Here is a 114,128-nt window from a genome sequence, read left to right as displayed (position 1 = left end):
GCTGCGGCCAACAACAGAAGCGCCTTCAACCCACTAAGACCGCTCGCTCGGAGCACGTCATCTGCTAGCTCCCAAAACTTCTCGCTGCAGGCAACACACGGTGTTGAAACCTGGGCCGACGTCCGACGGCGCGCACTCAGTACCGCTGAAACCGGTTGATCCGGGATGCTCCCGTGGGAACTACGCAGCCGTCCTGGTGGGCTCCGGTGAGATTCACATACCCGCCGTTGGCTTCACCAGCAACAGCCTGATCGTTTGAACGCAGATGGCCACATTCAGGAACACCATGAAGAGACTCGGGATCCTGCCGCTGGTTGTCGCAAAGTCAAGCACGTTGATAACCGTGAACGTCAGCGCGAGGCACGACAAAACAAGTGCGGCAATGGGCGGCAGCTTGGATGTGCTGCGCCGGGCAGCGATGTTCCAAATACCAACCACCACCAACGCCAGGAAGTAGAAGATGTTGAGTGTAACGAAGACCGCTTGTTCTGATCTGTCGCTATCACTGAGGGTGGCCAGCCCTGCCCCGTACAGCGAATAAAGCCAAATCATTGCCGCCGCGCTGATCACGGCGACAGTAATGAGGCCGATGCCAATGGAAGTACGGGCCTTGCGGTTCTTCTTCGGGTCGTCGTCAGCTGTCGCTACGGGAATATCGCCAGGGCGCGGAATCTGAATGCTCATACGGGAACTCCTCGGACGTGCAGGAAGCACCCTATGCACCCCCATCGGAAACAATGTAGCAGTGAGCGCAGCCACACGTAGAGGCATGCCAACAAACGCTTCCTTGAGCCTGGTACGCCGCCGGGTCCTCCCACCTTGGACGGTTTGGCGAGAATCCAAGGCCTGACTACTCGCCAAACTCCTCCCGGCCCATATCCACTTCCGTGCCCGTTGGGCTTGGCCTGAGCAGGAGGGCCCTGAGTTCTTCCAGCAGTTCCAGTTGCTGGTTGTTTACCGCCATGAGCCGATCGATTTCTGCCTTTGCCTGCACATCTGTTTCGAAGTCATGCAGAGCCATGGCGGCAGCTATGGCATCCTGCCGTTTCGCGGCAATGAGCAGAATGGCGCCTTGGAGGCCCGCCAGCATGGATAGGAAGAGGTTCAGCAGGATGAATGGATAAGGGTCCCAAGCCTGCGTAGCAAATAGATAGGTATTGATGGCGGCCCAGGCAGCCATGAACGCGACGAAGGCCCCAACGAAAGTCCAGCTGCCCATGCCATTCCGCAAGACATCGGCTGCGCGCTCACCACGGCTCAACCCAGCCTTGTGCTGTCCATGCCACGTTCTCACTCGCTCACTCATGAGCACAGCGTAGGGCCTGGGAGGCAGCATAGGGACTTTCAGCACTTGTTGAGCGTTGCGAGGCCGCCGCACGCTGTTGATGAAGAGATTGTGCGTCCCTCCCCGGACTGAAGAAAAGGAGAACCCGATGCCCGAATGGCAGGAAGTTGTCACACCCGCCCGCTTCGACGGCCAGACGGTGATTGTCACCGGCGCTGCGTCCGGCATTGGCCGGGCAACGGCGTTGCGCGTCGCGCGCGAGGGCGGTCGTGTCATTGCCAGTGACCTCAGCCTGGACGGTCTGGACCGGTTTGTTGCCGAGCATCCGGAGCTTAGCCTAGTGCCGGTGGCTGGTGACATCAGCACGGAAGATGCCGTGCGTCGCGTTGTCGCCGCTGCGAATGGACGGGTGGACGCATTGGCGAACGTTGCCGGCATCATGGACAGTTTCCAGCCGGTTCATGAGCTGGACGATGAGACGTGGAACCGGGTGCTGGACGTCAACCTTACATCGATGATGCGGCTTATGCGCGCGGTAGTCCCCCTCATGCTTGATGCCGGATCCGGATCAATAGTAAATGTCTCGTCAGAGGCAGGGCTTCGTGGCTCGGCGGCGGGTGCGGCGTACACCGTATCGAAGCATGCAGTCATCGGACTTACCCGCAGTTCGGCGGTAATGTACGGGCGCAGGGGTATCCGTGTGAATGCTGTCTGCCCTGGCGGCACGCGGACCAACATCCACGCCGAGTTCAAGTCCCAACTTGCGGTGGAAGTTCTTGGGCCCTTAATGCAAGCCAATGTGCCACCAATTGCCGAGGCCGATGAACTCGCCGCATCGATCTCATTCCTGCTGAGCCGGGACGGTTCAAACATCAATGGGTGCGTGCTCCCTTCCGACAACGGTTGGTCCGCCACCTAAGGCCCAATATGCGCGCCGACCGCGGCGTCAGCTAGTTCGAATTAACGATTCCCTGTAGGAAGGGGTGCTTGTCATGATGTGGGGATATGGGATGGGCAACGGCTGGATGTGGCTGTGGGGGCTGCTCATGCTCATCGGGCTGGCAATACTCGTGCTTCTGGTGGTGAGGATGTTTGGCGGCTTGAATGGACCAGGACCACGCCACTTCACCAACGGAACACCCCAAGGAAGAAGTACGGCCCGCCGGATCCTGGATGAGCGTCTGGCGAGGGGAGAACTGACCGCGGAAGAGTACCGCGACCGGGTCAAGGTCCTCGGCGAGGACCTGTGATGCGGCCGCTCAGCCGGCGCTCGGCGCTGCTGCTGGGCGGCTTGGGTTTGGCGGGTACGGTGACCGGCGGAACCGGCCTTGCCCTGACGCTGGCATCACAACGCTCCGTTCCCACTGCGGGGGCGGACTTGCAATATCCGTCTGTTCTTCAGAGTTCGGATGGCTCGCTGAACGTCCAGCTTGAGGCCGGTGGTACCACCCTGCTATTAGCTGGACGCCAGGCATCAGCCCTTGCATACAACAAAGAAATACCTGGACCTACACTTCGTATCCGGCCAGGAGACGTTCTGAAAATTCGTCTCATCAACAACTTGAGTGAACCGACCAACCTGCACATGCATGGGCTGCATGTTTCGCCCCAAGGCAACGGTGACAATCCTTTCATCAGAGTTGATCCGGGCACCGCCTTCGATTATGAATACCGTCTCCCGAGGGATCATCCGCCGGGCGTCTACTGGTACCACCCCCATCATCATGGCGGTGTGGCTGACCAGGTCTTTGCCGGCCTCTACGGCGCAATCATCGTAGAGGACCCTGAGGCCACGAAAGCAGGCCTGGAACGTATCCTGCTGGTTTCCGACACGACCCTGGATCCTCTTGGCGATATCCATCCGGCGTCCCCGATGGAACGGATGTTGGGCCGGGAAGGCGAACTGCTTCTCGTCAACGGCCAGCTCAATCCCCAACTGACGGCACCCCCAGGGGATACCGAACGGTGGCGAGTCATTAATGCGTGCGCTTCCCGGCACCTTCGCCTTAGGCTTGACGGCCAGCACGTCCGCCTGATTGGGACCGACTCAGGACGTCTCCCGCTGCCCGTTGATACAGACGAACTGTTTCTGGCTCCCGGCAACCGGGCAGACATACTGGTTGAGACGGTAACTGGCGAATCAGTCCTGCTGGCCGCCCCTTACGATCGGGGCAGTGTGCGGGGAATGGCCGGTCCTGGTGGAGCCGCCGGCGTGCCTCCAGCGGCTGCTACGCCTGTGGCTCTCCTGCGAGTATCGGGCGCGCGGAAAACGTCTGGAACGGCAGTACCCGCGGCCAGCGAGGCACTCGATCTAAGGCTCTCCGGGGTTGCCGCCCATCGCCAGCTGACATTCGGGACCCAAATGGGTATGGGAATGATGGGATTCACCTTGAACGGCAAGCGTTTCGACCCCACTAGAACGGATATCACAGCCTCCGCGGACACAGTGGAAGAGTGGACGTTGCTCAATGACAGCCCGATGGAACACCCCTTCCACCTTCACATCTGGCCCATGCAGGTCACCGAGGTGAATGACCGGATGGTGAAGGGAGTGCGGCTCCAGGACGTGGTGAACGTCCCGGCGAACGGTCGAGTGAAGGTGCGGGTGTCTTTCGCTGACTTCACGGGCCGTTCCGTTTACCACTGCCATATCCTTGACCACGAGGACCTAGGCATGATGGGCGTGATCGAAGTCCGCTAGGAACCTGGCTCCGTCCACACCCAGTCTCTGACCTCCGGCAAGTCTTCAAAGTGCTCCCTGATGTAGGAGGCGTGTGCCTCAAGCTGGCCCTGGCAGTGCCTCACAAGTTCTTCCGAACCTGAGAAGTGCCCGCGGGTCCGGTGAAGCGCCTCCATGGCTAGGTGATAGCGACTGACCTTGTTCAACACCACCATGTCGAACGGTGTTGTGGTGGTCCCTTGCTCGTTGTAGCCACGCACATGGAATCTTTCCGGACGGGGGCGGCCATGCAGCAATTGATGCAGAGCCCGCGCATACCCATGCCAGGCCACCACCACATCGACGTCAGCCGTGAAGAGTTCCTCGAACTTTTCATGCGGAAGTCCGTGGGGATGCGTCCCGGGAGGCGGCAGGACCATGGCATCCATGACGTTAACGACCCTGACGGCGAGCCCTGGGATATAGCGCTGGAGAAGCCAGGACGCGGCCAGGGTTTCCTGGGTTGGAACGTCCCCCGCACATGCCAGGATAATATCCGGACGATCGGATATGCTTGGCCTTTCGTTTCCTGCCCAACCCCATGTAGAAGCTCCTACTGCTGCGTGCTTCCGGGCTTCGTCAAGCGTCAGGTACTGGGGGTGCTCCTGCTTGTCGATGACGGCAAGGTTCACATAGTCCTTGCTGCTGAGCATGTGTTCGGCGGTGACCAACAGAGTATTGGCGTCCGGTGGAAGATAAACCCGAATGACGTTGCCGGACAGCGACAAGACGGTGTCGATGAGACCCGGACCCTGATGGCTGAAGCCGTTATGGTCGTTCCGCCAACAGGTAGACGTCAACAGGATGTTCAAGCTCGGGACAGGCGGCCGCCAATCCAGCTCGCGGGAATGTTGCAGCCATTTGGCGTGCTGGATAGTCATCGAGGCACTCACCATCGCGAACGCCTCGTAGCTTGCGAACAACCCGTGCCTGCCCGTCAGCACGTATCCCTCCAACCATCCTTGGCACAGGTGCTCCGAGAGGACTTCCATCACGCGCCCGTTGGCGGAAACATGATCATCGGCAGCGGCCGGGTTCGCGGGCGGCTCCAGCAAGCACCTGTCTGTGGCCTCAAAGACCGCGCTGAGCCTGTTGCTGTTGGTCTCGTCCGGACAGAACAAGCGAAACCTCGGGTCATCGGCAGTATCAAGGTAGATGTCCCGGAGCATCTCCCCCAGCGGTTTGGTGCTCTGATGCATTACTTGCCCCCGGGGCAGGGTTTCGACGGCGTACCGGGCAAGGTCCGGAATCAGCAGGCCCTTGCCACCGACGCCCCGTCCCGCAGCCGACGCTCCCATGCGAAGACCGCCGTCGGGAGCAAGCCCGGCAAGTTCGGCGATCAGCCGCCCCTCGGCGTCGAAAAGTTCCTCCGGCCGGTAGGACCGCATCCAGGCCTCCAACTGTGCCAGGTGTTCGGGCTTCTCCCGCACTCCAGACAAGGGAACTTGATGCGACCGGCTGGTTCCCTCGACTGGTAGACCATCCACCACTTGTGGTCCCGTCCAGCCTTTGGGCGTGCGCAGGATGATGGCGGGCCACCGGGAGGGACGGTCGACGCCTTGGTGACGCGCGTGTGACTGGATGGCACGAATGGAGGCGTACGCCGAATCCATGGCGGACGCCAGCGCCGGATGAACAATTCCCGGATCCTTGCCGGACACGACCACTGGATCCCAGCCATGCGCTTCGAGCAGCGCGGCCACGTCCAAGTCCGACTGCCTGCCAAGCACAGTAGGGCCGGAAATCTTATGCCCGTTGAGATGGAGAATCGGAAGGACGGCCCCATCCCTGAGCGGATTGATAAAAGACGGCGCCTTCCACGAGCCTTCCAACGGCCCTGTCTCCGCCTCCCCGTCGCCAACAACGCAGGCAACGATGAGATCAGGATTGTCCATGGCCGCGCCGGTGGCATGCATCAATGAATACCCCAGTTCACCGCCTTCGTGGATGGAACCAGGTGTGGCAGGGCCGACATGGCTGCCTATACCACCCGGCGTCGAGAACTGCCGGACCAGGCGTCGGAGTCCCTCCAAATCCCGCCCCACCGCCGGGTAAACCTCCGAATAACTGCCTTCCAGATACGTATTCGCAACGATGGCCGGTCCCCCGTGACCAGGGCCCGTCACCAAAAGGACCTCCGCCCCCGTGCGACGGATAAGGCGGTTGAGATGGGCATAGATCAACGAAAGTCCCGGGCTGGTCCCCCAATGGCCCAGAAGCCGCGGTTTGATGTGCTGAGGTTGCAAAGGCTCGCGCAGGAGAGGGTTCTCCTGCAGGTATATCTGTGCCACCGTAAGGTAATTCGCAGCGGCCCAATACCGGTTGAGGAGTTCGAAATCTTCGGACTCACGGTGGGAACCAGAGGTGTTGCTTTCCATACCAGAACTCATCTTCGCCGCCCCCTTCTATCCTTGGTGTCTTCCCCGAGCAGCGAAGCAGTTGCTTCCGCTATGGCCCGTTCCTCGTCGCTGGGAACCACGAGGACGGGAAATGACGAACCATCTGCACTCACCACCCGGATGCCTTCACGCGGCGACAGGTTCCTGTCCTGGTCCATTGCAAGCCCCAAGGGCATAAGCCACGAAAGGACCTTCGTTCTGAAGGCCACCGAATTCTCGCCCACGCCACCTGTGAAGAGGAGGGCATCAGGCCGGCCAACCACCATTGAGTAGGCAGCAATGTACTTGGCAAGACGATAGGCGTAGATATCGAGGGCCAGGCTTGCCTTGGGCTCGCCGCGTTCGACGGCCGCACCAACGTCCCGCATGTCCGCCGTACCTGCCAAGGCCAGCATGCCCGAGCGGTGATTAAGAATCTCATCAACCTCGTCCGGCGTTGCCCCCTCTCGCTGCATCAAAAGGACAATCGAGGGGTCGATATCCCCGGAGCGCGTGCCCATCACAAGGCCTTCCAGCGGTGTCATTCCCATGGACGTATCCACGCTCATACCACCCCTGACGGCTGTAACCGAGGCCCCGTTGCCCACGTGGGCAACAACAGCGTTGAGCGAGGAACCTGGTACCCCCAAAAAACCAGCTGCGTCACGGCAAGCCATCTCCACTGAGATCCCATGGAACCCATAGCGCCTGACTCTATGGGCTTTGTAGACGTCTTCGGGGATGGCGTAACGTGCCGCATACTCCGGTATCGAGGCATGGAAAGCAGTATCAAATACGGCAACTTGGGGAACGTCCGGCCACCGGATGCCCGCAGTCCGCATGCAGGCCGCGCTCGCGGGGTTATGCAGTGGCGCCAAAGCACCAAGTCTTTCCACGGCCGCAGCCACATCCGCTGTGACCCGTGTCGGCCTTCTGAACTGGTCGCCACCGTGCACCACGCGATGGCCGATTGCCTCAATATGGCCCGCTTCGGTGCTTTTGGCCAAACCGGCATTTATCACGTTGAAAACTTCGTCCAGACGGGATGGGTCTGAGCGAACCTGAGGCGCCCAGTTCACTTGCCCGGAGGCCTGCACGCTTGCTTCAGCTTCAGGTACCGAGGTGTCCCGCACGTGGTACTTGAGCGATGAAGAACCGGGATTCAGCACGAGAACATGCACGCGATTTCCTCCCCGGCGAGGTCGATGAAAAGGTGATTCCTTCTCTCTCGAGGACCCTAACGCACTCAGGCAGCTGGCGGAAAGGCCTTCCGGCCCTTGCGGTGGCAACCTCTCCCGCAGATAGTGGAAACGATCACTGTTGGGATATGCGAGGGGACGCCGTTACGTGAAGAAGCAGATCGTGGCAGCCCTTGATGGTTCCAAGGCTGGCCGGAACGTCGCAGACTGGGCAGCCGCACATGCTGATGCCTTTGGCTTGGCGCTCAACCTTGTGCACGTGGTGCCGCCGGACTGGGCGTTTCCCGCGCGCAGCGAACGCAAATTAGCCATCGAACGGGCAGAGGACCTGCTGGGGAGCGAATCCGGGCGGATTGCGCAGGCCTATCCCGGTTTGGAAGTCTCATCCACGCAACTGTCAGGAGAACCCGCGGAAACTCTCGCCGGCCTGTCCTCGGAAGCGGACATGCTCGTGGCTGGAACCGACCGCGGGCCGGGGACGGAGGGCCAGGGATACGGTTCCGTCAGTTTCCAGATCGCAGTGACAAGCAACTGCCCGGTTGCTGTGGTTCCGGAGATGGCATCCGGAGTTCGCAAAGGCGTGGTGGTCGGAGTCGACGGATCCTCCGACTCGCTAGTTGCCTTGGACCTTGCAGCGAGTGAGGCACAGCGCATGGATGAAGACCTGGTCATCGTTCATGCTTCGGGTCCGGATCCCCGCCCTTCCAGCGTTTCCGGCGATAGCGATGTTCTGGCTGACGCCGTCCGTAACGTGAAAGAACGCCACCCCGGAGTATCCGTGCGGGAAAGGCTGGACACCAGCCGCGGCCCCGGAGAGGCGCTGGTGGCTGCTGCCAGGGATGCCCGGCTGCTGGTCATGGGTTGTCGGGGGCGGGGCGGCCTTCGGGTGCTGCTAGGCTCCGTGGCGCAGCACGTGCTCCTGAATGTCCAGTGCCCCACCATCCTGACGCGGCCCTCCTGAGACCGGGCCGCAAAACAAACCGGCCACAGGACAAAGCCGGGCCATGCCACCTACTGGTTTCCGGCGTCGTCCCCTTCCGCTGCCACGTCGTCGTCAGACGCGGCAGGGTCCAAGGGCGGCCACCACTTCGAGGGCGGCGTGATGACAAACCGCCGGCCGCTGATATGCGTTGGCGTCACCCGCACCAGAATGTCCTTGGGTCCGGGTTGCCACGGGGACAACCCTGCATCCACCGCTTCCTGGATTTCTTCGGGATGGGTCACGAACTCGGGACGTCCTTTGATGATGACGCTCCAGGCGATGGTCCCGTAGCGGTTGAACCCGTCGGCTTCCATTGCTATCACTGCCCCTTCGCGGAGGGCCTTGTGTTTGGTTCCCTGCCCTGTCCTGAACAGCAGGGTTCCAAAATTGGGGATGTAGTTGACCGGGAAGATTTCCGGAACGTCTCCGTTGATGAGTGCCACCCTGCACGTGGATGTGGACTGCAGATACTTCCAACAGTCGTGGACACTAAGCTCTTTGGTTTCCTGGTCCGGTGATGTGGTCTGGTCCCGTGATGTGTTCTCCATGGCGCCGAGCCTAACGCCTGGGGCGAGGCCCGTGTAGGGCAGAAGGTCCTTTCCCAACCGTGCCCTTTGGCCCTAGACGGGCACCGGTCACACGTGGAGCCTTACATCGAACAGGCGTCCCGCTTTTGGAGAAATAATGTCCCTTGGGAACAAACCCCCTGCACCGCCGCCTGCGGTCACCGGAACCGACGGCCTGAGTTCCCGCATGGCTGCGCAGTTGTTGGCAGAAGCGGGACCCAACATATTGCCGCAAGCCAAGAGGGTGCCTCAGTGGCGAAAGCTACTGGGCGAGTTGACACACTTCTTCGCGTTGATGTTGTGGGTCGCAGCGGTATTGGCATACGTCGGTGGCATGCCGCAGCTGTGCGTGGCAATCATCGTTGTTGTCATCGTCAACGGGGTCTTCGCCCACATCCAGCAAGAACGTGCCCAGCACGCAGCCGAACGGCTTCAGGGCCTCCTCCCGGCCGAAGTAAATGTGCGGCGTGATGGCAGGATCCAAAGCGTCCATGCCAGTGAGCTGGTCCCCGGAGACCTCGTCATTATGGCAGCCGGGGACAGGCTTCCCGCCGACATCGTTTTTGTCTCGGCATCAAACTGCACGGCAGATGAATCCATGCTGACGGGTGAGAGCGCAGCAGTGCCGAAAAGAACCAATGACCCGGCGTGGGGCGGAACGTTCCTTGTCAACGGCGAAGCAGAAGGCATTGTCACCGCCACAGGCAGCAACACCAAGCTTGCCGCGATTGCCGCCCTCACGAGCGGCACCAAACCGCCACCCACTCCCTTGACCATGGAACTCCGAAGGATCGTCCGGCTCGTAGCATTCGTCGCCTTGAGCGTGGCAGGGGTCTTCTTCGTCGTTTCCCTCTTGGTTGGAATCGTCTGGCGCGACTCGTTTCTGTTTGCCATCGGTGTGGCCGTTGCGCTGATTCCGGAGGGTCTGTTGCCCACCGTCACTTTGTCACTGGCTATGGGAGCTCAGCGCATGGCTGAACGACAGGCGCTGGTCCGCAACCTGGAGGCAGTAGAAACACTTGGTTCCACAACCTTTATCTGCACGGACAAAACGGGAACCTTGACGCAAAACCGGATGAACGCCGTCGAGGTCTTCACTGCCGACGGTCCGGTGAAGATCGTGGGCGAGGGCTACGGGCCTGAAGCACGGATCGAAGGGCAGGCACGAAGCATGGCTTTGCTGGCCGCCTTGGGCGCACGGGTAGCGTCGCAGGGACGGGCGGTGCACCACGAAGGCGGCTGGACGGCCAGCGGCGACCCCATGGAAGCGGCGATTGATTCCCTTGCGCGTCGGCTGTTGGGACGTGAGCCTGAAACGGTCAAAATCATCCGACGCTTTGCCTTTGACGCCGACAGGCGCCGGGAGTCCGTGATTGCCGGGACCACACTGTACGTCAAGGGGGCACCGGAATCCGTTTTGCCACTGTGCACGGACACCTCAAGCGTTTTGGCTGGTGCCGTAGAGGCGATGGCTTCCCGCGGGTTGCGTGTGATAGCAGTGGCAAGCAGGGAATTGCCAGGAACGGCTTCGGACTGGCTGGACCGATCGGCAGAGGACGCCGAACGCAACCTTGCACCTCTGGGGCTCATCGGACTTCATGATCCGCCAAGGCCGGACGTGGGTGACGTGATCAAGGCAGCAAGAGGGGCCGGAATCCGGATAGCAATGATCACTGGCGACCACCCATCAACGGCCGGGGCAATCGCCAGGGAGATTGGCCTGATGGGTCCCGACAACCTCGTTGTCCAAGGCGCGGACCTCCCCGGAGATGAGCAAATCCTAGGTGCCCTCCTGGACCGCGATGGAGTGGTGGTCAGCAGAGTCTCCCCGGAGCAAAAGCTCCGAGTGGCGAAGGCGCTGCAGGCACGGGGCCATGTGGTAGCGATGACGGGAGACGGCGTCAACGACGGTCCCGCGCTTCGCCAGGCCGATATCGGAGTAGCCATGGGCCTCAGCGGCACGGATGTTGCCCGCGAAGCTTCGGACCTGGTTCTCCTGGACGATCATTTCGCCACGATCGTGGCCGCAATCGAGCAAGGGCGGGCAACGTACTCGAACATTCACCGCTTCCTCACTTACCACCTCACCGACAACGTAGCGGAATTGGCACCTTTCGTTATCTGGGCCCTGTCAGGCGGCCAGTTTCCCCTTGCGCTTGGTGTCCTTCAGATTTTGGCGCTGGACATTGGAACAGATCTGCTGCCTGCCTTGGCTCTCGGGGCCGAGGCTCCGGGAAAGCGGGTATTGAAGAGGCCCCCCGAAAAACGGCACCTCCTGGACCGTCACCTCATGCTGCGGGTGTTTGCCGTGATGGGGCCCACGGAAGCCTTGATCGCAATGGCGGCGTTTTCAACGGTCCTGTTCGGCAGCGGCTGGGTTCGGGGTCAATCATGGGATCCCGGTGTACTGATGTCAGCGTCCGGGGCTGCGTTTGCCGCCGTCGTGCTGGGCCAACTGGCTACCGCTTTCGCCTGCAGGAGCGCAACGGCTCCCCCGTGGAAGCAGGGTTGGTTTACCAACCGCCTCCTGCTGTGGGCGGTATCCGCTGAATTGGCGGCGCTGGCCGTGTTCCTGTTCGTTCCACCTCTTGCCGGAATCCTTGGACAAGCGCCGCCTACCGCTGCGGGCTGGACTGTAGCTGTCCTTGCTATTCCTGGCGTTCTCGGCGTCGATTGGCTCTACAAACGGCTACGTCACAGGCACAGCGAAACCTCTTCGCCTGCCTGAAAAACATGTCCTTCGGCCCTATCGTTGCATCATGCCCAGCGTCAAGCTGGTCCCATGAACTCACAATCACGGCCGAATCGAATCGTCGTCGGCGTCGATGGCTCCGAATACTCCTCGAAGACCCTCGAAATGGCAGGCCGGATGGCATCCACACTGGGTGGGCAGATCGACGTCATCACGTGCATCGGAATGTCGGATTTCTACATGGCATCCCGCTTCGAACATGAGCTGACCCGCTTCACGTCACAGCTTGAGGACACGGCCAGGCGACTGGTGGATGAGGCACTTGAGCGTGCTTTCGGCGAATCCCGCCCCGAGGGCCTGACCGTCACCGTGAAATTTGGCGAACCTGCGAAGGTATTGGTCGAGGAAAGCCGCGGATCCCAACTGCTCATTGTAGGCAGGCACGGCGCGGGGGGCTTCCTTAACCAGCCCATTGGCTCGGTCAGCAAGGCCTGCGCAGCCCATGCCCACTGCCCGGTTCTTGTGGTGGCTACGGAGGAAGAAGCCTAGCTTGGCTCCTGTGCCTGGACGGCAGTGATGGCAACCGTGTTGATGATGTCCTCCACGGTTGAGCCCCTGGACAGATCGTTGATGGGCTTACGAAGTCCTTGAAGGATAGGCCCGACGGCGACAGCACCGGAGGACTGCTCCACCGCCTTATAGGTGTTGTTGCCGGTGTTGAGGTCGGGAAAGATGAAAACAGTGGCCTTTCCTGCCACTGCGGACGACGGCAACTTGGAGCTCGCGATGGTTGCATCCACCGCCGCGTCGTACTGGATAGGCCCGTCCACCGGAAGCCCAGGACGCGCCGCCCTGACCAGTTCCGTGGCCCGGCGCACCTTGTCTACGGCAGTTCCTGATCCAGAGCCTCCTGTCGAGTAGGAAAGCATGGCCACCCTCGGCTCCACACCGAAACGGGAAGCAGTGTCAGCCGAGGCGATGGCGATTTCCGCGAGTTGATCGGCATTCGGTTCAGGAACCACGGCGCAGTCTCCATAAACAAACACCCGGTCCGGAAACAACATGAAGAAGACAGAGGACACCAAGCCCTCCCCCTTCCGGCCTTTCACGAACTCCAAGGCCGGCCGAATGGTATTGGCGGTAGTGTGGGCGGCGCCGGAAACCATGCCGTCCGCTTCACCGAGTTGGACCATCATGGTGCCGAAGTATGCCCCATCAAGCATGATTTCCCGGGCACGCTCCATGATCATTCCTTTGTGCGCCCTCAAGCGGCAATACTCGGCAGCAAAGCGCTCCCTGAGGGGTGAGCTGGCCGGATCAAGGATCTGGAGGCCACTTACGTCGATGCCATGGGCTTCAGCGAGCTCCCTGACCCCAGCTACGTTGCCCAGCACCGTCACCTTGCAAACGTCCCGGCGTCGAAGGATCTCCGCCGCACGCAGAACGCGCAGTTCTTCGCCCTCGGCGAGGACAATCCTTCGCTCCTGCTTCCGGGCCTTTTCGATCAGCTCATTGAGGAAGCGGAGCGGCGTCATCGTCGCAGGATGGGGCAGGGCCAAACGATCGAGCATTTCGGTTTCGTCGATGGAGCGGGACCAAACGCCCAGAGCCGCCGCCAGCTTGCGGTTCTCCCCAGTGTGGATTTCACTGCGCACTCCTGCCACCTCTTGTGCCGTGGCATACGTATCCTTCGAGTCCACGAAGACGGGGAACGGTGCACGGTCCAACAAGGGCAATACCTGAGCACCTGGCAGCAAACCGTCCGCCAGGATAATGCCCGCGGGCGTAGGGAGATCGGGCGCCAAAGCAGAGGCCAGGCAAGCCATCATGACGTCGGATCGGTCGCCGGCAGCGATGACCAGGTCGCCTGCACGAAAGGTCCGAAGAAAGTTGTCCACGTTCATCCCCGCCACCTTGATCTTGCCCACGTCGCGGTCCAGTTCCGTGCTGCCCGATAGACGGGTGAGGCCCAGGGAAGATACGACGTCGGCCACAGTCGGGGTGGAAATCCCGGGCACTTCCGGTATCACATAGGAAGGGACCTCCCCTACAGAAGCCCTGACGGCTTTGTAGACCTCGTCCATCACGCCGGGATCGACACGGTTCACCACCAACGCCAGAACCGGGCAATGCGCCGCCTTGAACTGCCTGATGCCTGCCTCCGCGGCGCCAACTGTCTGTTCCGCCGGGAGCCCCTGTGCGCCAACCACAGCCAGGACGGGCAGACCAAGGTTGTTCGCCAGCCGAATGTTGAGGTCCAATTCCTTGTCGGAGTCGCTTCCGCGGAGGTCCGAGCCATCAACCACCACCGCATCGCACCCGTGCGCGATCTCCGTGTATTCCCTGAGCATCAACGACAACAGTTCGTCCTGAAGGCCTGCGGCGACGTCGGCCCTTGCTGCAGTCAAGGGCATACCGCTCCGGCAACGTGACGGTCCCAGTTCGTAGAGTCGCCGAAGCATCAAGATGACCGGGTCCTGTTGAGCTTCGGCTTGGTTGACGAACGGCCGGAAGAATCCCAGACGACCCGTCCTGCGATGCAGGGCATCGGCCAGCCCCAAAGCCACCAGCGACTTGCCGGAGCCCGGGGCAACGGAAGCGACATAAACGCCCTGGACCATGCATCTCCCTCCAGACCTGAACCGGCTGCTTCATAGCTTCTCCCGAACAGGGCCTGGACGCCAGAGACTTAGGTCATGGTGCCCCGCCGGCCAACAGGACCTTTGACCCTGTTGTGGTCAACGCAGCCAGCCGTAGGATCGCGGACATCAGCTGTCAGAGGCCATCCAGCCCTGCGGCCCCTACGTCAGGTGCAGGAGAAAGACCGTGGAAAATGACGAGCGACCAGGCACTGTCCTGTCGGAAGCCGACTCATGGAAAGTCCTCGAACGGAACCAGCATGGTCGTTTGGCCGTCAGCGTCCTGGGCGAACCGGACATCTACCCCTTGAACTTCATCGCCCACGAGCGGCGCTTGCTCCTCAGGACGAATCCGGGAACCAAACTGGCCGAGTTGACCGTCAACGAGAAGGTTGCCTTCGAAGTGGAGGAGATCGTTGACGCGGAAGCCTGGAGCGTGGTCCTCAAAGGCACGGCACGCGTGATCGAGTCGCAGTCGGAAATCGACGAGGCAGATAAGTTGCCTCTCAAACCATGGATCCCAACCCGCAAATACACTTACGTGGAGATCACTCCAACGCGGGTCCAGGGCCGTCACTTTGAACTTGGGGACGAACCCGAGCGCTACTGACTGCTGGGGCCTGGGCCGTGGGGCGCCTGTTTCCCGGCCGCCGGCCGAGCGCCCTGAGCGCATTCAGGATGGTCGCCAGATCCACGAATTCCTGAAGCAGCGCACCGGCCACAGCGGGGATCACGCCCAACGTTGCCACGGCCATCAGGCCAAAGCTCAGGAGGATTCCTGTCCAGATACTCAAGCGGGCGATGCGCATGGTGTATTGGCCGATGTCAACCGCAAGCGCGGCTCTTGAGAGGTCGTCGAGCATGATGACCACGTCCGCCGATTCGCTCGCTGCAGTGGCGCCTTTGGCGCCCATGGCGATGCCGACGTCGGCCGCAGCCAAGACGGGGGCATCGTTAACGCCGTCACCAACCATCATGACCGGTCGCACAGGGATGGCCGCAACGGCGGCGACCTTGTCGGAAGGCAGACATTCTGCCTGGACATTACCGATCCCCGCGGAGTCAGCAATGTGCTGGGCGGTGGACGAGGTATCGCCGGTCAGGAGCATGGTTTGCGTGACCCCGAGCCTGCGGAGTTCCGCGAGTGTCTCCACAGCATTGGCCCGTAAAGGGTCACTCATGATGAGCGTGCCGGCAAACTTTTCCCCAACACCCACGTAGACCGCAAGTTGCCCTCCTTCCAAGGGCGTTCTTTCAAAGCCTGTCGTATTTTCTTTGATAAACCCCGGCTTTCCCACCAAGACTCTCCGCGATCCGACATGAGCGCCTACACCATTGGTGGCGTGTTCGCTGGCGCCCGTCGCCGGCAGCAACGGTAAGCCCCGCTCGCGGGCTGCCGCAATGACCGACGCCGCGAAGATGTGGGACGAGTACTGCTCAGCCGATGCTGCAAGCTGTAACAGATCGTCCTGTGACAGCACTGCCCCGGCAGCGAGGCGAATTCCGGTCAGGACAGGTCTGCCCTGGGTGAGCGTGCCTGTCTTATCGAACACAGCAGTCTTCACGCGGCTGAGCTGCTCCAACGTGCCTGCATCCTTGATAATGACTCCGGCTTTGGCAGCGCGGCTGGTGCCAGCGAGGAAGGCGACGGGCGCGGCAATCAGCAAGGGGCATGGTGTTGCAACCACGAGCACCTGCACAAACCGGACCGGATCCTGGCTGAGCCACCACGCCGCCCCGGCAAGGACAAAGGCAATCAGGGTGAACGGCACGGCGTATCTGTCAGCCAGTCGCACCGTGGGAGCACGACTCGCTGCGGCCTCCCTCACCAGGGCAACAACCTGGCTGTACTGGGAGTCACTGGCAGAGGATGTGGCCACCATCCGGATGGCGTCGGCGCCGTTCACGGAGCCACTGAGCAGCAAGTCACCCGCCAGTCTCTCGGCAGGGAGGCTTTCCCCTGTCAACGCGGACTCGTCAAAGGTCCCGGCGTCCGACAACAGCCTGCCGTCCACGGGGACCGTTTCAGCCGGTTTCACCAAGAGGATGTCACCGGGACCAACGATGTCGACTCCGACCTCTTCCACAACTCCACCGGCCTCCTCCCGGTGGGCGATACGCGGCGTGCGCTCCAGCAGGGATCGGAGCTCCCTGGTGGCGCGGCCGTGGGCAAAATCCTCCAACGCTTCGCCACCGGTCAGCATGAGAACAATAACCAAGGACGCGATGTACTCCCCCACAACCGCCGTGGAACAAATAGCCGTTACGGCCAGAAGGTCAATGCCCCACCGCCCTTGAAAGAGGCCCTTGACCATGCTCCCGGCGCGGTAGAGCGCGACCGAGAGCGCGTAAATGGTGGCCGTCCCCTGCGCGGCAGCATTATTGCCGCTGATAGCCAGCGCTGCCACGCCGAGCATAGCCAACACCGTGCAGGCCACCAGCGGGAAACGCACAGCCAGCGACACCAGGCGATTTCTCACGGCGAACGTTCAGTCATGGGGATTCCTACTGAGCACCACTTTCAGTGCCTCCGTTTCGGCGGCCCGTGAAAAGGTGTCGTAGGCATCCATGATCCGGTCGAGGGGAAAGTGATGCGTGGCGAACTTTTCAGCGGACAGCTTGTGCTGGGCAACCAGGCGCAGCAGCATCGGGGTAGTGTTCGTATTGACCAGGCCCATGCTGATATTGATGTTGCGGATCCACAAGTCTTGCAGGGGCAGTTCCACAGGCTTCCCGTGAACGCCGATGTTGGCCACGTTGCCTCCTGGACGCACCAGCCGCAATGCCATCTCGAAAGTCTCCGGAAGCCCTACCGCTTCCATGGCAACGTCCACGCCGGCACCGTCTGTGAGGGCCAGGACGTCGCTGATCCAATCCGGGCTCTCCGGATTGACGGTGTGCGTAGCCCCGAAATCGGAAGCCCTTTCAAGGCGGCTTTCGTTGGGGTCGATGGCGATAATCGTCGACGCTCCGCAGAGTCCCGCCGTCGACATGACCGCCAAGCCAATGGGTCCGGCACCCACGACGGCGATTATGTCGCCTGGGGCTACGCGGCCGTCCAGCACGCCGATTTCGAAGGCCGTGGGAAGGATATCCGACAGCATGACGGCCTGATCGTCGCTGACGCCGTGCGGGATCTTGTGGAGTGAGTTGTCCGCATAGGGAACGCGAACGAACTCCGCCTGGGTGCCGTCAATGAGATGACCAAAGATCCAGCCCGTACCCACTTGCCCTTCGTCTCCGAGGCAATGCGAAAACAGCCCCTTGCGGCAATTTACGCAGTGTCCACAGGACTTGATGCAAGAAATGATCACACGGTCTCCTGCCCTGATGCCGCTGACGGAACTGCCAACCTCAGTGACCGTACCCACGCCTTCATGGCCAAGGATCCGTCCAGGCTCCACCGCTGGTACGTCACCCTTGAGGATGTGCAGATCAGTGCCGCAGATCGTGGTCGTATCGATGCGCACAACCGCATCAGTGGGTTCGACGATGCCCGGATCCGGAACGTCCTTCCATGCTTTGGTGCCTGGACCGCCGTAAACGAGGGCTTTCATAGTGTTGGTCCGTTCTTTGTATGGCCTCTGTATAGCCTCAGAGGCGTGTCATCCGGCGAGCGCGCAGGGCAGTTTGGAAGTGGGTTAGTGGAAAGTAGCGGTACGGGCGTCGTTCAGGGGGGTTCCCCAAAGGTCCGGTCGTTTGGTCGTGAAGCGGCGGCCAGTGACGGCTTCCGGAATCAGGCGCAGGTAAAAGTCCTTGCTGCCTGGTTGCCAAGGATCCAGTCCCAGCGCGTCTACGCCGGCTCTTTCCTGATGGTCCAGGATCAGGTTCGTCCGGCCTCGAACCACCACACTCCAGGCCTTTCCGCTGTCAGCCCGGTAGCCGTCGATTTCCACGGCGCAAGGCGTGGTCATTGTGCTCCAGAATTTCGTACCCACTCCCGTACGGAAGACGATGCTGTCTCTGTCCAGGACGTAGTTCACTGGAAAGATGTCAGGGTGTCCATCCACCAAGACCGCCAGGCGGCCAACGTTGGTCTGCTCCAACAGGGTCCAGCATTCGTCTGGAGCAAGGCGTTCTACGACGGGATCAGGTTTGGCGTTCATGCCCTCGACGCTAACGCCGGCAGGTCGCCGTCGTTAGGGCCGTTGGTCCCGGGCCATAGGGGTACCGGACGCTGCGGTACCCGAAACTATTCCAAACCTGCGCGGGTTGCATCGTCCAAGGGGCTCCACCACGTCAGGGGCGGCGTCACTTTGAAGCGCCGCCCGGTCATGGAAGTTGGGACGATACGGACAAAATGGTCCTTGCGTCCAGCCTGCCAAGGGAAGAGCAGCAGGCCCACGGTGTCCAGCACATCCTGAGTCAGCTTGATGCTCTCCGTTGTCCCCTTGACCACAACGCTCCACGCAACACCGGATCCGGAGTCCACACCGTCCGCCTCCACCGCTACGGGCGTTGCCCCCAGGGCGGCCTGGAGCTTTGTGCCCTCGCCCGTGCGGAAGACCAAGGTTCCGTGGTCAACTTTGTAATTAATGGGGAAGATGTCGGGGTGATCGTCCGCCCAGACGGCCAGGCGCCCCACCGACACACTGCGGAGGAGTTCCCAGCATTGTTTGATGTCCAGGTTCTCTGGCTCGGGGATTGCTGGTTTGTTCGTCATGCGACGACACTAAACCGGCCCACGGCATTGGGACAGGGCACAAAGCCCCTGACCGAGCCGACCGGTGGATGGCTGAATTCCCCCGGAGTAGGCTGGCACCGTAGACGGCTGCGACGCCTTCAGGTGTTGCCGGTCCTGGTCGAAAGGTGACAATGAACGGCTCTCCGGACTTACCACGCAACGAGCCCACGAGCGCTCCTGCGGCCCAGTTGGAGGATCCCCTAAAAGACTTCATGGCCCGCGCTGGAGAACTTCTCCAAGCACAGGAGCGAACTCGGGGGCTCCTGGAAGCTGTGGTGGGCGTGGCCGAGGACCTGAGCCTGGAATCGGTGCTGGAGCGGGTTGTCAGATCCGCCTGCGATCTTCTGCGGGCGCGGTATGGCGCCTTGGGTGTAATAGGCGAGGACAACGCGCTCAGTCACTTCATCACTGTCGGCATTGACGATGACTTGGCCGCCCGGATCGGGCCGCTTCCCACAGGGCACGGGGTCCTGGGTCTTCTGATCACAGAGCCTTCACCGCTGCGGCTCCATGATCTGAGGCAGCATCCCAAAGCGTATGGTTTCCCCCGGCATCATCCCCCTATGAAGTCCTTCCTAGGTGTCCCGGTCCGGGTCCGGGACACGGTCTTCGGGAACCTCTATTTGACGGAAAAGCACGGGGGTGAGGACTTCACGCCGGAAGATGAGGATCTTGCGGTTGCTTTGGCAGCCGCAGCCGGAGTGGCCATTGAGAATGCCCGCCTTTACGAGGACGCCCGACGCCGGACTTCGTGGCTTGAAGCCTGTATGGACGTTACCGGAAGGATGCTTGAGGACGGCCAGCCAGAACGCACCTCCCTGGACCTCATTGCGGGAAGGGCCTTGCTGGAATCCGAGGCCCGGCTGGCATTGGTCCTGATACCTTCGCCCGAGCAGGATGGCGACTACACCGTGGAAGGCTCCGCCGGCGCGCACGGTGAGACGCTTAGGGGCCGTGTGCTCGCGATGGGGTCCATCGATAACCGCGCCGGCATCTTCGATGGAGCTGCGTCCACTCTCGAGGATCCCTGGCGCCTCGTGGACGGCACTGGTGAGGGCCCGCCGGGTAAATTGCTCATGGTGGACCTCAACGCCCAGGACAGTCACCAAGGGTTTCTGGTACTTGGCCGTCCGGCCGGCACCGGCGCCTTTTCGGCGACCGATGTTGAAATGGCTTCCGTCTACGGCTCCCATGTTGCGCTGGCTTTGGCCCTTGACCGTATCCACCGCTCGCGTGAGCAACTGGTGGTGTTCACGGACCGGGACAGGATCGCCCGGGACCTTCATGATCTGGTCATCCAACGGTTGTTCGCCGCGGGACTGAGCATCCAAAGCCTACGGCGCTACACCTCAACAGGGTCAGCTGCCGGGCGCATTGATGCCATAACGGACGAGCTCGACACCACCATCCGCGATCTTCGGAACACCATCTACTCCTTGCGGGCCAACACCCGTGAAAGTGAACTCCTGAGCAGCCGGATCCTTCGCACCATACAATCCGGCGCAAAAGCGCTGTCGCATGCGCCCCATCTGACACTGACAGGTGCGGTCGACGCCCTGGAAGACGAGGTTGTCGTCGAGAACCTGCTGGCAGTCATTACAGAAAGCCTGAGCAACGCCGTGCGCCATTCCGGGGCAGAAAGAATTACCGTCTCAGTGGCCGTGGAAGACAACGCGCTGATCATGGAACTGGCGGATGATGGCCGCGGGTTCAAGGAGCCTGGTTCCGGCCATGGACTGGGGAATATGGTCCGCCGGGCCGCTGAACTGAATGGTTCATGCACCATCACCAGTACTCCCGGTAAAGGTACTTTGCTCACATGGACCGTTCCGTTGGGCTGAGATGGTCGCCCCGTGCCCCCCTAACGAACGCTACCTGCATCCTCCTCGGGCGCGTGAGCCATGAAAACCGCAGCCTGGGTCCTGCGCTCGAAACCAAGTTTCGCCAGCAAGGACGAAACATAGTTTTTGACAGTCTTCTCTGCGAGCAGCATCTCCTCGCCAATTTGGCGGTTGGTCATGCCTTGGCCCACGTACTCCAGGACACGCCGCTCCTGCGGTGTCAGGGACGCTACCCGCGGATCCAGCCTCTTTGGCTCCGTGAGTCCCTTGATAATGCGCGTCTTGACTGCCTCATCGAACAATGACTCGCCGCGGGCTGCCCGTCGTAGGGCACCCAGAAGATCCGTACCGCCGATCTCCTTGAGAATGTAGCCAGCCGCCCCTGCCAGTACTGCACCCCGTAGCGCCTGCTCGTCGTCGTAGCTTGTAAGAATAAGACAGTTCAAGCGGGGGTCAACGGAACGGACGTCGCGGCAAACTTCGATCCCTGTCCCGTCCGGAAGCCGTCCATCCAGAACCGAGACGTCCGGGTGCAGCGCTGGTATCCGGCGTGTCGCTTCCTCCGCGGACCCTGACATCCCAACCACTTCGAAACCTTCGCTTTCCAGCAGCTCCTGCAGACCCCTTCGCACCAATTCGTGGTCGTCGAGGATGAACACACGGAGGGGCCGCGACTGCGTGCCCTGGCCGGGTTCCTGTTCGCGATTCATGGGTTTCCTCTCAGGCGCAGGGCGCACGGCACATGCCGATCTTTAACTCCTCCAAATTGTTGCCGACCTCCTCAGCCGGTCACAAGGGCCCAAGGACCCTGCCAAAGCATTATGACTTTCGGCACTGTTCTGCCACAGGGCTTTGGGCGGACTCTGGGAGTACGGGAGACCGAAAGCTGCCCTGCAGAAGCAGGCGGTGTTTCCACATAATGAAGGAGCAAGATCACCATGAAGAAATGGACGCGATGGCAGGACTGGACGGTTGTCGCAGCCGGCGCCTATGCGGCCCTCTCAGTGCTATGGACCACGCAAATGGGTTCTTCGACGGCGGTAATGGTCACGCTGGGCATACTCCTTGCCATCGGCGGGGTTGTTAACCTTGCCGCGCCGGGGATGCCCGCCGCGGAGTGGGCTCAGGCTGTCATTGCTGTGGCCCTGTTGCTGGCGCCGTGGGTAGCCGGTTTCACGTCAGCCACAGGCGCGGCTTGGACCGCATGGATTGCCGGCGCCGTTGCCTTGGTGGTTACCGCGCTGGCAATAAAGCCCAGTACAGAGGAATACCGGCATCACCACGTCATGCCGTCGTCCTAGGGAGGGCAGATATCTGGCGCCGGAGCACCGCTCGGCGCCAGATGCTTCCCCGGAATCCCCCCAAACATAGTCCGCCGGCCAAAGTGGATAGGTTCCCATGCATGACAAACACTCCCCCAAGCTCCGGTTTCTCGGCGCAACGGATACGGTAACGGGTTCGCGTTACCTCCTTGGGTTCCAAGGCTCACGGATACTCGTGGACTGCGGACTCTTCCAAGGCTACAAACGGCTGCGGGAACGCAATCGGAGACCCTTCCCGGTTGCACCCTCCTCCATCGACGCCGTACTTCTGACGCATGCCCACTTGGACCATACCGGTTACGTCCCTGCCCTGGTGCGCGACGGTTTTCGCGGGCCCGTCTACGCGACACATGGAACCAGCCAACTATGCAAACTCTTGTTGCCCGACAGCGGGCATCTGCAGGAAGAGGAAGCCCGCTACGCAGGCCATACCGGCTCTTCGGTCCACGTGCCCGCCCTTCCGCTCTACACCGCCGCGGACGCCGTCAAATCACTGAACAGCTTCAGACCCGTGGATTTCAACGCGACCATCGAAGTCGCCCCCGCCATAGACGCAACATTCGTCCCGGCAGGCCACATCCTGGGGGCGGCCCAAATCCTTCTCCAATTGGGCGGCCACACCGTCCACTTCACAGGAGACTTGGGTCGGGCGGATGATCCCTTCATGTACCCGCCCCGTGATCTTGAGGAAACTGACGTCCTGGTAACTGAGTCCACGTACGGCAACCGGGCACACCCCTTGGGCAGTTCTGAAAATGAACTCGAAGAAGTCGTCAACCGGGTTACCAAGCGCGGCGGTGTAATCCTTATCGCGGCGTTTGCAGTGGGCCGTGCCGAAACTTTGATGCTGCAGTTGGCGCGTCTGCGCCGAAAAGGAAGTATTCCGGACATACCGGTCTACCTCAACAGTCCCATGGCCATCGATGCCTCCTACATGTACCAGCAGCACCCGGAGGAGCATCGCTTACGTCCCGAGGAGTTCAAGGGCATGTACGCGCTTGCCACCATGACCAGGAGCGCGGATGACTCGAAGCTCCTCAACCTGCGTGGCGGTCCGATGATCATCATTTCAGCCAGCGGAATGTTGACCGGCGGGAGGATCCTGCACCATATACAGGCGTACGGGTCCGATCCGAAGAATGCCCTGGTGCTGAGCGGCTACCAGGCCGCCGGAACCCGCGGTGCGGCACTGGCGGGCGGTGCCCGCGAACTCCGGATTTATGGACAGGATGTTCCGATACGAGCAGAAGTTGTCCAACTTGAGGGCTTCAGTGCACACGCCGACGCCGACGCGATCATCCGTTGGATGCGTTCGGCTCCGCGGGCGCCACGGATGACGTATGTCACCCATGGTGAACCAGACGCTTCAGATGCGTTACGTCTCCGGATCAAACGCGAATTGGGCTGGAATGCGAGGGTTCCGGAGTACCTGGAGACCATCTCACTTCAGGCTCCGGACTAATGGCGCAGTTTGCATCCATCCGAAACTTCGTGGGACTTCCGACCCTAACTCTTAGGAAAGGGAAGACGGAAACTGGACTCACAAAGCCCCGGGCTCGACCCTCCGGGGAACCATCCAAGAAGAATGGGACCCGTCATGAAGGAAGCAATTGTCGTTGGTGTCAGTGATTCGCCCAGCAGCGATGCCGCAACACGTTGGGCGATGCAGAGGGCGGCCGCCCTGAAGCTACCGGTGCAGCTTGTTCACGCCGTGGATGATCGTTGGGCATATGACGCCATTGGATATAACGAATGGATCAGGGAGTCGGGCGACAAATTCCTTGCTACGGCCAAGGACCGGGCCAGCAAACTTGAACCAACTGTAGAGGTAACCACCGATCTGGTCTCGGGAGGGGCCGGATACGCGCTGCGCAAGAAGTCAAAGAAGGCCTCGATGGTGGTTATCGGGTCCGGGCACAGCTGGGTTGGGGGGTCACTGACTGACCGTGCACTGCAGGTTGCCGCCGTGGCACAGTGCCCTGTGGCCGTCATCGGAGAGCACGACATGGCGAACCGGCACGGCGTCCTGGTCGGCACGGACGGCTCGGAAGAGTCCACCCAGGCCGTTGCGTTTGCTGCAGCCGAAGCCGACAGGGAAGGGCAGGAACTCACCGTGCTTCACGCCTTCCACCTGCCCGAGCCCGTGGTTAGCCGCGGCATGCCCCCAGGAAACTTCTCCGAAATCGTCGCGGAGGAAGAACGCGTGGTGTTGGCCGAAACGGTAGCTGGGCTGGCAGACAAGTACCCTGACCTCAAGGTGCATCAGGTTCTGGAGACCCACATGCGGCCGGCCGAGGCACTGCTCGCCGCTGCCGCAACTGCCCGCTTACTGGTTGTCGGCAGTAAAGGGCGTGGGGGTTTCAAGCGCCTTCTGTTGGGATCCACAGCACACTCAGTGCTTGGCCAACTGCCATGCCCGGTGATCATTAGCCGGGTCCATGCAGTGAAGCACTCGGAGTAGCTTTGGGAAGCACTCAGGGAGTTGTGCGGGCCCCGGTTCCATCCATTGGTTCCGGGGCCCCGGACGCTATGACGGTTCAGCGTGCCTGACGACTATCACCGGGCAGCCGGCGTGGTGCAGCACCGCGTGTGCAGTTGAACCAATGCTGCCCCTAACGAGGCCGTGACCTGCACTCCCAACAATGACAACCTCGGCATCACTTGTTGCGCTCAGGAGGGTTCCCGCTACGGATGTTCCGGTCAGCAGGACGTCCGCCACGTCCAGGCCCGGGAAAGCGTTGCGTACCGACCGGACCGCCGAGTCAAGCATTTCCCGGGCACCGGGTCCGCCAGCCGGGTCGTGACCGTCGTGCTTCCTGCGAACGTGCACCACCCTAAGGCTGGCGTTGGACTGGGACGCGTAGGACGCCGCGTACCTTAGCGTGGCCTCCCAGCCCTCCCCGTCAATTCCGACGACGACCGGCCCACCTGGACGCTCCACGGGACCGATAACGGCCACGGGACAGGCAGCCGTCGCGGCCAGTTCAAGGCTTACCGATCCGACCAGCAGGCCCAGGAATCCCCCCATGCCCCGGGTACCCACAACTAGGAGGGAAGCATGCGAGGCCAATTTGCGAAGGTTCTCAGCCGGCCACCCGTATACCAGGCTGGTTGTGACCTCGAGATTGGTAGATACCTCGCGAGCGCGGGCCACGCCATCGGAAACGATCGACTCGGCCGCGTGGCGCAAGCCGCTTTCGGCGATTCCAGGCACAGGGTCCATGTTGTGCGTTATGACGGGCCAGAGCGAGCAATGCACCAATTGCAGCGGGCAGTTTCTCCTGTCGGCCAGCCGGGCAGCCCAGTGCACTGCCCTGTCTGCTTCGTGTGAGCCGTCGTAACCAACGACGATCAGCTCTGTGTCGTTCATGGTTGCATCCTCACTCCGCCGCCCCTGCCCACGGGTGTTGTCAGGCCAGGTAGACGTGGCGGCCCGTCAGCTCGACGGCCTGAATCCGGACGAAGAGGTCACGTCCGCCGCCAGCCCAAGGCTCGTGCATAGCCTTGCCCCAGAGCTGGGTCAACAGCTCAGGCTCAACGACATGGGAGGACGGGCCACTGGCCAGCACCGACCAGCCTTCGCTCCTGTCCGCCCGGAAGTCGTCAACCTGGAACGATATCTGCATCCGTGCAAATGGCTCACCGATGAGCCCTTCCGCAGCTGTACGGAAGTAGATGTTGTTCTCGTGGATCACGTGGTTGACGGGCAGGATCATCACCCTCCCGTGGTGCACGAATCCAACCCTGCCGGTTGTATGGGATCGTAGCAATTCCCAGCACTGCTCTTTGCTTAGATCTTCGCTGACATGCCGTGCTCCATCGATCCGGCTGGTTCCATGCTTGGCAACGTCATCTTTATCTCCTCCATTGGGCGGGTGCGTTCACCCGTCGCCTACTGCGAGCCTAGGAAGTCCGGGGCAGGTGGACCTAGGGCCAAAAGGCCCCGCCTACGCTTTCGGTGTCAAGTTGCACTGTCAAGAACTTCGGCCAGGATTCCTCCCCAACGGGTCGCGCGTTCGAGCTGGTCCGGGCCGACGGATGGCGTGGCGTCTACCTCGAAGCTCTGGGGCTCAGCAATCAGCGTGAAACCGGCTTTGCGTAGTCCGGTTGCGATGCCTTTGGATGCCCTTCCGGTGAGGAATGCAGGTCCGTGGTTGCGGGTATCGAATGATGCCGCCTTTTGGCCCTGGAAAGCCGGACGGAGCTGCGACAGCCACTCCCGCACGCCAACGGTCAGATTGGCATCCGGCACATCGGAACCACTTGCAGCCGCCACGTTGATGGCGGACCGTCTCGTTGACGATCGACTCATGCCGTGCACATGCGTCGGCCCTCCGACGATCAGCAAATCGCAAGCACCCGGTTCTTCCCCCGTGAGTTCGGCAACAGAGACAGTCCGGGCTTCGCCCCTGTCACTGAACCCCGCTGCAATTGCCTCCGCTACGCGGCGGGTATTCCCGTACACGGTTTCGTACACAATAAGAACATCCATTACTGGCTCCTGCCGCTGTCCGCCGTCTAACCCTTCTCCGGCTCATGCACAACGAGTACCGGGCAGTGGGCGTGTGCGACGCACGCTGAGCTGACAGATCCAACCAACAGTCCGCCGAACCCGCCATGTCCGCGCCGGCCAACGACGATCAAATCCGCCTCACGGCTGGCTTCGATGAGGCCTTGCCGGGGATGATTGCGGACGAGGTGGGACACCACGTTTTCCGGGATGGCAGGACCAAATGCTTTTTCCACGGATTGCTTGAGGACCTCCCCTGCGGCTTCCTCGAAGCCGGTGATTCCCATGGCAAGGTAGCCCTCATAGACGCGCGGATACTCCCAGAAAGCCGTAGCAACCACCTCAGCGCCCAAGGGCGCAGCCAAACGTTGGGCTTCCCGGAGTGCCGCGATTGATGCCTCCGACCCATCGACTCCAACGATGATAGTGCCCGCTGAATCTGAGTTGTTCATAGCCGTCCTCCCACCGAACAAAGCATTTATACTGCCACATTCTCGTGAAAGACCGGCGCCAACCAGAGTCTAAGGTCACGACGCCACTCACAGGACGTCGCTGGATTTTCCCGAGTCGTTGGATGTGTCCGAGCGGAGTCCCGCAATGGTTTGCCGGAGCGTCCGAATGGTGTCGTCCAGTTCCGACGATACGTCCTTCATCCGCTCCAAGGCTGAAGGGTCCTCCATGAATCGCCGAAGGTTCTGAATTCCCAGCCCTGCGGCAAAGAGGCGTTGGATGACGAGGTCGTGCAGGTCACGCGCGATTCGTTCCCTGTCCGTCAGCAGCAGCGCCTGTTCCCGGAGGGCGCTGACTCGCGCCAGGTCCAATGCGAGACCCACCCGGCTGCCAAACAAGGCGCTTGATTCAATATCTGAGCGGGTGTAGAGGGCGCCGCCCACTGGACGGGCCAGCAGGAGGACTCCGTTCCCAGTCCCGCGGTGTCCCAGGGCGGAAACCAGCACCGTGCCGAGCTTTTCCGACACCCCGGCCCCGAACACCACCGCGGCGTCGTTCACGAGCTGGGATTCTCCCGTTTCCAGCACCGACGCCACGACGTCATTGGCTGGAAGCTCTTGGCCCGAGTACAACCCCTGCACCCCTACAGCCGAACGGCAGCGCAGTATTCCAGTTGGAGTCGGTACGGCTACGACGCCAAGGATAGAGTCGGAGGCCCGCAAGGCAGTTTCGGCAACACGGTCAAGATTGGCCGAGCCACTGTCCGTCTGGCTGGCGATCAGGCGGCCGCCCAACTCCATTCCGGCTTCCAGCCACCGCTGCCGGCGACGGCTCTCTTCGAAAAGGCGGGCATTCTGGATGGCAACACCGGCAGCCGCTGCCAAAGCGATGGCAAGTTCCTGATCCGCTGCGGTGAAGTCCTGGCCATTGCTCTTTTCGGTGAGGTACAAATTGCCAAAAACGATGTCCCGGACCCTGATGGGAACGCCAAGAAAAGTCTTCATGGGCGGGTGGTTCTCCGGGAAACCAGCAGCCATCGGATGATCGCGCAGGTCGTGGAGCCGCAGGGGTTCCGGCTCCCGGATCAAGTGCCCCAGCACCCCATGTCCGGTCGGAAGGTCGCCAATGGAGCTTATGCCGTCCTCGTCGATGCCCACCGTGATGAAGTGGCTCAGACGCTGGTCCTCGCCGATCACGCCCAGCGCTCCGTACTTGGCGTCCACCAGCACACAGGCCGATTTGACCACGCGATCGAGAACGGCTTCCAGGCTGAGGTCCTCAGCGATTGAAACGACTGCTGCGAGCAGCCCGTTCATTTGTTCTTGGGCGTGGAGCAACTCATCTGCCCGCTCCACGAATTCGCGGAGCAGTGTGTCCACACGCCCTTTCACCGGGGCGCTCCAGTAGTGGTCCTCGTCCATTGGGATACCGGACTCCCTTGCGTCGGTCCACGGGTGTCTCTTGGTTGAGTCTAGGGGAAATCACGGGATACGGACATATGTCCCGGAACGTCTGAAGGGAGCACTTGCCGGGCCATGACCTTTGGCCCTAGACCAACGTCCCCATATCCGGAACCCTTTTATCTGAGCGTGAACAGCGTGGAGGTAGCATGCACCGTACGAGGGGTGCAAACGATTGCAGCGAGGGTTGCAGCCAGTGACCAATTCGTACGGTCGGCCTGCGGGTCTTACGGCCGAGGAAGTCTCGCAGCGGGTCCGTGACGGCATGGTCAACGTCATGCCCGACCCAACCAGCCGAAGCTTGGCGGCTATCGTCCGCGCCAACGTCCTTACGCTTTTCAACGGCATAGTGCTGTCCGGGTTTATGCTTCTGCTCTTCCTCGGACAGTGGCAAGACGCCCTTTTCGGGTTGGCGGCCATCGGAAACGCCCTCATTGGCGTGATTCAGGAATACCGCGCCAAACGATCACTCGATCGCCTGACCATCATCCACGCAGCCACGGCCAGAGTGGTCCGGGACGGACATAACCAGGAAATTCCCGCAACCGGACTGGTGATGGATGACCTGCTGTTGCTTGGCGCCGGCGATCAACTGCCAGCTGACGCAGTTGTCATCGGGGACGGTTCCCTGGAGGTGGACGAGTCGTTGCTCACCGGCGAATCCGCACCTGTCCCCAAGCGCAGCGGGGACCTGCTGTTGTCTGGCTCCTTGGTTTTTGCCGGGTCCGGTTCTGCCAGGCTCATCAGGGTCGGCAGGGAAACATTTGCCAACCGCCTGACAGCTGATGCCAAACGCTTTTCCCTTGTGACCTCCGAAATACGCAGGGGAATCGACAAGGTGCTTGGTGTCGTGGCCTGGATCGTCCTGCCGGTGACGCTGCTGGTATTGAATTCGCAGTTTGTCCAGCAGGACGGCTGGGAGGCAGCATTGGCTTCCGGGGATTGGCGGCAGAGCGCTGTATCCACAGTAGCAAGTACCATAGCCATGATTCCCCTAGGCTTGGTGCTATTGACCTCCGTCGCCTTCGCAGTTGGTGCCGTTCGCCTGGCCCGGCAGAAAGTCCTCATCCAGGAACTGGCAGCTGTTGAAGTACTCGCCCGCGTGGACGTCCTGTGCTTGGACAAGACAGGAACGCTCACGGACGGACAAATGGCCTTCGACGCCGTCCACCACCTCCGGGACGACGCTATGGATGGCTGGAGCGAGGCATTGGAATGGTTTGGTGCCAATCAGCCGGCCAACGCCACCTCACGGTCCGTCGGGGAGGCTTTCCCCCTGAAACGGGAGCCGTACGCCTTGGCTTCAGTGCCGTTCGACTCAGCGCGGAAGTGGAGTTCGGTGACACTCGAAAAATCCCAGGGCGGCTCCTGCACGTGGGTACTTGGGGCCCCGGAAGTTGTCCTGGCGGGAGGCCATCCTGGCTGCAGTTCCGCACGGCAACGGGCTGAACGGCTGATTTCGTCCGGTTTCCGAACCATGGCGTTAAGCCGCTCCATTTTGGACACTGATGGGTCCCAGATCCGCTTGCCCCCCGATTGCGAACCGGTGCTGCTCCTGACATTCCGTGAAAGTATGAGGCAGGATGCACCGCGCACGCTGGCCTACTTCCGTGAAGAGGGAGTGGCCATAAAGATTCTTTCCGGCGATGATCCGCGCACAGTTGGTCTGCTGGCCGGCAAGCTGGGCCTGGAAGACACGGGTGCAATCGACGCCAGCACCTTGCCGGAAGATCGCGCAGTGTTGGAAAGGCTCATCGAAGAACATTCGGTGTTCGGACGCGTCTCCCCGAAGCAAAAGAGGGAGCTGGTGCTCGCCTTGCAGCGCCGGGGCCACACAATTGCGATGACGGGAGACGGTGTCAATGACACCTTGGCGCTCAAAGTCGCAGACCTTGGCATTGCGATGGACTCTGCAGCGCCGGCCACCAAGGCTGTGGCGCGCATCGTCCTGCTCGACGGCAAATTCAGCCGGCTTCCTGCAGTGGTGGCTGAAGGGCGCAGGGTAATCAACAACATGGAGCGGGTTTCCATGTTGTTTCTCAGCAAAACGGCCTATGCGGTTGCTATTTCCGTGTTCTGCGGGACGCTCCTGCTGCCCTTTCCATTCCTTCCACGCCAACTGTCCGCCGTCGATGGACTGACCATCGGGCTGCCCGCGTTCTTCCTGGCCTTGCTTCCCAATTCGCGTGGCTATACCCGCGGATTCCTGCGCCGCTCGCTGTCCTTCGCTGTACCTGCGGGGCTGGCCACCGCAGCAGGGGTAACCGCGCTCAATTACTACGTCGAAGCCACAGGCAACTTCAGCATCGACCAGGCCCGCTCCGCATCGACCATGGCTTTGACACTCATTGGTTCGTGGATCCTGGCAGTCATCGCGCGTCCGCTCGACGCCAGGAAAACGGCTGTCCTTGTGTCGATGTATATCGGCACCATCAGTGTGTTCAGTTTCCCGCTGCTCAGTGACTTCTTCCGGCTCGACTGGCCCCCGGGCGATCTCTTACCGGTGACGTTGGTAGTTGCGGTGGCGTCCAGCGCCGCCGTCGAGATCGCAGGACGACTCCGCAGGAGGATCCCGCCCGGCCCCAAGAGTGGTGTCCCGTGACCTTTGGCTCTGGTTTGGGCCCATCCAACCTGCAAGCCTCGTGGCAGTGAATCATGGAAGGACGTAGTAATGCGTGCATGGTGGGTAGGTAATCCCGGACCAATATCGACCCGGCCCTTGGTGCAAGGAAATCGGACAGATCCCCGGCCCAAAGCCGGGGAGATATTGATCCGTGTGAGTGTGTGCGGTGTATGCCGGACCGACCTGCACTTGGCTGAAGGTGATTTGCCGCCGCGCGGCGCCAACGTGGTTCCGGGCCACGAGGCCGTTGGGACTGTGCTCGAAACCGGCTCGAATGAAAGCAGGTTCGCGCCGGGCGACCGCGTAGGCGTGGCATGGCTCGGTGGCACCTGCGGAACCTGTACCTTCTGCCGACGGGGCAAGGAAAACCTTTGCCTGGCACCAACCTTCACGGGATGGGACCGCGACGGTGGATTCGCGGAGCTGCTAACGGCCCAGGAGGATTTTGTCTATGCCGTCCCCGCCCGCTTCACGGACGAACAGGCCGCTCCCCTTCTCTGCTCGGGAATTATCGGCTACCGCGCGCTGAAACGATCTTCCCTACCGCCAGGTGGGCGCCTGGGCATCTACGGTTTCGGGGGCTCTGCTCACCTCACCGCCCAGATTGCGATGCATCAGGGCGCCTCGGTCTTCGTCATGACACGTTCAGCCGAAGCCCAGGCGCTTGCCCGTTCCCTTGGTGCGGAGTACGTTGGGGGCGCCGCAGACGTTCCTCCGGTAAAACTCGACTCCGCCATTCTTTTCGCACCGGCGGGAAATCTGGTGCCCTACGCATTGAGGTCGCTGGACCGCGGCGGAACCCTGGCCATTGCCGGCATACACCTCACGGACATTCCATCACTCCGGTATGCCGACGACCTGTTCTACGAACGCCAGGTCCGGAGCGTAACAGCCAATACGCGCGCGGACGGCGTAGAACTGCTGGCCATCGCAGCGGACATGGCATTGACACCGACCACAACCACGTACGACTTCGCGCGGGCAGACCAGGCCCTGGACGACCTGGCCAACGACCGGATCACCGGAGCTGCCGTGCTCCGCGTCCACTGACCATTAGATGCCCCGGCAGGTGGCCAGGACCGGTCCGCTGGCTTCGAAGGACTTTCGACTCTGGATGGCCGTCCCTTGGTGACCGAGGCTATAAGTGCCCGGGGAACCAGTCCCGGCGTTGATTACACCAGAGTTGATCGGACCAGGAGGAAGACATGACGGACTTGATGAAATGGTTTGACTCGCGTCGTTCGCCCATTGAGCTAATCGAGAGGCTCTTCGATGCAGACACCGGCACGGGTGCGATAAGGGTTGAAGAAGTGATTGAGGGCAACACCTTGGTTGTCCGGGCCGAGCTCCCCGGAATCGATCCCGAAAAGGACGCTGAAATCACCGTCTCCGATGGCGCATTGACGATCAAGGCCGAAAGGCAGGAGAAGAAAGAGCAGAAGGACAAAGACAGTTATCGCTCAGAGTTCCGCTACGGATCCTTCTTCCGGCGCGTCCCGCTACCTGACGGGGTGCAGGAAAGTGATGTTAAGGCGTCGTATAAAGACGGGGTCCTGGAAGTAAGGGCTCCCATCCCGGAGCCGGCGTCGGTAGCCTCCCATTCAAGAATCCCCATCACCAGGGAGTAGTCGTTTGGCCCGGCCTCACCGGGCCAATCGATTTGTCGGGAACTTTGCTTCCGGCCGGGTGCGGCCGCCGGGGCCTAGCCGAAGAGTTCCTCGGCTTCCAAATACCGTGAAACCGGCACCGATTTGGTGGTCCCCAAGGCGGCTTCCAGGCCCACGGTAGTAATGTCCGTTCCGCGCAGGGACACCATGGTCCCCCATTCTCCGGCCGCGGCTGCCCGGACCGCTGCCATTCCCAGACGGGTTGCCAGGACCCGGTCAAAAGCAGTGGGCTCGCCGCCACGTTGAATGTGGCCAAGAACGGTTGCGCGGGTCTCGATTCCCGTAAGGTCCTGCAGTTGCTGTTCCAACAGCAACGCGATGCCACCGAGGCGGGGGCGGCCGAATGTGTCCAGTCCACGCGGCGAGTACGGTGCGTCCCGGCCGGCAGGCACAAACGCCTCGGCGACAACAACCAAGGGCGCCCGGCCGCGCGCATGCGCCGAATTGACCCATGCGGCAATCTGGTTCATAGTCACTCGATGCTCGGGAATGAGTATGGCGTGTGCACCTGCGGCCATGCCCGCATGCAGCGCGATCCACCCGGCGTTGCGTCCCATCACCTCAGCAATCATGCACCGATGATGCGACTCACCCGTGGTGCGCAGCCTGTCGATCGCTTCAGTGGCCGTCTGGACTGCGGTATCGAAACCAAATGTGAAGTCGGTAGCGCCCAAGTCATTGTCAATGGTTTTCGGCACCCCGATGACGTTGATCCCTGCATCCGACAGAATCCTGGCCGCAGCCAGGGTGCCCTCTCCCCCTATCGCAATCAATCCCTCCACTCCATTGCGCTGCAACGAATCCGATACAGGCGCGGGGCTGTCCGCCTTCAAAGGATTTGTCCGTGACGTGCCCAGGATTGTTCCGCCGAGTCGGGAGATTCCGCGAACAGCCCGCCGAGGCAACGGGATGACGTCGTCCTCCAGCACGCCTCGCCAGCCGTCGCGGAATCCAACGAATTCGACCCCGTGGGTCAAGGCTCCTCCCAGCACCGCCCCTCTGATGACAGCGTTCGAGCCCGGGCAGTCGCCACCGCTTGTCAGGATGCCCAATCGGTTCATTGGCGATCGCTCCGGCGTGTTGATTGCATCCGGAAGCTTCGGGTGTCTCCACACGCCAACATCACGGTTTGGCCATGGACCGTGACCCTGACCGGTGGTGCGTCGCCCGGGGCAGAGGAAATGCGGATGCGTCCATCCTTCAGTTGGATGTCCATGAAGTGGCCCCGGTAGGTCACGTGGAAGGAGACCGATCGAAGGCCGTGGGGCATGTTCGGCGTGAACGACAACCCCATCCGGTCCAGCCGCAGGCCAGCGAAGCTTCTCTGGACCACGTCTATGGTGCCAGCCATCGCTCCCAGATGTATACCTGCTTTAGTGGTGCCGTGCTGGGTGTCATCGAGGTCAGCGTCAAGGGCTTCCCTGAAACTCTCCCATGCACGTTCCGGGTCCAAGGCGGCCAGTACAGAGGCGTGCGCGACCCTGCTCAAAGTCGAACCGTGCGCCGTTCTCGCCAGGTAGTACTCAACCGTTCGATCCAACTGTTCCGGCTGCAGGGCGTAACCCAGCCTGCCTAGAAACGAAATGAGACCTTGTCGTCCCATGAGGTAAGGCAGCATGAGAACGTCGGCCTGTTTGGCCAGCTTGTATCTGTTGACATCGTCTCCCTCTGCTTCGAGGATGAGGTCCAACCGCTCAATGTTGTCGTACCGTTGGCGGTACTTGTCCCAGTCCAGTTCCTCCAGCCGGTCATAGCCGGCGAATTGGCTGATGATTCCATCCTTGGTGAAGGGCACAAACATGGCACGAGACAGGCGGCCCCACCGGGCAACTTCGTGTTCCGTGACGCAAAGGCGTTCAAGGAGGTCGGCCAACTCATGACCCGAGAAGGTATCGGGAATCCCTGCTGCACAGGCACAGACCCACGCAGCCATCACGTTGGTGTACGCGTTGTCATCGAGGCCGGGATTCCTGTTTCCAGGCAAACACGTGTGGTACTCGTCCGGTCCCACTACCCCACGGATGTGGTAACGGTGGTCCGCGGAGTCGTACTCGGCGACAGCGGCAAAATAGCGGGCAACTTCCACCACAAGGTCCGCCCCTTTTCGCGAAAGCCACGCCAAGTCGTTGGTGGCCTCAAAGTACTGCCACGCGTTAAAGGCCACAGCAAGCCCCACATGCCTTTGCAAGTGCGAGTGGTCCGGCACCATACGTCCCGACCTCGCGTTGTACAGCCACCGCGGAGTTTCTTCAGTACTGTCGCTCCCGCTTTGCCACGGAAACCTGGCACCGGCTAGACCGCCGCCGGCCGCAGCCTGCCGGGCCGCGGGGAGCCGTCGCCAACGGTAGTCCAACAAGGCCCGCGCCACGTCAGGTGTCCTTGACGTGAGAACGGGAAGGACGAACAGCTCGTCCCAGAAGACGTGGCCCCGGTACCCTTCACCATGCAACCCCCGTGCAGGCACGCCAACATCAAGTTCGCTTGTATGCCGCGTCAGCGTTTGCAGCAAGTGGAACAGGTGGAGATTCAGGACCAGCTTTACCTGTGCCGGAGCATCCAATTCCACCTTGAACGGGCGGATCGTCCGCTGCCACGCCGCCTCATGGGCCCGCAGGAGCTTGTCGAAATCAGTGCCGGCCCTTTCAAGGCTCGCGGCGGCCGCCGTGCCAGCCGAGGAAATGGGCCTATCCCGGGAAGTCACTACGGCCACGATCCTCGTCACCGTCACTGCTGCACCGTCGGAACAATGGCTTTCGAAAGTCCGGAAGTGGAAAGCCCCCTTGCTCCCCGGAATCCCCTCGATGCCGCCGACATCAGCGCGAAGACCCACGCCGATCCGAATCTGGCTTTGGCTGGTTTCCGCTTCCACCATCAGGGTGTTCGCTTGATCGGCGCCCGCTCCGTCAAAGGTTGTCCGGTCAGTCAAGTGTTTCCGGCCCGTCAAGGGTGGTTCGGGAAGGTTTGCGTTGCGTACGCCCACATCGACACCCACCCGGATTCCAATCAATCCACTCCAACCCAGTGGCGTTATGCGGGTCTTGAGGGCCATCAGGTGGGGATCGGCCATGGAGACGAGTCGCGCCTCGCTGACTTCCAGGCGCCGTCCGTCGGGTGACTCCAGGACGAGACGCCGCGCGAGGACTGCCTTGTCCATCTGAAGTGTTCGTCGCTCATGGATCACCCGCAGCCCGTCACGAGACCACCAGGAACCGCCTTCCAGCCGCAAATCCATCGGGAGGCAATCGGGCCCGTTCACCATGTGTTCCTCGAAGACGGTCTCCTGACCGACTCCGGACGGGACACGATTGAACACCCCGGCAAGATACATCCCGGCATACCGCGTGGTCCGGTTGGATTCCATCACGGCGCCGCGGACGCCCATGTAGCCGTTCCCGAGTGTTGTCAGTGCCTCGCGATGCCCCTCGTGGTCCGGATCGGTGCCCTCGAAGATCAGCTGCCACGGCTCACCCATGACCAGCCCAAGGTCAAGTTCACTGACGTCGTTGAGCACTACGCTCGCGCCAGCGGCTTCGAGTTGGTTCCGGATTCCCCTGCGATCAATCCCCACCACCAGCCCGAACCCGCCCCGATGGGCGGACTCCACCCCCGCAACAGAGTCTTCTATGACCACTGCACGCGTTGGCGGGACGTTCAATCGGTGGGCGGCTTCAAGGAAGACCTCGGGCGAAGGCTTGCCGGGAAGGCCCATCGCGGTGGCTGTCGTCCCGTCAAGGACTGCGGCGAAGGTATCTTCCATGCCGGCCGCAGCCAGGACGGCAGTGGCATTGCGACTTGAGGTCACCACAGCCGTTGGCACCCCCGATGCCTTCAAACCCGCCAGGAACTGGACTGTTCCGGGGTAGGTTTTGACACCGTCAGTCCGTAGACGCGCCAAGTAGGCCTTGTTTTTCAACGCCCCCAAACCGAAAGCGGTCCACTCCCCTGTGGGGTCGCTTGGTAGTCCCGCCGGTATTCGAACACCCCGGGACGCCATGAGATCCATCAAACCTTGTTCGCGGGGCTTTCCGTCCAGCAATCCGAAGTAGTCGCCCGGTTTAAAGGCGCGGCGGTCGGCGTCCGGCGGAAAGCGGGGATCACGAATGATCGCCTCATAGGCGTCCTTCCAAGCCGCTTGATGAACAGTCGCAGTGGTGGTCACCACCCCGTCCAAGTCAAGAATGACGGCATCATAAGGGGGCCTGGCCGCTGCAGCGGTGGGTGATCCCTTCATGTGACGCTGTCCTCGGCCGGCCGCTGTTCGGCCGCTGCGATCATCGGCAAGGTGCGGAGGAAGGTGTCCGGGTTCAATGAGATCGAGTCGATACCCTCGTGGACCAGGAACCCGGCGAAATCGGGGTGGTTGCTTGGCCCTTGACCGCACAATCCGATCTTGATTCCCGCACGATGTGCTGCCTTGATGACTTGGGAAATCATTGTGGTCACGGCGGGATCCCGTTCATCGAAAAGCCCGGCCAACATTTCCGAATCCCGATCGACGCCCAGAACCAATTGGGTGAGGTCGTTGGATCCCACTGAAAAGCCATCGAACATCTGCGCGAATTGTTCTGCCAGCACGACGTTCGAAGGCACCTCGCACATCATGTAGATCCTGAGCCCATTGCTGCCTCGCACCAGACCGTTGTCCGCCATGACATCCATGACCGTCTCCGCCTCGTGAATCGTTCGGCAAAACGGGACCATGACAATGATGTTGGTGAAGCCAATAACGTCCCGGACGCGCTTCAAGGCCCTGCACTCCAGCTCGAAACCCTCCTTATACTCATTGCTGTAATACCTGGAGGCGCCCCGGAAGCCCAGCATGGGGTTTTCTTCGGGGCGCTCGAAGTATTGGCCTCCCATCAGGTGCGCGTATTCATTGCTCTTGAAATCGCTGAGCCGTACAACCACGGGCTTGGGATGGAACGGAGCCGCGATCTTCGCAATTCCTGTGGCCAGGACCGAAACGAAATACTCCTCGGGACTTTCGTAATTGGCGGTCAGCTCACGGATCGACGCGGCTGTATCCGCATCAGTGATCCGCTCCGGGTGCACCAAGGCCATGGGATGAACGCGGATCAGATTGTTGATGATGAATTCCATCCTGGCCAAGCCCACCCCAGCTACCGGCAGCCGCCACCAGCGAAACGCGGCAGAAGGGCTGGCAACATTGATCATCACGTCAGTCCGGGTGGCCGGAAGCGTTCCCAAGTCCACTTCTTCGACGTCGAACTCCAGCAAGCCCTCATAAACCCTGCCTTGCTCACCTTCAGCGCATGAGACCGTCACTTCTGAGCCGGGCTTGAGGACTCCCGTGGCGTTTCCTGTTCCAACAATTGCCGGGACCCCGAGTTCCCTGCTGACGATGGCAGCGTGGCTGGTGGGGCCACCATGATCCGTGACAATGCCCGCAGCACGCTTCATGACGGGGACCCAATCGGGGTCCGTCATCTGCGTAACCAGAATGGAGCCATCCACGAACGATTCGATATCCCCCGCATCCCGGATGACACAGACGGGGCCCTGGGTGATCGACTCGCCCACCGCCGCACCGGTTGCCAGGAGCCTCCCAGGGCGCCGAAGGTGGTGCATGCGGAAACTGGAGGCAGACCGTTGGGCTTGGACAGTTTCCGGACGCGCCTGGACCATGAACAGCTCTCCCGTGACGCCGTCCTTTGCCCACTCCATATCCATGGGACGGCCGTAGTGCTCTTCCACAGCAGCGCCCCACCGTGCCAGCTGGAGTATCTCCGAATCCGTCAGGACCAACGAGCGCTGTTCCTGCTCGCTCGTGGCTACGAGCCGGGTCCGGGCACTACCACCCTGCCCGTAGACCATCTTCCGTTCCTTGGCTCCAATATCGCGTTGGATCACCGGTACCAGCGACGGATCGCCCAGGAGCGGCTTGAAGACCTGATACTTGTCAGGGTTGATGGTTCCTTGAACAACCGTCTCCCCCAGACCCCAGGCCGCGCTGATGACGACGCTCCGCGGAAAACCGGACTCAGTGTCAATGGAGAACATGACACCGGAGGCCCCGACGTCGGAGCGGACCATTCGCTGTACGCCTACTGACAGGGCCACGTCCAAGTGCCCAAAGCCCTTGATCTCCCTGTAGCTGATGGCCCGGTCAGTGAACAGGGATGCGTAGCACTGCCTGCAGGCCTCCAGGACGCCACGCTCGCCGGAAACGTTGAGATATGTTTCCTGCTGGCCGGCAAAGCTCGCGTCCGGCAAATCCTCTGCCGTCGCACTGCTCCGAACAGCCACCGCAAGCTGTTCCTGGCCTGCGCGTTCGCACAGCATGCCGTAACTCTGCTGAACGCTGCGGGCGAAGTCCGGCGGGAATTCGGCCGATAGGAATGCTTCCCTGATGATGCTCCCGGCCTGCCGCAAGGATGAGCCTCCGGAACGGTAACGGTCCAACGAATCACTGATCACCGATTCCAGGCCGTTCGCGGAAAGGAAATGGCGGTAGGCGTCAGCAGTGGTGGCAAATCCATCAGGTACCTTCACTCCCGCGGACCGAAGAGACCTCGTCAACTCACCCAGTGAGGCATTCTTACCGCCCACGAAGGGGATGTCCTGGATGCCTGAATCTTCAAACCACATGATGTGGGCGCTGTTCAACGAAGCTTCATGTGCTGAATACATGCCTTGATTCTGGACGCACGGGCGCAGGATGGGGAGGGTCTTTGGTCCCCGGGCCTGTTGTGACTTTTGGCCCTGTTTCGCATGCTGGCAGCCGCCCATGCTGGAAAAGAGAGCAGGAGGCAAAACCATGGAACTATCCAACTTCGAGAAGCTGGAATTGGACAAGATCGCGCGGGGACTCGAAGAAGACGACCCCAGGCTGGCCACCCTCATGAGCATGGAAGATCTGGGACGAATCCGTTGGAAGTACGCCATCCGGGGAGCCCTTGTTGGTCTCTCAGGATTGGCCTTGCTGCTGGCCGGCGTCGCGCTGGGTGAACCAGTGCTCGGAATAACCGGCTTCATGGTGATGGGCGGTGGCACCTACTGGGCAACGCTCTTCATAGATGCCCGTCCCGCCCGCAGGAAAACCGCGGCCACGAGGCTCCACCAGGGAAGAGACAGGGAAACACCATGAAAGCAGTTGTTGTCTACGACTCCGCTTATGGGAATACGAAGGCCATCGCGGAGGCCGTGGCGGCCGGTCTGGGAACGACCAACGCAAGGACAATGCCGGTCGGAAAGTTCGGCCGCGGGGACGTTTCGGTTGGCGACCTGTTGGTCGTGGGGAGCCCCATCAACGGCTGGCGGCCAACGCCCAAGACCCTGGAAGTTTTGGCCGCTCTTGGGACCCAGGGACTTTCCGGGATTCTCGCAGCTTCCTTCGACACCAGAGTCAAGTTGTTCATCCACGGCGATGCAGCCAAAAAGATCTCCCAGCAACTGAAAAAGGCCGGCGCAACGCTGGTCAGCCAGCCCACGCCTTTCTACGTCAAAGGGACGGAAGGCCCCCTTTTGGCCGGCGAGACTGAGCGCGCACGGACTTGGGGCGGGGAGCTCCTTGCACAGATGAAATCCCATGCAACCAGAAGGAGCGCCTGATGGCCGGTCGTTTGGACCCCAGCAAGATCATCGTCGGTGTGGATGGTTCCAAAGCGTCGGTAGAAGCCTTGCGCCAGGGCCAGCATCTGGCCCTGGCACTCAATGCCCCTCTGGAGGCATGGGGCTGCTGGGAGCTTCCGTTGGGATACGAAGGCTATTTGGCCATGGGCATAGACGGCTTTGCCCATGATGCCGAGCAACACGTGGCGGATGCCCTCAAGGAGGCTTTCGGGGCGGACTTGCCAAAGAACGTCAGTACACGGCTTGTTCAAAGCTCGGCCCGGGCTGCCTTGGTGGAAGGCAGCAAGCATGCAGCGCTCGTTGTCGTCGGCCGCCGTGGACACGGTGGCTTTGGTGGCCTCCTTCTTGGTTCAGTGAGTTCTGCTGTCGTCGCACACGCCCACTGTCCCGTCGTCGTCGTCCATTCACGCGAACCCGCCACCTGACATGGAACCGGACCAGAAAACGCGGCTTCCAGCCCAAAGGCCTGCGGCTCCTGAACCGGCAAGCCCACGTGCGGTGATTGAGTGCTCGGGCCTGACCAAAGCCTTCGGACGCAAAATTGCCCTCGACGCGGTCAACCTGAGCGTCCCTGAAGGCTCGATCTTCGGTTTCCTTGGCCCCAACGGCGCAGGAAAGACCACACTGCTCCGCATCATGACGGGCCTCTCCCATGCTACATCCGGCGGACTTCGGATACTCGGCATGGACGTCGGCGCCGAAGCACCCCAGGTCCGTCGCGAAGTTGGCTACCTCCCTGACGTTCCGGCCTTCTACGACTGGATGACAGCTTCCCAAACCCTTGAGCTCGCCGGCCGGCTGTGCGGGCTCAAGGGCAAACTTCTTGCCGATCGGGTCCAGGAGCTGTTGGGCTTTATGAGGTTGAAGGGAAACAACCAGGCAATCGGGAAGTACTCACGGGGAATGCGTCAGCGTCTGGGTGTGGCGCAGGCCTTGATAAACGCCCCCAGGCTACTTTTGCTGGACGAACCCACCAGCGCGCTGGACCCCGGCGGACGAAGGGAACTCCTGGAATTCATCGGCGGGCTGCGGGGGCAGACAACGGTGTTCTTCTCAACCCATATCCTCAGCGATGTGGAGCGTGTTTGCGACTCAGTGGCCATCCTCGACAAGGGCAAGGTCCTCTCCCAATCCTCAATGGACGAGCTTCGGTCCAGGCATGGACAACAGACAATCGCAGTGGAGGTCAGTACCGGAGCCGAGAGGCTCGCCCAAGCAATCGCCGGAAGGAAGTGGACCATATCGGTGCGCCCCGGTCCGCGGGGGGAAATCCTCGCGCGCGTATCGGATGTGGCTGCAGCCCAGCACGAGATCCCCGCTCTGGTCAGTGAGCAAGGTACGGGCTTGGTGCGTCTGGAAAGCGCCGAGATCAGCCTGGAAGACATTTTCCTCGAACTCGTTGGAGAACCGGTGCCATGAACAGCTTGCCAGTCCTCGCCCGGAAGGAAGCCCAGGAGATAGTACACACGTGGCGTATATGGGTGCTTCCCGCGATGGTGATCTTCTTTGCCGTCACCGGCCCGCCCCTGGCCCGGATCACTCCTGAGCTCCTGGGATCACTTACGGCCGGGACCCCGGGGTCGATCACGCTTCCCCCGGCAACGTTTGCCGACGCTTACGGGCAATGGGTCAAGAACCTGTCCCAGATCATCCTGTTCGCCGTCATCATCATGTATGGCGGAATGGTCTCCACCGAGGTCCGCGAAGGCACCGCCGCTTTCGTCCTCACCAAGCCTGTGCGCAGAAGCACGTTCATCACTGCCAAGGCAGCCGTTCATGGGCTCTTCCTCGCCATCGCGTTTGGCCTCGGCACCTTGGCAACGTGGCTGGTCACCCAATTGGTGTTTGGCGACGCACCCGCCGGCCGGCTCTGGGGCCCGGCGCTCCTGCTCCTCCTCTTCACACTGGTGATCCTCGCCTTTATGGAACTCTTTTCGGTCTTGATTCCGGCCCCGGCAGGGGCCGCCGGGGCCGGACTTGGCCTGTATGCCCTCCTCGCAGTGGGCGGAGCATGGGACCCGTTGGCGAGCTATTCTCCGGCAGGGGTCCCCGGTCTGGCAGCCGCCATAACGGCGGATCAAGCACATCCTTCGCCGGTCTGGCCTGTGATCACCGGGCTCGCTGGCATAGCGGCCGCTGTTGCCTTGGCCACGCTGGCTTTCAAAAGGAAAGAACTGTAGCGATGACGAAACCAGCCTCAATCGCAATGCTCGTCGTCGGCATCGTTTTGTCACTCTTGGGACTCGTCGTCACCACTGGAGGGGCAGCGGCTGCCTTATTGGCCTCGGGCCAAGGCGATGAGGGCTACTTCACCTCGCGCACGGAACGCTACACCGTGGCATCGTACGCGTTGGTCTCTCCACAACTGGATGGCATCGGCGAAGGAACCCCTGAAAGGCTCCCCTTCGACGTTGGCACGCTGAGGCTCAGGGCAACGCCGGCCGAACCTGACGGCCGGGTTTTCATCGGCATCGCGCCACAATCCGATGTTGATACCTATCTGAAGGGAGTCCACTATACGGAGCTGCAGGAAGTGAAGTTCCAGCCCTTCCGCCCCGTCTATCGGGACATCCCGGGGTCGTCGACTCCGGCCTCACCCGATGGTCAACCCATGTGGGCCGCCTCAACTTCCGGTCCGGGACAACAGGAACTCACATGGAACATATCCGCAGGCAGCTGGACTGTGGTCGTCATGAATGCCGATGCAAGTGAGGGTGTTTCCGCCGATCTCCAGGCAGGCTTCCGATCAGAGCTCATTAAGCCTGCGGCAACGGGCCTGCTGCTCGCCGGCACTCTGGCCCTCGTCCTCGGCGTGCCGTTGTTGGTAGCAGGCGCCGTAGGCCTCGGCAGGCACGGCCGCGCCACATCGCCAGTGCCCCAGCAGGCAGCCTTCGTCGCCGGGCAACAACCGGGAGCCGCAGGGACCATTGGCTATCCGGTTCGCTTGGGAGGCCATGTGGATCCGGCCTTGGCACGTTGGATATGGCTGGTCAAATGGTTCCTTGCGATTCCGCATTTCTTCGTGCTGTTCTTCCTTTGGTTTGCATTCGCGGTGACCACCGTTATCGCGTGGTTTGCCATTCTGTTCACGGGCCGGTACCCGCAGTCACTCTTCCACTTCAACGTGGGCGTCCTGCGGTGGACCTGGCGTGTGGCTTTCTACGCCTACGCTGCAGGCGGAACGGATCAATACCCACCGTTCACACTTGCACCTGCCAACTACCCTGCTGACCTGGACATCGACTATCCGCAGCGTCTTTCCCGTGGACTTGTCCTTATCAAGTCCTGGTTCCTGCTCATCCCGCACTTGCTCATTGTCGGAGCCATGACTGGCACGGCGACGTGGTCGTGGCGCTCGCAGGACGGACCCGCCGGCGTGGTGGGCGACCGCGGCGGAGGATTGTCGCTGCTTGCCCTGCTGGTGCTTATTGCCCTGGTGATGCTGCTGTTCACCGGCAGGTATCCCCAACCACTTTTTGCTTTCATCATGGGCCTGAACAGATGGGTGTTCCGCGTCCTTGCCTACGGCGCCCTCATGCGTGACGAGTACCCTCCATTCCGGCTTGACCAGGGACCTGATGAGCCGTACGTGGCCCGGGCTCCGGATCCAAACCAACAGGACGGCCACCCGTGACCGGGAACGGCCTGCCGCCCAGGCGTAAGGCTCGACGGCGGATGGTCGCCGTCGTGCTTTTGGTTGCCCTGGCGGTTATTGCGGCCGGCCTGACGCTGATGATCAGCTTGAGGCCAAACGGATCTCCGGGCGCCGTGACGCAGACTGCATCGCCCGAGCCAGATGCGGCAAGTTCCCCAGCCAGTCCTACGCCTCCTACCCCCGACGCGACACCAACCACGGAGCCATCTCTGGTTCCCCCACCGGAACCGTCACCCACCGTTCCCGGAACCACGACGGCCGCGCCGCCTGCCCTCCCCTTTCCAGAGCCCCTCCTTGGACAGGACATCACGTCGATTCCAGGAGCAGGAAGACAGATCGCCTTGACCTTCGACGGCGGTGCCAATGCGGCAGGACTTCAGAGCATTCTGTCCACGCTCGAGCGGGAGAACGTCCGGGCGACGTTCTTCCTGACAGGAACCTGGGCAGCGGCCAATCCGGACGGCGTGGCCCGGATAGTGGCATCCGGGCATCGCCTGGGCAACCATTCGATGACCCACCCGGCTTTCACCCAGCTCACGGACCCGATGATCGCCGACGAAATCGGACGCGCCGAATCGGCCATCGTTGCTGCAGGTGGTTCACCCCGGCCCTTCTTCCGGTTCCCTTTCGGAGACAGGGACGCCCGGACCATCAACACAGTCAACGGCCTCGGCTATGTGCCCGTGCGTTGGAGCGTGGACACCCTCGGATGGCAGGGAACCAGCGGCGGCATGACCCGTGAATCCGTACTCCAACGGGTCTTGGGGGGTTTGCAGCCGGGCGGCATCGTCCTCATGCATATTGGTTCGAATCCCGACGACGGCAGCACCCTGGATGCAGACGCTTTGCCGTTAGTCATTGAAGGGACACGGTCCGCCGGATTTGGTTTCGTTACCCTCGATGCGCTCTTGGCCGGCTAGTCCAAAGGATGCGCTCCGATGAAGAACGGCATCCAGACAGCCCACCACAGCCTGCGCGCCCATGAGGTAGTGCTGCTCCTGGAAGCCGACGCGTTTCGCGGCCTCAAGGTTGATGAAATTGCGGGTCGGAGGCAAGCCTACGGACTGAACGTGCTCCCGCGCAGTGCCCGAAGCGGGATTCTGCGCGCCACGGGCCGTCAGTTCAACAATCCCTTGGTCTATGTGCTGATTGCTGCGGCCATCGTGACCCTGGTTCTCGGTGAGTTTGTGGACACCAGCGTCATTCTTGGAGTTGTGATCGTCAACGTCGTGATCGGACTCATCCAGGAAGTCCGTGCAGAGGCGGCGTTGGAGGCATTGCGCTCTCTTGTGGCTACGCGCAGCGTCGTGGTCAGAGGGGGCCAACGCATGGAGGTAGCCTCCGAGTATTTGGTGCCGGGAGACCTCGTATTGCTGGAAGCAGGCGACAAGGTTCCCGCGGACATCCGGCTGGTACGTGCTTCCGGTCTACGCGTTGACGAGTCCGCCCTGACGGGGGAATCCGAAGCAGTGAGCAAAGACGAGGTCGTCCTACCGCTCACCACACCCGTGGCCGACCGCCGCAACATGCTCTATGGAGGCACCCTGGTCACCACCGGCAACGGCTCCGGAATCGTTGTCGCCATTGCCGGCGAGACGGAACTCGGGGCGATCCAGCGGCTCATGGGGGCGGTCACTCCGGCACCCACTCCCCTTACCAAGAAACTGGCCTCATTCAGCATGAGACTCACTGTGGCAATCCTCGCGTTGGCTGCGCTTGCATTCATCATTGGCGTGGTCCGGGGCCAACATCCCGCCGGAATGTTTACCGCCGCTGTCGCCTTGGCGGTCGGCGCCATACCCGAGGGACTGCCAGCTGCCGTTTCCGTGACGCTGGCCATTGGAGTGAGAAGGATGGCCCGCCGACGTGCAGTGGTCCGTCGGCTTCCTGTGGTGGAGACCTTGGGGAGCACCACAGTTATCTGCTCGGACAAGACCGGCACGTTTACTGAGAACCAGATGACAGTGACCGCGCTAAGGACGCCCTCCTGCCACTATGAGGTCACAGGAACCGGATATGGTCCTGCGGGAGCCATCGCGGCTCCTTCCCCGGTGCAACCTGCAGTTCCTGCGGCCGCCGGTGACGCTGCGCTACGTTGGTGCCTTGTGGCCGGTGCTGTCTGCAACGATTCCGCAGTCTTCCAGGAAGATGGGCAGTGGCATGTGCGGGGTGACCCTACAGAAGCGGCCATGATCGTGGTTTCGGGCAAGGGCGGGGTGGATATCCAGCGCTTCATTTCCTGCAATCCCAGGCAGGGCACCCTCCCGTTCACGCACGAACGCCAATACATGGCAAGTTTCCATAAGGACGCTGCCTCGGAAACGGGCAGCCTGCTTCTGGTCAAAGGAAGCCTTGAACGTGTTTTGGAACTTTCTTCCAGCCACATGGGCAGCGACGGCAGCTCCATGCCGCTCGACGGGCGGACCATCAGCGAGGCCGCTGAGGAACTTGCCGGACGTGGCCTCCGGATACTGGCAACAGCCATGAAGCGCCTGCCCGGAGCACCGGAAATCGACGCCACGACACCGCTTGAAGGACTCGTGTTTACGGGGTTTCAGGCGATGTACGATCCTCCGCGGGCTGCAGCCGCAGGTGCTGTGCGCTCCTGCCGGGACGCCGGCATTGCCGTGAAGATGATCACGGGCGACCACCTTGGAACCGCCATCGCTATCGCCGAAGCCGTTGGTCTTGACAGCGTAACAACCCCTAAAAGAGCCCTTGCGGGCACCGACCTTGAAGGCATGGGCGAGGAAGAACTGGCGGCCGCGGCGGACAAGGCGTCAGTATTCGCAAGGGTATCGCCGGAACTGAAACTGCGCCTTATCGATGCGCTGCAAAACAAGGGGCACGTCGTCGCCATGACAGGAGACGGCGTTAACGACGCGCCCGCACTTCGGCAAGCCAACGTCGGGATCGCTATGGGCCGGTCAGGAACGGAAGTCGCCAAGGAGGCATCTGACATTGTGCTGACCGATGACAATTTCGCGACCATCGAAGCCGCAGTCGAGGAAGGCCGGAATGTCTTCGACAATCTGGTTAAGTTCATCACCTGGACCCTCCCGACCAATATGGGAGAGGGCCTGGTCATCCTGGTGGCCATTGTCCTGGGCTCGACGCTCCCAATCCTGCCGACGCAGATTTTGTGGATCAACATGACGACGGCTGTTGCCCTTGGGCTCATGCTCGCCTTCGAACCGAAGGAACCCGGTCTCATGTCCAGGCCTCCGCGGGATCCGGGCCAGTCCCTGCTGACCTGGACCCTGATGCTCCGCATCCTGCTTGTTTCCGTCCTCCTCGTGGGTGGTACCTGGTGGATCTTCGAATTCGAGACAACCCATGGATCCACGCTCGATGAGGCGCGCACGTCAGCCGTCAATCTCTTTGTCATGGTGGAACTCTTCTACTTGTTCAGCTGTAGGTCACTGACGCGCTCCGTGTGGAAGCTGCCCCTTTTCAGCAACCACTGGCTTGTTGTGGGTGTTGTCATCCAAGCAGCAGGACAAGCGGCACTTACCTACCTGCCGTCCATGAACGACGTGTTCCACACTGCTCCCCTGTCATGGGAAGCGTGGCTGCGCATTCTCGGAGTCGCCCTCCTGGCGTCCCTGGTTGTGGCATTGGACAAGCACTTTCGTGGCAACATCATTTAGGAGGAAGAAATGACCATTGTGCTGCTTCTGATCGTTCTTGGCTTTGTAGCCATGACATCCATTGCCGGTGGTGCGGCCCTGGCGCTTGGATCCTGGCTGGGTCCGGAACGCGTCGGTCTGCCCGCCGAGATACAACTGCCGGCTGAGTACCTGGAGGGCTCTCCCTTCAGCACATACCTGGTTCCCGGAATCCTGCTCGCTTGCGTCGTGGGCGGCCTCCATACGGCTGCCTTCGTCCTGCTCCTCAGGCGCAGTTCCTTGGCCAGTCCGGCAACCACCATCGCTGCCTACTCCATCCTGGTATGGATCTTCGTGCAGATGTCCCTGATACCGTTCAGCGCGTTGCAAGCCGTCTACTTCGGTGCAGGCCTCGCAGAACTGGGACTGCTGCTCCTTCTCCTTGGTGCCGTTCCTGGACTTGGCCGGCAAAACGGTATGCGGGGGGTGGGACAGGACGGACCGCGCGGCAGGACTTTGGGCCCTGTTGGGCGCAACCGTGCCGCCGTAGGATCGCCGCATGACCGACAAGAACATAGTGCCTGAGGCAGAAGTACTCGAAGCCGATGATTGCTGGAGGCTTCTAGGTGAAACGAATGTTGGGCGTCTCTCCGTGATCGTGGATGGCCACCCTGACATCTTTCCGGTGAATTTCGCCGTGGACAACCGGACAATCGTCTTTCGGACCGGAATGGGGACCAAGCAGCAGGCCATGGAAGACGACGCCGTCGTCGCGCTTGAAGCCGACTCGGTAAGCGCCGAATTCGGCTTGGCCTGGAGCGTCGTAGTGAAAGGAGTTGCCGGGGAGGCAGGGTCGGGCGGTCCCGCCTTGGACGAAGTCAGGCGTTCTCTCTTCCCATGGCAAGGAGTAGGCCAGGACTTCCTCTACCGGGTAGTTCCCCAGTCCATCACCGGCAGGCGGTTTGACCTTTCGGCTCCCATGTCGCTGCAAACCCGGCTCGACGACGCAACCCGCGCCGGCTTGGAATAAGTCCGGCCGGGATCAATGGAGCGGGAACCCGCACCCCCTCTCACTGGAACGGCTCTTACGGCGCGCAACCTCGTCAAGCGGTTCGGTGACCTGACCGCCGTCGACGACGTCTCTTTCCAGATCCGGCCCGGCGAAACATACGGGCTACTGGGCCCCAATGGCGCGGGCAAGACGACCATCATTTCCATGGTGGCCGGGCTGTTTACCCCCGACTCCGGCTCAGTAGACGTGACCGACATCCGGATGGGCCCGTCCAGCCTAGGAGCCAAACGGCATATAGGGCTTGTGCCCCAGGAGCTCGCAATCTACCCGGACCTGACGGCTGAGGAGAACCTGAACTTCTTCGGACGGCTACAAGGCCTCCGCCGCAAAGACCTGAAGTCAAGGGTGGCCCTAGTCCTGGACCTCCTTGGATTGGGCGAGCGGGCACGCGAACAGACCAAGAAATACTCCGGCGGAATGAAGCGACGCCTGAACATAGGTGTCGGTCTGCTCCACCGCCCCCTCTTGTTGATCCTGGATGAACCCACCGTGGGTGTGGACCCGCAGTCACGGAACTCGATCCTCGAAGCTGTGGCGCAACTCTCCACGGAGGGAACGGCAGTCCTCTACACCACGCACTATATGGAGGAAGCTGAGCGGCTGTGCGACCGGATTGCCATCCTGGACCAAGGCAAGGTCCAGGCAGAAGGAACCAGGGATGAACTCATCACCCTGACTGGAGGCGTGGACCGGATCAACCTGATCGGCACCGGAAGGATGGTCGCAGCCGCAGAGTCCCTAAGAACCGTGCCGGGCGTCCAACAGGTCAGCGGAGGGGGACTTTCAGGGCTGACCCTCACCGTCACGGACGGTCCCGCCCTCCTGGCCTCAATCATCACGAACGCCGCCACCGCCGGCATGGCAGTGACCTCGGTGGAATTAACCCGCCCCGACCTTGAGTCTGTCTTCCTTCACTTGACCGGCAAGGCCCTGAGGGACTGATCGTGAGAGCCCTCGTGACCATGGTCGGAAACGACTTCCGTCAGCGGCTCCGGGACAAAACCGTGCTCATATTCTCGTTGCTGGTTCCCTTGGCCCTCATGGGCGTCCTTAGTTTGACCTTCGGCCGGCTGGGAAACGACAGCGTTGAACTACAGCCCGCAACGGTCGTTGCAGCGTCCGAAGACAACGGACAACTCGGCAGCATTCTGCTGGACAGTCTCGACTCCCTGGAGACAATGGACGTTTCCATCCACCGTGTGCCTGCCGAGGAAGTCAGCCCGGAGACGCGCAATGGCGGCGCCGCGCTGGGCATAATGATTCCGGAGGATTTCACCACGGCTGTGACGTCAGGTGAGGAAACCACCATCCGCCTCATCGAGGGCAATGGCTCCCCGTTGGAGACGAGCGTCTTGATTTCAGTGGTCACCGGCATAGTGGACCAGTTCAGTGCCGGTTCCGTTACCGCGATCGCAGGCCGGATCGCCGGGCTTTCCCCTGAACAGGCGGCCGAAACAGGCAGGACGTCCGCGGCCGGACCGCCGCAGCTCGCCTTGGCAGAAGGATTCGCCCCGGCGGAGCAGCTCTCATTGCGTGCCAGCCTGGTGGCCGGCCAAACAGGGCTGTTCCTTCTGTTTACTGTGGGCTTTGGAGTCCTGGGACTCCTGACCGAGAGGGAGCAGGGAACTTTGGCAAGGATAAGGTCAACCACCGCACCGTCATGGACGGTCGTCACGGCAAAGGCGGTGGTCGGGTTTCTGCTTGGTGTGGTGGCCAGCGCTGTCTTGCTCACCAGCGGCAGTTTCCTCTTCGGCGTGAACTTCGGTTCACCACTGATCGTGGCGCTCCTGGTAACCGGGGTTTCGGCAGCCGCTACCAGCCTGACGTTCATCGTTGCGCGGCTGGTCCGTACGGCCGAACAGGCGAACGTAGCCCAATCCATCCTTGCCATGGTGCTGGGCATCGCCGGTGGAGCCTTCTTCCCCATCCAGTCCTCGGGCTTCATGGCCGCGATCATGGACCTGAATCCGGTGGGTGCATTCATCCGGGGGCTGGGCATATCCGCAGGTGGTGGGGGCATAGCTGAAATCGGCGCACCCCTGGCTGTCATGTGGGGATTCGCGGTGGTTTGCACTCTGGCTTCCCGTTTCCTGCCTGACCGCGGGGCAGCGGCATGAGCCCCGTTGCAGCCATAGCCGGCCTGGAAGTTCGCCGTTTCCTGAGGGATCGGTCGAACATCTTCTTTGTCTTCATCTTCCCGTTGCTCCTGATCCTGTTGTTGGGGTCCCAGTTCGGATCCAGCGCCGCATCGACACGTGTAGCAATAGCGGGTGGAGCGGGAACCACCCTGGAAAAGGCCCTCGCTGAACAGCTGACCTCAGATCGTTTGCAGGTCTATTCGGGCTCTCCCCAAGCGATACGCGAGGAAATCAGCAGAGGAAGGACCGACGTCGGGCTCTTCATCAGCGAGCAAGCGGCACAAGCATTCGACGACGGTGTCCAGGCACACATGGAGGTACTGACCGCATCGCAAGCCTCCGGACAAGCGGCCCTCCAAAAGGTGAGGGCATCCGTCCAAATCGTCAGTTCCAGGCAAAGCCAACTGTCAGCCTTGATGAAGGCAGGGCTGACGGGCGACGCAGCGCGTGCCGCGCTGGAGCGGTCAAAGGAGCAGGTCCATGCCCCAACCATCGATCTGGTGGATACCGGCGACGTTTCCCAGGTATTCCGGGGACTCGGGCAATTTGACCTCGGTGCTACCCAGCAGCTGCTGCTGTTCATTTTCCTCAGTTCCCTGACGGGAGCTGTCGCGCTTATCCAGGCGCGGCGGTTGGGCGTTGTTTCACGCACGTTGGCAGCACCGTTGTCGGCCCGCCAAGCGGTCTCGGGCCTGGCGCTGGGCAGGTTCGGGATCGCTGTCGTCCAGGGCATCTACATCATTATTGGGACAGCCCTCCTGTTCGGCGTCGATTGGGGCAACCTATGGCTCACTGCCCTCGTGCTGGCGGCATTCAGCGCTGTGGCCGCCGCGGCGGCGATGGTGATCGGTTCACTGCTGGATCACGACGGCGCGGCGACAGGTCTGGGTATCGGTGCGGGCCTGGTACTGGCCGGGTTGGGCGGGTGCATGGTGCCGCCCGAGTTCTTCCCCGAACCGCTAAACACGATATCCAGCTTAACGCCGCATCGCTGGGCTTATGAGGCGCTCGCTGACATCCAAAGGCATGATGGAACGTTGGCCGACATCATGCCAAGTGTGGGTGTCCTGGTTGCATTGGCAGTGGTCCTGCTGGCCGTGGGCGCCCGAATTTTGCTTCGAAGCCTGGGCCGGGCGCTGTGACCCCGGATCTTCCTCCCGATGCGTGGCCTTTTTCGACGGGTCACCCCAAGGACTGGCGTCCACTGTTTAGGTTTTAGAGTCCTTCGGCCCTGTCGTTTGCAGCACGGTCAGGGAAATCTGGAGACATGAGCACCATCGATCCGCAACCGAGAATGATTAAGACATCCGAGCAGCCCACCGCGGTGCTCCGCGAACGCGTGGCAATGGCCAACCTGACAGAGTTCTTCGGCCGTGCCTTCGGTGCTGTCATGGCCGCTGCCCAGGCCCAGCACGCCAGCCCCACAGGCCCGCCTTTTGCCCTGTACCACGGCATGCCTACCGACACAGTGGATGTTGAGGCAGGGTTTCCTGTGACCCCGGGCTTCTCCGCTGCCGGGGACGTCATCAGTGGCTTGCTGCCGGGGGCAGACGCTTTCGAGGCCGTCCACAAGGGTCCCTATGACACGCTGGAAAGGACATACGCCTTGATCCTTGAGCGGATGAGTGCTGAAGGAATGACGCCCTCGGACACGATGTGGGAGTTCTACCTGAGTGACCCGGAAAGGGAACCGGACCCCGGCAAATGGCAGACACGCGTCGTCTGGCCCGTGGTCGGAGAAGTGCGGGCAGGCTGACCATGGCGATTCGACAGGACAAACCACGTAAGAGTGACCGCGGATTCCATCAGGGTTACCCATCCGACGCTCACCGGGGGCAGGCCCAACGAACCGGAAAACTGCAGATGGTGGTCAAGTTGGAGCCAGATTATCCGGCTGCAGGCATCATTGTCCGCGGACACATCACCAGCCAGAGCATCCCCGTCATCTTCGCGGTGGTGCGCCGGGTCAACGCAGCCGTGCCCGGCGTCGATATCTCCGTGGATCTTAGCCTTGCCGGCATAACGACCGAGGCACTGGAGGAACTCAAGGAGGTCTCCAGGACCGGCATGCTGCCTTTGGCCGCGGATCCTGCGAGGGTTCCATGCCACCTCCGGATTCTGGAATCCTCGAGGCAAATGGCCTGAACGGCTGTCGATTGCAACTTGACGAAAGCAGGCAACAACAATGAGCAATGACCACACGATCGCCGTCGGCGTAAAGGACTCTACCCAAAGCGAGGCCGCACTGGTTTGGGCTGGCCGGCGCGCCGAAAAGCAGCATGCACCTCTCGTAATCCTTCATGTCGTGGATGATCGCTGGCTTGTAGAACCCGGCTCCTGGAGGGCGTCCCTCGCTCAAACCGGCGAAAAACTGCTTCAGGCTGCGGCGGCCCGCATAGGTCAGCGTTTCGACGTCAAATCAAGCACGGAACTACTCACCGGAAGTGTGGCGGCGGCCCTTGGTGATTACGCCCGAAAGACCTCCCTGATGGTCATCGGTTCGGGAAGCCCCCATCTTGGCGGTTCCATGACAGACCGGGCTCTGCAGATAGCGGGCGCCTCCTCGGGGCCCGTGGCCGTCGTCGGGACTGCAAACGACTATGAGGACAGGCACGGAATCGTGGTTGGCGTGGACGGTTCGGAACACTCCCTCAGGGCCGTTGCCTTCGCTGCCGCAGAGGCGGATCGCGAAGGCCAGGAACTCACTGTGCTCCATGCTTACAACGCACCTGATCCGGTCGCGGATGCCGGTTTGGCGCCCGCGGAACTCAGGCAGTTGATCAGCGAACAGGAGCGCATTGTGCTATCTGAAACGGTGGCCGGACTGAGCAACTCCTATCCCGACCTGGCCATCAACAGGGTTTCGGAACCTCACAAGGAACCAGTGCGGGCCCTGGTGGACGCAGCTGCCAATGCACGACTGCTCGTTGTGGGAAGCCGCGGACGTGGAGGATTCTCCCGCCTGTTGCTTGGTTCGACTGTCCATGGCGTCCTAACTCATCTGCCCTGCCCCACCATCGTCATCCCACCCGCACACACTCCGGAGAGCGACTAGCCTGCGCGGGTCCTGGTGCCAGGTTCTCGTCAATAATCCGATTCGCCCGCTTGCAATCCTGAATGATGGATCCATAAAATAGTCAAATACAGATGCGGCGAACAAGGAGTCAATGGTGGAAGCCTTTTCGGATTTTCGGGCGCCCTTGTATGAGGTGAAGGCCAATCTGTTCAAGGGTCTGGCCCATCCGGTCCGGATCCGGGTGCTGGAGTTGTTGTCGGCTGCCCCTGAAGTGTCGGTAACGGAGATGCTGGCTGCAACAGGACTGGAGGCCTCGCACCTGTCCCAGCACTTGATGGTGTTGCGCCGCTACCATCTGGTCACAGGTGAGCGCCGGGCGTTGCAAATGTTCTATTCGCTGGCGTATCCGCAGGTCGCCGAGCTGCTTTCGGTGGCGAGGCTTTTGCTGAACGACATGCTGCGCACGACGCGGGATCAGCTCGAGTCGTCCCAGGAAGTGTCCCGCGGGTCCGCTGCTGAAGCCAGCACGCGGTGAAGGTTTTCGCCGCAGGCTTGGCATTGCTGCCTGGCCGGCAAGACTATGCCGAACTCCCGCGCACCTGGAAGGGGGATCTGGTTGCCGGTGTCACCGTGGGCATCGTAGCCCTGCCGTTGGCGTTGGCATTCGGGGTCAGCTCGGGCGCGGGCGCGGCGAGCGGCCTGATCACCGCCGTCGTTGCGGGCGTGATCGCGGCGGTATTCGGAGGCTCCAATATCCAAGTCTCTGGACCCACGGGCGCCATGGTCGTGGTCCTTGGCCCGGTCATCGCCACTCATGGGCTCGGCGCCTTGGCGGCGGTCTCCGTCATGGCCGGGGTGATCGTGCTTGCTGCGGGGCTGCTCAAGCTGGGCCGGGTGGTTACGTTGCTGCCTTGGCCGGTGATTGAGGGGTTCACGGTCGGTATCGCCGCGATTATCTTTCTCCAGCAGGTTCCCGCAGCGTTCGGGTCCAGTTCCGGGTCCAGCGGCAATGCCGCCGTCTCGGCCGTCCAGGCGCTGGCTACCGTTTCTGCCGCCTCTGCGCTGGCTCCGGCCGCGCTGGTTGCACTGGTGGTGCTGATCATGGTTACGGCGCCGCGGATCCATCCCCGGATTCCCGCCTCACTTATCGCGATCATTGTGGCCAGCGTCACGGCGCAAGTCCTGGATCTTCCGGTGGCCAGGATCGGCGCCCTGCCCCAGAGCCTGCCTTCCCCCGTCATTCCTTCCCTGGACTGGACGACACTGGCAAACTTGGCCGGACCGGCGGCGACGATTGCGGCCCTCGCAGCGATCGAGTCCCTGCTCTCGGCACGGGTTGCCGCCTCGATCTCCGATACGGGCCCCTACGACGCGGACCGTGAACTTTTGGGCCAGGGCCTGGCCTCCGTGGCGTCCGGCTTCTTCGGTGGCATGCCAGCCACCGGAGCCATCGCCCGCACCGCGGTGAACATCCGCTCGGGCGGCAGGACACGCCTGGCCGCCATCACCCATGCCCTCCTCCTGTTGGCCGTGGTGTACCTGGCCACCGGCCCGGTTTCCCGCATTCCGCTTGCCGCCCTTGCAGGGGTGCTGATGGTCACCGCGACCCGCATGGTCTCGCCCGCCGCACTGCGCGCCGTGATCGGATCGACCAGGGCGGACACAGTCGTGTTTTTCGTCACCGCGCTCATTACCGTGTCCTTTGACCTGATCGAGGCCGTGGAGATCGGCATCGCCGTCGCCTCCTTCTTTGCCCTGCGCTCCTTGGTCCGTTCCAGCGGCGTCCACCGGGAGGAAATCCCCGGCCCGGTCCACGACGGGGACGAGCACATCGCTATCTTCAGGCTCGACGGTGCCCTCTTCTTTGCCGCCGCCGAACGCGTCCTGGACCGGGTCAGCGCGATCCAGAACGTCGACGTCGTAATCATCCGCATGTCACAGCTACAGACCCTGGACGCGACCGGTGCCAGGGTCATCACCGAGATCGTTAATGCCCTTGAACGGCGAGGGATCACCGTCCTCATCAAAGGCATCCAGGACCGCCACCTTCGCCTCCTCACCCGGGTAGGAGTCCTGGAATCCCTGCGCCACCACAAACACCTCTTCACCGAACTGGCCCCGGCAGTCGAGCACGCACGCAGCCACGTCGCCCGCGCGGCCACCGCGCGTGCCACCCGAACCCACGGCCCGGCCCTTGAATCCAACCCGGCCCCCACCTCAGGCCCCACCGACGAATGAAGAAGGTGTCAGCGCCTAGTCGGTGCCGCCCCATTCCCCCGCACGACAGGCGGGGCGCAAATGGGTTCTAGGTGTTTGGGCGGACCACGCACCACTCGTTGCCCTCTGGGTCCAGGAGCACCTGGAAGGTCCCGGGACCATCCACATGAATCGCGCCAACCCTGACAGCGCCAAGGGCAGCAGCCTCATCGGAAGCTTGCGCCACGTCCTTCACAAGGACATCAATGTGCAGCCGGTTCTTGAGCTGCTTCACCTCAGGTACCCGTTGGAAGGCTAGCCGCGTCCAGCCCGGCGGGTCGATATACGACCAGTCATCACTTCGGTGTACGGGTGTACCACCAAGAATCGACGACCAAAACCGCGCAAGCGCAGCAGGGTTCTGACTGTCAACGACCACTTCATCAACGCTCCCGATCATGAACCGAGCATATTGGGAGCCGATCACATCACTCACCTATGACTGCTTGCGTGTCACAGCCGTACGTCCTTGGAAGTGGGACATCGCGTGTACGGGGCACTCCCCCGCTCGCCCGAATCGTCTCAGCGCACCGCACGTGTGGCGCGCTACCGCTCAACAGCGGTAAGCGCTTGGTCGTAGATGGCAAGTGCCGTCGCCACTTCTTCAGGCGTAACGACGGCTGGAGGCACCACGTGGATGCGGTTGTCGGCAATGAACGGGAGGAGTCCTAGCCGGAGGAGCTCGGCTTTGACCCGGCCCATGTACTCGGCGGTGACGGGCGTGCGCGACTGACGGTCCTGGACGAGTTCGAGGGCCCAGAACACTCCGCGGCCACGCACTTCGCCGATGACGTCGTGCTTGTCGGCCAAGGCACGGAGGCCGGGTTCGAGGTGGTCGCGGCCGATCCTGGCGGCGTTGCCGATGATGTCTTCTTCTTCGAACGCTTCGATGGAGGCGACCACTGACGCGGCCGCGAGGGGGTGGCCGGAGTATGTCAGGCCGCCGGGGAAGACCCGTTCGTCGAAGGTAGCCGCGATCTCGCCGGAGATGATGACGCCGCCGACAGGCACGTAGCCGGAGTTCACACCTTTGGCGAAGGTGATGAGGTCCGGGGTGACGTCGAAAGCGTCCAGAGCGAACCAGTCGCCGGTCCGGCCAAAGCCCGCCATGACCTCGTCAAGGATCATCACAATGCCGTATTCGTCGCACAAGGCTCGCACGCCTTGGAGGTATTCGGCGGTAGGGACCAGGATGCCGGCGGTTCCGGGGACGGTTTCCAGCAGGATCGCCGCGATGGACTGCGGCCCTTCGCACTGGATGGTGCGGCGCAGGTGCTGCAAGGCGCGTTCGGTTTCCTGCTCCGGGGTTTCGGCCCAGAACTCGGAGCGGTAGAGGTAAGGGCCGAAGACGTGGACGTGTCCGCGGGAGTATTCGTTGGGAATGCGGCGCCAGTCACCGGTGGCGACGATGGCCGCACCGGTGTTGCCGTGGTAGGAGCGGTAGCGGGAGATGACCTTGTCCCGGCCGGTGTGAAGACGGGCCATACGGATGGCGTTCTCGTTGGCGTCGGCCCCGCCATTGGTGAAGAACACCTTCTCCATGTTTGCCGGGGCGTGCGAGAGGATCTTCGCGGCCGCTTGTCCCCTGACGTGGCTGGCATGCGACGGTGCCAGAGTTGCCAGCGTCGTGGCCTGCTGGGCGATCGCGGCAATGAGCTTGGGGTGCTGGTGGCCGATGTTGGTGTTAACCAGCTGGCTGGAGAAGTCCAGGTAAGTGTTGCCGTCGTGGTCCCAGACAGTACTGCCGGACCCGCCCGCGATTGCCAACGGGTTCAACGACTTCTGCGCGGACCAGGAATGGAACACGTTCGAGCGGTCGAGGTCCACGGCTTCGGCATTAGTGATGGCTGTTGCATCTTCGACGTCGGGAGCGGTGTCTACGGTGAGTTCTGCGGTAAGCGTGTCCGGGTGGCTGGCGACCATGACGGTTCCTCTCAATAAAAGGCGGTGGGGGCTCTCCTCCATCTTGCTTTTTAGTACTGCTGCGGAAGGCTATACCTTTGTACAATCACCACAACCGAAATAGACGTTTTTACATACAAGGACCCGGCCATGCCACCAAGCCTGAATATCCTGCTCCGCAGCCGCACACTGAAACTCCGGCTTGTGGTTCCGGACCCCGCTTCGCCTGCCTTGGACGAACCCATCAGCTGGGTGCACAGTTCGGACCTGGAGGACCCCACTCCCTTCCTGGACGCGGGACAGTTCCTGCTCACCGACGGCACGCAGTTCCCGGTGGATTCAAGCACGACGGCGGAGCGCGCCTCTGCGGGGCAGTCACCCGGGGTGCCCAACGGCAAGATGTATGAGGACTACGTACGTCGGCTGGTGGACCACGGAATCTCGGGTCTTGGCTTCGCTACCCAGGTCATCCACGGGGTGCTGCCGCCCGGACTGGAAGAAGCGTGCCGCAAGCACGGGCTGCCCCTGCTGGAGGTTCCGGACCGGACCCCGTTCATCGCGATCATCCGCTCGGTAGCAGACTATCTGGCGAAGGAGGACCATGCCCGCGCCGAATGGTCGCTGCAGGCGCAGCGGGCGATCTCGCGTGCGGCGCTGCGGCCCGATGGATTGACCTCGATTCTGGGCGAGCTGGAACGTCAACTGCATAGCTGGGTGGCGCTCTACGACGCGGCAGGAAATTACGTCCGCATGCCGCGGAATCGGCCCATCCCCTCGGAGATCGCCGGTGAAGTAACCGCGAAAGTCCGAAAAGCACTGGATCTGGGCACACGGTCGGCCTCCAACCTGGACATCGGTGGCCAGTCAGTGACGCTGCAGACACTGGGTCGGAAAGGCAGCCTGCGCGGCGCGTTGGTATTGGGCGCCATTGAGCCCTTGGACCCGGCAAGGGCGGACATCGTCAACACTGTCATCGGCTTGGCCAGCCTCGCCTTGGAGCAAGCCCGCACCCTCGATACCGCCCGCAGGCACCTCCGCGCCGGCGTGTTCGAGCAATTGCTGGCGGGCAGCACCGACGTCGCAAGCAAAACGGCACTGCAAGTGTGGGGCCAACTCCCCCGCGAGCCCTTGCTGGTGACGGCCTCCCGTCAGGAGAACCCGGCGCCCAACCTGCTGGAAGCCTTGGAACTTTTGGCCGACGACTACCGTGGGGCAGTGTTTTATGCACTCCGGGGGGAACTGTTGGTGGTCCTGGCAGGCCGGCCGCATCAGGAGAAAGTCCTTGAACTGCTCAAACGACACGGCCCGTGCGGGATGTCGGCCGAAACCACCATGGATGGACTCACGGCCGCGCTCGAAGAAGCCACGCGGGCGCTGCGGCGGGCCACGGAACTGGGCAGGGACGCCGTCGAATTTTCCGAACTCTCCGAAGGCGGGATGCTGGGCCTCCTGCGCGAGGAGAGCGCAGGTCCGGTGGCACGCGGGCTGTTGCAGCCCCTCATCGAATACGACCGCTCCGAACAGACCGAACTGCTGCACACGGTGCGTGAATGGTTTGCCAACAACTGCGTATGGGACAAGACCGCGCGACGCTTGGGTGTCCACCGACATACGCTAAGGAACAGGATCGATGCAGCGGGTAGGATCCTGGGCCTGAATCTTGACGGCATGCGGGACAGGCTGGAACTGTTCGCCGCAGTGCAGTTCCTGGACCAGTGAGTAAATGCGTAATCCTCCGGCGCCGCGGGACGCCGGAGGATTACGCTGTCAGAGACCAGTGCCGGGCCCTGACGCCATGAGGGTTGGCCGCTAGTTCTGCGGGAAGCCCAGGTTGATGCCGCCGTGGCTGGGGTCCAGCCAGCGGGAGGTGATGGCTTTTTCACGGGTATAGAACTGAAAACCCTGCAATCCGTAGGCTTTGGAGCTGCCGAAGATGGAGTCCTTGAAGCCGCCGAAGGAGTAGTAGGCCACGGGTACGGGGATGGGGACGTTGATGCCTACCATGCCCACTTCTACCTCGTTCTGGAAGCGGCGGGCTGCGCCACCGTCGTTGGTGAAGATGGCTGTGCCGTTGCCGAAGGCGCCGTTGTTGATCAGGTCCAGGCCTTCCTCGTAGCTGCGGACGCGGACTACGGCCAGGACGGGGCCGAAGATTTCCTCGGTGTAGACGCGGGAGGTGACGGGGACGTCGTCGATCAGGGTGGGACCGAGCCAGAAGCCGTTCTCGTCGCCGTCCACGTTGATGCCGCGGCCGTCGACGACGACTTTGGCGCCATCTTCGATGGCGACGTCGATGTAGGAGGCCACCTTGTCGCGGTGCTGACGGGTGACCAGAGGGCCCATGTCGCAGTTGCGACGGCCATCGCCAATCCGCAACGTGGCCATGCGGGAGGTGATCTTCTCGATCAGCTCGTCAGCCACGGGCTCAACAGCGACCACTACGCTGATGGCCATGCAGCGTTCACCGGCGGAACCGAAACCGGCGTTGATCGCGGCGTCGGCGGTGAGGTCCAGGTCGGCATCGGGCAGCACCAGCATGTGGTTCTTCGCCCCGCCCAGGGCCTGGACCCGCTTGCCGTTCTTCGCAGCGGTTTCGTAAATGTACTGGGCGATCGGGGTAGAACCGACGAAGGAAATGGCCTTCACGTCCGGGTGTTCCAAGAGGCCGTCCACGGCTTCCTTGTCACCGTGCAGGACGTTGAAAACCCCGTCCGGCAAGCCCGCTTCGGAGAACAGCGCCGCGAGCCAGTTCGCCGCCGTCGGGTCCTTCTCGGAAGGCTTAAGCACGACAGCGTTGCCCGCGGCGATCGCGATGGGCAGGAACCACAGCGGGACCATGGCCGGGAAGTTGAACGGGCTGATGATGCCCACCACGCCCAGGGGCCCCTTGGTGGAGTAGACGTCGACGCCGGAGGAGACGTTCTCTGAGTGCTCACCCTTGATCAGGTGCGGGAAGCCGGTGGCCAGTTCCACGACCTCCAAGCCGCGGGTGATTTCGCCGAGGGCGTCGGAGACCACCTTGCCATGCTCGGAGGTGATTATTTCGGCGAGTTCCCCCTTGCGCTCATTCAGCAACTCCCGGAAGCGGAAGATGATCTGCTGGCGCTTGGTAATGGACAAGTCACGCCACGCCGGGAATGCTTTCTGCGCCGAGGAGATCGCCGCCTCAATGTCGGCACCGTTGGCCAGCGCCACGCGCTTGGTCTCAATGCCGCGGGCGGGGTCAAAGACCGGAGAGGTGCGTTCGCCCGCCGAAGGCGACTCAGCGCCGCCGATCCAGTGGGACAGTATGGGAAGTTCCTGATTGTGTGACACGCGTCTTCTCGCTTTCGAGTGGCGGTGAGGGTGGTGCCGATCTCGGCTTGATAGCCACCGTAGCTTGGGCCGCTGTCCGCTCGACCCCTGACATTTGGCAAACGTCCTCACCCCTGTTCGACACATGTCCAGAGTCTCGTCGCGGATGTGCGGCTCTAGGGTTTTGGCATCAACCCCACCTACCCAGGAGCCCTCCATGAAGAAGCTTCGCCCCACCCCCAATCTCCGGCCGGAAACCTCTGCCCCGGTTCGTACAGGCGAGCACTGCCCTGAAAGCGGCTGGTGGCTTCCCGTCACTTCAGTAGGGCATGAGGCTGCGTCTCGCTTTGTGGGCCAAGGTAACGTGATGCCGACTTTTGCCGGCACGCCGTCCGCCTGGATTCCGAGTCAGGAACATTGATCCGATTCATTTACTCCCGGATAAGAACAGGCTAGGCTTGTCTGACAATCTGCATTTAGCGGATCAGCGAACTAGTAATTGGGGAACCCCATGGCGGAAACTTACCTGTCAACCGAGCCAACAGCGCTTCCCGTGCGGGTCTCACCAGTAGCATCCGTGTCCCGACGTGACGGCGTCGTTAATGAGATCCGGCGCGCGGTGGTGGTGGGCTCCATCAAGCCCGGTCAAAAGCTGACCGAAGTACAGCTCTCCGAGTGGCTTAACGTCAGCCGCCCAACGGTTCGTGAAGCCCTCAATCAGATGGCCCAGGAGGGACTCCTGGTTCAGGAGCCGTACCGCGGCCTTCGGGTCGCCACGCTGGATGCCGCGGCCATCATGGATCTGGCCAACACCCGTATGGCGCTGGACATGCTCGCCGTTGAAGCGATCATCAAAGACGATTCCGGCCGGCGGATGCGGATGGTTGAGGAAAGCTGGGCCGAGTACAGCCGCGTTGAAATGGACCCGGATCCCGTTGTCCGGCACGAGAGCCACGTGGCTTTCCACCGAAAACTGTGGGCGGCGTCGGAGAACGCTTTACTTTTGCGCCTTTGGCCCGTCACCGAGGCCCACGTCACGATCATCCTGGCGCAGGATCAGGCCACGCGTGCTGACCCTGTACGCGCCCACCGTGTACACGTGAAGCTTGTCGAGGCGATCCGGACGAAGGATATGAAGATCATCCGCAAGGCCTTCAAAGAACACACCATTGACAGTGCGCAGGAACTTATCGCACTTCTGGACAGCACATCCGAAAAGGAGAAGTAGGGCACATGAAGGTATTGATCGTTGGCGCCAACGGCCTGCTCGGCTCCGCGGCCGTGGCCGCGCTCAAGGGCAGGCATGAAGTCATCGAGGCATCCCGCTCGGGTGAGGTGAGCGTCGATCTTACCGATCCCCAATCAATTCTCCGAATGTTCAAGGAGGTGGGAACCGTGGATGCCGTCATCTCGTGCACTGGCTCGGTTCCGTTCAAACCATTAGCTGAACTGACAGCTGAGGACTTCCGATCCGGTTTTGAGGACAAGGTGATTGGGCAGGTGAACCTGGCCCAGTTGGGCGTGGACTACCTGTCCGACGGCGGATCAGTCACCCTGACCACCGGGGTACTGGCTCGCGAGCCCATCCTGACCGGGGCCGCAGCCTCCTTGGCAAATGGCGCCTTGGAATCCTTCGTGATGGCCGCAGCCGCAGAGCTACCACGACGCATCCGCATCAATGCCGTCAGCCCTACCGTCCTTGCTGAAGCAACCGGCTACCACGAGTTCTTCCCTGGCTTCCAGCAGGTTCCTGCGGAGACGGTCGGCCGCGCCTACGTCAAGTCCGTAGAAGGCATCCAGACAGGGCAGATATACGCCCTCGACTAGACAAACCTCCCGAAGGCCGGGTCGCCCCCATGGCGGACCCGGCCTTTTTTCTGCCCTTTTTGCCATTAAAAATCGGCTTCTTTTCACTCAGCCGAGACTTCTTTGAAAAAGGGCTGGACGTGGCAGCAATCACACGCTAGCTTTTAACTAACAAACAGATTGTTTGACAACCAAACAAACAATCAAGGGCCACGTAGCGGGCCTACCCCTTCGGCCCCGCCGATCACGGCAAAGCCCACGAAGATTCCCCACGAGCTGGCAGCCAGCGGTAACCGCGGCCAGCCCGGTCACCCGTTCCCGTCAAGAGGGTTAAACCATGACCAAGACAAGCAAGATCACCCTGGCAGTTCTCGCCATCGTCGCACTCTCCCTTGCCGCCGGCTTTTTCGGCAGCGGCCTGCGAGGAAACACCGCATCTGCCTCAGCAAGCTCGAGCCAAGGCTCGTTCATCGAGGACATCAAGAAGCGCGGTGAGCTCCGTGTGGGCGTCGCCATCGCTCCGCCGATGACCACCCAACAGCCCGACGGCACCCTGGGCGGACCCAACATGATCCCCCTCGAGGAGCTGGCCAAACAGCTCGGAGTGAAGCTGGTCCCGGTGGCCGCTGAATGGAAGAACATCGTGGCTGGCCTGCAGGCCAACCGCTACGACTTCGCGGCAAACCTGGACTACACCGTGGAAAGGTCACTCGCGATTTCCTTCACGAACCCCGTGTACGAATACCCCGGAGTCTTCCTGGTCAAGGCAACCTCGCCCTACTCCACCTCGGAACAGATCATCCAGAGTGGTGGCCAGATCGCCACGGCACAGGGCGCTGCTCCGGAAGCGACGCTCAAGGGCCTGACGCAGAACATCATGCCGATGGACTCCTACTCCAACGCCATCTCAGCGATCCAGGCCGACCGCGCAGTTGCTGAATTCACGGACCTTCCCACTGCTGAGTCCCAGGCACAAGCGGACAAGTCCTTGAAGATTGTGGTTCCGGAACCGGAGATCTACTCAGGCACCGCCGCCTACGGTGTCCCCGCAAGCATCGATGCCCGCTCCATGCAGATCGTGAACATCGCCATCGAACGGGCCCAGAAGAGCGGCACACTCGCCCAGGCCTACGCCAAGGTCAACTACTTCGAGGTTGACAGCCTCGGCGACCTCCAAAAGAAGTAACCTGGCAAGGAGCCAAGCCATGAACTACAACTTCGACTGGGACGTAGTAGCCCGGGCACTTCCAGCAATGATGCAGGGCCTGGGAATCACTCTCCAGATAACTGTCATCACCATCGTCATCAGCATGATCCTCGCGGTTCCCGTGGCCGTGGGCCGCATGTCCAAAATCGAGGTCGTCCGCTGGGCAGCACAGGCCTACATCGAGGTCTTCCGGTGCACCCCGCTGCTGGTCCAGCTGTTCTGGATCTTCTACGCGATGCCGGCACTGACCGGTGTCACCCTCCCCGGCTACGTCTCGGCGATCATCGCCCTGACCTGCAACCTCACAGCTTTCATGGCAGAGGCCTACCGCAGTGGCTTCCAAGCCGTACCCGTGGAACAGGTCGAAGCCGGCCGGATGCTCCAGCTCAGCCGCTTTCAGCAACTCCGCTACATCATCGTTCCACAGGCGCTTCGCCAACAGCTACCGGTCATCCTCTCCCTGAACATCTCGCTGTTCAAGGACACCGCACTGGTGTCCACCATCGCTGTGGCTGACCTGATGTTCGTAGCCAACACCATTTCCTCGCAGACCTACCGGTCATTGGAAGTGTTCACACTTGCGGCGATAGTCTATTTCGCCATCGCCTTCCCGGTTTCCCTGGCCACGAGCGCATTGGAACGCCGGATGCAGAACAACGCAGGCATGGGGGCAAAACCGAAAGCCGGAATTGTTGCCCGTATGATGCCGGGTTCGCGCGTGGCGGTGTCGCGATGAGCCACGCACTCAGCCCACAGCTTCCCACCACCACCGCGCAGAAGGACAATGATGTGAGCGAACAGAAGGGCATCCAGGTGGCCACTCCCGAGCACACGCAGGGCACCGCAGGTAATGGACAGGTTTTGGTGGAAGCCCGCGGCCTACAGAAGAGTTTCGGTATCCGCCAGATCCTGAAGAACGTCGATTTCCAGATGAACAAGGGCGATATCACGGTCATCATCGGCAAGTCCGGCTCAGGCAAGTCCACGCTGCTCCGGGCCCTTGCCGGACTTACGGACCCTGATGAGGGCGAAATCCTGGTGGACGGCCGCACCGTATTCGCAGAACAGAAGCGCACCAAGGAATGGACCAAGGTACGCTCCGAGGTGGGCATGGTGTTCCAGACCTACACCCTCTGGCCGCACATGAACGTCCTGGACAACCTGGTGCTTGCTCCCCGCAAGGTCCGCGGCGCCGCCGGCTCGGAATCGCGCGACCGCGCCGAAGCAGCATTGGACGAAGTCGGCATGAAGCACCACATCCTCAGCCGTCCCACCCAGTTGTCCGGTGGCGAACGGCAACGTGTCGCCATTGCCCGTGCACTGATGATGAAGCCCAAGCTCCTGCTCTGCGACGAAATCACCTCAGCCCTCGATCCACCCGTGGCGGCCGAGGTCCTGGATGTCCTCCGCCGACTGAAGGAGGAGGACGGCATCGCAGTCGCCTTGGTTACCCATGACATGGCCTTCGCTTCCAAAGCAGCTGACCGCGTGGTGTTTTTCCACGACGGAGAAATCGCCGTCAACGCCACACCGGAAGCAGCCTTCGATGATTGCGACAACCAAGACCTCAAGAAGTTCGTCGACGCGGTCCGGTTCTAAGCCGGAGAACGCAGCGAGAAAGGAAATACAGTGCACACCGTAGTCATTGGTGGCGGGGTTATCGGCCTCACCCAGGCCTACCACCTGGCCCGCGAGGGCGAGAGCGTCACCGTCATCGATGCCCGGGCTACCGGCCTCGGTGCATCGAAGGTCAACGCGGGATGGATCTGCCCGGCAGAATCGGCACCCGTGCCGGGACCCGGCGTCGTCCTCAAATCCATGAAGTGGATGCTCCGCCCGGACAGCCCGCTCTACATCAAGCCTTCCCTCGATCCGGCTTTCGTCCGGTTCATGCTGGGTATGTGGCGTAAGTCCAACGCTCGCGACCAACGCGCAGGATTTGAAGGTCATCTGCGCCTCGCCGCAGACACCCTCCAGATCTTCGACGAGTACCGCGCCGATGGCATGGACTTCGAGATGCATACCGACGGGCTGCTCATGGCGTTCATGGAGCAGGACAACTTCGACCACCACATCGACAACCTCGATTTGGCGTCCCAGTACGGCCGGCAGCCAAAGGTGCTGGACCGGGATGCCGTTCACGAGCAGGAACCGCTTCTCACCGACGGCGTACTGGGTGGCATCTACTTCCCACAGGAGCGCCATGTGGATCCGGGGGCCATGGCAACCGCCCTGCACCGCCGGCTTGTGGCCATGGGCGTGAAGGTTATCGAGAACTCCCCCATCGATTCAGTGCAGGGCTCCGGAGACAGGGTCACGTCCGTGGAAAGCGGCGGAAACCGCTACGCGGCCGACAAGTTTGTCCTCGCCGCAGGCGCTTGGAGTGGAAACCTGTCCAAGCAGTTCGGCGTTGCCCTGCCGGTACGCCCCGGTAAGGGATACAGCGTTGAAGTACCAGCACTGGGCCTGCGCAGCGCGATCAACCTCTGGGATGCCAAGGTTGCGGTGACACCATTCAACGAACGGCTCCGCATCGCCGGCACCATGGAGTTCGGCGGACTTGACGAGAAAATCAACCAAGTCCGGGTCGATGCGATCCTGCGAGCTCCAGCGAAATACTTCCGCAACTGGGAAGCACCGGCCACCAAGCCGACGCCGATGGCCGGAATGCGGCCGATGACACCGGACGGACTCCCTGTCATTGGACATCTGGGACACCTGGAGAACACTTTTGTCTCCACGGGCCACGGGATGATGGGCATCACCCTCGCACCGGGCACCGCAGCCGCCCTTAGCGATCTGATCCTGCATGGCCGGACGGCCGAGACACTTCAACCGTTCAGGGCCGACCGTTTCCGTGGCGTCCAACGCCAACCGGTCCCGGCCCTCTAAAACCCTTCCGCATTGATGCGGACCACTATTCTTCCCGAAAGGAACCACCACATGTCCCACCTCAAGAAGGACCTCCGCGGCATCCTCGCAGCCGTCACCACCCCGTTCACCCAGGATGGCTCCGCGATCGACGAGCCGGCACTGCAGCGCCAGGTGGAGCGCTTGGTCTCGGCGGGCATTCACGGCATCGTACCCACAGGCACCACCGGCGAATTCACTACCTTGTCCGCCGACGAATACCGTCGCGTGATCGAGCTTTACGTCAAGGGCGCGGACGGACGCATTCCCGTTGTGGCCGGTATCGGTGCGCTCTCCACCCAGGGCGCCATCGATCTTGCCCAGCACGCCGAGAACGTGGGCGCTGATGCGATCATGCTGGTTCCGCCGTTCTACGATCCCCTGGACCTGAGCACTCTCAAGTCCTTCCTCTCGGCAGTTGCAGGTTCCATCTCCCTGCCGATTGTGTACTACAACGTACCGGGCGCCACCGGCATCCAGCTCACGGCAGCCGAACTCGCCGAACTGGGCGACATCGAGGGCGTGGACTACATCAAGAACACCTCTGACGACGCCGTGGGCCTGGCCGAACTCCTCGCCAACCACTCGGACCGCATCAAGGCCTTCAACGGCTGGGACACCCTGACGTTCTTTGGGATCGCCTCCGGAGCGGAAGCCTCGGTCTGGGGAACCGCAGGCGTGGTCCCGGAGCTCGCGGTCGAATTCTGGAACGCGCTGGCCGAAGACAAAGACCTGGTCCGTGCCCGGGAACTCTGGAAGCACCTGTGGGCCATCAGCGATTTCCTTGAGTCCGTCAACTACGTCGCTGGCATCAAGGCTGGCTTGGAACTTATCGGTGAGCCCGTTGGCCCGGCCCGTCTGCCCATCCAGCCCCTCCCCGCTGAAGAACGCGAGCGCTTCGCCCGCATCCTCCAGGACGCCGGAGTCCTCCCGGTCGTAGCAGCATGATGCAGCGCTCCACCAGCACCGGTCTATCCGGAAAGCTCGTCCTCGACGCCATCGAAGTACACGCGGAGGGCGAACCGGGGCGGATCTTGACCTCCGCTGCCAGCCTCGTCAAAGGCGGGACCATGGTGGAGCGTCTGCAGTACTGCAAGGAGAACCTGGATTGGCTGCGCCGGCTCATGTTGCATGAGCCGCGCGGCTACCCGGGCCTGTGTTCGGTGATCCTCCTGCCTCCGGTGAACGAAGGGTCCGATTTCGGCATCGTTGTCCTGGAACAGGGAGGGTTCACTCCGATGTCCGGCTCGAACACCATTTGCGCGGTCACCGCAGTGCTGGAACAAGGCATAGTACCGGTCCGCGGACCCGAAACCGTGGTCACCATCGACACCGCTGTCGGCGTCGTCACCGCCGTCGCGCGGGTAGAAGGTGGCAAGGTGCTTTCGGTGACTGTCGTGAACGTCCCCGCGTTCGTCGTCGAACTCGACCACCCGCTGCACGTGCCCGAGTACGGCACCGTACCGGTCGACGTCGTGTTCGGCGGGCAATTCTTCGCCCAGGCCCGTGTGGCGGATCTCGGGCTGGAACTGCATCCGGACAACGGCAAGGAACTCGCCCGGGCAGGGGCACTGATCAAGATGGCCGCGCTGGAACAGATCCACCCCATCCACCCGGAGAATCCTGCAATCGCCGGAGTCAACCTCGTCATGCTGCACACCGGCGACCGCGTGGCCGGACGGCAGGACCGCAACACAGTGGTGCTGTCCAATGGCAAGCTCGTACCCAGCGACCCTTCCACCTGGACCGGCGCACTGGACCGCTCCCCCTGCGGCACCGGGACATCGGCACGCATGGCAGCATTGCATGCCCGGGGCCAACTGGCCGTCGGTGAGGACTTTTCGCACCACAGCATCATCGGCAGCGAATTCATCGGCCGCCTGACAGGCGCGACGACGGTCGGCCGTCGGGAGGCGGTCCTGCCCACCATTACCGGCCGCGGCTGGGTCACCGGAACCAGTAGATGGGTGCTGGACCCCACCGACCCCTTCCCCACGGGATACACCGTGGGCGACATCTGGGCCCCCGGCGCCTAATTTCCCTCCCCGCGAGATGGCATTTGATGGCAGTCTTTGCCCAAACCATTGCCACTAACTGTCATCTCGCGCACCCAAAAATCTTAGAAAGCAGGAGATGTGAGTCAGTTCATCAATGGCAAGCTCGTCGAAGGCACCACCGGCGAAACCGTGGACGTCAAGGACCCATCCAATGGCCAAACCATCCGGACCATCACCCTTGCCGGCAGCGACGACGTCAATGCCGCAGTCCAGGCCGCCAAAGACGCGTTCCCGGCGTGGTCCCGTGCGACGCCCGCCGAACGTTCGGCCGTGCTGACCAAGTTCGCCGCACTCATGGAAGAACGCGCCGAAGAGTTCGCCCAGTTGGAGTCCCGCCAGGCGGGCAAACCCATCAGGCTCACCCGCGAGTTCGACGTCCCCGGGACCATAGACAACATCGCCTTCTTCGCCGGTGCCGCCAGGAACCTGGAAGGCAAGGCCACAGGCGAATATTCCCCGGACCACACCTCCTCGATCCGCCGCGAAGCGATCGGTGTGATTGGTTCGATATCCCCGTGGAACTACCCGCTGCAAATGGCCGCGTGGAAGATTCTGCCCGCCATCGCCGCCGGCAACACCATCGTTCTCAAGCCGGCCGAGATCACCCCGCTGACTTCGCTGCTGTTCGCTGAAGTTGCCACCGAGGCTGGCGTCCCGGATGGCGTCATCAACGTCCTTACTGGTCGTGGCTCAACAGTCGGCGCCGAGCTGCTCCGCCACCCTGACGTGGACATGCTCTCGTTCACCGGCTCCACTGTTGTGGGGCGTACCGTCCTGGAAGCCGCGGCAACCACGGCCAAGCGTGTGCACCTGGAACTCGGAGGCAAGGCCCCGTTCGTGGTATTCGACGACGCCGACCTCGAAGCCGCGATCCATGGTGCCGTTGCCGGCTCCCTGATCAATACCGGCCAGGACTGCACCGCCGCCACCCGCGCAATCGTGCACAGCTCCCTCTATGAGAAGTTCATCGAAGGCGTTGCCGGTCTTTACGCCAAGGTCAAGCTCGGCCCCACCCAGGATCCTGCCACCGACCTCGGCCCGCTCGTATCCCGCAAGCACCAGGAAACTGTGGCCGGAATGGTCGAGCGCGCCCGTGCTTACGCCCGGGTGATCGGCGGCGGCGTACCCGACGGCGATCTGGCCAGCGGTTCCTATTACCGACCCACCCTTGTGGCTGACGCTACCCCGGACAGCGAGATTTTCCGCGACGAAGTCTTCGGTCCTGTCCTGACCGTGACCCCGTTTGAGACCGATGATGAAGCCATCACCCTCGCCAACGACACCCCCTACGGGCTGGCCGCCTCGGCGTGGACCAAGGATGTCTACCGGGCGCTGCGGGCTACCCGGGAAATCCGGGCCGGCGCAGTCTGGGTCAACGACCACATCCCGATCATCAGCGAAATGCCTCACGGTGGCATGAAGCAATCAGGCTTTGGCAAAGACATGTCCACTTACTCCCTGGACGAATACACCGTGGTCAAACACGTCATGTTTGACCTCACCGGCGCCCAAGCCAAGGACTGGCACCGCACCATCTTCACCTTCGACGAGCCAAACGGGAAAGGCCAATGACGACGACGGGACTCGCCGGACGCTTCTCCGGCAAGTCTGCGTTGGTCACCGGCGCTGGTGGCGGCATCGGATCCGCCATCAGCCGGCGACTGGCCGCTGAGGGTGCGTACGTATACGTGGCGGATGCTAACGAGATGGCAGCAAAGGACGTCGCGGAGGCGATCGAATCCGACGGTTTCATGGCCGAGCCACTCGTGTTTGACTTGCTCGATCCTGAGGCGAGCGCCAGGGCGGTCGACGAGGCTGTGGAAGCACGGGGACGGCTGGACGTGTTGGTCAACAATGCCGGCATCAATCGACGGGGTGACCTGCTCTCCATCACGGAGGATGATTGGGACCTGTCCTTCGCCGTCAATGTCGATTCCCTGTTCCATCTTTGCCGTGCCGTGCTCCCCCATATGATCGCGGCAGGAGGTGGCTCCATCGTGAACACCGCCTCGCAGTGGGGCCTCTACCCGGCGCCGGCCCATATCGCCTACAACGTTTCCAAGGCAGCGGTCGTTGCTTTCACCAAGAACCTCGCCCGGGACTATGCGCCGAACAACATCAGGGTGAACGCCGTTGCCCCTGGAGAAGTCCGTACACCGATGCTCGAAGCAGGGTTGGCCCGGAACGGTCGCAGCGTGGCGGAACTCGACGCCCTGGTGCCGTTTGGGCGGATCGGACAGCCCGAAGAAGTCGCTGCGCTGGTGGCCTTTCTGGCTTCCGATGAAGCTCCCTTTATCTGCGGATCGGTGGTCGAGATTACCGGCGCCCAGGCAGTGGCATGATCACTGGTATGTTGGCCGGCAAGACGGTGCTGGTTACCGGGGCCTCAAGGGGCATTGGGCGCGCCACCGCTGTCGCTCTGCACCGCGAGGGTGCCCATGTGGTGCTGCACTACGGCAACGACCAGGACTCAGCGCGGACAACAGCTGACAGGCTCGGCGATCGCGTCCATCTGGTCCAAGGAGATCTAAGTGACCCTATTGAACGCCATCGGGTCTGGCGGGAAGCAGTGGGCTGGCGTGATGGCGTCGACGTTCTAGTGAACAACGCCGGGGCCTGGCTGTCGTCGTCGATTGACTGTCCCGACACGTGGCGACTGGGCTGGGAAGCGAATTATGAGCTCAACCTTCTTGCCCCAGCCGATCTTTGCCGCCTTGCAATCCTGGGGTTCCGCGAGGGAGGCGGTGGGATCATCGTGAACATCACCAGCCGCTCGGCCCACAGAGGTGACGACGCCGAACACCTCGCCTATGGTGCCGCGAAGGGCGGACTCCTTGCACTCACAAAGGGGATCGCCCGCGGCTTTGGCAAGGAGAACATCCTGGCCTACGCCGTTGCGCCGGGCTGGGTAGCCACGGATATTGCTGGAGACCTCGCCGCTGACGCCGCGGTCCTTGCCGGACTCCCGCTCGGCGAAGTCACTCCCCCGGAGGATGTCGCTGAAGTGGTCGCGTTCCTGGCATCCGGGCGTTCGAGACACTCCACCGGATCAACCATAGATATCACCGGCGCGGACTACGTCCGCTAGGAGCTCGCCTGCCCCGGTGAGTTGCCTCATTAGGGGCCTGCCGCCGTCGAATCTGAAATCTTTGAAAGGGGACCCATGCGGTTCAGTCGTATGCTCACCGTGGTGGACGCCCATGCGGAGGGCGAATCCGGCAAAGTCGTTGTAGGCGGTGTCGGGCCGGTGCCAGGCTCGTCTATGTTCGACAACAATGCTGAGGCGGACTTTGGGTACATCATCCTGGAGTCAACGGAATACCCGGCGGATCAAGAAGGCAGCAGCCGAACAACTGGACGTCACGCATCCGCTCGAATCGTCTCCCCCGGCCGGCTTGACCGTTCGCCATGCGGCACAGGAACATCTGCTCGGCTTGCCTTGCTGCATGCCCGCGGCCAACTCCGATCACTTCCTACAACCAACTGGTCTTTGACCCAACCGACCCCTTCCCAGAAGGATTCGTCGTTGGGAAACCGTGGAAAGCTGAGTACTGACATGACGAACGGACCCATTACCGACTGGTCCAATCTTGCGGGCGCCCATGTGGAGATCCGCCAACAGGGTGCGGCCATCTGCACAGGAACCGTAGACGCGGTGACTGAGGATGGCAGCATCCTCTGGGTTTACGCAGAACCTTATGGCCGGCGGTTATTCGAGAAGGCAGAATATTTTGAAGCGTGGGCTGCCGAGGAACGGCTCGGCTTCCACTACAGGATGGCTATGGGTTGGACACGTCCCGTGCCCGGCCAGTAACCCTCAGTCCTTACCGCCCGAGCCGGCTACGCAGATCCTCTGCCGCGAGATCGGATGCTTCTATGGCACCGGCCAGGTAGCCCGCCTCAGCAGGACTCACTTCGCTGCCTGCCAGCACGATCCGGTCCGCCCACGCCCCTTGAACCCATGAGGCTGACGGCGCTGGGTGGCCGCTGGACGCAACGTCCTGCGCTGTGGCTGTGAATTCATCGAACGCCCAGTCTTTGAACAGAGTCGCCTCCGGAGTTCCAGCTTGAGGGCCGAACAGCCTTGTGAACTGTGCCAAGCAAGCTTCCTTGATGGCCTCCTCGCCCATGGACTGCCGTTCCCCCGGGCCGATCCCGAGAAACCCGAAGAGAGCAGGTCTTCCTGATTCGGTGGTTGCGTCATGGATCTCCAGCATGGGGCCAACCATGCTTTGCGCCGTCCCCGACAACCCGTCCTCACGCCAGAAGGGCGTGTCATAGAGTGCAAAGAACTTGGCTTGTCCGGCCATCCACGTCGGCGTATCCCGCCAGAGGGCCGACGTCGCAGTTTCGGGCTCCGGATTGAAGGTGATCGTGGCTTCAAGCAACCTTGGTGGCAAGCAGAACGCCACGAACCGACTTCTTAGTGATTGTTCCGAGCCCTGAGCGTCGCGGAAAATCACGTCGACGCCGTGGGTCTCAAGTGAAAGTCCCGTAACCAGTGAGTTAAGGCCTATGGCTTCAGCCACCACCTTGTCCGACAACGCCCTCACAAGCGCCGCAGAACCACCTGAGAGCCGCATGGTTTCAGCTGAACTGCCGACGCCCGTGTAACGTCCGGCCGGCTCCCGGGACATGCGCTCAAACACCACGTCTCCGTCGCTGCTCTGGGCGAAAGCCTCGAGTTTCAGCTCATCGACAAGTCTCGCGAGTGCCGGCTGCAGTCTTGGCCAGTACCACGACGGCCCGAGATCAAACCCGTCCGCGCTGGGCTCACCTTCGGCGTCCACCGTCAAGACCCGCCCGCCAAGACGACCCCGGGCCTCCAGCAACCGGCACGAGATGCCTGCCTCCGAAAGGTTTCGCAGGAGGTTGAGCCCTGAAACTCCGCCACCAACAACCACGACTTCGACGGGTTCGTCCATTAGCAGCAACCTCTTTCCTCAGCCTGCCCGTGTCTACCATCATCATGTCCCAGTTTCCTTGGAAGCGGGAAAGCGGAAGCGAGACGGCCGTCTGGCACATTTCATAGACCCCAAGCGGAATAATTCGGCTGCGGTTTGCTGGAGTTCCCAGAAAACACCCACAAAAGCACTGGCTGAATGCGTTTGGAAAAAATATATAGACCGGTCTCTTCTGATGTCATGGCAACCAAAGGAAACCTGACAAAGGAACGGCTCACAGAGTCCATGCTCCAGCTCATACAGACCAGCGGCTACAGCGGCACGGGCCTAAATGCTGTGATCGAACACGCCGGAGCACCAAAGGGGTCGGTCTACTTCCACTTCCCCGACGGGAAGGAAGGCCTGGGCGTGGCAGCAGTCGAACTCGCGGCGAAGCGGTTCGAGACATTGATTGTAGAGGCGGCCCTTTCCGCGGACGGTGCTGCTGAGGCTGCCCGCGCCGCTATCGAGGCTCTGACGACTATCGTCAGCGAGAGCAACTTCCGGCTCGGCCGCCCGGTCTCCGTCGTCACCCTGGAGATGGGCGCGGAGAGCGAGCGTCTGCGGGAGGCTTGCGCCACTGCCTTCGAGTCGTGGATCACCCCGACGGCCGCGCTCCTCGAGGCCGACGGTCTTGACGCCAAGGAGGCCCGGGCCCTGGCAACCGTTGTTGTGTCGACGATCGAGGGGGCGGTCATCGTCTCTCGTGCCATGCACGACACCCAACCCCTGATTTCGGCCGCTGACGTCGTATCGGAACTCATCAAGCAGCGCTGCCTAAAAATTGAGGGGACGCGATGACACACCATGGAGACAACCGTCACGCGTTGGTCTTCGGGGCCTCGGGACTGGTGGGCCGGCACATGGTCCTTACCCTCGCCGAGGCTGGTGCGAGGGTCACGGCCGCAGTTCGAACCGCCGAGTCCGGAACGCGTGTTGAGCAATGGGTGAGGGAGCGTGGCCTGACACGGAGCATCAGCACCACGATCGTCGACTTCGATGCTCCTGAGATCCTGGCGGGGGGTCCATCGGCGTTCCCGTTTATCACCGAGATTCACAACTGCGCCGGGTCCTACCGATTCGGGATGACTGCCCAGGAGGCACGCAGCGCGAACGTCGGCATCGTCGAGAAGCTGATCGACTTCGCCGAAGACCTACCAAATCTCCAGCGAGTCGTCCACGTGTCGGGCTACCGCGTCGGCGGGCAGGACCCTGCAACTGTTCCATGGTCAGATGAACACCGCACCGCGGCCTACAGGGAACTTGGCGCCTACGAAGCATCAAAGGTGGAATCCGATGCCATCTTCCAAGCCCGGGCTCTGGAAAGCGGAATACCTTGGACCATCGTCAACCCGTCCAGTGTGATCGGAGACAGTGCCACCGGGGAGTCCGACCAACACATCGGGCTGGTCACCACCATCGAGCAGATCTGGGACGGCACCGCGGCGGCACTGCCCGGAAACGAGACGACTTTCCTGCCGGTCGTCACAGTCGACTATCTGGCGGCGTTCATGGCGGCGGCGGCGATCGATCCCGTAGCAGCGGGCAGGGCCTACTGGGTTCTCGACGACGCTACCCCGCCGCTGGCAGACCTGCTCACGCACGTCGGCCAGCATCTCGGTGTCAAAGTCCCGCGGGTAAAGATGCCGATCGGTGTCATCAAGCGGCTCCCGCAATGGATGACCAAGGCGGATCCCGAGACGCTTACCTTCCTGTCGTCGGACCGCTACCCGACAGAGCCCGCCATCGAGTTCGCCAACAAACACGGAATCCAAATGCCTGACGTTGTGCTTTCCCTCGAAAAATGGACTGACCACCTGGCTGCGCATCGGTTTGGTGCCGTGATGGCGGATAGCCGTCGATTTGTGGACGTTGGCGGCCTGAGGACCTTCGAGCTGGGAATACCCGAATCCAATCGGGTGATTCTTCCTGGCTTGCCAGTCAACGCAGACACGTGGGCCGAAGTGGCGTCGGGCATCGGCGCGCGGGTCGTAGACCTGCCCGGCCTGGGCCTCAGCAGGGGAAAAGGCGTTCAGGACTGGGAACGGTGGCTGCCCGGTGTGCTGAGTGGTCAACCTACTCACCTCATCGGCCATTCCATCGGTGCGGCTGCGGCAGTGGTCGCAGCTGACCGCATCCCGGGCCATGTCAGCTCCCTCACGCTGATCGCACCGTTCTTCCTCCAGGACCGGATGCGTGCCTCAGCCAGACTGCGGCCGCTCGTACCCACGTACTTGCGACACATCAGCCCCGCACGGCTGGCACACCAACTGACCGGATCAGAAGCCAGCGCGGCTGCTCTCGAGTCGAGTCTGAGTGACCTCAAGCGAAGCAGTGCCAAGAGGGTAGCCGAACACCTGACCCTTGCGGGATCGAAGAGGTGGCGAGCCGAACTCCAAGAAGCGCTTGGGCGATTCAAGGGCCCGGTCCGTATCATCACGGGAAGCGATGACCCAATCGCCCCAATCGCCGTAAAGCAGCTCGAGTTACTCCCAAACATTGAGCTGATCTCGATACCGGGTGCGGGGCACCATCCGCAACTGACCCACAACCATGCGCTCGTTGCTCTGCTCAAATCCCCTGTCGCGTGACAGGATGCCCGCGGTTTGGGCGCACTCCTCGTGGCCTTTTCGGCGCGAGGACGACTCCTTCGGCGGTGACTTGATGGTCGCGCTTCCACGGGTCTGCAGAAGCGGCGAACCCACTCGTCAAACTCCACTGAATCCACAAGCAGCCCTATCCTGCGTTTTCCCGCCTTACCTCGCTTGTCGCGGTGGCGGCAACAGTCCCGCCGGGTGTGAAAGACGCGGGCGCTCTCATCCATCCGGACGGGGCGTGGGCTGTTCCTTCCGTGCCAGGTCAAATCCTCGGCCCGAATGGGATACTAAGCTATGGCTTTTTCCTCGGGCAGGGGCACTCCGGGTGTGGTGGCAGTGGTCGGTGCGACCGGCCGGCAGGGATCGGCCGTGGTCCGTCACCTCCTCAAAGACGGGTGGCAGGTGCGCGCCCTGACCCGAAATCCGTCCAGCGACGCTTCGCAGGCCCTGCGCGCGCTCGGCGCCGAGGTTCAGCAGGCGAACACCGAGGATCCCGGCTCTCTTCGGACACCGTTCGAAGGGGCCTACGGGCTTTTCAACGTCCAGAATCCCATGACCAGTGGAATCGACGCCGAAGTCCGGCAAGGTAGCAACGTGGCGGAGGCCGCAGCTGAAGCGGGCATACGCCACGTGGTGTACGGGGCGGCAGGAGTCAGCGACCAGCCGACAGGCGTCGGCTCCTGGGACTCAAAGCTGGTCATCGCCCGGCGCTTTCGCGAACTCGGACTGCCGCTCACCGTGCTCCGGCCGATGGCGTTCATGGAACTGATGACGGACAAAGGTTACTACCCACAGTTTTCCACCTGGCACCTGATGCCAAAGCTGATGGGCCCGACCCGGCCGCTGGGCTGGCTGTGCGTTGACGATCTGGGTGCCATCGCCGCCCGGATGTTCGCCGACCCCGAACGGTGGAGCGGGGCGGTGCTGGGACTGGCATCGGACGTGCGGTCAATAGACGAGTGCCGCACTCTATGGCAGGAACGGACCGGACGAAAGCCCCGTGGGTTGCCAATGCCGGAGAAGTTGTTTGAACGGTTCGTGGGGAAGGACCTCACCACCATGTGGCGATGGCTGCGGACCGGGCAGTTCGACATGAGTACGCAGGCAACGCGCGAGATCCTGCCCGAGGCCCGGACGATTAAGGAATGGCTGATACAACGGCCAAAGTGAGCGGTGCTGAGCAGGCGGCAGTGCTTACAAAGCCGGTAGTTGTTTGTGCCGGCTGCTTGTTGCGCTCCGGAATCTGCTGTCCACTCGGGCAATCGCTGTGCCTGTGGTGGACGTCAGGATCACTCGGGTTGCTGTAGAAGTACGGGCTGACGAGCATGAGGCCTCCTAATATTTGGCCCGCAACATGCGAACTGACATCAAAGCAGATGTCACCTATGACAATTTCAGCTGGAGTGACTCCACCAGAAGATCCAGCGGCTGCGTGATGTCGCCCAGTACGTGGGCCTCGTCCGCCTCCAGGTCCTCCAGGGCGGCGAACTGTGAGTCCAGCAGGGCGCGCGGCATGAATTCGTGGGAACGGGCATCCATCCGGGCGCCGATTGTTGCCGCGGTGCCGGTGAGGTGGACGAAGACGACATCCCGTGCATAACTGCGCAGGAGGTCCTGGTGCCTGCGCTTGAGCGCAGAGCAGGCAACTATCGGCGGGACTCCTGCGCCGCCGTCGTTCTTCCCTGCGAGCAGCTCCCCCAGCCGGGCAAGCCATGGCTCGCGGTCCGTGTCCGTCAACGGAACCCCGGCGGCCATCTTCTGCTTGTTGGCTGCAGGATGGAAATCATCCCCGTCCAAGAACGGCATGCACAGCCCCTGCCCAAGGAGGGCGCCTACGGTGGACTTGCCGCAGCCGGACACACCCATGATTACCAAGGGAGGCAGCTGCCCGCTCACAGGGCATCACCCGGTTCCCCAAAGCTGAGGAGGACCTTGCCGGAGGTGGTGGAGTCTTTGGCGACCTCGAAGGCGTGCAGGGCATCGGCCAGGGGGTATTCGTGGGTGATCACGGGATCGATGTGCAGGGAATCGTCTGCGAGGGCCGTTATGACCTCATCGATTTCGTCGTTGAAGCGGAAGGAGCCCTTGAGCTCGAGTTCGCGGGTGATGGCCAGCGAGATGGGCACCGGCTGCATGCCGGTGGGCAGCAGGCCGACCATGACGACGGTGCCGCCGCGCGCCGCGCCGTTGATTGCGGACGCGAGGCCGTGGTGGTTGCCGGAGGATTCGATGACGACGTCGGCCTCCACGGCCGCGATGGCTGCGGTGTCCGCGGCGTTGACTACCTCATCCGCCCCGACGGCCCTGGCGATCTCCAGGGGCTTGGGGTGCAGGTCGACGGCGGTGATGTGGGCGGCTCCGGCACGTTTGAGGACGGCGACGGCGAGAGCGCCGATGGGCCCAGAGCCGATCACCAAGGCCGTCTTGCCGTTGATGTCGCCAGCGCGGGACACGGCATGCCAGGCCACGGACGCGGGTTCGATCAGGGTCGCGGTGCGCAGGTTCAGTCCCTCGGGCAGCGGCCGGAGCATCCGCACCGGCAAGGTGACGTACCGGCTGAACGCGCCGTCCGTGTGCGGGTAACGGGCGGCACTGCCCAGGTAGGTGCAGCCCGGGGACAGATTGGGGCGGTCCGCCGGGTACCTCCCGGCGCCCGGGCCCGGGGTGGCGGGGTGGACGGTGACGGCGGTCCGCACCTGCGGGCCTGACCCGTTGGCCGCGACGCGGACCACCACGCCGGAGATTTCGTGGCCCAGGACCAGCGGGGCCTTCAGGATGGACTCCCCCGCCGCGCCGTGCAGCCAGTAGTGCAGGTCCGAGCCGCAGATCCCGCCGTACCGGACCTCCACTACTGCTTCGTCGGGTGCGGGCTGGGACAGAGGGACCTCGTCGATGCGGAGGTCGCGGGCCCCGTGGGCCACCAGAGCCAAGCCGGTTGCCGGGAGTTCTTCTGTGATTGGAGCCATCAGACCACCACCGTCATCCCGCCATCGATGAAGATGGTCTGTCCGTTCACGAAGTTGGACCCGTCCGAGGCCAGCCATACCACGGGACCGGCGAGGTCCTCCGCGGTGCCCCAGCGGTGGGCAGGGGTCCTGCCGAGTATCCAGGAGTTGAATTCCTCGTCATCCACCAGATTCTGGGTCATTTCGGTGTGAATGTAGCCGGGAGCAACCGCGTTGATCTGCAGCCCCGAGGCAGCCCATTCGGCGGTCATCGCCCGGGTGAGGTTCCGCAGCCCGCCCTTCGCCGCGATGTACGGGGCGATGGTGGGGCGTGCCAGATCCGTCTGGACCGAGCAGATGTTGATGATCTTGCCCCTCCCACGGGTAATCATGTGCCGGGCAGCCTCGCGGCCCACCAGGAAGGCGCTGGTGAGGTCCGTGGAGAGGACGCGTTCCCAGTCAGCGACATCCAGGTCGAGCATGGGGACGCGGTGCTGGATGCCGGCGTTGTTCACCAGGATTTCCAGCGGCCCCACGTTGTCCTCGATCCACCGGATGCTGCGGGCCGCGGCGCCGTCGTCGGTGACGTCGAAGGCAATGCTGTGGATCCGGCCAGGCGGGAAATTCGCTGCCATGGCCGCCTGGGCGTTCTTGAGCCGCTCCTCGTTGACGCCGTTGAGCACGACTGTTGCTCCGGCGTCGGCCAGTGCCCTGGCAAGGGCGGAACCGATGCCCCTGCTCGAACCAGTGACCAAGGCTACGCGCCCCGTGAGATCAAAAAGCCCTGTCATGTCCTGGTGATTTCCTCTTCATCGTTGTTTTGTACCGCGGCCTGCATCAGATCCCGGGGCCCTTAGAACGGGCCCTGCTGGACAAGGTTGGCCGGGGTTTGGCCGGCGGCGAGGGCCTCGAGCTGCTGTTTCAGGAGTTTCAGGATCCGGGGCTCAAAGGCCGAGGCGTTGCCGCCAACGTGCGGGGTGATGAGGGCATTCTCCGCGGCCCACAGCGGGTGGCCGGCGGGCAGCGGCTCGGGATCGACGACGTCGATGGCGCATTGCAGGCGGCCGGACACCACTTCGCGTGTCAGGGCCTCGGTGCTGATGACCGCGCCGCGGCCCACGTTCACCACCAGGGATCCGTCGGGCAGGGCGGCCAGGACTTCCGGGCCCACCAGATGGTGTGTGTTGTCGTTCAGGGGCAGAACTGAGACCAGGATGTCGTGGTCCGCGGCGAGGGTCACCAGTTCCTCCGGGCCGTGGACCTGTCCGGCCGCGTCCGTGCGTGCAGTGCTTCCCACCCGGGTAATGGTGACCTCGAAGGGTTCGAGGCGCCGGGCGAGTTCCTTGCCGATCCCGCCGATGCCCAGCAGCAAGACTTTGCGGTCCGCGAGGGACTGTCGGCGCTGGGGCTTCCAGCTTTCGGTTTGCTGATCCTTGACGGCCTGGTCGATGCCGCGCAGCTTGGCCAGGATGAGGCCCACGGCCAGCTCTGCGGTGGCAGCTGCGTGGACGCCTGAGGCGTTTGCCACTGCGGCGCCCGGACCCGCGGCCTCGCGGACGCCGTCGTACCCTGTTGACTGCGTCTGGACGAATTTAAGGTCCGGGACCTTGCTCAGGGAACCCATCACTGCCCCGGCGTCGACGTACGGGAGGATGACGCCGTCGATGCCGCCCAGCTCCTCCCCCGGCTCCTCCTTCATGTCCCACACCACGCCCCGTAGTCCATCGGGGAGTGGCGAGAGGTCAGCCAGGAGCTGGGGTTCGGGGAAACTGACTGTTTGTACTAACTGCATCTGGAGTGCCTATCGGTTGGGCGGTGGGAAGGTAGTTCGCCGGGTTTGGGTGTCGCAGGGGCGGCTTTAGTCGGAGTCCCCGCGACGGTCGAAGGTGAGGCCGCCGGGGACCTGGAAGGTGGGCATGAGTTCCAGCATGCCGACGTTGACGTGCCGAGGGGTTTCGATGGCGTAGTCCAGGGCGTTGACGATGTCGTCGGTGGTCAGCGACTCGTAGCCCTCGTAGTACGTTTGCCAGGCTTCTTCCATGGCTTCCGGGCTGCCGCCCATGTTCCGGCCGAAGATTTCTGTTTCCACGCGGCCGGGGCAGATTTCGGTGACGCGGATGCGCTTGCCCACGGTGTCGTTTCGCAGCTGACGGGAAATCTGGTGCACCGCGGCCTTGGTGGCGTGGTACACCGTGTGGCCGTAGAAGTTGTAGGTACCCGCGATGGAGCTGATGTTGACCACATGGCCGAGGTCCCGTTCCACCATTCCGGGCAGCACCAGCCGGGTGAGCTGCAGCAGCCCGCGGAGGTTGACGTCCACCAGTTCGTCGATGTCCTGCTCGGAGGAATCCAGGATGTTGCCGGGCCTGGAAACGCCCGCGCAGTTCACCAGGACGTCCAGTTTCAGGTCGCTGACGACGGCGGTCAGGGCGGCGGTGTCTGTCAGGTCCACCACGTGCGGGATTACTCCCGTACGGTCCGCCAGTTCAGCGAGGCGTTCCTCATTGCGGGCGACTGCGTGAACGGTGAGGCCGCGCTTGGCTAGCCGTTCGGCGATTGCGGCGCCCATGCCAGTGGATGCACCGGTTACGAGGGCGGTGGTGTAGTCGGAAAAAGGCATTGGTACTCCAAAAAGTGGGAATGGGCGGGCTCTTACCTCCGGCAACGGGCTGGACGTAGGAACCCCGGGTTGGCAGGGGTTAGGGATCGCGCGGCGGTTGGTGGGCGCGGTCCTCGGCTGTGGGAAAAGGATTCATGATGTTCAGGCTCCTGACGCTGGGCTGAGTTCGTGCCAGCGCTGTCCGGCGCCGATGCCGAGGAGTCCGAAGACTGTGTTGATGGTGTTCCGGAGCCTGTCCAGTTCCAGGCAGGCGGTGCGGTGCATGGCTGTTGCTTCAGCCACGGTTGTCTTTCTGAACGTGATGGTGTGTCCAGGCCTGGCTTGCGCCAGGAGATCGAGGGAGCGGCTCGTGACCACTGCAAGGACCGGGTAGCCGGCCGTAACGCCGCGTCCCCGGTGCAGCACCAGCAGCTCCTCCCGGGACGGGACTTCGATGGCCCCGACCGGAACGCCGCGGGAGAGCACTTCGGAGGTGAGCTGGCGTTCGGGAAGGGCACCACCGAGCCTGAGCCCGATGTGGTTGCTGCGGGGGCTCACGGTGTAATGCGAGGTGAACAGCAGGTCTGCCGTGTCCCCGAATTCCGCGACGTCCGGCCCGCCGGTGACGTCGATGACCGGGTTGGTGGTGAAGACGGGTTTGGTGAGGCCGAGCCGGAACAGTGGCAGGCCAAGGTATGGCTGGGTGATGGGCGCCGTGGTCTTCCGCGTTTCGAGGCGGAAGCCCTCCACGAGCTTCAACCCGAAGCCCACCACAGTGTCAGGGGCGCAGCTGCCCAGCAGGCTGGGCACCGTGAAGGAGCCGTGGACGGCGATGTAGGCTCGCAGTCCGGTCCGGATTCCCCGAACTGCCACGACTTCGCCGGCCCGGACGGACACCGGCTCCCATTGCGGGCATTCCCGGCCGCCCACCGTGAGGTCCAGGGGCGCTCCGGTGACGGCGATCAGCAGGTCGGTGGCGGCTCGCATCCGGAAGTCCAGTGCGGTGAGTTCCAGGAGGGGGGCGTTGTCTTCGTTGCCCGCAAGGATGTTGGCGGCCTTGGCTGAATACTGGTCCAGGGCGCCGTTGACGGGGAGGCCGTAGGCCGGACCCTTCGTCCGGCCGAGGTCGGTGACCACGGAGTGGCCCGGCTGCAGGATGATCAGTGAACCGGTCATGGCCGGGCTTCCAGGAACTGCCCCGCGAAGTTTTCGAAGTCCTCCGCGGGGATCCGGTAGAAGCGCAGTTCATCCCCCGGGACGTAGGGCACCAGAGGTTCGCGTGCTGCGTCCAGGACCGTCAGGGGGGTCTGCCCGATGACGCACCAGCCACCCGGTGCCACTGCGGGCGCGATGACGGCCTGGCGTCCGGCCACGGACACGGCACCCGCGGGGACCGACAACCGTGGGTCCTTCAGTCTGGGGACGGGCACCGGGAAGTCCGGCCCATCCATCATCGGAGAACCTGCCGGCGCCCCGAGGCAACGGATGACGTAGGTCTTTGCGGTGTGTCTGGCGATGACGTCCTCAACGTCCAGGCCCTGGTGGTCCGCCACGCGGTCCAGGTCGGGTCCGTAGTCGCCGCCGTAAACCACGGGGACTTCGAAACGGCGCGGTTTCCGCATGGCGATGCCGGTGAAGTCCAATTGGCGCATTCCCAGGAGGACGAACGCCCGGATTTGGCGCGCGGACGTGACGTAGGGGTCGAATTCCACAAGTACCGAGTCGTAGGTAGGAACGGCCCCGTAAATGCCGTCGACGCCGGCGGTGGCCAGCCAACCCGCCAGGGAGTGGACGGTGGACCAGTTCGCTTCCGCGTCACCGGACCGTGCCACGACGCGCAGGGCGGCGTCACCGGATTCGAAAATATCCAGCGCCGTCGGCGTTGTCGTTGTCGTTGTGGCCATGGTCATGACACCCTCTGCTTTGTCTCGAGAACCTGTGCCAGCGGGGCGATAGTGACGCCCGCGGCGATCAGTTCGCTGCGGATCAGTCGGGCCAGTTCGACGGCGCCCGGGTTGTCGCCGTGCAGTAGCACCGTGTCTGCCTGGATGGCGATGTCCCTGCCGGAGGCAGTCTCGATGAGTCCTTCACAGACCATCCGCACAGTGCGCTGGACGATGACGGAGGAATCGTGGATCACGGCGCCGGGCTGGCTGCGCGGCACCAGCGTGCCGTCATCCTGGTAGGCGCGGTCGGCGATGCCCACGATGGCAACCTGCAGGCCGCGGCCTGCCGCGGCGGTGGCGAGTTCTCCGTCCTGCGCAAGAACGATCAGAGCGGGGTCCACGCGCACGGCGGCATCGGCCACTGCTTCGGCGTAGTCAGCCCTCGTGGCCACGAGGTTGCCCAATCGGCCGTGCGGAGCCAGATGCGAGACCGACCCCCCGTGGTAGGCAGCGAACGCTGTCAGTGCTCCCAGCTGGTAGATGACGTCGTTCCGGACTTCGTCAGGCGTGAGGTCCATGGCCCGGCGGCCAAAGCCGCGGAGGTCGGGAAAGCTGGGATGGGCTCCGACCCCGACTCCTTTCCGGATACATTCGGCCACAGTGGCATCCATGATGTCAGGGTCCCCTGCGTGGAAGCCGCAGGCGATGTTGGCACTGGACACGATCTCCAGGAGGGCTTTGTCGTCACCGATCGAGTAGGCACCAAAACCTTCACCAAGATCCGCTACGAGATCGATTGTGGGCATTGTGGGCCTTTCTCTGACGGGTACTGCGGGTTTAAATGAGTGTGGCATCGGAACTTAGTCGACACAAAGACGTATGTGGTATCACGCAATAGTGGAAAGTTATGACCTTCGCAAGGCGGTATTGGCGCTGACCCACGGAATATACGCAGCTCTTGTTTCGTAATTATAAAATTGGTGCGACCATAGACTCTTTCCCCTGTTTATGCAAAAAACATATGCCGCCATCAAAATCATCGATGGCTTGGAAGGGGATAGAATGTCCTGGTCATTGGAAAGTCATCTGCAATTAACCTATGCCCGAGACTCGGATCACACAAAGACGTAATGCCTGTCCCGCCATAGCGCCAACGTATGACCCCGCATGCTGTGCCGTCCCCGCTGGAAAAGAGGAGCGCTATGGACACCCGGAAGCTGGCCTACTTCGTCAAGATCGTCGACTCAGGAAGTATCACCAAGGCGGCCGCCGCGCTCCACGTGGCCCAGCCAGCGCTGAGCCAGCAGGTGTCCGCCCTGGAGACGGAGCTGAAGCAGCGGCTCCTGATCCGGAGCAAGCAGGGAGTGGAGCCCACAGCGGCCGGCCATACCCTGTACCGGCACGCGCAGACCATCCTGCGGCTCGTGGAGCAGGCCAGGATAGATGTGGCAGCTTCAGGAGCAGCGCCTTCGGGCCGAGTGTCGATAGCGATCGCGCCCTACAGCATGGCCTCAAGCCTCACTCCGCGGATCATCAGCGAGGTGGGACGGCGCTACCCGGACATCGTGCTGCACCTGACCGAGATTTACGGGGGCGTGCTCAGTGAGGCCATCAAGAACGGCCGGTTGGACATGGCACTCATCTATGAACCCGGGCCCATCCGGGGGGTGCAGTTCACCACCCTCATCGTCGAGGACCTGTACCTGATTGTGAACTCCCGGCGGGAACTTCCGGTAGCGGCCGTGGACACCATTACCCTGGACGAGGTGGCTGCTGTCGGGCTCTTCCTGCCGGAACAGATCCACACCCTTCGGCAGGTGGTTCAGGCGGGCATCGACAGCAGGGGCTTAAAGCTGAAGCTGGTAGGTGAGGTGGAATCGGTCCCCTCGCTCACCCGACTGCTCCGCACGGACCTCGGTGCGACTATCTTGCCCAAGTCGGCCGCGGATGCCCTGTTCCACGAAGAGGACTTCCGGGTCCTGAGGATCGTCGAGCCCGCCCTGCAGTGCAGGATCGCGCTGTGCACGCCCGACCATGAGCCTCTATCCGAAGCCGCGTCAGCCGTCCTGCTGGTACTGAAGGAAATGCTGCAGGAAATGCTCCGGAGTAAATATTCCCCGCTCCCCACCGCACCGTTCGAGGCATCATAAGCAGGCCTTATCAGGTCACGCCGCTTTAGTCTTATTCAGGGAATTGCGTGAGTTCTAGGATAAAAGCCATAAAGGTTTCGCCAAAGGCGATACCGCGGCAATAGATTCCCTGGAGCCCAAGCCATGAAGAAGATCACCCGTCTGCAGTACAGTAAGGCAGCTGAAAGAAGAATCCATCTGAAAGCCAGCACCGGTTCACATTGCCCCACCAACGGTTTTTGGCGTCCCGAAGACGGGCCCGCCTCCGATCCGGTCTTCGTGTTCGAGGGAAGCATGATGCCCCCTGGCAAGTGCGGCTCCACCATGTGGTACCTGGAGGACGCGCAGGTGGGACCGCCCGCTTACCTGCTGCCCGGCATGAACTGATTAGTCGTTAAACCAAGAGGCGAGGCCCGGAGTTCCGAAAGGGAACCCCGGGCCTCTTGGCTTAACGCCCCTTGGCTTAAGCGTCGAATGCTGGGCACTCGTCGCCATAAGGAGTCACGGCGACAACTGCCCAGCAATCGTGGGAGTGGGTGGTTACAGGGCTGGCTCCAGTTCGGCGTCCTCCACCAGCAGGCCCTTGGCCTTCAGGACGTCCGTCAGTTTGCACAGCTCGATGGTGGTGCCGCCTTCCTTGTAGCGGCGGATGAGGTCGTCCTCTGCGTCCACGCGCGCCTGCGACAGCTTGATGACTTCCTCGATCTCGTCCTTGCGGACCACCACCACACCGTCGGCGTCACCCAGGAGGACATCGCCGGGGTAGACAATCTCGTCGCCGAACACCAGGGGATGGTTGATGGGCCCGATAGTTTCCTTGACGGTCCCCTTGATGCAGACACTGCCGGAGAAGACCGGCAATCCAAGTTCGATCAGGTCCTTGGTGTCGCGGACACCGGAATCCGTGACCATACCGGCCAGGCCTTTGGCCTTCATGGCGTTGCCCAGCACGTCGCCGAAAGTCCCGGCCTCTTCGTACTCACCGGCAGCTACCAGGACGACGTCACCCTTCTGGGCATAGTGTATGGCCACCTGGAGCATCAGGTTGTCCCGCGGCGCACAGACGACGGTGACAGCGGGGCCGCAGAAGGACATGCTGCGGTCGATCGGTTTGATCCTGGAGCTCAGTGCACCTTTGCGGCCCTGAGCTTCATGCACTGTGGCGGAGGAGAATTTGGAGAGGCGCCTAATGGCGTCCCCCGATGGCCGGTCGAATTTTGTTTTGACGTGGATCATTTGGGTGCTCCTGTGGTTGGAAAGCTAGGCAAAGGGGATGGTTGGGTCAGGCCAGCGCCGTGACGGCCTTTTCGATGGCGGCAACGGATCCCTCGATCACCGGCAGTCCGGTGGCGTAGGAGATCCGGAAGTACGGGCTCAGTCCGTAGGCCGAACCCTGGATGACGGCAACAGACGCTGCTTCCAGCAAGTAGAGGGTGAAGTCCTCGTCGTTGGTGATCTGCCTGCCATCGGGTGTCGTCTTGCCGATGACCCCGGCGCAGTTAACGTACGCGTAAAAGGCGCCATCCGGCGTCGCGCATTGCAGGCCCTTGACGGCGTTCAACCCGGCAACCGCAGCGTTGCGCCGTTCGCGGTACACGTCTACGCTTTCGCGGACGAATCCCTGGTCTCCGGTGAGGGCCGCGGCGGCAGCGGCCTGGCTGATGGAGGACGGGCAGGAAGACATTTGGGACTGTAGCTTGTTGATTGCAGCCACCAGTGGCGCCGGGCCGCCAGCGTAGCCCAGACGCCATCCGGTCATGGCGTAGGCCTTGGAAACGCCGTTGGTGACCAGCACACGGTCCTTGAGTTCCGGGGCAACGGCCACCATCCCGGCGATGCGCTCTTCGCCGAAGTGGATCTCGTCGTAGATCTCATCAGTCAGGACGTAGACGGCCGGATGGTCCTTGAGGACGGCGGCCAGGCCGGCCAGTTCCTCGCGGGAGTACACCGCTCCTGTGGGATTGGAAGGCGTGTTGAGAATGACCCACCTTGTGCGTTCCGTCAGTGCCCCGGCCAGGGCCTCAGGGGTGAGTTTGAAGCCAGTATCCTCGCCGCAGGAAACGATGACGGGGGTGCCTTCATTAGCGAGCACCATGTCCGGGTAGGAAACCCAGTACGGCGCGGGGATGACAACCTCGTCGCCCTGGTCCAAGGTGGCCATGAATGCAGTGAAAATGACCTGCTTGCCACCGCCGCCGATGGTAATCTCGGCCGGCGTGTACTGCAGGCCGGTCTTGCGCTGCAGCGTCTGCAGGACTGCCTTTTGCAATTCGGGTGTCCCGGTCACGGACGTGTACTTGGTTTCACCGCGGCCGATGGCTGCGGTCGCAGCGTCCTTGATGTGCTGCGGTGTATCGAAGTCGGGCTCTCCGACCGTCAGGTCCAGGATCCGGCGACCCTCGGCCTTGAGCTCCCGCACACGGGCCGCCGCGGCAACGCTGGGCGAGGACTTGATACGGGTTACGCGTGATGCGGGCACGAATTCAGGCATATTTTCTTCCAGGCTTCCGGGACAGACGAGTGTGGTTCATTCGAGCCTAGGGAAGCAACCGTCCTCTTGGATAAGACCTAAAGTGCGTGGACAGATAAGCAGCCCTTATGACGAAGCAGCCAGAACTTTCGCGTATTGCTCCACGCACTTTCGGTATTGCCTTCCGCGCTTGCCAGCGGCGTAACCTGCAGGGTGGACAACGGACCCAAAGACGACACAGCGCCCGCCCCGCGACTTTCCTCCCAGTCCGTCGGGGAGAACCGCGGGAAAGGTTCCCCCCGCCGCCGGCAAGCCGCGCTGACATGAAAACACCAACGGAGACAAGGAGCAGAGGTGCTCGGTAGAGAAACTCAGGAGCGGACACTTCCGCGTGCAGCCGGTAGCGGGACGGGCAGGAGCGGCGTGGCCGCCTACCGGTACCGGGGCGCGCCGACGCCGGACCCCGCCACGGCCCGCGCCCAACAAGTCCTGGCCTCGCTGGCCCAGCTTCGGAGGACCATCGCGCTCCGGTCCAGCCGGGTGCGTGCCCTCACCGCCGAGCTGGGTGACTGCGTTGCCCAGGCCGTGTGTGACGGCGTGAAAGTTGCCGCCCTCGCACAAGCCACCGGCGTGCCTGCCGCCAGTATCCGGTCGGCCGCGGTGGCCCGCGGGGAACTGTATCCGTCGGGCCAATCCCGGAGCGATCACCTTCACCTCATTGCAGGATTGGCTTTGGAGCTGGCCGCGGCCGAAGGCGCCCGGAGCGCTCTGGAAGAGGAACGCACGCAGATACTGGCCCTGGCAAGGAAATCCCGAGTGCTTGACGACTACCAACTCGCCGGGGCAAGCGGTCTGAAGTCCGACGAAATCCGGAAAATGACCAGGGGTGTGGGCTTGCGTGTGGCCTAGCCCGGACGATCCGTCCGGGCGGATCCGCTACCTGCCGTCTTCCGCCCTCGGATAGGGGACTCGTTCCTCTGCCAGCCTGGGCCCAGTGGGCTGTGTATCAACCCGGGCACAATCGTTTGCCAGTCCCTGCATTTGAACGTGCTCCTAGTCAGGGCCGGCAGCGGAAAGGTAATCGCGCTGGTTTGTCCTAGGCGGACGCACGTGTTGAGGAGTTCCGCTTCGCTTCACGCCTCCGCACTGGCGGCGACTGGCAACCAAGCGTAGCGTCTTTTCGAAGAGGCCAGCGCAAGCACGGTGTCTGCTTGTAGGCGCTTCGGTTTGTCACGGAGGAGGCCAGGATGGCGGGGTGGAATGCGGATACGGCGGCCGGTCCGCTAGGGGCTGGCTCTGTGACGTTGGTCGAGGGTTCATCCTTCTGTATTTCGTCATCCAACGGGGATATTCAGGCCGGTCGTCCGCATGGGCTCTTCGTGGCCGATGTCAGGATCCTTTCAATATGGCGACTGACAGTGGATGGGCAGGAGCTTGAACCCCTGACGGCGGAGACAAAGGAGCCGTTCCGTGCCGCATTCGTTGTAAGGATCCCCCGTTCCGAGGGCTACGCGGACAGCCCACTTATCGTGGAACGGCTCCGGGAAGTGGGAGCCGGGCTCCAGGAGCAGCTCACCGTGCACAACTACTCCCAGGAGCCGGCTGAGTGCCTCATCGTTCTGGAAATGGGGGCCGACTACGCGGACCTCTTCGAGGTGAAGGAGGCACGTATCCGGCGACGGTGGGAGGAAACACGGGAAGCCGACGACGGGATGCTCACCATTCGGGGCAGTTGGCGGGACGTCCGCAAAGGCACCGCTATCCACGTACCTGGTGCCGGGATTTCCGGCGACACCGTCCAATATCGGGTGTCGGTGCCCCCTCATGGGCAATGGAGCACAGTCTTGACCGTTCTCCCCACCGACAATGGAGCCCACGTTCCGGCTTTCGCCCATTCCGAGGGGGATGGCCTGTCTCCCCGGGATCGTCGCCGAAGGGAGTGGGTTGCGAAGATCCCCGTACTGCAGGTGGCCAACCGCTCCGTGGAACGGACCCTGCGCCGCAGTTATGACGACCTGGGCGCTCTTCGGATCGAGGACCCCGACCATCCGGAGCGCGTCGTCGTCGCCGCCGGTGCGCCCTGGTTCATGACCCTGTTCGGCAGGGACTCCTTGTGGGCTTCGGTGATGGCGATGCCGGTGGACCCCTCGCTCGCGTTGGGCACACTCCAGACCCTCGCCGACCGCCAGGGCACCGTGGTGGACCCCGTGACGGAAGAGGAGCCGGGCAAGATCCTCCACGAGGTCCGGCTTGATGTCTCCAGCGGCCTGTCCCTGGGCGGCAAGTCGAACTACTACGGCAGCGTGGATGCCACTCCCCTGTTCCTGATGGTGCTTGGGGCTGTGAGCCGTTGGGGATTCGCTGCGGACACCATCAAGGCCCTGCTGCCCCACGCCGACCGTGCACTGGACTGGATCGTGAACTACGGCGACAAGGACGGCGACGGCTTCGTTGAGTACCAGCGGCTCAACGACCAGGGGCTGATCAATCAGGGCTGGAAGGACTCCTGGGACGGCATCAACTTTGCCGACGGCACCCTGGCCGAGCCGCCCATCGCGCTCTGCGAGGTACAGGCCTACGTTTACGTCGCCTACCTCTCACGTGCATGGCTGGCCTACGAGGCCGGCGACATGGCATTGGGCAACGACCTCACCGACCGCGCTGCCCGGCTGAAAAAGCAGTTCAACGAGCAATTCTGGATCCCGGAGCGCGGGTATTACGCCATCGCGCTCGACGGCAGGAAACGCCAGGTCGACGCATGCGCCTCAAACATGGGGCACTGCCTGCTCCAGGGCCTGATTGACGAAGACAAGGCCCCGCAAGTCGCCGCGCACCTGATGTCACCGGAAATGTTCAGCGGGTGGGGCGTACGCACCCTGGCCAGCAACATGGGCGCCTACAACCCGGCCAGCTACCACAACGGGTCCGTCTGGCCCCACGACAACGCCATCATCACGGCCGGGCTTCTCCGGTACGGCTTCGTCGCCGAAGCGCAAAGAATCGCCACCGGGATGATGGAGGCCGCCGAGTTCTCCGACGGCCGCCTCCCGGAACTGTTCTGCGGCTTCGGCCGCGACCACCTAGCCACTCCCGTTCCTTACCCCACCGCGTGCTCGCCCCAGGCGTGGGCAGCCACCGCACCCATCCAGATCGTGTCCAGCCTGATGCGTTATGACCCCGTTGTGTCAGCCGGTGCAGTCTGGCTGGATCCCGTCCTCCCCCAGTCCTTCGGGGATCTGCACATCTAAAACGCCCCGCTTGGCAACGGACGCATCACCATCGACATTGCCGGCTCCGTCCCGTCCATCGAGGGACTGCCTCCGGGGATGGCGCTTCACCGGGGACACCGGCCATGGATGTCCGAACTGGTAGAGGAAGCGGTACGGCGTCGTGGAGATACCCGCCCCACGTCAAACCCACTTCCCTAAGATCGGGTCATGCGCCAATGGCTGCCCCACTCTGTCGCCCTGTAGCCGATGCGAGCCACGCTGCTCTCTCGGACGACTTGCCGGAATCCAAACCCCGGCGAGGCCCTTCGCATCAGGCGAGTACGTGGCCGAGTGCGGGAGCCATTCCCAGGCCAACGCAGTCCTCACGGGAGAATTTGCCCAAATGGCCGCTGAATGCAACTCGAGTCTTCGCCCTTTTGGGTCCACGCACTGGGATACTCACCCGCCGCCGGGTGCAGGCCACATATTCACGCGTCTGAGGGACAGCTTCAATGCGTCCAGATTCAGCGCGGCTTCCAGTTGTCCAGCGTCTCCCACCTTTCGAAATCCTCCATAGGAAATCGCTATGTAGGGACAGAAAAGCTGTCTTTGTGTGACCGGCGCCGCAAACGTTAACGTGATGTCTAGGCCAGTACGCAAACCCGTACAAACATACGATTTCGCACCTGAGAGCCTGCAGTAGCACCGATAAGACGTCTCAATCGAGATCTCCTTCCAGCCTACGTATATCGGTAGGCCGCCGTTCACCCATCGCCAATGGAGACGAAATGACAGAAACCACACTTCCCAGGAAGACCCCGGTCAGGGCCGCAGTCGCGGCCTGGGTCGGCACGACGTTGGAGTACTACGACTTCGCGGTGTATGGCACCTCGTCGGCGTTGGTTCTGAACGTGCTCTTCTTCTCGCCCGAGTTGCCCCAGGGCATCAGCGTGCTGCTCGCCATGATCACGTTCGCGGTCGGCTACGCGGTACGCCCCCTCGGCTCCCTCATCCTGGGGCCGATGGGTGACCGCCGTGGCCGCAAGTTCGTCATGATGATCACACTGTTCGGCATCGGCGGTTGTACCTTCCTGATCGGTTGCCTGCCCACGTACGCCCAGATCGGTCCTCTTGCTCCGATCCTGCTCGTGCTGATCCGCGTCATCCAAGGACTGTGCCTTTCCGGCGAGCAGCCCAGTGCCATCACGATGAGCCTGGAGCATGCTTCCGAGGGCCGTCGCGGGTTCCTCGCGAGCTTCACCACGTTGGGATCCTCCTCCGGCACGTTGCTCACACTGCTGGTCTTCATTCCGGTCGCCGCTATGCCCTCAGAGCAGTTGCTGAGCTGGGGTTGGCGGCTTCCGTTCTGGGCCTCCGCCGTCGTGGTCGTCGCTGCATACCTGATCCGCCGCCACATCCAGGAGCCGCCCGAGTTCGTAAAGGTCCAGGCCGCCAAAGTGAACGTCGCCCCCCTCAGGCATCTTCTGCGCTTCCACTGGCGCGCGGTGCTGCGGATCGTATTCTGTGCGCTCATCGCGGGCACGAGCTACATGATGCAGACCTTCTCGGTGGCATTCGGGACGGCTGGATACAAGCTGGATAAGCCGACCATGCTCCTGACGACCACAGTCTCGGCAGTGATCGCCCTCGGAGTCACGCCCCTGGCAGGATTCCTTGTGGACAAGATCGGCCGCAAAACGATGTTCCTCATCGCAACGGGCGGCGTAGGCATCACAATGGTGCCGTACCTGTGGTCAATCACGACCGGCAACTGGTCGCTGATCTTCCTGTTTGGCATCATCAACTACTCCCTGTTCTACTCAATGGTGAACGCGTCCTGGCCCTCGTTCTTCGCAGAGATGTTCCCCGGCCGGCTGCGCGTCTCCGGGCTCGCCCTTGGCACCCAGATCGGCTTTGCCATCTCGGGCGTCATCGGCCCCGTTCTCTCGACAGCACTCGCTGGCCCCGATCTGAAAGATTGGGTTGGGCCGTCCATGGTCGCCCTCGGGTTCATGGTCCTGGCAGGGATCTCAGCCCTCACCGCCAAGGAGACCAAAAAGTACACGCTCAAGGAACTCGACGAGGTGCAGCAGGGCGAGCGGGAGACGGCCGTCCTCACGGCGGCGACCGTGTCGCCGGGCACAGCTACCCACGGCCTCGCTGGTTAGCCTGAGATGCAGAAGTGACGGGTTATCGCCCCTGAGCTGCTCGGCACTAGCTGTACGGGTCAGGGCCTTGGTTACATCGTGAATACGTGAAGACCTCTTAGTTTGGTGGCTACCACACACTGCCAAAGACTAAGAGGTCTTCACGTTCCGCCCGTATGGCCGCCTTGGCATAGGGGCCTCCGCGTTCCGGGGGTGGAGGTGCAAGGCCAGTGCGACACACCAACCTGACGTCGGGTTGAGGCGTAATTGGCGTCAGGTTTGAGACTCAATTGATGATGCCGTATGGGCTCCTATCAATGCGTAGACGTAAAGCTGACAACCCGACTTCGGCTCAGGCGACCTAACGACTCGCGGCCCATCGCCACTGGGATTTGACTCCGTTTTGGCGACCAGTCATGTCGCCGAGGATGGCACGCGGAATGAACACGTGACGGCAAGAAGGCGAACAAACCGTGGTCACCAAGACAACAGACTTAAGTGTGCACATTGTGCACACCCTCTTCGGCCGGACAAAGCGACCTTAGGCGCTGGGTGGGGACGGAAGCTTCCTGCGTTTGATGTTCTGGCGCCTTACGCCGCTGACGGAGCATTCCGATAAGGACGCTTCTTAATAGCGCGCATTTGGGCTGGCAAGCGGTGTTGAAGTGCGGTTTCTCTTGCTTTGACGGGGAAGCAGTTCCTAGCATGGGCGTTGTGGAGGAAGCGCGTCGGGTCGCGCTTGCCGTGCTGGACACCACCAGCACGACGGTCAACGATCTCTGGGTCTCGTTCTGGAGCATGGGCGGCAACGCCGATGTGCTGGATCTGGACGCCTATGTCCACGGATTGGCACCTTTCAGCGCCTCCGACAAGCTGGCTTTGGAGGCCGCCGTCGAGGAAATCAGCGCCCCGAACTGAAGCGGAAATCCCGGACCAAAAAGGGCCCCTCATCCGTCTTGCCCCGGTTAATACCCGCTTCTACAATGCTGGATGTGGACACTGAGGAGCAGAACGAAAACTTCCAGCGACTTCACCAACTCATCGCTGGTACCGATGACGTCAAGTCCTTTCTGGACGGAATGACGCGCTGCGCGGCCGCGACTTTAAGCCGCGCCACGCAGATCAGGATCGAATGCGCAGTCACCCTATGGCGCCGGAAACGGGCCGTGACCCTGGCCGGGAGCAGCGACGAGGCGATCCTCTGGGACGGGATTGAACAGGGTCTGGGCGACGGCCCAGCCCTGGAAACACTCCAAACCGGCCAGCCAGTGGTGGTGGCGGACACCAGCGCCGATAATCCGTGGCCCAAGTACACCAACACTATCGCTGAGGCCGGTGCGCGCAGTGTCCTCGCGGCACCACTGGAGCTGGGCCACGACGCCTCAGCGGCCCTGAATTTCTTCGCCCCCGAAGCGGGGGCCTTCACCAAGGAGGTCGTGAACGAAGCCATGGTCTTCGCGGACACGGCCGGTCAGGCGTTGCGGCTGGCGCTGCGGATCGCCACAGCTGATTTGCTCACCGAAGACCTCAAAGCCGCCATGGCCCGCCGCGCCGTCATCGATCTATCGACCGGGATCATCATGGCCGAGAACAACTGCACCCAGGAAGAAGCTTTCGCGTTCCTTCACCAGGCATCCCAGAATCGGAACCAAAAACTCCACGACGTCGCCGGGAGCATCATCGCCGAACGCAATGGCACCACCACGGCACCGGTAAACCATTTCGACGACTAAGGCCACCACTGCCTTCGGTGCTAGCCCAGCAATTGAGTGGTGGGTTTGTGGCTCCGCGTGCCACTGCCCTCGATTGGTGTTCACGGCAGTTGTCTGGAAGCCTGACGCGAATCCGCCCCAAGACCTGATGCAACAACTCGAAACGCTTTTGCTGGCCGCTCAGATCCCTACTCACTAACGGCCCACCGACAGCATCCGAGCGGGCACCCTGTCCGCCACCTGATGGCGGACACAAACAGGAAGGGTTGGCGCACAACGTGCACCAACCCTTCCTCGGCAGCAGCGAGCAACACAGCCGCTAATTCAACCGTTAATGACTTGGGGGACGCTGACAGCCTTGAGGCCTTCCACGCCGAACTCAAGGCCGTATCCCGACTGCTTGGCTCCGCCGAAAGGTATCAATGGATTCACCATTCCATGGGAGTTGATCCACACGGTTCCGGCCTGTATGCGCGAGGCGACCTCGCGGGCGGCAGCCGGGTCGGAGGACCAGACTGAGGCGCCGAGTCCGACGTCGAGCGCGTTCGCCCTGGCGACGGCCTCGTCAACGGTGCTGTACTTGATGATCGGCAGGGCAGGGCCGAACTGTTCCTCTGCAACCAGCGGGTTGTCGTTGTCGATGTCCGCTACCAAGGTGGTGGGGTAGAAGTTGCCGGGAGCGTCGGCGTCGGGGTTGCCGCCGATCAGGACCCGGGCGCCGGAAGCCTTTGCCGCCTCCACCAGACGGGCGACGATGTCGTACTGCTGGCGGTTCTGCAGCGGGCCGAGGACGTTGTTTTCGTCGAGCCCGACTCCCATTGGCGTGGCTTGGGCGACTGCGGTGAGTTCGGTGCAGACGGCCTCGTACTGGGACTCGTGGACGTAGAGGCGCTTGAGGGCGGCGCAGGTCTGGCCGGTGTTGATGAACGCGCCCCAGAACAGGCCTTCGGCGATGGCCTTCGGATCCGAATCCGGCAGGACGATGCCGGCGTCGTTGCCACCGAGCTCCAGCGTGAGCCGTTTGACAGTGTCCGCGGAGGAACGGATGATCGCCTTGCCCGTGGCGGTGGAGCCGGTGAACATGACCTTGCCGATCGCGGGGTGCTCTGCAAGACGGGCACCTACATCACGTCCACCCGAAACTGCATGCAGCACATTCTTGGGAAGTGCGGTGTTGATTACTTCAATCAAGGCCAAAACGCTCAGCGGGGTGTACTCCGATGGCTTCACCACCACCGTGTTGCCCATGCGCAAAGACGCGGCAATCTGCCAGACGGTGATCAGCATCGGCCAGTTCCACGGTCCAATGGCACCTACGACGCCGATGGGCCGGTAGTGCAATTCAGCACGCGTTTCGCCGTCGTCCACTACCACTTCAGGTTCCAGTTTGGTGCCTGCAGCGACGCGCAGCCAGGCCGAACAAGCCCCTACTTCAAATCGCGCGTTGGGGCCGTTCAAAGGCTTACCCTGCTCGCGCGACAGGAGCACAGCAAGTTCCTCGGCTGACTTCTCGATCGCGTCCGCGGCTAGATTCAACAGCTCCGCCCGTCCATCGTGCCCGCGGCCTTCCCATGCCGACTGTGCAGCCTTCGCTGCTCTCACAGCTTTTTCCAAATCTTCCACCGTGTGAATGGGGGCCTCGGCGATCGGCTGATCGGTGGCCGGGTCAAAGATCGTCCGGGTCGCAGGCATGTTGTCCCGAGTTTCGTTCCCGGTCGAAAGAGTCGTATCGACGCTCATGGGGCTCCTTGCATAGATCAGTGGGCGCTGGCAGTTGCAGCGTAAATGGGGTAACTGGGCCTATGATTTGTGGCTCGTATCACAAGGGTAGATGGCGGCCAATCTTTTTTCCACAAGCGTTGAATAAAGATTTCCTTACAGATGAAAAAGTGCGCCCTGCGGGCGGGATGACGAGTTCAAGGATTCCTTCCGGTCAGCGGCGACGGCCAGGCCAAGCAGTCCTGCGGCAGTCAGCGCTACCGGAAGCAAGGAACCTGTCTCCCCTACGAGTGCCTGCGCCGCAACGGCGCAAGTCCGGCCCCAAGCATTGCGGCGACCTGAAATCCAAGGGAAACTCCGGTGAATTGCGAGCGTACGTCAAAACGCTCACTCATGTAGGCGCCGAAGGGGCCAAGTTGCGCTGACAATGACAGCGTTGCCCACAATAAAGGCCATAGCAATCAGAACGGCGTTCTGTGAGCCGAACATTTGAAACACGGGCCAAATCAGCAGGACCGAGATCATGCTGGCCGTGAACAACCACCGTTTCCTTCCGACCTTGTCGGACATCGCTGCGAAGAACGGCAGGGTAAATATTTGAAGGAGACTGGACAAGGAAAACAGCATGAAGGCTCCCGAGCGGTCCATGCCGCCCGTTCCAACCAAGTACGGGATCATGAAAGCAGCCAAAAGTCCTTGAACGAAGAGGGCACCTGTACCAACTACCACGCCGCCGATGACCACGTTGCGGTAGTTTTTGAGGACGCTGAACAGCGGCAGACCTTCACGGGCTGCGCTGGCCTCCACCTCCTTGACGAATTCGGGGGACTCATCGAGCCCTATCCTGAGCCAGAGCCCGAAGACAACAACCATAAGGGAAATGAGGAAAGGCACTCGCCAGCCCCACGCCAGGAATTGCTGCTCCGGCAGCATAGCAACGAGGCCCAGGATCAGTGCCGCCAGCAAGCTGCCGGCCGGTCCACCTGCCGCTGCAATGCTGGCACCCAACCCCTTTTGGCGCCTGGGCGAATGCTCCATCGACATAAGCGTGGCGCCCGCCCACTCTCCCCCATGGGCAAGACCTTGGAGAAGTCTCAGAGCCACCAGGATCCAGGGGGCAGCGAGGCCAATTTGATCCGTTGGTGGCAAAAGGCCCATCGCGAAGGTGCTGGCACCCATCAGGATGAGCGTCAGGAAGAGCACCTTCGTTCGGCCGTACCGGTCACCGAAATGACCGATGACAATTCCACCCAGTGGCCGGACAACATAGCCACCAAGCAGGATGATGAATGCGAGAAGCGCTCCGGCGGCCGGTGGTAAGGTGCCAAAAAAGAGCTTGGGAAACACGATCCCGGCTGAGACATGGAAACGTTCCTTGAATCAATCAGTCCCCCGTTAAATCGGAACCGGGGCACGCCCCTGACGACAGGTGCGTGCCCCAGGGTTGTTACTTGGGGGAAGCGGGATCCAGTACGAAGTCGTAGGAAACTTCCTTGCCGTTGCCGCTGGTTGCCAGCTTCGGATCCAGGATGAGCTCCGGCTTCACAGCGGAAGCGATGTCATCGGACAGATGTTCATCTGCCGTGAAGTAGAGCTGCGTCGTGATTAGTTCATGTCCGGGGGCGCTTACCTTGAGGTGAAGATGGGCAGGGCGCCAGGCGTGCCATCCTGCAGCAGCGATGAGCTGGCCGCAGGCACCGTCCGTGGGGATCTGGTACGGGGCGGGCAGCAGCGTATTGATCTGGTAGTTTCCGTCATTGTCGGCAACAACCGTTCCGCGCAGGTTCCACTCCGGGATACCCGGAGCGAACTGGGAGTAGTAACCGGCGTCGTCCGCATGCCAGATTTCAACGTGGGCACCGGGCAGAGCCTTCCCGGCTACGTTCGTGACGCGCCCCTGGAAGAGAAGCGGTGTGCCGGCTTCGTCCTCCCGCTTAGGCAGGGCAGCGGGCGTGTGAAGCACAGGCGAGCCCGGAACGTAGTACGGACCCTCGATGGTGCCCTTGCTGCCCTCACGGTGCTCGTTGGCTACTTCCTCAACGGAGTGCTCGATCCAGACATCGAGGAAAAGCGGCCACTCGCCGTCTTCTCCTACGCGGATGAGCCAAGCCTTCAAGGCGTTGTACTCGTCGTAGGTGACCTTTTCCTCTGTAACGGTATCGATGATGGCCTTGATCGCTCGTGACGCCAGGAGATTGACGCGTTCCGCACTGACTTCAGCTGCGGCCGTCTTGTGGGCCCTGAACTTTTCAGTGGCATTGGCCCCAGATGCAGCGGCGGTGGCGGTGGTTTCGACTGACATTATTGCGTTCCTTTCATGGATCGTCTCATCGGTGAGACGGCCGATTGTTCGGGCTATGGGATTTCAGTTAATGGCAGACGGGTGCTTGGCCAGCGGGGTTACCTCGATCTCCATGTACGGAAAAAGCGGTAGCGCCTGCAGGATTTCGTGAAGTTCGTCGTTGCTGGTGACGTCGAAAATCGAATAGTTGGCATATTCACCCACGACGCGCCAAAGGTGGGACCACAGGCCCTCCTTTTGGAGGCTCTGGGAATAGTCCTTTTCCCTCTGTTTGATGGCGGCGGCCTCCTCTGCAGGCAGCTCGCGGGGAATGTTGACGTCCATCCGGACCAGGTAGAGCACTACATCTCCTTAGCTGGTGATTGTTATGTTGGCAGCGGGTCTCAGATGTCTTGCCGGTAACGCTCGAGCTTCGCAGGATCGATGGACGCCCCCACACCTGGGTCGTTTCGTACAGCGATGCGGCCGTCCCGGATGACGGTTGAATCCGCCAGAAGGTCATCTGACATGTCCAGGAAATTGGACAGCTCGCCTGCGCGGCGGGATGTGGCCTCATGGGCGGCACCAAAAGTAACCGTGGCCAGCGTCCCAATCTGGGTGTCGATCTGGTTGCCCATGACCACATCCACGCCAAGGCCTGTGCAAAGACCAAGGATTTGCTGGGCTTCCGTGAAGCCGCTACGGGCTGTCTTGATACTGATGGCATCGCAGCCGCCGGAAAGCAGTTCACGCGACGCATCGCCTGCCGTAGGTACGCTCTCATCGCCCACTACGGGGATAGGAGATTTGTCGACCAGTCGACGCCGGCTCACACCTTCTTTGGCATCGCACGGTTCTTCAAGAAGCGTCAGGCCAAGATCGGAGGTGAGGCGGAGAACTTCCAGAGCTTCGTTCGCTGTCCATCCCCTGTTGGCATCAAGGTACAGTTCGGTATCTGCTCCGAGGCCGGCACGCAGAACCCGGCAGGCTTCGACGTCCAGGGACAGCGGGCGGCGACCAACTTTTAGTTTGAAGGTATTGATGCCGTACGTCTCACGAAAGCTCAACGCCTCTTCAAGGAGCTGCTGCGCCGGCTTGAACCCGAGCATGTGGCTCACTTGCATGGAATCTGTGTATCCACCCAGGAGCTGATGCACTGACGTATTGGTGGCTTTTCCCACGATGTCCCAAAGGGCAATGTCCAGGCTTCCCTTGGCAGCATGGTTATTGACCGTCCGGTTGAGAACCTGATGGATCTTTCCGCGGTCAAGCGGATCAAGCCCCGTGATGGCAGGGGCAAAGATCTTGTTCATGACCGCGATGATGGACTCCTGCGTTTCGCCGTAGGTGAAGGGCCGCGGTGGAGCGTCGGCTATGCCCACGACCCCATCGTCCGTATGCACCCGTATCAGGACGTGTTCGGCCTCGTGGACCTCGCCACTGGCGAATCTCAGGGGCTTTACATAGGGGATCGAATACGGAATCGCTTCGATCTGCTCAATCTTCACGGTGTCGCCTTAGGAGTTTTTGAAGGACATTGATACGGCGGCGTCCGCCTTCCCAGGAAGCCGATGCCGCCGCTTGTTTACAATCCTCAACGGCTTTTGAAGCAACCGAAAGACGAGAAAACACGGTACCCCGTAAAGATTTATCCCCTTTTGAAGTAAGGAATTCCCCAATAGCCTTCTCACCAACAACGTGAAAGGAGACCCTCCATGCCTTACCCCAAGAATCACGATCGGATGTTCCTGACCTGCTATACGGACACCTTCGGCTACGGCTGGCATCACGTGGACCTGTTTGTTCACGATGAAAATGACCTGGAGGTCAATTGGGTGCACTGGCAAGTGGATCAGGATGGTCCTGATGCGGCAGATGCCGTCACTGCGCAGATCGAGCCCCAGCTCCGCCGGACATCCGAGTGGAAACATGGCCTCAGCGAGAACGGATTGGAGTTCTGGACTGCCGATGCCGTTTGGGCTTGAACAGCTCGGAAACCTTGGCTGATCAGAACCAGCGACACTAACACTGCAACCGAAAAACGTAGCGGCCCCACCGAAACTGTCGGTGGGGCCGCTACGTATTTGGCCGCAGGAGCTTGTCCAGAGCCGGGAAGGTCGCGGCTAGACGTTGGGCACCGGGTATTTCGCCTGCAAACGGGAGGCGGTCTTGTCCGGGTTCATGAACAACACAGACAGCACGCCGGCGAGCAACAGGAGCGCGCCCGCGACGCCGAACGACTGGTTCACACCAGCTGTCATGTTGATGATCATCTCGGCTGTGTCCTTCGTTCCCGGAGCCGGGGTCCTGTAACCGGCTCCGTCCATGAAAAGCCCGACGGCCGTCGGGGAAACGATGGCTCCCACAGACGCCACGCCACCGAGAACAGCCATGAGCACCGGGCGTTGCTTGGGGCCGGCGGCATAGGCCATGGCCGTGGGCGCCATGGGGTAAATGACACTGCACCCGGCAGCAATTGTCAGAAGAACAACGGAGGTGGTGCCCGACGTCGCCGGAAGCAGGACAAAGCACAGGCCCGCCACCGCAAGGGAAATGCCGAACGGAACCCCGATGGCCTTATGCACGCTGTGGCCCTTGCGCATCAGGGACCTGCCGAGGACCCCCAGTCCCAACAGCACTACTGCCCCGAACAGCCATGGGAAGGTGAAGACCAGCGCGACGAGTTCCGGCGAGAGGTTAACCGCTCCCGCCAAGTATTTTGGCGACCAGGTGGTGAGGAAGCCCTGGGTCCAAAAGTTGGTGAATCCCGCAAACACGGCTACAACGAAGGACCCGCTCAGCAGTAGCGCCTTCCAAGGCACTTTGTGCTGCGAGTCAAAGGCTGCCAGCCGATCAACTTCGCCGCCATCATTCGGCTCATCACTGTTCGTGGGGGATTCATCGGGAACCCGCTCACCTGCTTTCGCTGCGAACTTGGAGCCAAAAGGCCCATCTGACCCCATGAAGATCCATACCAAAACCCACACCGCACCGATAATGCCGAGCGCTCCGAAGGCCCACCTCCATCCAAGGGAGGCGATCACAACGGCGAGAGCCGGTGCGGCGATGACAGGTCCAAGTGTGGAACCGATCGCAATCAAGTTGCTCGGCATGGCACGTTCCGCGGGACGGAACCATGAGTGCGCAGAGGACAGGGACATCGCAGTTGCGGGCCCTTCTGCTGCACCCAGGAGGATCCGGGTAACCAACAGTACGGCCGCTCCTCCCCCAAGGAACATGGGAAACTGCAGGACCGCCCAGCTCAGACCCATGGCGACGAGAACCCATTTGATAGGTACTTTCCCTGCCCAGAGACCCAACAGGACCGAGGCTATGGCGTAAAGGAAGAAAAAGGCACTGCCGATAAAACCGAACTCGACGGTGCTGATTCCGAGGTCGGGTATTGCTTGCTGCGCTACGAGCCCCAGGACCGCTTTGTCGGCAAATGCGATGATCTGGAACAAGATCAACATGATGGTGATGGTCCAGGCGCGTTTATTCATTCTGCGCTGGGATACCGCTTCGGACAGGGATCCTGGCTTTGGAGAAGCGTGAGTGAAGGACATCTTTGTACCTAGGGGTTGGGGAAGGCGGGGATGCGGGAAGGGGTGAGTGCGGCTTCGATATATTGAGCTATGGAAAAAAGGGTCTCCTCGTGGCCGGGCCGGCCGATGAGCTGAAGGCCGAGCGGCATGCCTGAGTCATCGTGGAGGCCCGGGATGGCGATGACGGGAAGTCCAAGAGCCTGCCAGGGCCTGCTCAAGACGGGTGTTCCGGTGGCCTCGATGCCCTTGGGTGCCGCGCCCAGTGCTGCCGGGCCCAAGATTGCGTCACAGGAGTCGAACAGGGATAGGACCTTTTTCCGGCCCGAGGAGATGGTCTCCAACGCCGCTTTGTAATCGTCCTCAGCAGTGACTAGTCCAGTATTGAGCAGTTCTGCCAAGGGAGCGCTGAGCTGGTCGAGGTATGGAAGTTCAGCCGAACGCTCACGCGCGGCTTCATAAGCCATGACGGTGGCGTGGGCGTCAGCAAGCTGGACAACAAGCCCGTGCTCGGACCACTCGGCCATGCCACCCGACACAACTGTTTTTGCGTGTTCCAGCGCCTCGGACATAGCGGGACTGAGCTCGCCCAACTCGCTTCCGTCCCAGAGCAGGAGGCTGGCAGCTTCGGGGTGTGCGGCCGGGACCGCTGGCTGCGAAGGATCCCGCAGCGCGTCCCACACGTACTGAAGATCAGCTACGGACTGGCAGAGAAAGCCGAGGGAGTCGAGCGAATGGCTGAGGCCGGCGACTCCGGCAAGTGAAAACGTCCCGGTCGCCGCGACGAATCCCGCAGCACCGCAGAACGAAGCGGGCCGCGTCAGCGATCCCGCTGTTTGTGTTCCCAATGCCAGTGGAATGGTACCCGCGGCCACAGCTGCGGCCGAGCCGCTGGAAGATCCGCCAGGAGTGTAGTCCCTGTTGGCTGGATTCCTCGTTGGACCCGGCCTGAAGTAGCCGAATTCTGTGGTTACTGTTTTCCCCACAATCACAGCACCCGCGCTGCGCAGCAACTGGACGCAGTCGGCGTCGCTCCCCGCAGGTTGGTCACCGCGCAAGCTGGTTCCGCACCTGGTGGGTAACCCGGCCACATCGACGAGGTCCTTGATGCCAACGGGTACGCCCCACAAGGGACCCCGGGGTGCATCCGATGCCTCGAGCGCCTTGGCGGCATTGCGGGCACCCTCGGCATCGATTTCGACCCACGCCTTCAGCTCACCTTCGATTTGCCCGACGGCGGTCAGCGCCGTTTCGAGCGTGGTAACCGGAGTGCGTGAACCATTGCGCAGCGCCGCAGCGAGATCCCGAAGCAACATCAAGCTACGAGCTCCGGCGTCACGGCCAGGCGGTGGAACTGCCTCTTGAAGTAGACGAGGCTGTCGCGCTCCTCCTGAACTTCAACCCGGTCCACCTGAACAAAGATCACCGAGTGGGACCCCTGTGTGGTGCGACCACTGATGCGGCCTACAATTTTGACCAAGGCGTCACGCAGAACCGGTACATCGTCGTCGCCGTTCTCCCAAATGTCCCAGCCAAAGCGTTCTTCCATCGGGACGCGGGTCGCACCAGAAAAATGCCGGGCAAGCTCCTCGTCTTCGCCGCTGAGAACGTTGATGCAAACCTGGCCGTTGTTGTTGAAGATGTCATGTGTTGCACTGCTCTGGTTCACGCACACCAAAACTGTGGGGGGAGCATCAGTGACGGAGCAGACTGCGCTGACAGTGATACCGACCCGTCCGTGAGGGCCCGCCGTGGTCACGACGTTCACGGCCGCCGGCAGATGCGCCATGGCGGAACGGAAATCCTTTTGTATTTGTGTAAGCTCAGTCATTTCGATTCTCCCATTGTCTCGACCGATAGCGCTGGTCGTCTGCTGAATGCTTATGATGAGAATCTATTCAAAATCCCGCCTAACAGGTATTGCGAGTATTTCCACATCCATTCAGAATTCTCTTCAGATGTGTAAGCAATTTCCTTAGTCGGATTTGATTGACTTCCAACCCCGGGGTTGGATAACGTCGAGTACCCCTTCTAGGCCTTAGGCAGTACACCATCATGCATTCACCCGAAGCTCTCGTATACATCGTCGACGACGACGAGGAACTATGTAAGTCCCTTGCTTGGCTCCTGGAGTCAGTCAGCATCAAGTCCCGCAGCTTCTACGACGTAGCCTCTTTCTTGGAGGGTTACGATCCGCTTACTCCGTCGTGCCTCGTCCTGGATGTGCGAATGCCCAGGGCCGGCGGTTTCCAGCTGCAGGAGACACTGAACCAAATCTCCTCCCCCATTCCGATCATTTTCGTTTCGGCACATGGAGACATTCGGATGTCCGTGAAGGCCTTGCGACAGGGCGCGGTGAACTTCCTCGAGAAGCCATACGATCCGCAGCACATGCTTGACGTGGTGCAGGAGACGTTGGAGCTAGCCCAGGAGCGGTTCGAGGCCAACCAGGATCGCAGAGAAGTCGAACTCCGGATCTCAGCTCTTACCCCGCGGGAACGGGAAATCCTGTCTCTCGTCATTGATGGGCTGCCCAGCCAAAACATCGCCAGAAAGCTTGGCACGAGTGTCAAGACAGTTGACGTACATCGCACCCGGATCAAAGCAAAAACCGGCGCCGACAGCATTGCGACGCTCGTCCGGGACATCCTGCAGCATAATGTGCAGGTCTAATAAGCACGCCTCCCAGTTTTCCAGCCGGGTAGACGGCCTGATATCGAAAAGGTTGAGTTCACCAAAAGCCAAAGACGGTTGCGCTGGGAAGCGCAACCGCCTTTGACTTTTAGTCGGGAAGCATGACTTTAGAAGAGCTCCAGTACCAATCGGGGCGACTTGGCACGGGAAACACATGCAGCAATCTGGTCATTGGCCTTCTTTTCACTGCTGGACATGCACTGGTCCCTATGGTCAGGTTCGCCTTTGAGAACACCCATGATGCACGTACCGCAGATTCCTTCCTGGCAGGTTGTGTCTACCTCCACACCGTTCTCTTCCAGAACCTGGACGATGGACCTGCCCACCGGTACCTCATACACCTCGTCATCAAGCTCGACTTCGAAGGGCACGTCGGCGCTGGTGTCAGTTGGCTCGCCAGCCCGGAAGTGTTCAATGTGAACGTTGTCTTCCGGAACCTTTTCAGCGGCGATGCTCTTGACCCGGTCCATGAAGCCTTCGGGTCCGCAGGTGTAGACGTGCGATTCTTGCGTCAATGAGGAAGCAGCTGTTTCCAAGACCGCACGCTGTTCATCACGAGACAACCCGAAATGGAATACCACGCGGTCACTGAAACCGCTCCGGTTCTCCAGCAGATCGACAAAGGCAGCCTCAGTGTGGGAACGGGCAAAATAGTGCAACTCAAACTCTTGCCCGGCCCTTTGCAGATGGTAGGCCATGCTGATCATGGGGGTAACGCCGATACCTGCCGCGACCAGAACGTGCCTATCAGCATCTTCCGCCAGGTCCATCAGGTTCCGGGGCGCGCTGATTTCCAGCTCCTGGCCTACCTCCACATCGTGAAGGGCCTGCGAACCACCACGGGAATCCGCCTCCAGTTTGACCGCCACCAGGTACTCGTCCAGCTCGTAGGGCGGGCTGCACAGTGAGTACTGCCTGACGACGGCGGTTGGTCCCACCACGTCGATGTGCGCCCCCGCAGGATAAGGGTCAAATGGTGCTCCGTCCGCGCGCTTCAGGCGGAAGGACTTGATATTGCTGGTTTCCTCCAGCACTTCGGCAACGCGTACTTTGAACATACCCATGGGGAACGCTCCTTTCTTGTCTTGACAGTGGGTGCTGCGCTGATGACGGGTAAAGTACCCGCTCAGCGCATGTAGAGTCCGCCGTTAATGTCCCAGCATGCTCCGGTGACTGATGACGCCCCAGCGGAGGCCAGCAGCGCAACCGTATCGGCGATGAAATCGGCGTCACCCAAACGCCCCACAGGGATGCTCGCCTTAACGCTTTCCAGCTTGGCCGACTCGACGGTTTCATAGACAACCGGCAAGTCCAACGGGCCTGGCGAGACGGCGTTTACCGTGACGCCGGCTCCAGCGAATTCACGGGCAAAAATCTTCGTGAGTGTCGAGACTCCGCCCTTGGAGGACGCATAGTGGGCGCCCGTGGACGTCCCCCCAGTGTGGCCCGCAAGAGAATGGATGTTGACGATGCGACCGTAGCCGCGGTCCCGGAAGTGCGGGCCGAATACCTGGCAACCAAGGAACGTTCCGTTGAGGTTGATCTCCACGTTGGCAGAGAACTGTTCCGGAGTGATCTCGAGCAACGGTGCTACGGTTGATCGTCCTGCGTTGTTGACAAGGACGTCCGCGCCTCCCCACTTCTCGATCAAAGCATCCCTGACGGACTCCCAGTCGGACTTTTTACGGATGTCAAGGGCGCCTGCCCAAACGGTCTCACCGGAGGCATCCAGGCTGTCGGCCACGGCTTGCGCCGAAGCAGCAGTGGTCCCCGTGATGGCAACCCGGTAGCCTTCCTTGTGCAGTTTCCGCGTGATGGCTTCGCCGAGGCCGCGGGCCGCTCCTGTGACGAGTGCAACGTTGTTCATGGTTGTCCTAGAGGAGGAATCCGGAGGCGTTTACGGCCGCGTCGGAATTAACAAGGCGGATCAGCTTGAATTCAATGCGTGCGTCGTCACCATCGAACCGGATGCGGTGCGTCAGGTCCGCCCCGAGAACCTGGAACTTGTCCCGTTTGAATCCGACCAGGACCTGCGCGGAGCGAAGCGTTACAGTGTCCTCCGTCACGTCTTCCACCGTGAACCGGGAGATGGTTCGGGACGTCCGGGCTGCCGCTACGGCGGACATCGAATACCCCTGCACCAGTCGGGTGACACGCATGTGGCGCATCCTGGCGTCGTCGTAGACCATGTTTAGCGAAGACTCGAAGTCCTGTGTGTCGGGGTCAACCGGGATGATGTACTTGCCGTCCGCCGTGTAGAGCGTCTGCCATTCTTCGTACTTCTTGTCATCCAGCAACTGGCCCTCGCGCCAGATAAGTTCAATCGCCTTGCCAACCAAGGGCTGTTCCAGTTGGCCCAGACCCAGCTCATACGTTTCCAGCGCCGGGCGGTTGTCGATACCGGTTACTTCTGCGGTGGTTTCAGTTGTCATTGCCCATCATCCTTTTCCACATTGCGTATGATTCGCGCATGCCGGTTTCGTCCGTCACATGCGAGGTCTTCCATCCCTCGTCTACGGTTTCTTCACGGCCGAGTCCGCGGTTGACGAGGATCGGCATCTCCGGGTTGGCCACGGCACCGCGCTGTACGCGGTCCCAGGCTTCGGAGTCATCCGATGTGCCGAATCCGAACGGTCCCTGGAAGTGTTCGTGGATCCGGAGGCGTTCACGGTTGACGCTCTCGGGTCCGCCGTCCAGCCCCAGGGCCATGTGCTGGATCTCTGTTTCGTTAACCGAGATCGGGCGCAGGACCCGGAAGAAGGACATGGACAGGGACAGGTTCGGGAACAGGTTGAGGTTGTAACCTGCGCCGTGCATGGAGCGGATGATTCGACGGACCTGGTCCTGCGGCATGGTTTCGGACAGCTCATCGATGATGTGGCGGAAGCGTTCCTGGAGTTCTTCGGTGCCGTCGTCTTCTTCGAGGTCGACGTGCTCCGGAACCATGATGGCAACGCTGTGTCCGTTTCCGAGTGCGTGCGTGACCGCGTTCTCATCGGTCATGAAGGACAGCATGTCAGCCGTCTCGGCGTCTACGGACGCCATCCATGAACGGTGGACAATCGGGAAGTGGTAACCGTCAGTGGTGTTTTCCAGCTGGATTTTCCAGTTGCCGTCAAAGCGGAACTTGTGTTCGCCCTGGACCTTAACCGGGTAGCCTGCACCTTGCTTCATGAAGCGGTCGATCCAGATTTTGGCATCGCCAAGGAAGTCGCTCAGCGGTTCGATATCCGTCTTGAAGGTGGCGAAAATCAAGCCGTTGTAGCTCTCCACACGCAAGCGTTGGAGCGGGAGATCCTTCTTCTCGGCTACGCCTTCGTAGCCGTCCGGGTACGGAATGCCCCGCAGGTTGCCTTCAAGCGAGTAAGACCAGGAGTGATAAGGACAGGTAAAGCCGTTGGCTTTGCCCTTCGGGACTTCACAAACACTGGCGCCGCGGTGGCGGCAACGGTTGAGGAGTACGTTGAAGTTGCCCTTGCGGTCCCTGTTCACGATGACCGGCTGCAAACCGATGTGTGACATTTTGAAGCTGCCTGCTTCGGGAATCTCGCTCTCGTGGGCAACCCACACCCACGTGCTGTAGAAGATCTTTTCCATCTCCCAATCGAAGATTTCCGGGTCGGTGTAAAGCTGCGCCGCAACCCGGTCGTCGGCGGCCAGGCCAGCGAAGCCGCCGGTCCCTTCTGATGTTTGTGACGTCATGACGTGCTCCTTAGTAGTTCTATTAGGCGTTTATGGCTGTTGTGGACAGGTCGGTCGCGATAACTTTTTCCGTCCGGAAGTGCGTGATCAGGGCCTGACCGTCTGATAGGTGAAAATCCACGCTTAGCCGTGCGCCGATGACTTCCGTCCGGCCTGATTCGTACTCGGACAGCTGTTGCATGACCCAGCGACCGGTCCCCGTGGTGCCTCCGGTCGTGATCTGTCCGCTTCCCAGAAGGTGGAGATTGCGTTTGAAATGCAGGGCCGGCGGGAGGTACTGCGCCAGCATCGAAAGGATTGAATCCCTGCCGTCGAGGCGACCGAACTTGCCGGTGTACTCAGGGCCGATGCCTTCCCAGACTGCATCCGGCGTAAACAGTTCTGCCATCTCGTCCCACTGGAATGCCTCCCTGGGTACATCGCACAGGTCCATGTACCGATTGAGGGTTGCCCGTACGGCGTCCCGATTTTCCATGTCGGCCAGTCGTTTCGCCTGGCCGGCGACTGCTTCGCGGACCATGGCTACTGCACTGTTTCAACGTCGTCGCGGATCACCAGCGCCCGACCGATCCGGGCTTCGATCTTGGCGTACCTCCAGAGCGCGTAGTCGCCGACCATGGTGGTGCGGAACAGGTTGCAGGCTGCCTTGACGGTTTCCTGGGTATCAACATCGGCCAGAATGTAGCAGGTCCAAGGCCAACCATCGGATGGGCCCACCATGTGCGAATCATCATCCATGTTTCCGATGACAGTTACGCCGGGCATCCGCGCCATGTCGGCCATCATGCCGGAGAACGCCGTCCAGACGGCGCCGATGCCGCTCTTGGGCAGGTCGAAGAAGTTTTGGTTGATGCCGATGCAGAAGAGTACGCGCAGCGGCTGTGTTTCAGAGTGGGTCATCTTTTCCTTCTACAAAAAGGCCGGGATTGCCGGCGGCTGGTCCATCAGTACGGCGCCGGCGCCGTCGTAAATTCCGTCACCCAGGAAGGCGTGCTGAGTCACTACAGAAGCGTCGCGGAGGTACCGCTGCATGGGGTTTGTGTCATAAATAGCCGCGGTCCCGGAGAGCATGTAGGCGGTCTGGACCGCTTTCGCACCAACTTTTGCTACATGGGTTGAAGCAAGGCGAAGAAGGGCTTTTTGCTTATCCGAGGCGGGGGAACCGGTCTCGACCGTGTCGTAGACCTCGTCGGAGATGTCGTAGAAGAATGCCCTGGCCGAGCGAAGTTCAGCTTCGGCCTTGGCCACCTCTATGCGGTAGTAGGCCCTGTCCGCGAGTTTGGGCGCCCCGGTGATTCCGCTGCTGCCGCTGCCTGTCTCGATGGCATAATCCAAGGCGGCCCGTCCAGCGCCCAGGTTCACAACAGCCAGTACTTGGGCCGCATAGGCTACAGTCGGGTACCGGTACAGTGCTTCATCTACCGTCGACTCAGCGCCCCGCACAAACGTCCATTCGTCGGCAACAGTCTTGCCGTGAACGCGGAGATCGTGGCTGCCCGTGCCGTTGAGGCCAATGACGTCCCAATTCTCGACGATTTCCACGTCCTCCGGACGCAAGAGGGCCGTCAGGGGTTTGCCGTTGGTTTGTGCCGTGCCGACCAAACCTACGCCCAGAATGTCAGCACCTTTGCAACCACTGGAGAACTTCCACTCGCCCTTGACGTTCCAACCGCCGGCAACGCGCTCGGCCTTCTGTACGGGAAACAGTCCACCCGCGAAGGTGACATCGGGGCCTGCAGCATACAACTCTGTTTGGGACTCAAACGGCAAAGCCGCCAGATAAACGTTCGAGGACCCGAAACTAGCCACCCATCCAGCCGAAGCATCAACAGCTGCGATCTGTTCGACAATGCGAAGGAACTGGCTCGGCGGCAAGGCATCTCCCCCGAATACCTTGGGCGTCGCGGCCCGGAAAATCCCAGCCCTCTTGAACTCTGAGATGACGTCATGTGGAACAAATTTCTGCTCGCCGAATTCGTGCCGGCGCTCCGCGACCACTTTAAGCACATGATCCAATGTCGTCTGCGGGGCTGCTGCCAGAACCTCGGTCATTTGGTTTCCAATCTCAATCATCGGCTGAATGTATTTCTCTGTCATCCAAAGTATTTGTGGCTGAGGTTGCGTTCAATCGGTGATTCGTAGGCCTGGACCAAGGAAATACCCGGCTGTCATAAGGAAAATACCTATACGGGAAAGCGCTGCACGGGGCTAGGATCACGTGTGGCTACTTCAAGAAACGGTTTTTCGTCGACTCCTGCAGATCCCCCGACACACACTGCACCTATGGCTGCGCTTGACAGGGCTGACCACGAGCGGCTTGTACAAGCCCTCAGCTACTGCATCCTCGTCCACGACGCAGTGACAAAGAACATCCTGTGGGCAAATGACGCGGCTTGTCAGATGCTGGGTTTCACAGTCGAGGAACTCAAGCCTCTAAAAGCACCTGATATGAGCAGTCCGGACGTCAGGTACCGCCGCTCTGTTGGCGTGAAATGGCTGCAGGACGCTGTCGACAGTGGAATCAGCCGCACGGAATGGATGTACCGCTCCAAATCCGGCCGGAATATCATGACGGAAGCAATCGCTACAAGGGTGGACCTGAGTCACGGTCAGGCCATCATGGTGCAGTTCAGGGATATCGAGAAAGAAGAGTCGCTGAAGTCCGACCTTCAACGCCTTGAGGGAAGGCTGCAGGCGTTCCTCCTGCGGATGGCTGAGGGAATCCTGGTCCTGGACGCGAAAGGAACCATCACATTCGCGAGCGGAGCCGCCACCACTCAACTGAACCGGGGAACAGAAAACCTCCTCGGCGAGAACTTCCTGGAACTCTGCACGGCATCGTCCCGGTCGGCCCTCAAGAAAGTCCTCACCACCTACCGCGCCGATGACGGAGCATCAACCGCCATCAGGGCTGAAGTCACCCAACCTGATGGCTCCAACCGATGGTTTGGCATTAGTTGCCAGTACATTTCCTTGGAAAAGGACCTCACGGGAACCATGCTGATGCTGCAGGACATCACGGACCAAGTTGCTGCGGAGGAACAACATCGGCGTGACCTTGAGCACCTGAATTATCTGGGACGCTACAACGCCATGGGAGACATGGCGATGGCCATCGCTCATGAACTCGGTCAACCGTTGGCAGCAGCGACCAACTTCGTGGACGGCGTTTCCCGTCGAGTCCAGGGTTCTGACCTAAACGCGAACGATCTACTTTACGGCCTCAAGAATGCCCGGTTGCAGATTGAACGCGCCAACCAGATTGTTAAAAGCCTGCGGGATTTTGTTGTTCAACTTGAGCATTCCGAGCAAATCGTGGACTTAAACGAGATCGTCCGGGACTGCATGTACTTCGTGCAGTTACGAGCGGACCAATCCAACACCGAGGTCCAACTCGTCATGAGCGAGGAACCTATTTGGATCCGTTGCGAAAAAGTCCTTACAGGACAGGTTGTCCTAAATCTTTGTCACAATGCCATCGATGAAATGTCAGGTTGGCCGGAGCGCGAAAGACACATCACCATTACGACTTACGCAACATCAGAAGCTGGTGTATTCCGAATAGCAGACCGCGGCAAAGGAATTTCCCATATTCCGGACGGACGGATTTTCGATGGTGCTTTTACGTCCAAGGCAACGGGCAGCGGCATAGGCCTGGCTCTCAGCCATAGGATCATCACCCGCCAGCACGGCCACATCTATGCTGAAGAAAACGAGTCCCGGGGTGCTTCTTTCACCTTTGAACTGCCACTGACGGAGATTGAAGACGTCCTGCCTAAATAGCTCCGGCTTGCATCGCTGTTGGGCGCCATCTTGTCGCCCCACATGCCGTTCAACAGCGGCCGTACAGCCTATCTGGAAAGGGGTTGCATACGTCGCCTGAGTCGGGCAACGAGGGTGGCGGCTAGCAACGCCGTCGTGATTTCCAGTCCGATCAGCAGCAAGAGTCCGGCGGCGCCGGAAGTATCAACAGCGTTCGACGCCGGTCCCCCACCGTGCGCGTGTCCGGTACCTCCCGCTCC

The 114,128-nt window shown here is 61.7% G+C and carries 105 protein-coding genes and 2 pseudogenes (1 of these 107 running past the window's edge); 59 read left to right on the top strand and 48 right to left on the bottom strand.

Going from position 1 to position 114,128, the window contains the following annotated elements; translation table 11 throughout:
• Positions 1-37 carry the final stretch of a helix-turn-helix domain-containing protein gene (locus ACFX4T_RS04185; protein WP_377650877.1) on the top strand. The gene continues 923 nt to the left of window position 1, outside the view, so 37 of the gene's 960 nt are visible here — the last part of the coding sequence; its start codon lies off the left edge, out of view; it ends in the stop codon at positions 35-37.
• Positions 38-213: 176 nt separating this feature from the next.
• Here ACFX4T_RS04185 and ACFX4T_RS04180 read toward each other — a convergent pair whose 3' ends face one another.
• Both ACFX4T_RS04180 and ACFX4T_RS04175 read right to left on the bottom strand, forming a co-directional pair.
• The gene (locus ACFX4T_RS04180) at positions 214-684 is read right to left on the bottom strand and encodes a hypothetical protein (protein ID WP_223949137.1); all 471 of its coding nucleotides are present in this window, start codon (positions 682-684) and stop codon (positions 214-216) included.
• Between the two features lie 166 nt (positions 685-850).
• Entirely contained in the window at positions 851-1,306 is a 456-nt protein-coding gene (locus tag ACFX4T_RS04175; protein WP_216923645.1) for a DUF1003 domain-containing protein, read from the bottom strand.
• A gap of 127 nt (positions 1,307-1,433) precedes the next feature.
• On the opposite strand from ACFX4T_RS04175, the gene ACFX4T_RS04170 reads away from it, so the two are divergent.
• The 3 genes from ACFX4T_RS04170 to ACFX4T_RS04160 all read left to right on the top strand — a co-directional run bounded on the left by ACFX4T_RS04170 (position 1,434) and on the right by ACFX4T_RS04160 (position 3,986).
• Positions 1,434-2,204 (top strand): SDR family NAD(P)-dependent oxidoreductase, encoded by a 771-nt coding sequence (locus ACFX4T_RS04170; protein ID WP_216923644.1) that lies wholly within the window; start codon positions 1,434-1,436, stop codon positions 2,202-2,204.
• Positions 2,205-2,277: 73 nt separating this feature from the next.
• The gene (locus tag ACFX4T_RS04165; protein ID WP_223949136.1) at positions 2,278-2,535 is read left to right on the top strand and encodes an SHOCT domain-containing protein; all 258 of its coding nucleotides are present in this window, start codon (positions 2,278-2,280) and stop codon (positions 2,533-2,535) included.
• Positions 2,535-3,986, top strand: coding sequence for a multicopper oxidase family protein (locus ACFX4T_RS04160; RefSeq protein WP_377650876.1), 1,452 nt, complete (start codon positions 2,535-2,537; stop codon positions 3,984-3,986). Before ACFX4T_RS04165 ends, ACFX4T_RS04160 begins: the two co-directional genes overlap by 1 nt.
• On the opposite strand, the gene ACFX4T_RS04155 is transcribed toward ACFX4T_RS04160, so the two are convergent.
• The gene (locus ACFX4T_RS04155; protein ID WP_377650875.1) at positions 3,983-6,394 is read right to left on the bottom strand and encodes a phosphoketolase; all 2,412 of its coding nucleotides are present in this window, start codon (positions 6,392-6,394) and stop codon (positions 3,983-3,985) included. The genes ACFX4T_RS04160 and ACFX4T_RS04155 overlap by 4 nt on opposite strands.
• Entirely contained in the window at positions 6,391-7,563 is a 1,173-nt protein-coding gene (locus tag ACFX4T_RS04150; protein WP_377650874.1) for an acetate/propionate family kinase, read from the bottom strand. The genes ACFX4T_RS04155 and ACFX4T_RS04150 overlap by 4 nt, the downstream gene beginning before the upstream one ends.
• A gap of 166 nt (positions 7,564-7,729) precedes the next feature.
• Between ACFX4T_RS04150 and ACFX4T_RS04145 the strand changes: the two genes are divergently transcribed.
• Complete coding sequence (locus ACFX4T_RS04145; RefSeq protein WP_216923639.1) at positions 7,730-8,542, top strand: universal stress protein; 813 nt, start codon at positions 7,730-7,732, stop codon at positions 8,540-8,542.
• A gap of 50 nt (positions 8,543-8,592) precedes the next feature.
• On the opposite strand, the gene ACFX4T_RS04140 is transcribed toward ACFX4T_RS04145, so the two are convergent.
• Positions 8,593-9,111, bottom strand: coding sequence for a pyridoxamine 5'-phosphate oxidase family protein (locus ACFX4T_RS04140; protein ID WP_216923638.1), 519 nt, complete (start codon positions 9,109-9,111; stop codon positions 8,593-8,595).
• Between the two features lie 136 nt (positions 9,112-9,247).
• Here ACFX4T_RS04140 and ACFX4T_RS04135 point away from each other — a divergent pair, with 136 nt between their 5' ends.
• Both ACFX4T_RS04135 and ACFX4T_RS04130 read left to right on the top strand, forming a co-directional pair.
• Positions 9,248-11,857, top strand: coding sequence for a cation-translocating P-type ATPase (locus ACFX4T_RS04135; RefSeq protein WP_377650873.1), 2,610 nt, complete (start codon positions 9,248-9,250; stop codon positions 11,855-11,857).
• A 54-nt stretch (positions 11,858-11,911) separates the two neighbouring features.
• On the top strand, positions 11,912-12,370 hold the full coding sequence (locus ACFX4T_RS04130; RefSeq protein WP_377650872.1) for a universal stress protein: 459 nt from the start codon (positions 11,912-11,914) through the stop codon (positions 12,368-12,370).
• On the opposite strand, the gene pta is transcribed toward ACFX4T_RS04130, so the two are convergent.
• The gene (gene pta, locus ACFX4T_RS04125; RefSeq protein ID WP_377650871.1) at positions 12,367-14,442 is read right to left on the bottom strand and encodes a phosphate acetyltransferase; all 2,076 of its coding nucleotides are present in this window, start codon (positions 14,440-14,442) and stop codon (positions 12,367-12,369) included. The genes ACFX4T_RS04130 and pta overlap by 4 nt on opposite strands.
• Before the next feature lie 205 nt (positions 14,443-14,647).
• On the opposite strand from pta, the gene ACFX4T_RS04120 reads away from it, so the two are divergent.
• Positions 14,648-15,070: a pyridoxamine 5'-phosphate oxidase family protein gene (locus ACFX4T_RS04120; RefSeq protein ID WP_216923634.1), complete on the top strand. Its 423-nt coding sequence runs from the start codon at positions 14,648-14,650 to the stop codon at positions 15,068-15,070.
• Here the strand turns inward: ACFX4T_RS04120 and ACFX4T_RS04115 are convergent.
• From ACFX4T_RS04115 to ACFX4T_RS04100, 4 genes are all read right to left on the bottom strand, one after another.
• Entirely contained in the window at positions 15,009-16,877 is a 1,869-nt protein-coding gene (locus tag ACFX4T_RS04115; protein WP_216923821.1) for a heavy metal translocating P-type ATPase, read from the bottom strand. The genes ACFX4T_RS04120 and ACFX4T_RS04115 overlap by 62 nt on opposite strands.
• 72 nt (positions 16,878-16,949) lie before the next feature.
• Positions 16,950-18,017 (bottom strand): zinc-dependent alcohol dehydrogenase family protein, encoded by a 1,068-nt coding sequence (locus ACFX4T_RS04110; protein WP_377650870.1) that lies wholly within the window; start codon positions 18,015-18,017, stop codon positions 16,950-16,952.
• 84 nt (positions 18,018-18,101) lie between these two features.
• Complete coding sequence (locus ACFX4T_RS04105; protein ID WP_223949129.1) at positions 18,102-18,566, bottom strand: pyridoxamine 5'-phosphate oxidase family protein; 465 nt, start codon at positions 18,564-18,566, stop codon at positions 18,102-18,104.
• An 86-nt stretch (positions 18,567-18,652) separates the two neighbouring features.
• Positions 18,653-19,123, bottom strand: coding sequence for a pyridoxamine 5'-phosphate oxidase family protein (locus ACFX4T_RS04100; RefSeq protein WP_216923631.1), 471 nt, complete (start codon positions 19,121-19,123; stop codon positions 18,653-18,655).
• Between the two features lie 152 nt (positions 19,124-19,275).
• Here ACFX4T_RS04100 and ACFX4T_RS04095 point away from each other — a divergent pair, with 152 nt between their 5' ends.
• Positions 19,276-20,985 carry a GAF domain-containing sensor histidine kinase gene (locus tag ACFX4T_RS04095; RefSeq protein ID WP_377650869.1) on the top strand — a complete coding sequence of 570 codons (1,710 nt, stop codon included), beginning with the start codon at positions 19,276-19,278 and terminating at the stop codon, positions 20,983-20,985.
• Between the two features lie 20 nt (positions 20,986-21,005).
• Here the strand turns inward: ACFX4T_RS04095 and ACFX4T_RS04090 are convergent, their stop codons facing one another.
• Positions 21,006-21,695: a response regulator transcription factor gene (locus tag ACFX4T_RS04090; protein WP_216923629.1), complete on the bottom strand. Its 690-nt coding sequence runs from the start codon at positions 21,693-21,695 to the stop codon at positions 21,006-21,008.
• 228 nt (positions 21,696-21,923) lie between these two features.
• Between ACFX4T_RS04090 and ACFX4T_RS04085 the strand changes: the two genes are divergently transcribed.
• The 3 genes from ACFX4T_RS04085 (at position 21,924) to ACFX4T_RS04075 (ending at position 24,768) form a co-directional block, all read left to right on the top strand.
• A complete protein-coding gene (locus tag ACFX4T_RS04085) occupies positions 21,924-22,286 on the top strand; it encodes an SPW repeat protein (protein ID WP_216923628.1) in 363 nt (120 codons plus the stop codon).
• A gap of 97 nt (positions 22,287-22,383) precedes the next feature.
• A complete protein-coding gene (locus ACFX4T_RS04080) occupies positions 22,384-23,769 on the top strand; it encodes an MBL fold metallo-hydrolase RNA specificity domain-containing protein (RefSeq protein WP_216923627.1) in 1,386 nt (461 codons plus the stop codon).
• Positions 23,770-23,904: 135 nt separating this feature from the next.
• A complete protein-coding gene (locus tag ACFX4T_RS04075) occupies positions 23,905-24,768 on the top strand; it encodes a universal stress protein (protein WP_216923626.1) in 864 nt (287 codons plus the stop codon).
• 66 nt (positions 24,769-24,834) lie between these two features.
• On the opposite strand, the gene ACFX4T_RS04070 is transcribed toward ACFX4T_RS04075, so the two are convergent.
• From ACFX4T_RS04070 to ACFX4T_RS04050, 5 genes are all read right to left on the bottom strand, one after another.
• Positions 24,835-25,677 carry a universal stress protein gene (locus ACFX4T_RS04070; RefSeq protein ID WP_377650868.1) on the bottom strand — a complete coding sequence of 281 codons (843 nt, stop codon included), beginning with the start codon at positions 25,675-25,677 and terminating at the stop codon, positions 24,835-24,837.
• Between the two features lie 40 nt (positions 25,678-25,717).
• Complete coding sequence (locus ACFX4T_RS04065) at positions 25,718-26,041, bottom strand: pyridoxamine 5'-phosphate oxidase family protein (RefSeq protein ID WP_377650867.1); 324 nt, start codon at positions 26,039-26,041, stop codon at positions 25,718-25,720.
• 227 nt (positions 26,042-26,268) lie between these two features.
• Positions 26,269-26,799, bottom strand: coding sequence for a flavodoxin domain-containing protein (locus ACFX4T_RS04060; protein ID WP_216923623.1), 531 nt, complete (start codon positions 26,797-26,799; stop codon positions 26,269-26,271).
• Positions 26,800-26,825: 26 nt separating this feature from the next.
• Positions 26,826-27,269 (bottom strand): universal stress protein, encoded by a 444-nt coding sequence (locus ACFX4T_RS04055; RefSeq protein ID WP_216923622.1) that lies wholly within the window; start codon positions 27,267-27,269, stop codon positions 26,826-26,828.
• 87 nt (positions 27,270-27,356) lie between these two features.
• Positions 27,357-28,688: a GAF domain-containing protein gene (locus ACFX4T_RS04050; RefSeq protein ID WP_377650866.1), complete on the bottom strand. Its 1,332-nt coding sequence runs from the start codon at positions 28,686-28,688 to the stop codon at positions 27,357-27,359.
• Between the two features lie 235 nt (positions 28,689-28,923).
• Between ACFX4T_RS04050 and ACFX4T_RS04045 the strand changes: the two genes are divergently transcribed.
• The 3 genes from ACFX4T_RS04045 to ACFX4T_RS04035 all read left to right on the top strand — a co-directional run bounded on the left by ACFX4T_RS04045 (position 28,924) and on the right by ACFX4T_RS04035 (position 32,978).
• Positions 28,924-31,329 (top strand): HAD-IC family P-type ATPase, encoded by a 2,406-nt coding sequence (locus tag ACFX4T_RS04045; RefSeq protein WP_377650865.1) that lies wholly within the window; start codon positions 28,924-28,926, stop codon positions 31,327-31,329.
• A gap of 69 nt (positions 31,330-31,398) precedes the next feature.
• Positions 31,399-32,400, top strand: a complete 1,002-nt coding sequence (locus ACFX4T_RS04040; RefSeq protein WP_223949122.1) for a zinc-dependent alcohol dehydrogenase family protein — start codon at positions 31,399-31,401, stop codon at positions 32,398-32,400.
• A 155-nt stretch (positions 32,401-32,555) separates the two neighbouring features.
• Positions 32,556-32,978: an Hsp20/alpha crystallin family protein gene (locus tag ACFX4T_RS04035; RefSeq protein ID WP_216923619.1), complete on the top strand. Its 423-nt coding sequence runs from the start codon at positions 32,556-32,558 to the stop codon at positions 32,976-32,978.
• A 74-nt stretch (positions 32,979-33,052) separates the two neighbouring features.
• Here ACFX4T_RS04035 and ACFX4T_RS04030 read toward each other — a convergent pair whose 3' ends face one another.
• From ACFX4T_RS04030 to ppsA, 3 genes are read right to left on the bottom strand one after another with little or no spacing between them, the layout of a single operon-like run.
• Positions 33,053-34,078 carry an ATP-dependent 6-phosphofructokinase gene (locus tag ACFX4T_RS04030; protein ID WP_377650864.1) on the bottom strand — a complete coding sequence of 342 codons (1,026 nt, stop codon included), beginning with the start codon at positions 34,076-34,078 and terminating at the stop codon, positions 33,053-33,055.
• Positions 34,075-37,248: an HAD-IA family hydrolase gene (locus ACFX4T_RS04025; protein WP_377650863.1), complete on the bottom strand. Its 3,174-nt coding sequence runs from the start codon at positions 37,246-37,248 to the stop codon at positions 34,075-34,077. Before ACFX4T_RS04025 ends, ACFX4T_RS04030 begins: the two co-directional genes overlap by 4 nt.
• Entirely contained in the window at positions 37,245-39,668 is a 2,424-nt protein-coding gene (gene ppsA, locus ACFX4T_RS04020; RefSeq protein WP_377650862.1) for a phosphoenolpyruvate synthase, read from the bottom strand. The genes ACFX4T_RS04025 and ppsA overlap by 4 nt, the downstream gene beginning before the upstream one ends.
• Before the next feature lie 127 nt (positions 39,669-39,795).
• Here ppsA and ACFX4T_RS04015 point away from each other — a divergent pair, with 127 nt between their 5' ends.
• The 18 genes from ACFX4T_RS04015 to ACFX4T_RS03930 all read left to right on the top strand — a co-directional run bounded on the left by ACFX4T_RS04015 (position 39,796) and on the right by ACFX4T_RS03930 (position 56,337).
• Positions 39,796-40,125 (top strand): DUF3040 domain-containing protein, encoded by a 330-nt coding sequence (locus ACFX4T_RS04015; protein WP_216923615.1) that lies wholly within the window; start codon positions 39,796-39,798, stop codon positions 40,123-40,125.
• The gene (locus tag ACFX4T_RS04010) at positions 40,122-40,589 is read left to right on the top strand and encodes a flavodoxin domain-containing protein (RefSeq protein ID WP_216923614.1); all 468 of its coding nucleotides are present in this window, start codon (positions 40,122-40,124) and stop codon (positions 40,587-40,589) included. Before ACFX4T_RS04015 ends, ACFX4T_RS04010 begins: the two co-directional genes overlap by 4 nt.
• Entirely contained in the window at positions 40,589-41,035 is a 447-nt protein-coding gene (locus tag ACFX4T_RS04005; protein ID WP_216923613.1) for a universal stress protein, read from the top strand. Before ACFX4T_RS04010 ends, ACFX4T_RS04005 begins: the two co-directional genes overlap by 1 nt.
• A 73-nt stretch (positions 41,036-41,108) precedes the next feature.
• Positions 41,109-42,029, top strand: coding sequence for an ATP-binding cassette domain-containing protein (locus tag ACFX4T_RS04000; protein WP_377650861.1), 921 nt, complete (start codon positions 41,109-41,111; stop codon positions 42,027-42,029).
• Complete coding sequence (locus ACFX4T_RS03995) at positions 42,026-42,790, top strand: ABC transporter permease (RefSeq protein WP_377650859.1); 765 nt, start codon at positions 42,026-42,028, stop codon at positions 42,788-42,790. The genes ACFX4T_RS04000 and ACFX4T_RS03995 overlap by 4 nt, the downstream gene beginning before the upstream one ends.
• Before the next feature lie 2 nt (positions 42,791-42,792).
• On the top strand, positions 42,793-44,244 hold the full coding sequence (locus ACFX4T_RS03990) for a DUF4389 domain-containing protein (RefSeq protein WP_377650858.1): 1,452 nt from the start codon (positions 42,793-42,795) through the stop codon (positions 44,242-44,244).
• On the top strand, positions 44,241-45,185 hold the full coding sequence (locus ACFX4T_RS03985; protein ID WP_377650857.1) for a polysaccharide deacetylase family protein: 945 nt from the start codon (positions 44,241-44,243) through the stop codon (positions 45,183-45,185). The genes ACFX4T_RS03990 and ACFX4T_RS03985 overlap by 4 nt, the downstream gene beginning before the upstream one ends.
• Before the next feature lie 18 nt (positions 45,186-45,203).
• Complete coding sequence (locus tag ACFX4T_RS03980; protein ID WP_377650856.1) at positions 45,204-47,915, top strand: HAD-IC family P-type ATPase; 2,712 nt, start codon at positions 45,204-45,206, stop codon at positions 47,913-47,915.
• A gap of 9 nt (positions 47,916-47,924) precedes the next feature.
• The gene (locus ACFX4T_RS03975; RefSeq protein WP_377650855.1) at positions 47,925-48,458 is read left to right on the top strand and encodes a hypothetical protein; all 534 of its coding nucleotides are present in this window, start codon (positions 47,925-47,927) and stop codon (positions 48,456-48,458) included.
• Positions 48,433-48,903, top strand: a complete 471-nt coding sequence (locus ACFX4T_RS03970; protein WP_377650854.1) for a pyridoxamine 5'-phosphate oxidase family protein — start codon at positions 48,433-48,435, stop codon at positions 48,901-48,903. The genes ACFX4T_RS03975 and ACFX4T_RS03970 overlap by 26 nt, the downstream gene beginning before the upstream one ends.
• A gap of 15 nt (positions 48,904-48,918) precedes the next feature.
• Positions 48,919-49,887 carry an ABC transporter ATP-binding protein gene (locus ACFX4T_RS03965; protein ID WP_377650853.1) on the top strand — a complete coding sequence of 323 codons (969 nt, stop codon included), beginning with the start codon at positions 48,919-48,921 and terminating at the stop codon, positions 49,885-49,887.
• Between the two features lie 2 nt (positions 49,888-49,889).
• Positions 49,890-51,062, top strand: coding sequence for an ABC transporter permease (locus ACFX4T_RS03960; protein WP_223949112.1), 1,173 nt, complete (start codon positions 49,890-49,892; stop codon positions 51,060-51,062).
• Positions 51,059-52,225 carry an ABC transporter permease gene (locus tag ACFX4T_RS03955; RefSeq protein ID WP_216923605.1) on the top strand — a complete coding sequence of 389 codons (1,167 nt, stop codon included), beginning with the start codon at positions 51,059-51,061 and terminating at the stop codon, positions 52,223-52,225. Before ACFX4T_RS03960 ends, ACFX4T_RS03955 begins: the two co-directional genes overlap by 4 nt.
• A 125-nt stretch (positions 52,226-52,350) precedes the next feature.
• Entirely contained in the window at positions 52,351-52,839 is a 489-nt protein-coding gene (locus ACFX4T_RS03950; protein WP_216923604.1) for a GyrI-like domain-containing protein, read from the top strand.
• Positions 52,840-52,841: 2 nt separating this feature from the next.
• Positions 52,842-53,228 (top strand): hypothetical protein, encoded by a 387-nt coding sequence (locus tag ACFX4T_RS03945; protein ID WP_216923603.1) that lies wholly within the window; start codon positions 52,842-52,844, stop codon positions 53,226-53,228.
• 40 nt (positions 53,229-53,268) lie between these two features.
• Positions 53,269-54,138: a universal stress protein gene (locus ACFX4T_RS03940; protein WP_377650852.1), complete on the top strand. Its 870-nt coding sequence runs from the start codon at positions 53,269-53,271 to the stop codon at positions 54,136-54,138.
• 112 nt (positions 54,139-54,250) lie between these two features.
• Positions 54,251-54,634: a metalloregulator ArsR/SmtB family transcription factor gene (locus tag ACFX4T_RS03935; protein ID WP_216923601.1), complete on the top strand. Its 384-nt coding sequence runs from the start codon at positions 54,251-54,253 to the stop codon at positions 54,632-54,634.
• Positions 54,631-56,337 (top strand): SulP family inorganic anion transporter, encoded by a 1,707-nt coding sequence (locus tag ACFX4T_RS03930; protein WP_377650851.1) that lies wholly within the window; start codon positions 54,631-54,633, stop codon positions 56,335-56,337. The genes ACFX4T_RS03935 and ACFX4T_RS03930 overlap by 4 nt, the downstream gene beginning before the upstream one ends.
• Positions 56,338-56,404: 67 nt before the next feature.
• Here the strand turns inward: ACFX4T_RS03930 and ACFX4T_RS03925 are convergent, their stop codons facing one another.
• Together ACFX4T_RS03925 and ACFX4T_RS03920 are read right to left on the bottom strand one after the other, a co-directional pair.
• On the bottom strand, positions 56,405-56,791 hold the full coding sequence (locus tag ACFX4T_RS03925) for a VOC family protein (protein ID WP_377650850.1): 387 nt from the start codon (positions 56,789-56,791) through the stop codon (positions 56,405-56,407).
• A 110-nt stretch (positions 56,792-56,901) separates the two neighbouring features.
• Positions 56,902-58,278 carry an aspartate aminotransferase family protein gene (locus ACFX4T_RS03920; protein WP_377650849.1) on the bottom strand — a complete coding sequence of 459 codons (1,377 nt, stop codon included), beginning with the start codon at positions 58,276-58,278 and terminating at the stop codon, positions 56,902-56,904.
• A 129-nt stretch (positions 58,279-58,407) separates the two neighbouring features.
• On the opposite strand from ACFX4T_RS03920, the gene ACFX4T_RS03915 reads away from it, so the two are divergent.
• Positions 58,408-59,976: a PucR family transcriptional regulator gene (locus tag ACFX4T_RS03915; RefSeq protein WP_377650847.1), complete on the top strand. Its 1,569-nt coding sequence runs from the start codon at positions 58,408-58,410 to the stop codon at positions 59,974-59,976.
• Positions 59,977-60,066: 90 nt separating this feature from the next.
• Here ACFX4T_RS03915 and ACFX4T_RS03910 read toward each other — a convergent pair whose 3' ends face one another.
• On the bottom strand, positions 60,067-61,572 hold the full coding sequence (locus tag ACFX4T_RS03910; protein ID WP_216923592.1) for a CoA-acylating methylmalonate-semialdehyde dehydrogenase: 1,506 nt from the start codon (positions 61,570-61,572) through the stop codon (positions 60,067-60,069).
• Between the two features lie 490 nt (positions 61,573-62,062).
• On the opposite strand from ACFX4T_RS03910, the gene ACFX4T_RS03905 reads away from it, so the two are divergent.
• The 12 genes and pseudogenes from ACFX4T_RS03905 to ACFX4T_RS03850 form a co-directional block, all read left to right on the top strand.
• Entirely contained in the window at positions 62,063-62,779 is a 717-nt protein-coding gene (locus ACFX4T_RS03905; RefSeq protein WP_216923591.1) for a GntR family transcriptional regulator, read from the top strand.
• A 5-nt stretch (positions 62,780-62,784) separates the two neighbouring features.
• Positions 62,785-63,378 (top strand): short chain dehydrogenase, encoded by a 594-nt coding sequence (locus ACFX4T_RS03900; protein WP_216923590.1) that lies wholly within the window; start codon positions 62,785-62,787, stop codon positions 63,376-63,378.
• 316 nt (positions 63,379-63,694) lie between these two features.
• Positions 63,695-64,543: a substrate-binding periplasmic protein gene (locus ACFX4T_RS03895; RefSeq protein WP_377650846.1), complete on the top strand. Its 849-nt coding sequence runs from the start codon at positions 63,695-63,697 to the stop codon at positions 64,541-64,543.
• 19 nt (positions 64,544-64,562) lie between these two features.
• Complete coding sequence (locus ACFX4T_RS03890; protein ID WP_216923588.1) at positions 64,563-65,300, top strand: amino acid ABC transporter permease; 738 nt, start codon at positions 64,563-64,565, stop codon at positions 65,298-65,300.
• On the top strand, positions 65,297-66,163 hold the full coding sequence (locus ACFX4T_RS03885; protein ID WP_216923587.1) for an amino acid ABC transporter ATP-binding protein: 867 nt from the start codon (positions 65,297-65,299) through the stop codon (positions 66,161-66,163). Before ACFX4T_RS03890 ends, ACFX4T_RS03885 begins: the two co-directional genes overlap by 4 nt.
• 30 nt (positions 66,164-66,193) lie before the next feature.
• Positions 66,194-67,456: an FAD-dependent oxidoreductase gene (locus tag ACFX4T_RS03880; RefSeq protein ID WP_216923586.1), complete on the top strand. Its 1,263-nt coding sequence runs from the start codon at positions 66,194-66,196 to the stop codon at positions 67,454-67,456.
• Between the two features lie 51 nt (positions 67,457-67,507).
• The gene (locus ACFX4T_RS03875) at positions 67,508-68,422 is read left to right on the top strand and encodes a dihydrodipicolinate synthase family protein (RefSeq protein WP_377650845.1); all 915 of its coding nucleotides are present in this window, start codon (positions 67,508-67,510) and stop codon (positions 68,420-68,422) included.
• Entirely contained in the window at positions 68,419-69,510 is a 1,092-nt protein-coding gene (locus ACFX4T_RS03870; RefSeq protein WP_377650844.1) for a proline racemase family protein, read from the top strand. Before ACFX4T_RS03875 ends, ACFX4T_RS03870 begins: the two co-directional genes overlap by 4 nt.
• Before the next feature lie 99 nt (positions 69,511-69,609).
• Positions 69,610-71,103, top strand: a complete 1,494-nt coding sequence (locus ACFX4T_RS03865) for a gamma-aminobutyraldehyde dehydrogenase (RefSeq protein WP_377650843.1) — start codon at positions 69,610-69,612, stop codon at positions 71,101-71,103.
• Positions 71,100-71,873: an SDR family NAD(P)-dependent oxidoreductase gene (locus tag ACFX4T_RS03860; RefSeq protein WP_377650842.1), complete on the top strand. Its 774-nt coding sequence runs from the start codon at positions 71,100-71,102 to the stop codon at positions 71,871-71,873. The genes ACFX4T_RS03865 and ACFX4T_RS03860 overlap by 4 nt, the downstream gene beginning before the upstream one ends.
• Positions 71,870-72,619: an SDR family NAD(P)-dependent oxidoreductase gene (locus ACFX4T_RS03855; RefSeq protein WP_377650841.1), complete on the top strand. Its 750-nt coding sequence runs from the start codon at positions 71,870-71,872 to the stop codon at positions 72,617-72,619. The genes ACFX4T_RS03860 and ACFX4T_RS03855 overlap by 4 nt, the downstream gene beginning before the upstream one ends.
• Before the next feature lie 249 nt (positions 72,620-72,868).
• Positions 72,869-72,994, top strand: a pseudogene (locus tag ACFX4T_RS03850) (proline racemase family protein); the annotation flags it as partial.
• Between the two features lie 361 nt (positions 72,995-73,355).
• Here ACFX4T_RS03850 and ACFX4T_RS03845 read toward each other — a convergent pair.
• Complete coding sequence (locus tag ACFX4T_RS03845; protein WP_216923579.1) at positions 73,356-74,456, bottom strand: FAD-dependent oxidoreductase; 1,101 nt, start codon at positions 74,454-74,456, stop codon at positions 73,356-73,358.
• Positions 74,457-74,675: 219 nt separating this feature from the next.
• Here ACFX4T_RS03845 and ACFX4T_RS03840 point away from each other — a divergent pair, with 219 nt between their 5' ends.
• From ACFX4T_RS03840 to ACFX4T_RS03830, 3 genes are all read left to right on the top strand, one after another.
• On the top strand, positions 74,676-75,275 hold the full coding sequence (locus tag ACFX4T_RS03840) for a TetR/AcrR family transcriptional regulator (protein WP_377650840.1): 600 nt from the start codon (positions 74,676-74,678) through the stop codon (positions 75,273-75,275).
• Positions 75,272-77,065, top strand: coding sequence for an alpha/beta fold hydrolase (locus tag ACFX4T_RS03835; RefSeq protein WP_216923577.1), 1,794 nt, complete (start codon positions 75,272-75,274; stop codon positions 77,063-77,065). The genes ACFX4T_RS03840 and ACFX4T_RS03835 overlap by 4 nt, the downstream gene beginning before the upstream one ends.
• A gap of 300 nt (positions 77,066-77,365) precedes the next feature.
• Positions 77,366-78,241 carry an NmrA/HSCARG family protein gene (locus tag ACFX4T_RS03830; RefSeq protein ID WP_216923576.1) on the top strand — a complete coding sequence of 292 codons (876 nt, stop codon included), beginning with the start codon at positions 77,366-77,368 and terminating at the stop codon, positions 78,239-78,241.
• A gap of 213 nt (positions 78,242-78,454) precedes the next feature.
• Here the strand turns inward: ACFX4T_RS03830 and ACFX4T_RS03825 are convergent, their stop codons facing one another.
• The 8 genes from ACFX4T_RS03825 to ACFX4T_RS03790 form a co-directional block, all read right to left on the bottom strand.
• A complete protein-coding gene (locus tag ACFX4T_RS03825) occupies positions 78,455-78,967 on the bottom strand; it encodes a gluconokinase (protein WP_377650839.1) in 513 nt (170 codons plus the stop codon).
• Entirely contained in the window at positions 78,964-80,037 is a 1,074-nt protein-coding gene (locus tag ACFX4T_RS03820; protein ID WP_377650838.1) for an L-idonate 5-dehydrogenase, read from the bottom strand. The genes ACFX4T_RS03825 and ACFX4T_RS03820 overlap by 4 nt, the downstream gene beginning before the upstream one ends.
• A complete protein-coding gene (locus ACFX4T_RS03815) occupies positions 80,037-80,807 on the bottom strand; it encodes an SDR family oxidoreductase (protein ID WP_216923573.1) in 771 nt (256 codons plus the stop codon). Before ACFX4T_RS03815 ends, ACFX4T_RS03820 begins: the two co-directional genes overlap by 1 nt.
• A 62-nt stretch (positions 80,808-80,869) precedes the next feature.
• Positions 80,870-81,808 (bottom strand): 2-hydroxyacid dehydrogenase, encoded by a 939-nt coding sequence (locus ACFX4T_RS03810; protein ID WP_216923572.1) that lies wholly within the window; start codon positions 81,806-81,808, stop codon positions 80,870-80,872.
• 66 nt (positions 81,809-81,874) lie between these two features.
• On the bottom strand, positions 81,875-82,636 hold the full coding sequence (locus tag ACFX4T_RS03805; protein ID WP_216923571.1) for an SDR family oxidoreductase: 762 nt from the start codon (positions 82,634-82,636) through the stop codon (positions 81,875-81,877).
• Positions 82,637-82,777: 141 nt separating this feature from the next.
• A complete protein-coding gene (locus ACFX4T_RS03800; RefSeq protein ID WP_216923570.1) occupies positions 82,778-83,791 on the bottom strand; it encodes a biotin-dependent carboxyltransferase family protein in 1,014 nt (337 codons plus the stop codon).
• Positions 83,788-84,519: an allophanate hydrolase subunit 1 gene (locus ACFX4T_RS03795; protein WP_216923816.1), complete on the bottom strand. Its 732-nt coding sequence runs from the start codon at positions 84,517-84,519 to the stop codon at positions 83,788-83,790. The genes ACFX4T_RS03800 and ACFX4T_RS03795 overlap by 4 nt, the downstream gene beginning before the upstream one ends.
• Before the next feature lie 2 nt (positions 84,520-84,521).
• Positions 84,522-85,307, bottom strand: a complete 786-nt coding sequence (locus tag ACFX4T_RS03790; protein ID WP_216923569.1) for a LamB/YcsF family protein — start codon at positions 85,305-85,307, stop codon at positions 84,522-84,524.
• 396 nt (positions 85,308-85,703) lie between these two features.
• On the opposite strand from ACFX4T_RS03790, the gene nac reads away from it, so the two are divergent.
• Both nac and ACFX4T_RS03780 read left to right on the top strand, forming a co-directional pair.
• Positions 85,704-86,651, top strand: coding sequence for a nitrogen assimilation transcriptional regulator NAC (gene nac, locus ACFX4T_RS03785; protein WP_216923568.1), 948 nt, complete (start codon positions 85,704-85,706; stop codon positions 86,649-86,651).
• A gap of 123 nt (positions 86,652-86,774) precedes the next feature.
• The gene (locus tag ACFX4T_RS03780; RefSeq protein WP_216923567.1) at positions 86,775-87,017 is read left to right on the top strand and encodes a hypothetical protein; all 243 of its coding nucleotides are present in this window, start codon (positions 86,775-86,777) and stop codon (positions 87,015-87,017) included.
• 153 nt (positions 87,018-87,170) lie between these two features.
• Here the strand turns inward: ACFX4T_RS03780 and ACFX4T_RS03775 are convergent, their stop codons facing one another.
• On the bottom strand, positions 87,171-87,866 hold the full coding sequence (locus tag ACFX4T_RS03775; protein ID WP_216923566.1) for a 4-carboxy-4-hydroxy-2-oxoadipate aldolase/oxaloacetate decarboxylase: 696 nt from the start codon (positions 87,864-87,866) through the stop codon (positions 87,171-87,173).
• A 46-nt stretch (positions 87,867-87,912) separates the two neighbouring features.
• On the bottom strand, positions 87,913-89,121 hold the full coding sequence (locus ACFX4T_RS03770; protein ID WP_377650837.1) for an aspartate transaminase: 1,209 nt from the start codon (positions 89,119-89,121) through the stop codon (positions 87,913-87,915).
• Between the two features lie 333 nt (positions 89,122-89,454).
• On the opposite strand from ACFX4T_RS03770, the gene ACFX4T_RS03765 reads away from it, so the two are divergent.
• The 5 genes and pseudogenes from ACFX4T_RS03765 (at position 89,455) to ACFX4T_RS03745 (ending at position 96,189) form a co-directional block, all read left to right on the top strand.
• Positions 89,455-90,009: a hypothetical protein gene (locus tag ACFX4T_RS03765; protein ID WP_254186099.1), complete on the top strand. Its 555-nt coding sequence runs from the start codon at positions 89,455-89,457 to the stop codon at positions 90,007-90,009.
• A gap of 338 nt (positions 90,010-90,347) precedes the next feature.
• Positions 90,348-92,528, top strand: a pseudogene (locus tag ACFX4T_RS03760) (glycogen debranching N-terminal domain-containing protein).
• A gap of 569 nt (positions 92,529-93,097) precedes the next feature.
• Complete coding sequence (locus ACFX4T_RS03755; protein ID WP_216923563.1) at positions 93,098-94,477, top strand: MFS transporter; 1,380 nt, start codon at positions 93,098-93,100, stop codon at positions 94,475-94,477.
• A gap of 684 nt (positions 94,478-95,161) precedes the next feature.
• Positions 95,162-95,374, top strand: a complete 213-nt coding sequence (locus ACFX4T_RS03750) for a hypothetical protein (RefSeq protein WP_216923562.1) — start codon at positions 95,162-95,164, stop codon at positions 95,372-95,374.
• Positions 95,375-95,448: 74 nt separating this feature from the next.
• Positions 95,449-96,189 (top strand): GAF and ANTAR domain-containing protein, encoded by a 741-nt coding sequence (locus ACFX4T_RS03745; RefSeq protein WP_377650836.1) that lies wholly within the window; start codon positions 95,449-95,451, stop codon positions 96,187-96,189.
• Between the two features lie 303 nt (positions 96,190-96,492).
• Here ACFX4T_RS03745 and ACFX4T_RS03740 read toward each other — a convergent pair whose 3' ends face one another.
• From ACFX4T_RS03740 to ACFX4T_RS03720, 5 genes are all read right to left on the bottom strand, one after another.
• Complete coding sequence (locus ACFX4T_RS03740) at positions 96,493-97,908, bottom strand: aldehyde dehydrogenase family protein (RefSeq protein ID WP_377650835.1); 1,416 nt, start codon at positions 97,906-97,908, stop codon at positions 96,493-96,495.
• Positions 97,909-98,274: 366 nt separating this feature from the next.
• Positions 98,275-99,234, bottom strand: coding sequence for an MFS transporter (locus tag ACFX4T_RS03735; protein ID WP_377650834.1), 960 nt, complete (start codon positions 99,232-99,234; stop codon positions 98,275-98,277).
• 100 nt (positions 99,235-99,334) lie between these two features.
• Positions 99,335-100,189: a catechol 1,2-dioxygenase gene (gene catA / locus ACFX4T_RS03730; protein WP_377650833.1), complete on the bottom strand. Its 855-nt coding sequence runs from the start codon at positions 100,187-100,189 to the stop codon at positions 99,335-99,337.
• A gap of 63 nt (positions 100,190-100,252) precedes the next feature.
• Positions 100,253-100,531, bottom strand: a complete 279-nt coding sequence (gene catC, locus ACFX4T_RS03725; protein ID WP_377650832.1) for a muconolactone Delta-isomerase — start codon at positions 100,529-100,531, stop codon at positions 100,253-100,255.
• Between the two features lie 41 nt (positions 100,532-100,572).
• A complete protein-coding gene (locus ACFX4T_RS03720) occupies positions 100,573-101,676 on the bottom strand; it encodes a mandelate racemase/muconate lactonizing enzyme family protein (RefSeq protein ID WP_377650831.1) in 1,104 nt (367 codons plus the stop codon).
• Positions 101,677-101,883: 207 nt separating this feature from the next.
• On the opposite strand from ACFX4T_RS03720, the gene ACFX4T_RS03715 reads away from it, so the two are divergent.
• Positions 101,884-102,153: a hypothetical protein gene (locus ACFX4T_RS03715; protein WP_377650830.1), complete on the top strand. Its 270-nt coding sequence runs from the start codon at positions 101,884-101,886 to the stop codon at positions 102,151-102,153.
• Positions 102,154-102,291: 138 nt separating this feature from the next.
• Here ACFX4T_RS03715 and ACFX4T_RS03710 read toward each other — a convergent pair whose 3' ends face one another.
• The 3 genes from ACFX4T_RS03710 to hpaC all read right to left on the bottom strand — a co-directional run bounded on the left by ACFX4T_RS03710 (position 102,292) and on the right by hpaC (position 105,541).
• Positions 102,292-103,671, bottom strand: coding sequence for an MFS transporter (locus ACFX4T_RS03710; RefSeq protein WP_377650829.1), 1,380 nt, complete (start codon positions 103,669-103,671; stop codon positions 102,292-102,294).
• A gap of 71 nt (positions 103,672-103,742) precedes the next feature.
• Positions 103,743-105,026, bottom strand: coding sequence for an amidase (locus ACFX4T_RS03705; RefSeq protein WP_377651006.1), 1,284 nt, complete (start codon positions 105,024-105,026; stop codon positions 103,743-103,745).
• Complete coding sequence (gene hpaC, locus ACFX4T_RS03700) at positions 105,026-105,541, bottom strand: 4-hydroxyphenylacetate 3-monooxygenase, reductase component (RefSeq protein WP_377650828.1); 516 nt, start codon at positions 105,539-105,541, stop codon at positions 105,026-105,028. The genes ACFX4T_RS03705 and hpaC overlap by 1 nt, the downstream gene beginning before the upstream one ends.
• Before the next feature lie 224 nt (positions 105,542-105,765).
• Between hpaC and ACFX4T_RS03695 the strand changes: the two genes are divergently transcribed.
• On the top strand, positions 105,766-106,383 hold the full coding sequence (locus ACFX4T_RS03695; RefSeq protein ID WP_377650827.1) for a response regulator transcription factor: 618 nt from the start codon (positions 105,766-105,768) through the stop codon (positions 106,381-106,383).
• A 128-nt stretch (positions 106,384-106,511) separates the two neighbouring features.
• On the opposite strand, the gene ACFX4T_RS03690 is transcribed toward ACFX4T_RS03695, so the two are convergent.
• From ACFX4T_RS03690 to ACFX4T_RS03660, 7 genes are all read right to left on the bottom strand, one after another.
• Positions 106,512-107,468, bottom strand: coding sequence for a PDR/VanB family oxidoreductase (locus tag ACFX4T_RS03690; RefSeq protein ID WP_377650826.1), 957 nt, complete (start codon positions 107,466-107,468; stop codon positions 106,512-106,514).
• Between the two features lie 62 nt (positions 107,469-107,530).
• Positions 107,531-108,271 (bottom strand): SDR family NAD(P)-dependent oxidoreductase, encoded by a 741-nt coding sequence (locus ACFX4T_RS03685; protein WP_377650825.1) that lies wholly within the window; start codon positions 108,269-108,271, stop codon positions 107,531-107,533.
• Positions 108,272-108,278: 7 nt separating this feature from the next.
• On the bottom strand, positions 108,279-108,836 hold the full coding sequence (locus tag ACFX4T_RS03680; RefSeq protein WP_377650824.1) for an aromatic-ring-hydroxylating dioxygenase subunit beta: 558 nt from the start codon (positions 108,834-108,836) through the stop codon (positions 108,279-108,281).
• Complete coding sequence (locus ACFX4T_RS03675) at positions 108,826-110,106, bottom strand: Rieske 2Fe-2S domain-containing protein (protein ID WP_377650823.1); 1,281 nt, start codon at positions 110,104-110,106, stop codon at positions 108,826-108,828. The genes ACFX4T_RS03680 and ACFX4T_RS03675 overlap by 11 nt, the downstream gene beginning before the upstream one ends.
• Before the next feature lie 22 nt (positions 110,107-110,128).
• The gene (locus ACFX4T_RS03670; RefSeq protein WP_377650822.1) at positions 110,129-110,626 is read right to left on the bottom strand and encodes a nuclear transport factor 2 family protein; all 498 of its coding nucleotides are present in this window, start codon (positions 110,624-110,626) and stop codon (positions 110,129-110,131) included.
• A 2-nt stretch (positions 110,627-110,628) separates the two neighbouring features.
• Entirely contained in the window at positions 110,629-111,006 is a 378-nt protein-coding gene (locus tag ACFX4T_RS03665; protein ID WP_377650821.1) for a hypothetical protein, read from the bottom strand.
• Between the two features lie 9 nt (positions 111,007-111,015).
• On the bottom strand, positions 111,016-112,179 hold the full coding sequence (locus ACFX4T_RS03660; protein WP_377650820.1) for an acyl-CoA dehydrogenase family protein: 1,164 nt from the start codon (positions 112,177-112,179) through the stop codon (positions 111,016-111,018).
• Between the two features lie 210 nt (positions 112,180-112,389).
• Here ACFX4T_RS03660 and ACFX4T_RS03655 point away from each other — a divergent pair, with 210 nt between their 5' ends.
• Positions 112,390-113,889, top strand: coding sequence for a PAS domain S-box protein (locus ACFX4T_RS03655; protein WP_377650819.1), 1,500 nt, complete (start codon positions 112,390-112,392; stop codon positions 113,887-113,889).
• The last annotated feature ends 239 nt before the right edge of the window (positions 113,890-114,128 follow it).

Source organism: Paenarthrobacter sp. YIM B13468 (assembly GCF_042788025.1).
Lineage (GTDB): Bacteria > Actinomycetota > Actinomycetes > Actinomycetales > Micrococcaceae > Arthrobacter > Arthrobacter aromaticivorans.
Note: the sequence above shows the minus strand (reverse complement) of the source record. Positions and strands in the feature narration are given on the sequence as shown.

Coding starts and splice junctions, on each gene's coding strand:
- ACFX4T_RS04180 (WP_223949137.1), bottom strand. CDS start 684: ATGAGCATTCAGATTCCGCGCCCTGGCGATATTCCCGTAGCGACAGCT.
- ACFX4T_RS04175 (WP_216923645.1), bottom strand. CDS start 1,306: ATGAGTGAGCGAGTGAGAACGTGGCATGGACAGCACAAGGCTGGGTTG.
- ACFX4T_RS04170 (WP_216923644.1), top strand. CDS start 1,434: ATGCCCGAATGGCAGGAAGTTGTCACACCCGCCCGCTTCGACGGCCAG.
- ACFX4T_RS04165 (WP_223949136.1), top strand. CDS start 2,278: ATGATGTGGGGATATGGGATGGGCAACGGCTGGATGTGGCTGTGGGGG.
- ACFX4T_RS04160 (WP_377650876.1), top strand. CDS start 2,535: ATGCGGCCGCTCAGCCGGCGCTCGGCGCTGCTGCTGGGCGGCTTGGGT.
- ACFX4T_RS04155 (WP_377650875.1), bottom strand. CDS start 6,394: ATGAGTTCTGGTATGGAAAGCAACACCTCTGGTTCCCACCGTGAGTCC.
- ACFX4T_RS04140 (WP_216923638.1), bottom strand. CDS start 9,111: ATGGAGAACACATCACGGGACCAGACCACATCACCGGACCAGGAAACC.
- ACFX4T_RS04135 (WP_377650873.1), top strand. CDS start 9,248: ATGTCCCTTGGGAACAAACCCCCTGCACCGCCGCCTGCGGTCACCGGA.
- ACFX4T_RS04130 (WP_377650872.1), top strand. CDS start 11,912: ATGAACTCACAATCACGGCCGAATCGAATCGTCGTCGGCGTCGATGGC.
- pta (WP_377650871.1), bottom strand. CDS start 14,442: ATGGTCCAGGGCGTTTATGTCGCTTCCGTTGCCCCGGGCTCCGGCAAG.
- ACFX4T_RS04115 (WP_216923821.1), bottom strand. CDS start 16,877: ATGCTCGGCGTGGCAGCGCTGGCTATCAGCGGCAATAATGCTGCCGCG.
- ACFX4T_RS04110 (WP_377650870.1), bottom strand. CDS start 18,017: ATGAAAGCCCTCGTTTACGGCGGTCCAGGCACCAAAGCATGGAAGGAC.
- ACFX4T_RS04105 (WP_223949129.1), bottom strand. CDS start 18,566: ATGAACGCCAAACCTGATCCCGTCGTAGAACGCCTTGCTCCAGACGAA.
- ACFX4T_RS04100 (WP_216923631.1), bottom strand. CDS start 19,123: ATGACGAACAAACCAGCAATCCCCGAGCCAGAGAACCTGGACATCAAA.
- ACFX4T_RS04095 (WP_377650869.1), top strand. CDS start 19,276: ATGAACGGCTCTCCGGACTTACCACGCAACGAGCCCACGAGCGCTCCT.
- ACFX4T_RS04090 (WP_216923629.1), bottom strand. CDS start 21,695: ATGAATCGCGAACAGGAACCCGGCCAGGGCACGCAGTCGCGGCCCCTC.
- ACFX4T_RS04085 (WP_216923628.1), top strand. CDS start 21,924: ATGAAGAAATGGACGCGATGGCAGGACTGGACGGTTGTCGCAGCCGGC.
- ACFX4T_RS04080 (WP_216923627.1), top strand. CDS start 22,384: ATGCATGACAAACACTCCCCCAAGCTCCGGTTTCTCGGCGCAACGGAT.
- ACFX4T_RS04075 (WP_216923626.1), top strand. CDS start 23,905: ATGAAGGAAGCAATTGTCGTTGGTGTCAGTGATTCGCCCAGCAGCGAT.
- ACFX4T_RS04070 (WP_377650868.1), bottom strand. CDS start 25,677: ATGAACGACACAGAGCTGATCGTCGTTGGTTACGACGGCTCACACGAA.
- ACFX4T_RS04060 (WP_216923623.1), bottom strand. CDS start 26,799: ATGGATGTTCTTATTGTGTACGAAACCGTGTACGGGAATACCCGCCGC.
- ACFX4T_RS04055 (WP_216923622.1), bottom strand. CDS start 27,269: ATGAACAACTCAGATTCAGCGGGCACTATCATCGTTGGAGTCGATGGG.
- ACFX4T_RS04050 (WP_377650866.1), bottom strand. CDS start 28,688: ATGGACGAGGACCACTACTGGAGCGCCCCGGTGAAAGGGCGTGTGGAC.
- ACFX4T_RS04040 (WP_223949122.1), top strand. CDS start 31,399: ATGCGTGCATGGTGGGTAGGTAATCCCGGACCAATATCGACCCGGCCC.
- ACFX4T_RS04035 (WP_216923619.1), top strand. CDS start 32,556: ATGACGGACTTGATGAAATGGTTTGACTCGCGTCGTTCGCCCATTGAG.
- ACFX4T_RS04030 (WP_377650864.1), bottom strand. CDS start 34,078: ATGAACCGATTGGGCATCCTGACAAGCGGTGGCGACTGCCCGGGCTCG.
- ACFX4T_RS04025 (WP_377650863.1), bottom strand. CDS start 37,248: ATGAAGGGATCACCCACCGCTGCAGCGGCCAGGCCCCCTTATGATGCC.
- ppsA (WP_377650862.1), bottom strand. CDS start 39,668: ATGTATTCAGCACATGAAGCTTCGTTGAACAGCGCCCACATCATGTGG.
- ACFX4T_RS04015 (WP_216923615.1), top strand. CDS start 39,796: ATGGAACTATCCAACTTCGAGAAGCTGGAATTGGACAAGATCGCGCGG.
- ACFX4T_RS04010 (WP_216923614.1), top strand. CDS start 40,122: ATGAAAGCAGTTGTTGTCTACGACTCCGCTTATGGGAATACGAAGGCC.
- ACFX4T_RS04005 (WP_216923613.1), top strand. CDS start 40,589: ATGGCCGGTCGTTTGGACCCCAGCAAGATCATCGTCGGTGTGGATGGT.
- ACFX4T_RS03995 (WP_377650859.1), top strand. CDS start 42,026: ATGAACAGCTTGCCAGTCCTCGCCCGGAAGGAAGCCCAGGAGATAGTA.
- ACFX4T_RS03990 (WP_377650858.1), top strand. CDS start 42,793: ATGACGAAACCAGCCTCAATCGCAATGCTCGTCGTCGGCATCGTTTTG.
- ACFX4T_RS03980 (WP_377650856.1), top strand. CDS start 45,204: ATGAAGAACGGCATCCAGACAGCCCACCACAGCCTGCGCGCCCATGAG.
- ACFX4T_RS03975 (WP_377650855.1), top strand. CDS start 47,925: ATGACCATTGTGCTGCTTCTGATCGTTCTTGGCTTTGTAGCCATGACA.
- ACFX4T_RS03970 (WP_377650854.1), top strand. CDS start 48,433: ATGACCGACAAGAACATAGTGCCTGAGGCAGAAGTACTCGAAGCCGAT.
- ACFX4T_RS03965 (WP_377650853.1), top strand. CDS start 48,919: ATGGAGCGGGAACCCGCACCCCCTCTCACTGGAACGGCTCTTACGGCG.
- ACFX4T_RS03955 (WP_216923605.1), top strand. CDS start 51,059: ATGAGCCCCGTTGCAGCCATAGCCGGCCTGGAAGTTCGCCGTTTCCTG.
- ACFX4T_RS03950 (WP_216923604.1), top strand. CDS start 52,351: ATGAGCACCATCGATCCGCAACCGAGAATGATTAAGACATCCGAGCAG.
- ACFX4T_RS03945 (WP_216923603.1), top strand. CDS start 52,842: ATGGCGATTCGACAGGACAAACCACGTAAGAGTGACCGCGGATTCCAT.
- ACFX4T_RS03940 (WP_377650852.1), top strand. CDS start 53,269: ATGAGCAATGACCACACGATCGCCGTCGGCGTAAAGGACTCTACCCAA.
- ACFX4T_RS03935 (WP_216923601.1), top strand. CDS start 54,251: ATGGTGGAAGCCTTTTCGGATTTTCGGGCGCCCTTGTATGAGGTGAAG.
- ACFX4T_RS03920 (WP_377650849.1), bottom strand. CDS start 58,278: ATGGTCGCCAGCCACCCGGACACGCTTACCGCAGAACTCACCGTAGAC.
- ACFX4T_RS03915 (WP_377650847.1), top strand. CDS start 58,408: ATGCCACCAAGCCTGAATATCCTGCTCCGCAGCCGCACACTGAAACTC.
- ACFX4T_RS03905 (WP_216923591.1), top strand. CDS start 62,063: ATGGCGGAAACTTACCTGTCAACCGAGCCAACAGCGCTTCCCGTGCGG.
- ACFX4T_RS03900 (WP_216923590.1), top strand. CDS start 62,785: ATGAAGGTATTGATCGTTGGCGCCAACGGCCTGCTCGGCTCCGCGGCC.
- ACFX4T_RS03895 (WP_377650846.1), top strand. CDS start 63,695: ATGACCAAGACAAGCAAGATCACCCTGGCAGTTCTCGCCATCGTCGCA.
- ACFX4T_RS03890 (WP_216923588.1), top strand. CDS start 64,563: ATGAACTACAACTTCGACTGGGACGTAGTAGCCCGGGCACTTCCAGCA.
- ACFX4T_RS03885 (WP_216923587.1), top strand. CDS start 65,297: ATGAGCCACGCACTCAGCCCACAGCTTCCCACCACCACCGCGCAGAAG.
- ACFX4T_RS03875 (WP_377650845.1), top strand. CDS start 67,508: ATGTCCCACCTCAAGAAGGACCTCCGCGGCATCCTCGCAGCCGTCACC.
- ACFX4T_RS03870 (WP_377650844.1), top strand. CDS start 68,419: ATGATGCAGCGCTCCACCAGCACCGGTCTATCCGGAAAGCTCGTCCTC.
- ACFX4T_RS03860 (WP_377650842.1), top strand. CDS start 71,100: ATGACGACGACGGGACTCGCCGGACGCTTCTCCGGCAAGTCTGCGTTG.
- ACFX4T_RS03855 (WP_377650841.1), top strand. CDS start 71,870: ATGATCACTGGTATGTTGGCCGGCAAGACGGTGCTGGTTACCGGGGCC.
- ACFX4T_RS03845 (WP_216923579.1), bottom strand. CDS start 74,456: ATGGACGAACCCGTCGAAGTCGTGGTTGTTGGTGGCGGAGTTTCAGGG.
- ACFX4T_RS03840 (WP_377650840.1), top strand. CDS start 74,676: ATGGCAACCAAAGGAAACCTGACAAAGGAACGGCTCACAGAGTCCATG.
- ACFX4T_RS03835 (WP_216923577.1), top strand. CDS start 75,272: ATGACACACCATGGAGACAACCGTCACGCGTTGGTCTTCGGGGCCTCG.
- ACFX4T_RS03830 (WP_216923576.1), top strand. CDS start 77,366: ATGGCTTTTTCCTCGGGCAGGGGCACTCCGGGTGTGGTGGCAGTGGTC.
- ACFX4T_RS03820 (WP_377650838.1), bottom strand. CDS start 80,037: ATGGCTCCAATCACAGAAGAACTCCCGGCAACCGGCTTGGCTCTGGTG.
- ACFX4T_RS03815 (WP_216923573.1), bottom strand. CDS start 80,807: ATGACAGGGCTTTTTGATCTCACGGGGCGCGTAGCCTTGGTCACTGGT.
- ACFX4T_RS03810 (WP_216923572.1), bottom strand. CDS start 81,808: ATGCAGTTAGTACAAACAGTCAGTTTCCCCGAACCCCAGCTCCTGGCT.
- ACFX4T_RS03805 (WP_216923571.1), bottom strand. CDS start 82,636: ATGCCTTTTTCCGACTACACCACCGCCCTCGTAACCGGTGCATCCACT.
- ACFX4T_RS03800 (WP_216923570.1), bottom strand. CDS start 83,791: ATGACCGGTTCACTGATCATCCTGCAGCCGGGCCACTCCGTGGTCACC.
- ACFX4T_RS03795 (WP_216923816.1), bottom strand. CDS start 84,519: ATGGCCACAACGACAACGACAACGCCGACGGCGCTGGATATTTTCGAA.
- ACFX4T_RS03790 (WP_216923569.1), bottom strand. CDS start 85,307: ATGCCCACAATCGATCTCGTAGCGGATCTTGGTGAAGGTTTTGGTGCC.
- nac (WP_216923568.1), top strand. CDS start 85,704: ATGGACACCCGGAAGCTGGCCTACTTCGTCAAGATCGTCGACTCAGGA.
- ACFX4T_RS03780 (WP_216923567.1), top strand. CDS start 86,775: ATGAAGAAGATCACCCGTCTGCAGTACAGTAAGGCAGCTGAAAGAAGA.
- ACFX4T_RS03775 (WP_216923566.1), bottom strand. CDS start 87,866: ATGATCCACGTCAAAACAAAATTCGACCGGCCATCGGGGGACGCCATT.
- ACFX4T_RS03770 (WP_377650837.1), bottom strand. CDS start 89,121: ATGCCTGAATTCGTGCCCGCATCACGCGTAACCCGTATCAAGTCCTCG.
- ACFX4T_RS03755 (WP_216923563.1), top strand. CDS start 93,098: ATGACAGAAACCACACTTCCCAGGAAGACCCCGGTCAGGGCCGCAGTC.
- ACFX4T_RS03750 (WP_216923562.1), top strand. CDS start 95,162: ATGGGCGTTGTGGAGGAAGCGCGTCGGGTCGCGCTTGCCGTGCTGGAC.
- ACFX4T_RS03740 (WP_377650835.1), bottom strand. CDS start 97,908: ATGAGCGTCGATACGACTCTTTCGACCGGGAACGAAACTCGGGACAAC.
- catA (WP_377650833.1), bottom strand. CDS start 100,189: ATGTCAGTCGAAACCACCGCCACCGCCGCTGCATCTGGGGCCAATGCC.
- ACFX4T_RS03715 (WP_377650830.1), top strand. CDS start 101,884: ATGCCTTACCCCAAGAATCACGATCGGATGTTCCTGACCTGCTATACG.
- ACFX4T_RS03710 (WP_377650829.1), bottom strand. CDS start 103,671: ATGAATAAACGCGCCTGGACCATCACCATCATGTTGATCTTGTTCCAG.
- ACFX4T_RS03705 (WP_377651006.1), bottom strand. CDS start 105,026: ATGTTGCTTCGGGATCTCGCTGCGGCGCTGCGCAATGGTTCACGCACT.
- hpaC (WP_377650828.1), bottom strand. CDS start 105,541: ATGACTGAGCTTACACAAATACAAAAGGATTTCCGTTCCGCCATGGCG.
- ACFX4T_RS03695 (WP_377650827.1), top strand. CDS start 105,766: ATGCATTCACCCGAAGCTCTCGTATACATCGTCGACGACGACGAGGAA.
- ACFX4T_RS03690 (WP_377650826.1), bottom strand. CDS start 107,468: ATGGGTATGTTCAAAGTACGCGTTGCCGAAGTGCTGGAGGAAACCAGC.
- ACFX4T_RS03685 (WP_377650825.1), bottom strand. CDS start 108,271: ATGAACAACGTTGCACTCGTCACAGGAGCGGCCCGCGGCCTCGGCGAA.
- ACFX4T_RS03680 (WP_377650824.1), bottom strand. CDS start 108,836: ATGACAACTGAAACCACCGCAGAAGTAACCGGTATCGACAACCGCCCG.
- ACFX4T_RS03675 (WP_377650823.1), bottom strand. CDS start 110,106: ATGACGTCACAAACATCAGAAGGGACCGGCGGCTTCGCTGGCCTGGCC.
- ACFX4T_RS03670 (WP_377650822.1), bottom strand. CDS start 110,626: ATGGTCCGCGAAGCAGTCGCCGGCCAGGCGAAACGACTGGCCGACATG.
- ACFX4T_RS03665 (WP_377650821.1), bottom strand. CDS start 111,006: ATGACCCACTCTGAAACACAGCCGCTGCGCGTACTCTTCTGCATCGGC.
- ACFX4T_RS03660 (WP_377650820.1), bottom strand. CDS start 112,179: ATGATTGAGATTGGAAACCAAATGACCGAGGTTCTGGCAGCAGCCCCG.
- ACFX4T_RS03655 (WP_377650819.1), top strand. CDS start 112,390: ATGGCTGCGCTTGACAGGGCTGACCACGAGCGGCTTGTACAAGCCCTC.